Annotated in this window: 98 protein-coding genes and 4 pseudogenes (2 of these 102 running past the window's edge); 54 read left to right on the forward strand and 48 right to left on the reverse strand. The window is 73.0% G+C overall.

Annotated features, from left to right (window positions below):
- On the reverse strand, positions 1–285 hold the 5' end (the start) of the coding sequence (locus BLW57_RS07485; protein ID WP_093480576.1) for a GlxA family transcriptional regulator. Its footprint begins 675 nt before the window's first position; the window shows 285 of its 960 coding nt (coding positions 1–285); it begins with the start codon at positions 283–285; its stop codon lies beyond the left edge, outside the window.
- 148 nt (positions 286–433) lie between these two features.
- Here BLW57_RS07485 and BLW57_RS42170 point away from each other — a divergent pair, with 148 nt between their 5' ends.
- Both BLW57_RS42170 and BLW57_RS07490 read left to right on the forward strand, forming a co-directional pair.
- Positions 434–565: an LPFR motif small protein gene (locus tag BLW57_RS42170; protein WP_256339419.1), complete on the forward strand. Its 132-nt coding sequence runs from the start codon at positions 434–436 to the stop codon at positions 563–565.
- A 157-nt stretch (positions 566–722) separates the two neighbouring features.
- The gene (locus BLW57_RS07490; RefSeq protein ID WP_093473085.1) at positions 723–3,128 is read left to right on the forward strand and encodes a Tex family protein; all 2,406 of its coding nucleotides are present in this window, start codon (positions 723–725) and stop codon (positions 3,126–3,128) included.
- Between the two features lie 151 nt (positions 3,129–3,279).
- Here the strand turns inward: BLW57_RS07490 and BLW57_RS07495 are convergent, their stop codons facing one another.
- Positions 3,280–4,920, reverse strand: coding sequence for an ABC-F family ATP-binding cassette domain-containing protein (locus tag BLW57_RS07495; protein ID WP_093473086.1), 1,641 nt, complete (start codon positions 4,918–4,920; stop codon positions 3,280–3,282).
- 35 nt (positions 4,921–4,955) lie between these two features.
- Positions 4,956–5,987 (reverse strand): oxidoreductase, encoded by a 1,032-nt coding sequence (locus BLW57_RS07500; protein WP_093473088.1) that lies wholly within the window; start codon positions 5,985–5,987, stop codon positions 4,956–4,958.
- Positions 5,988–6,088: 101 nt separating this feature from the next.
- Between BLW57_RS07500 and BLW57_RS07505 the strand changes: the two genes are divergently transcribed.
- Complete coding sequence (locus tag BLW57_RS07505; RefSeq protein ID WP_093480577.1) at positions 6,089–7,003, forward strand: FAD-dependent oxidoreductase; 915 nt, start codon at positions 6,089–6,091, stop codon at positions 7,001–7,003.
- Between the two features lie 15 nt (positions 7,004–7,018).
- Here BLW57_RS07505 and BLW57_RS07510 read toward each other — a convergent pair whose 3' ends face one another.
- Positions 7,019–8,968, reverse strand: coding sequence for a Xaa-Pro dipeptidyl-peptidase (locus tag BLW57_RS07510; protein ID WP_093473089.1), 1,950 nt, complete (start codon positions 8,966–8,968; stop codon positions 7,019–7,021).
- Positions 8,969–9,155: 187 nt separating this feature from the next.
- Between BLW57_RS07510 and BLW57_RS07515 the strand changes: the two genes are divergently transcribed.
- Positions 9,156–10,664: a M1 family metallopeptidase gene (locus BLW57_RS07515; protein WP_093473091.1), complete on the forward strand. Its 1,509-nt coding sequence runs from the start codon at positions 9,156–9,158 to the stop codon at positions 10,662–10,664.
- A 12-nt stretch (positions 10,665–10,676) separates the two neighbouring features.
- Here BLW57_RS07515 and BLW57_RS07520 read toward each other — a convergent pair whose 3' ends face one another.
- The 3 genes and pseudogenes from BLW57_RS07520 to BLW57_RS07530 all read right to left on the reverse strand — a co-directional run bounded on the left by BLW57_RS07520 (position 10,677) and on the right by BLW57_RS07530 (position 13,323).
- Positions 10,677–11,585 carry a PfkB family carbohydrate kinase gene (locus BLW57_RS07520; protein ID WP_093473092.1) on the reverse strand — a complete coding sequence of 303 codons (909 nt, stop codon included), beginning with the start codon at positions 11,583–11,585 and terminating at the stop codon, positions 10,677–10,679.
- A 7-nt stretch (positions 11,586–11,592) separates the two neighbouring features.
- Positions 11,593–11,727: pseudogene (locus tag BLW57_RS42175) on the reverse strand (Appr-1-p processing protein); the annotation flags it as partial.
- A 120-nt stretch (positions 11,728–11,847) separates the two neighbouring features.
- A complete protein-coding gene (locus BLW57_RS07530; protein ID WP_093473094.1) occupies positions 11,848–13,323 on the reverse strand; it encodes an amino acid permease in 1,476 nt (491 codons plus the stop codon).
- 224 nt (positions 13,324–13,547) lie between these two features.
- Here BLW57_RS07530 and BLW57_RS07540 point away from each other — a divergent pair, with 224 nt between their 5' ends.
- Positions 13,548–14,273 (forward strand): MerR family transcriptional regulator, encoded by a 726-nt coding sequence (locus BLW57_RS07540; protein WP_093473097.1) that lies wholly within the window; start codon positions 13,548–13,550, stop codon positions 14,271–14,273.
- Here the strand turns inward: BLW57_RS07540 and BLW57_RS07545 are convergent.
- The 4 genes from BLW57_RS07545 to BLW57_RS07560 form a co-directional block, all read right to left on the reverse strand.
- Positions 14,259–16,442 (reverse strand): 3-hydroxyacyl-CoA dehydrogenase NAD-binding domain-containing protein, encoded by a 2,184-nt coding sequence (locus BLW57_RS07545; protein ID WP_093473098.1) that lies wholly within the window; start codon positions 16,440–16,442, stop codon positions 14,259–14,261. The genes BLW57_RS07540 and BLW57_RS07545 overlap by 15 nt on opposite strands.
- Before the next feature lie 41 nt (positions 16,443–16,483).
- The gene (locus tag BLW57_RS07550; RefSeq protein WP_093473100.1) at positions 16,484–17,698 is read right to left on the reverse strand and encodes an acetyl-CoA C-acetyltransferase; all 1,215 of its coding nucleotides are present in this window, start codon (positions 17,696–17,698) and stop codon (positions 16,484–16,486) included.
- 41 nt (positions 17,699–17,739) lie between these two features.
- A complete protein-coding gene (locus BLW57_RS07555) occupies positions 17,740–18,900 on the reverse strand; it encodes a CaiB/BaiF CoA transferase family protein (RefSeq protein WP_093473101.1) in 1,161 nt (386 codons plus the stop codon).
- 322 nt (positions 18,901–19,222) lie between these two features.
- The gene (locus BLW57_RS07560) at positions 19,223–20,620 is read right to left on the reverse strand and encodes an FAD-binding oxidoreductase (protein ID WP_176985911.1); all 1,398 of its coding nucleotides are present in this window, start codon (positions 20,618–20,620) and stop codon (positions 19,223–19,225) included.
- 241 nt (positions 20,621–20,861) lie between these two features.
- Here BLW57_RS07560 and BLW57_RS07565 point away from each other — a divergent pair, with 241 nt between their 5' ends.
- Together BLW57_RS07565 and BLW57_RS07570 are read left to right on the forward strand one after the other, a co-directional pair.
- The gene (locus BLW57_RS07565) at positions 20,862–21,464 is read left to right on the forward strand and encodes a DJ-1/PfpI family protein (protein WP_093473103.1); all 603 of its coding nucleotides are present in this window, start codon (positions 20,862–20,864) and stop codon (positions 21,462–21,464) included.
- A 93-nt stretch (positions 21,465–21,557) separates the two neighbouring features.
- Entirely contained in the window at positions 21,558–22,736 is a 1,179-nt protein-coding gene (locus BLW57_RS07570; protein ID WP_093473104.1) for a saccharopine dehydrogenase family protein, read from the forward strand.
- A gap of 245 nt (positions 22,737–22,981) precedes the next feature.
- Here BLW57_RS07570 and BLW57_RS07575 read toward each other — a convergent pair whose 3' ends face one another.
- Positions 22,982–23,725, reverse strand: a complete 744-nt coding sequence (locus tag BLW57_RS07575; RefSeq protein ID WP_093473106.1) for an endonuclease V — start codon at positions 23,723–23,725, stop codon at positions 22,982–22,984.
- Between the two features lie 61 nt (positions 23,726–23,786).
- Here BLW57_RS07575 and BLW57_RS07580 point away from each other — a divergent pair, with 61 nt between their 5' ends.
- Complete coding sequence (locus BLW57_RS07580) at positions 23,787–24,083, forward strand: YciI family protein (RefSeq protein ID WP_093480579.1); 297 nt, start codon at positions 23,787–23,789, stop codon at positions 24,081–24,083.
- A gap of 9 nt (positions 24,084–24,092) precedes the next feature.
- On the opposite strand, the gene BLW57_RS07585 is transcribed toward BLW57_RS07580, so the two are convergent.
- Positions 24,093–24,431, reverse strand: coding sequence for a plasmid stabilization protein (locus BLW57_RS07585; protein WP_093473107.1), 339 nt, complete (start codon positions 24,429–24,431; stop codon positions 24,093–24,095).
- Between the two features lie 79 nt (positions 24,432–24,510).
- Positions 24,511–25,629, reverse strand: a complete 1,119-nt coding sequence (locus tag BLW57_RS07590; protein ID WP_257572175.1) for a WD40/YVTN/BNR-like repeat-containing protein — start codon at positions 25,627–25,629, stop codon at positions 24,511–24,513.
- A gap of 236 nt (positions 25,630–25,865) precedes the next feature.
- On the opposite strand from BLW57_RS07590, the gene BLW57_RS07595 reads away from it, so the two are divergent.
- Positions 25,866–26,282: a spore wall synthesis regulator SsgD gene (locus BLW57_RS07595; protein ID WP_093473109.1), complete on the forward strand. Its 417-nt coding sequence runs from the start codon at positions 25,866–25,868 to the stop codon at positions 26,280–26,282.
- A gap of 3 nt (positions 26,283–26,285) precedes the next feature.
- Here BLW57_RS07595 and BLW57_RS07600 read toward each other — a convergent pair whose 3' ends face one another.
- Positions 26,286–27,116, reverse strand: a complete 831-nt coding sequence (locus tag BLW57_RS07600) for an isocitrate lyase/PEP mutase family protein (RefSeq protein ID WP_093473110.1) — start codon at positions 27,114–27,116, stop codon at positions 26,286–26,288.
- Between the two features lie 343 nt (positions 27,117–27,459).
- Between BLW57_RS07600 and BLW57_RS07605 the strand changes: the two genes are divergently transcribed.
- The 3 genes from BLW57_RS07605 (at position 27,460) to BLW57_RS07615 (ending at position 31,207) form a co-directional block, all read left to right on the forward strand.
- Positions 27,460–29,085: an ABC-F family ATP-binding cassette domain-containing protein gene (locus BLW57_RS07605; protein WP_093473112.1), complete on the forward strand. Its 1,626-nt coding sequence runs from the start codon at positions 27,460–27,462 to the stop codon at positions 29,083–29,085.
- Between the two features lie 142 nt (positions 29,086–29,227).
- A complete protein-coding gene (gene ddaH, locus BLW57_RS07610; protein ID WP_093480581.1) occupies positions 29,228–30,004 on the forward strand; it encodes a dimethylargininase in 777 nt (258 codons plus the stop codon).
- Between the two features lie 228 nt (positions 30,005–30,232).
- Entirely contained in the window at positions 30,233–31,207 is a 975-nt protein-coding gene (locus BLW57_RS07615; RefSeq protein WP_093473113.1) for an acyl-ACP desaturase, read from the forward strand.
- Between the two features lie 46 nt (positions 31,208–31,253).
- Here the strand turns inward: BLW57_RS07615 and BLW57_RS07620 are convergent, their stop codons facing one another.
- Positions 31,254–31,499: a WhiB family transcriptional regulator gene (locus BLW57_RS07620; protein ID WP_073892133.1), complete on the reverse strand. Its 246-nt coding sequence runs from the start codon at positions 31,497–31,499 to the stop codon at positions 31,254–31,256.
- Positions 31,500–31,769: 270 nt separating this feature from the next.
- On the opposite strand from BLW57_RS07620, the gene BLW57_RS07625 reads away from it, so the two are divergent.
- A complete protein-coding gene (locus BLW57_RS07625) occupies positions 31,770–32,561 on the forward strand; it encodes a VOC family protein (protein ID WP_093473115.1) in 792 nt (263 codons plus the stop codon).
- Between the two features lie 38 nt (positions 32,562–32,599).
- Here BLW57_RS07625 and BLW57_RS07630 read toward each other — a convergent pair whose 3' ends face one another.
- Together BLW57_RS07630 and ligD are read right to left on the reverse strand one after the other, a co-directional pair.
- Positions 32,600–33,688, reverse strand: a complete 1,089-nt coding sequence (locus tag BLW57_RS07630; protein ID WP_093473117.1) for a LacI family DNA-binding transcriptional regulator — start codon at positions 33,686–33,688, stop codon at positions 32,600–32,602.
- An 84-nt stretch (positions 33,689–33,772) separates the two neighbouring features.
- Positions 33,773–34,792, reverse strand: coding sequence for a non-homologous end-joining DNA ligase (gene ligD / locus BLW57_RS07635; protein WP_176985505.1), 1,020 nt, complete (start codon positions 34,790–34,792; stop codon positions 33,773–33,775).
- 73 nt (positions 34,793–34,865) lie between these two features.
- On the opposite strand from ligD, the gene BLW57_RS07640 reads away from it, so the two are divergent.
- Entirely contained in the window at positions 34,866–35,936 is a 1,071-nt protein-coding gene (locus BLW57_RS07640; protein ID WP_093473120.1) for an ATP-dependent DNA ligase, read from the forward strand.
- Between the two features lie 22 nt (positions 35,937–35,958).
- Here the strand turns inward: BLW57_RS07640 and BLW57_RS07645 are convergent, their stop codons facing one another.
- Positions 35,959–37,149, reverse strand: a complete 1,191-nt coding sequence (locus BLW57_RS07645) for a zinc-dependent alcohol dehydrogenase (RefSeq protein WP_093473122.1) — start codon at positions 37,147–37,149, stop codon at positions 35,959–35,961.
- Between the two features lie 188 nt (positions 37,150–37,337).
- On the opposite strand from BLW57_RS07645, the gene BLW57_RS07650 reads away from it, so the two are divergent.
- On the forward strand, positions 37,338–38,300 hold the full coding sequence (locus BLW57_RS07650; RefSeq protein ID WP_093480582.1) for a DUF3048 domain-containing protein: 963 nt from the start codon (positions 37,338–37,340) through the stop codon (positions 38,298–38,300).
- Positions 38,301–38,344: 44 nt separating this feature from the next.
- Here BLW57_RS07650 and BLW57_RS07655 read toward each other — a convergent pair whose 3' ends face one another.
- On the reverse strand, positions 38,345–38,809 hold the full coding sequence (locus tag BLW57_RS07655; protein WP_093473124.1) for a MarR family winged helix-turn-helix transcriptional regulator: 465 nt from the start codon (positions 38,807–38,809) through the stop codon (positions 38,345–38,347).
- A 182-nt stretch (positions 38,810–38,991) separates the two neighbouring features.
- Here BLW57_RS07655 and BLW57_RS07660 point away from each other — a divergent pair, with 182 nt between their 5' ends.
- From BLW57_RS07660 to pcaD, 7 genes and pseudogenes are all read left to right on the forward strand, one after another.
- Positions 38,992–39,774: a CoA transferase subunit A gene (locus tag BLW57_RS07660; RefSeq protein ID WP_093473125.1), complete on the forward strand. Its 783-nt coding sequence runs from the start codon at positions 38,992–38,994 to the stop codon at positions 39,772–39,774.
- Positions 39,774–40,418 carry a CoA transferase subunit B gene (locus BLW57_RS07665; protein WP_093473127.1) on the forward strand — a complete coding sequence of 215 codons (645 nt, stop codon included), beginning with the start codon at positions 39,774–39,776 and terminating at the stop codon, positions 40,416–40,418. The genes BLW57_RS07660 and BLW57_RS07665 overlap by 1 nt, the downstream gene beginning before the upstream one ends.
- A gap of 119 nt (positions 40,419–40,537) precedes the next feature.
- A pseudogene (locus tag BLW57_RS07670) lies at positions 40,538–40,726 on the forward strand (3-oxoadipyl-CoA thiolase); the annotation flags it as partial.
- A gap of 18 nt (positions 40,727–40,744) precedes the next feature.
- Positions 40,745–41,518 carry a protocatechuate 3,4-dioxygenase subunit beta gene (pcaH, locus tag BLW57_RS07675; RefSeq protein WP_093473129.1) on the forward strand — a complete coding sequence of 258 codons (774 nt, stop codon included), beginning with the start codon at positions 40,745–40,747 and terminating at the stop codon, positions 41,516–41,518.
- A gap of 5 nt (positions 41,519–41,523) precedes the next feature.
- Positions 41,524–42,126, forward strand: a complete 603-nt coding sequence (pcaG, locus tag BLW57_RS07680) for a protocatechuate 3,4-dioxygenase subunit alpha (protein ID WP_093473131.1) — start codon at positions 41,524–41,526, stop codon at positions 42,124–42,126.
- Positions 42,123–43,469 (forward strand): 3-carboxy-cis,cis-muconate cycloisomerase, encoded by a 1,347-nt coding sequence (gene pcaB, locus BLW57_RS07685; protein WP_093473133.1) that lies wholly within the window; start codon positions 42,123–42,125, stop codon positions 43,467–43,469. The genes pcaG and pcaB overlap by 4 nt, the downstream gene beginning before the upstream one ends.
- Positions 43,466–44,593, forward strand: coding sequence for a bifunctional 3-oxoadipate enol-lactonase/4-carboxymuconolactone decarboxylase PcaDC (pcaD, locus tag BLW57_RS07690; protein WP_093473134.1), 1,128 nt, complete (start codon positions 43,466–43,468; stop codon positions 44,591–44,593). Before pcaB ends, pcaD begins: the two co-directional genes overlap by 4 nt.
- Before the next feature lie 78 nt (positions 44,594–44,671).
- Here pcaD and BLW57_RS07695 read toward each other — a convergent pair whose 3' ends face one another.
- Positions 44,672–47,392, reverse strand: coding sequence for an ATP-binding protein (locus BLW57_RS07695; RefSeq protein ID WP_093473136.1), 2,721 nt, complete (start codon positions 47,390–47,392; stop codon positions 44,672–44,674).
- A gap of 175 nt (positions 47,393–47,567) precedes the next feature.
- Here BLW57_RS07695 and BLW57_RS07700 point away from each other — a divergent pair, with 175 nt between their 5' ends.
- From BLW57_RS07700 to BLW57_RS07710, 3 genes are all read left to right on the forward strand, one after another.
- Positions 47,568–48,866: an MFS transporter gene (locus tag BLW57_RS07700; protein WP_256339420.1), complete on the forward strand. Its 1,299-nt coding sequence runs from the start codon at positions 47,568–47,570 to the stop codon at positions 48,864–48,866.
- Complete coding sequence (locus tag BLW57_RS07705; RefSeq protein WP_093473139.1) at positions 48,857–50,053, forward strand: anhydro-N-acetylmuramic acid kinase; 1,197 nt, start codon at positions 48,857–48,859, stop codon at positions 50,051–50,053. The genes BLW57_RS07700 and BLW57_RS07705 overlap by 10 nt, the downstream gene beginning before the upstream one ends.
- Before the next feature lie 432 nt (positions 50,054–50,485).
- Positions 50,486–51,541: a DUF2510 domain-containing protein gene (locus BLW57_RS07710; protein WP_093473140.1), complete on the forward strand. Its 1,056-nt coding sequence runs from the start codon at positions 50,486–50,488 to the stop codon at positions 51,539–51,541.
- A gap of 198 nt (positions 51,542–51,739) precedes the next feature.
- Here the strand turns inward: BLW57_RS07710 and BLW57_RS07715 are convergent, their stop codons facing one another.
- Entirely contained in the window at positions 51,740–52,354 is a 615-nt protein-coding gene (locus tag BLW57_RS07715; RefSeq protein WP_093473141.1) for a TetR/AcrR family transcriptional regulator, read from the reverse strand.
- A 277-nt stretch (positions 52,355–52,631) separates the two neighbouring features.
- Between BLW57_RS07715 and BLW57_RS07720 the strand changes: the two genes are divergently transcribed.
- Positions 52,632–53,432, forward strand: coding sequence for a phosphatase PAP2 family protein (locus tag BLW57_RS07720; RefSeq protein WP_093473142.1), 801 nt, complete (start codon positions 52,632–52,634; stop codon positions 53,430–53,432).
- On the forward strand, positions 53,429–54,418 hold the full coding sequence (locus tag BLW57_RS07725) for a DMT family protein (protein ID WP_093473144.1): 990 nt from the start codon (positions 53,429–53,431) through the stop codon (positions 54,416–54,418). Before BLW57_RS07720 ends, BLW57_RS07725 begins: the two co-directional genes overlap by 4 nt.
- 78 nt (positions 54,419–54,496) lie before the next feature.
- Here the strand turns inward: BLW57_RS07725 and BLW57_RS07730 are convergent, their stop codons facing one another.
- The 4 genes from BLW57_RS07730 to BLW57_RS07745 all read right to left on the reverse strand — a co-directional run bounded on the left by BLW57_RS07730 (position 54,497) and on the right by BLW57_RS07745 (position 59,198).
- Positions 54,497–55,339 (reverse strand): LURP-one-related family protein, encoded by an 843-nt coding sequence (locus tag BLW57_RS07730; RefSeq protein WP_093473146.1) that lies wholly within the window; start codon positions 55,337–55,339, stop codon positions 54,497–54,499.
- 66 nt (positions 55,340–55,405) lie between these two features.
- Entirely contained in the window at positions 55,406–57,454 is a 2,049-nt protein-coding gene (locus BLW57_RS07735; protein WP_093473147.1) for a phosphocholine-specific phospholipase C, read from the reverse strand.
- Positions 57,455–57,665: 211 nt separating this feature from the next.
- Positions 57,666–58,127, reverse strand: a complete 462-nt coding sequence (locus BLW57_RS07740; RefSeq protein ID WP_093473149.1) for a hypothetical protein — start codon at positions 58,125–58,127, stop codon at positions 57,666–57,668.
- Positions 58,128–58,262: 135 nt separating this feature from the next.
- Positions 58,263–59,198: a hypothetical protein gene (locus BLW57_RS07745; RefSeq protein ID WP_093473151.1), complete on the reverse strand. Its 936-nt coding sequence runs from the start codon at positions 59,196–59,198 to the stop codon at positions 58,263–58,265.
- 569 nt (positions 59,199–59,767) lie between these two features.
- Here BLW57_RS07745 and BLW57_RS07750 point away from each other — a divergent pair.
- The 6 genes from BLW57_RS07750 (at position 59,768) to BLW57_RS07775 (ending at position 66,914) form a co-directional block, all read left to right on the forward strand.
- A complete protein-coding gene (locus tag BLW57_RS07750) occupies positions 59,768–62,890 on the forward strand; it encodes an AfsR/SARP family transcriptional regulator (protein ID WP_093473153.1) in 3,123 nt (1,040 codons plus the stop codon).
- Between the two features lie 93 nt (positions 62,891–62,983).
- A complete protein-coding gene (locus tag BLW57_RS07755; RefSeq protein ID WP_093473155.1) occupies positions 62,984–63,649 on the forward strand; it encodes a M15 family metallopeptidase in 666 nt (221 codons plus the stop codon).
- Positions 63,650–63,769: 120 nt separating this feature from the next.
- Positions 63,770–64,450: an RNA polymerase sigma factor gene (locus BLW57_RS07760; protein WP_093473156.1), complete on the forward strand. Its 681-nt coding sequence runs from the start codon at positions 63,770–63,772 to the stop codon at positions 64,448–64,450.
- On the forward strand, positions 64,438–65,619 hold the full coding sequence (locus tag BLW57_RS07765) for a C40 family peptidase (protein WP_093473158.1): 1,182 nt from the start codon (positions 64,438–64,440) through the stop codon (positions 65,617–65,619). Before BLW57_RS07760 ends, BLW57_RS07765 begins: the two co-directional genes overlap by 13 nt.
- A 201-nt stretch (positions 65,620–65,820) precedes the next feature.
- Complete coding sequence (locus BLW57_RS07770) at positions 65,821–66,558, forward strand: hypothetical protein (protein ID WP_093473159.1); 738 nt, start codon at positions 65,821–65,823, stop codon at positions 66,556–66,558.
- A gap of 95 nt (positions 66,559–66,653) precedes the next feature.
- Positions 66,654–66,914 carry a hypothetical protein gene (locus BLW57_RS07775; RefSeq protein WP_093473160.1) on the forward strand — a complete coding sequence of 87 codons (261 nt, stop codon included), beginning with the start codon at positions 66,654–66,656 and terminating at the stop codon, positions 66,912–66,914.
- Between the two features lie 730 nt (positions 66,915–67,644).
- Here BLW57_RS07775 and BLW57_RS07780 read toward each other — a convergent pair.
- The 7 genes from BLW57_RS07780 to BLW57_RS07810 all read right to left on the reverse strand — a co-directional run bounded on the left by BLW57_RS07780 (position 67,645) and on the right by BLW57_RS07810 (position 76,673).
- Positions 67,645–69,822: a galactose-binding domain-containing protein gene (locus BLW57_RS07780; RefSeq protein WP_093473161.1), complete on the reverse strand. Its 2,178-nt coding sequence runs from the start codon at positions 69,820–69,822 to the stop codon at positions 67,645–67,647.
- Between the two features lie 51 nt (positions 69,823–69,873).
- The gene (locus BLW57_RS07785; RefSeq protein ID WP_093473162.1) at positions 69,874–71,481 is read right to left on the reverse strand and encodes a glycoside hydrolase family 13 protein; all 1,608 of its coding nucleotides are present in this window, start codon (positions 71,479–71,481) and stop codon (positions 69,874–69,876) included.
- A 33-nt stretch (positions 71,482–71,514) separates the two neighbouring features.
- A complete protein-coding gene (locus BLW57_RS07790) occupies positions 71,515–72,393 on the reverse strand; it encodes a carbohydrate ABC transporter permease (RefSeq protein WP_093473163.1) in 879 nt (292 codons plus the stop codon).
- Complete coding sequence (locus BLW57_RS07795; RefSeq protein ID WP_093473164.1) at positions 72,390–73,343, reverse strand: carbohydrate ABC transporter permease; 954 nt, start codon at positions 73,341–73,343, stop codon at positions 72,390–72,392. Before BLW57_RS07795 ends, BLW57_RS07790 begins: the two co-directional genes overlap by 4 nt.
- Positions 73,344–73,348: 5 nt before the next feature.
- A complete protein-coding gene (locus tag BLW57_RS07800; RefSeq protein ID WP_093473166.1) occupies positions 73,349–74,701 on the reverse strand; it encodes an ABC transporter substrate-binding protein in 1,353 nt (450 codons plus the stop codon).
- 132 nt (positions 74,702–74,833) lie between these two features.
- Positions 74,834–75,832 (reverse strand): LacI family DNA-binding transcriptional regulator, encoded by a 999-nt coding sequence (locus BLW57_RS07805; protein WP_176985506.1) that lies wholly within the window; start codon positions 75,830–75,832, stop codon positions 74,834–74,836.
- Between the two features lie 169 nt (positions 75,833–76,001).
- Positions 76,002–76,673: an MmyB family transcriptional regulator gene (locus BLW57_RS07810; RefSeq protein WP_093473170.1), complete on the reverse strand. Its 672-nt coding sequence runs from the start codon at positions 76,671–76,673 to the stop codon at positions 76,002–76,004.
- Positions 76,674–76,913: 240 nt separating this feature from the next.
- On the opposite strand from BLW57_RS07810, the gene BLW57_RS07815 reads away from it, so the two are divergent.
- Positions 76,914–77,570, forward strand: coding sequence for a helix-turn-helix domain-containing protein (locus BLW57_RS07815; protein WP_093473172.1), 657 nt, complete (start codon positions 76,914–76,916; stop codon positions 77,568–77,570).
- 184 nt (positions 77,571–77,754) lie between these two features.
- On the forward strand, positions 77,755–77,982 hold the full coding sequence (locus BLW57_RS07820; RefSeq protein WP_093473174.1) for a hypothetical protein: 228 nt from the start codon (positions 77,755–77,757) through the stop codon (positions 77,980–77,982).
- Positions 77,983–78,062: 80 nt separating this feature from the next.
- Here BLW57_RS07820 and BLW57_RS07825 read toward each other — a convergent pair whose 3' ends face one another.
- Together BLW57_RS07825 and BLW57_RS07830 are read right to left on the reverse strand one after the other, a co-directional pair.
- Complete coding sequence (locus BLW57_RS07825) at positions 78,063–78,743, reverse strand: 4'-phosphopantetheinyl transferase family protein (protein ID WP_176985507.1); 681 nt, start codon at positions 78,741–78,743, stop codon at positions 78,063–78,065.
- On the reverse strand, positions 78,691–79,593 hold the full coding sequence (locus BLW57_RS07830) for a metallophosphoesterase family protein (RefSeq protein ID WP_093473176.1): 903 nt from the start codon (positions 79,591–79,593) through the stop codon (positions 78,691–78,693). Before BLW57_RS07830 ends, BLW57_RS07825 begins: the two co-directional genes overlap by 53 nt.
- A 419-nt stretch (positions 79,594–80,012) precedes the next feature.
- Here BLW57_RS07830 and BLW57_RS07835 point away from each other — a divergent pair, with 419 nt between their 5' ends.
- Positions 80,013–81,134, forward strand: coding sequence for an ATP-grasp domain-containing protein (locus BLW57_RS07835; RefSeq protein WP_093473178.1), 1,122 nt, complete (start codon positions 80,013–80,015; stop codon positions 81,132–81,134).
- 139 nt (positions 81,135–81,273) lie between these two features.
- Complete coding sequence (locus tag BLW57_RS07840; protein ID WP_093473180.1) at positions 81,274–82,959, forward strand: carbohydrate binding domain-containing protein; 1,686 nt, start codon at positions 81,274–81,276, stop codon at positions 82,957–82,959.
- A 51-nt stretch (positions 82,960–83,010) separates the two neighbouring features.
- Here the strand turns inward: BLW57_RS07840 and BLW57_RS07845 are convergent, their stop codons facing one another.
- Positions 83,011–84,348: a 6-phospho-beta-glucosidase gene (locus BLW57_RS07845; protein WP_093480584.1), complete on the reverse strand. Its 1,338-nt coding sequence runs from the start codon at positions 84,346–84,348 to the stop codon at positions 83,011–83,013.
- 293 nt (positions 84,349–84,641) lie between these two features.
- Here BLW57_RS07845 and BLW57_RS42180 point away from each other — a divergent pair.
- Positions 84,642–84,872, forward strand: a pseudogene (locus BLW57_RS42180) (DUF4981 domain-containing protein); the annotation flags it as partial.
- A gap of 525 nt (positions 84,873–85,397) precedes the next feature.
- Here BLW57_RS42180 and BLW57_RS07855 read toward each other — a convergent pair.
- Positions 85,398–85,736 carry a nuclear transport factor 2 family protein gene (locus BLW57_RS07855; protein WP_093473184.1) on the reverse strand — a complete coding sequence of 113 codons (339 nt, stop codon included), beginning with the start codon at positions 85,734–85,736 and terminating at the stop codon, positions 85,398–85,400.
- Between the two features lie 343 nt (positions 85,737–86,079).
- On the opposite strand from BLW57_RS07855, the gene BLW57_RS07860 reads away from it, so the two are divergent.
- On the forward strand, positions 86,080–87,474 hold the full coding sequence (locus tag BLW57_RS07860) for a glycoside hydrolase family 16 protein (RefSeq protein ID WP_093473186.1): 1,395 nt from the start codon (positions 86,080–86,082) through the stop codon (positions 87,472–87,474).
- Between the two features lie 117 nt (positions 87,475–87,591).
- Here BLW57_RS07860 and BLW57_RS07865 read toward each other — a convergent pair whose 3' ends face one another.
- Positions 87,592–88,533: a helix-turn-helix transcriptional regulator gene (locus BLW57_RS07865; protein WP_093473188.1), complete on the reverse strand. Its 942-nt coding sequence runs from the start codon at positions 88,531–88,533 to the stop codon at positions 87,592–87,594.
- 145 nt (positions 88,534–88,678) lie between these two features.
- Here BLW57_RS07865 and tkt point away from each other — a divergent pair, with 145 nt between their 5' ends.
- The 8 genes from tkt (at position 88,679) to BLW57_RS07905 (ending at position 98,653) form a co-directional block, all read left to right on the forward strand.
- On the forward strand, positions 88,679–90,754 hold the full coding sequence (tkt, locus tag BLW57_RS07870; RefSeq protein ID WP_093473190.1) for a transketolase: 2,076 nt from the start codon (positions 88,679–88,681) through the stop codon (positions 90,752–90,754).
- A gap of 19 nt (positions 90,755–90,773) precedes the next feature.
- The gene (tal, locus tag BLW57_RS07875; protein WP_093473193.1) at positions 90,774–91,916 is read left to right on the forward strand and encodes a transaldolase; all 1,143 of its coding nucleotides are present in this window, start codon (positions 90,774–90,776) and stop codon (positions 91,914–91,916) included.
- Positions 91,916–93,505, forward strand: a complete 1,590-nt coding sequence (gene zwf, locus BLW57_RS07880; protein WP_093473195.1) for a glucose-6-phosphate dehydrogenase — start codon at positions 91,916–91,918, stop codon at positions 93,503–93,505. Before tal ends, zwf begins: the two co-directional genes overlap by 1 nt.
- On the forward strand, positions 93,502–94,428 hold the full coding sequence (gene opcA, locus BLW57_RS07885) for a glucose-6-phosphate dehydrogenase assembly protein OpcA (RefSeq protein WP_073891634.1): 927 nt from the start codon (positions 93,502–93,504) through the stop codon (positions 94,426–94,428). Before zwf ends, opcA begins: the two co-directional genes overlap by 4 nt.
- Before the next feature lies 1 nt (position 94,429).
- Positions 94,430–96,091 carry a glucose-6-phosphate isomerase gene (gene pgi / locus BLW57_RS07890; protein ID WP_093473197.1) on the forward strand — a complete coding sequence of 554 codons (1,662 nt, stop codon included), beginning with the start codon at positions 94,430–94,432 and terminating at the stop codon, positions 96,089–96,091.
- 2 nt (positions 96,092–96,093) lie between these two features.
- Positions 96,094–96,972 (forward strand): phosphogluconate dehydrogenase (NAD(+)-dependent, decarboxylating), encoded by an 879-nt coding sequence (gene gnd / locus BLW57_RS07895; RefSeq protein WP_093473199.1) that lies wholly within the window; start codon positions 96,094–96,096, stop codon positions 96,970–96,972.
- Positions 96,973–96,978: 6 nt separating this feature from the next.
- Positions 96,979–97,572, forward strand: a complete 594-nt coding sequence (locus BLW57_RS07900; RefSeq protein WP_093473201.1) for a histidine phosphatase family protein — start codon at positions 96,979–96,981, stop codon at positions 97,570–97,572.
- A gap of 415 nt (positions 97,573–97,987) precedes the next feature.
- Entirely contained in the window at positions 97,988–98,653 is a 666-nt protein-coding gene (locus tag BLW57_RS07905) for a TetR/AcrR family transcriptional regulator (RefSeq protein ID WP_093473203.1), read from the forward strand.
- Positions 98,654–98,690: 37 nt separating this feature from the next.
- Here the strand turns inward: BLW57_RS07905 and BLW57_RS07910 are convergent, their stop codons facing one another.
- Positions 98,691–99,287, reverse strand: coding sequence for a TetR/AcrR family transcriptional regulator (locus BLW57_RS07910; protein WP_093473205.1), 597 nt, complete (start codon positions 99,285–99,287; stop codon positions 98,691–98,693).
- Between the two features lie 105 nt (positions 99,288–99,392).
- Here BLW57_RS07910 and BLW57_RS07915 point away from each other — a divergent pair, with 105 nt between their 5' ends.
- Positions 99,393–100,271: an NAD(P)-dependent oxidoreductase gene (locus BLW57_RS07915; RefSeq protein ID WP_093473207.1), complete on the forward strand. Its 879-nt coding sequence runs from the start codon at positions 99,393–99,395 to the stop codon at positions 100,269–100,271.
- Between the two features lie 22 nt (positions 100,272–100,293).
- On the opposite strand, the gene BLW57_RS07920 is transcribed toward BLW57_RS07915, so the two are convergent.
- Entirely contained in the window at positions 100,294–100,731 is a 438-nt protein-coding gene (locus tag BLW57_RS07920) for a PPOX class F420-dependent oxidoreductase (RefSeq protein WP_093473209.1), read from the reverse strand.
- 110 nt (positions 100,732–100,841) lie between these two features.
- Here BLW57_RS07920 and BLW57_RS07925 point away from each other — a divergent pair, with 110 nt between their 5' ends.
- The 4 genes from BLW57_RS07925 (at position 100,842) to BLW57_RS07940 (ending at position 104,677) form a co-directional block, all read left to right on the forward strand.
- On the forward strand, positions 100,842–101,423 hold the full coding sequence (locus BLW57_RS07925; protein WP_093473211.1) for a TetR/AcrR family transcriptional regulator: 582 nt from the start codon (positions 100,842–100,844) through the stop codon (positions 101,421–101,423).
- Positions 101,420–102,769 (forward strand): MFS transporter, encoded by a 1,350-nt coding sequence (locus BLW57_RS07930; RefSeq protein ID WP_093473213.1) that lies wholly within the window; start codon positions 101,420–101,422, stop codon positions 102,767–102,769. Before BLW57_RS07925 ends, BLW57_RS07930 begins: the two co-directional genes overlap by 4 nt.
- Positions 102,770–102,833: 64 nt before the next feature.
- Positions 102,834–104,057, forward strand: coding sequence for a serine hydrolase domain-containing protein (locus tag BLW57_RS07935; protein ID WP_093473215.1), 1,224 nt, complete (start codon positions 102,834–102,836; stop codon positions 104,055–104,057).
- Positions 104,058–104,080: 23 nt separating this feature from the next.
- Positions 104,081–104,677, forward strand: a complete 597-nt coding sequence (locus BLW57_RS07940; protein ID WP_093473217.1) for a hypothetical protein — start codon at positions 104,081–104,083, stop codon at positions 104,675–104,677.
- A gap of 140 nt (positions 104,678–104,817) precedes the next feature.
- On the opposite strand, the gene ribA is transcribed toward BLW57_RS07940, so the two are convergent.
- The gene (ribA, locus tag BLW57_RS07945; protein ID WP_093473219.1) at positions 104,818–105,477 is read right to left on the reverse strand and encodes a GTP cyclohydrolase II; all 660 of its coding nucleotides are present in this window, start codon (positions 105,475–105,477) and stop codon (positions 104,818–104,820) included.
- Between the two features lie 39 nt (positions 105,478–105,516).
- Here ribA and BLW57_RS07950 point away from each other — a divergent pair, with 39 nt between their 5' ends.
- Positions 105,517–106,281: a creatininase family protein gene (locus BLW57_RS07950; RefSeq protein WP_093473221.1), complete on the forward strand. Its 765-nt coding sequence runs from the start codon at positions 105,517–105,519 to the stop codon at positions 106,279–106,281.
- A 143-nt stretch (positions 106,282–106,424) separates the two neighbouring features.
- On the opposite strand, the pseudogene BLW57_RS42185 reads toward BLW57_RS07950, so the two are convergent.
- The 5 genes and pseudogenes from BLW57_RS42185 to BLW57_RS07975 all read right to left on the reverse strand — a co-directional run.
- Positions 106,425–107,459: pseudogene (locus tag BLW57_RS42185) on the reverse strand (YbhN family protein); the annotation flags it as partial.
- The gene (locus BLW57_RS07960; protein WP_256339421.1) at positions 107,456–108,622 is read right to left on the reverse strand and encodes a class I SAM-dependent methyltransferase; all 1,167 of its coding nucleotides are present in this window, start codon (positions 108,620–108,622) and stop codon (positions 107,456–107,458) included. The pseudogene BLW57_RS42185 and the gene BLW57_RS07960, both read right to left, overlap by 4 nt.
- The gene (locus BLW57_RS07965; protein WP_176985912.1) at positions 108,619–109,818 is read right to left on the reverse strand and encodes a glycosyltransferase family 4 protein; all 1,200 of its coding nucleotides are present in this window, start codon (positions 109,816–109,818) and stop codon (positions 108,619–108,621) included. Before BLW57_RS07965 ends, BLW57_RS07960 begins: the two co-directional genes overlap by 4 nt.
- 29 nt (positions 109,819–109,847) lie before the next feature.
- On the reverse strand, positions 109,848–110,246 hold the full coding sequence (locus BLW57_RS07970) for a 6-pyruvoyl trahydropterin synthase family protein (protein WP_093473224.1): 399 nt from the start codon (positions 110,244–110,246) through the stop codon (positions 109,848–109,850).
- A gap of 126 nt (positions 110,247–110,372) precedes the next feature.
- Complete coding sequence (locus BLW57_RS07975) at positions 110,373–111,347, reverse strand: zinc-dependent alcohol dehydrogenase (RefSeq protein ID WP_093473225.1); 975 nt, start codon at positions 111,345–111,347, stop codon at positions 110,373–110,375.
- Between the two features lie 107 nt (positions 111,348–111,454).
- Between BLW57_RS07975 and BLW57_RS07980 the strand changes: the two genes are divergently transcribed.
- Positions 111,455–112,234 (forward strand): CDP-alcohol phosphatidyltransferase family protein, encoded by a 780-nt coding sequence (locus BLW57_RS07980; protein ID WP_093473227.1) that lies wholly within the window; start codon positions 111,455–111,457, stop codon positions 112,232–112,234.
- Positions 112,235–112,400: 166 nt separating this feature from the next.
- On the opposite strand, the gene BLW57_RS07985 is transcribed toward BLW57_RS07980, so the two are convergent.
- Complete coding sequence (locus tag BLW57_RS07985; RefSeq protein ID WP_093473228.1) at positions 112,401–113,114, reverse strand: YcnI family protein; 714 nt, start codon at positions 113,112–113,114, stop codon at positions 112,401–112,403.
- A gap of 39 nt (positions 113,115–113,153) precedes the next feature.
- Positions 113,154–113,439 carry the final stretch of a hypothetical protein gene (locus tag BLW57_RS07990; protein WP_093473230.1) on the reverse strand. 365 nt of this gene lie beyond the right edge of the window, so the window shows 286 of its 651 coding nt (coding positions 366–651); its start codon lies off the right edge, out of view; it ends in the stop codon at positions 113,154–113,156.

The following is a 113,439-nucleotide window of genomic DNA, read 5'->3' on the forward strand; positions in this document are numbered from 1 at the left end:
GCCGCGGGCGCGCAGCCAGTCGGTCAGCCGCGGGTCGGGGCTGCGTGTGCCCTCACCGCCCGGGACCAGCAGGGTGTGCGGGTCGGGCTCCTCGGTGAGCGCCGCGTCCGGTACGAGGGTCAGTCCGCTGGAGGCGCGCACGGGGCCGCCGTCCAGGGACGCGGTGCGGATGCGGTACGTCCCCGGTGTGTGCCGCTCGGCACCGGCGAACACCTCGAGCGGGCCGGTGACGTCGAGGCTCTGCACGCCGTCGAAGAGGACGAGGAGAAGGGTGCGCTGCGGCATGTCCCGATTCTTCGGCGGCGCGCGCATGGCCGCAATGACGTCCTTCCCACCTTTTCTGCCACGGGGAGGTTCCGGCGCCCGCGGCGGAGGTACCCGATCTCCGCCGCCCGGTCACCGGAACCGGGCGGTCGACGGAAGGGAGAGTTTCGTGTTCCGTGCCATCGCAGACGTGCTGCGGCAGATCGGCGGGGCCATCGCCACGGTGGTCACGCTGCCTTTCCGGGCGGTCGCCCGGCTCTTCGGCGGGGCTTCGTCCACCGCCCGCGGCAGCCGCGCCTGAGTCGCGGTCCCGGCGCCCGGCGCCCCGCCGCGGGTGTCGCGGGCGCCGGGCGCGGCCCGGGCCCCGCGCCCCGCCGCGTGCCGCCCTGATCCCCGGTCGGCGGTGTTCACCTGCCACAATTGCCGCGCAACCTCAGTGGAGAAGGCGGTACGGGATCGTGACGACACCCGGATCCATCGAAGCAGGATCCATCGAAGGCAGGATCGCCGAGGAGCTCGGCGTACGGGAGCGGCAGGTGAGGGCCGCGGTGGAACTGCTCGACGGCGGTTCCACCGTGCCCTTCATCGCCCGCTACCGCAAGGAAGCGACCGAGATGCTCGACGACGCGCAGCTGCGCACGCTCGAGGAGCGGCTGCGCTACCTGCGGGAGCTGGAGGAGCGGCGCACCGCGATCCTGGAGTCGGTGCGCGAGCAGGGCAAGCTCACCGAGGAGCTTGAGGCGCGGATCCGCGGCGCCGAGACCAAGGCACGTCTGGAGGACATCTACCTCCCGTACAAGCCCAAGCGGCGTACCAAGGCGCAGATCGCGCGCGAGGCGGGCCTGGAGCCGCTCGCGGAGGGCCTGCTGGACGATCCGTCGGTCGATCCGGCGGCGGCCGCCGCCGCGTTCGTGGACGCGGGCAAGGGCGTCGCCGACCCGCAGGCCGCGCTCGACGGCGCGCGGGCGATCCTCGCCGAGCGGTTCTCGGAGGACGCCGACCTGATCGGCGAGCTGCGCGAGCGGATGTGGGTGCGCGGCCGGCTGGCCGCGAAGGTCCGCGAGGGCAAGGAGGAGGCCGGCGCCAAGTTCGCCGACTACTTCGACTTCGCCGAGCCGTTCACCGACCTGCCCTCGCACCGGATCCTGGCGATGCTGCGCGGCGAGAAGGAGGAGGTCCTCGACCTCGTCCTGGAGCCGGAGGAGGCCACCGAGGGGCCGTCCTCGTACGAGGGGATCATCGCCCACCGGTTCGGGATCGCCGACCGGGGCCGCCCCGCCGACAAGTGGCTGACGGACACCGTCCGCTGGTCCTGGCGCACCCGCATCCTCGTCCACCTGGGCATCGATCTCAGGCTGCGGCTGCGGACGGCCGCCGAGGACGAGGCGGTGAACGTCTTCGCGGCGAACCTTCGCGACCTGCTGCTCGCGGCTCCGGCCGGCACGCGCGCCACGCTGGGCCTGGACCCCGGTTTCCGTACCGGTGTGAAGGTCGCCGTGGTCGACGCCACCGGCAAGGTCGTCGCCACGGACGTGATCCACCCGCACGTCCCGGCGAACAGGTGGGACGAGGCCATCGCCAGACTGGCGCGGCTGGCCGAGGAGCACAAGGTCGACCTGGTCGCCATCGGCAACGGCACGGCGTCCCGCGAGACCGACAAGCTCGCCGCCGAACTCATCGAGAAGCACCCGGCGTTGAAGCTGACCAAGGTGATGGTGTCCGAGGCGGGCGCGTCGGTGTACTCGGCGTCCTCGTACGCCTCGCAGGAGCTGCCCGACATGGACGTGTCGCTGCGCGGCGCGGTGTCGATCGCCCGGCGCCTGCAGGACCCGCTGGCCGAGCTGGTGAAGATCGACCCGAAGTCGATCGGTGTCGGCCAGTACCAGCACGACCTGTCCGAGGTGAAGCTGTCCCGCTCGCTGGACGCGGTCGTCGAGGACTGTGTGAACGGCGTGGGCGTGGACGTCAACACCGCGTCCGTGCCGCTGCTGGCGCGTGTGTCGGGCATCTCGTCCGGGCTCGCCGAGAACATCGTCGCGCACCGGGACGCCAACGGGCCGTTCACGTCCCGCTCGGGGCTGAAGAAGGTGGCGCGGCTCGGTCCGAAGGCGTTCGAGCAGTGCGCGGGCTTCCTGCGCATCCGCGGCGGTGACGACCCGCTGGACGCGTCCAGCGTCCACCCGGAGGCCTACCCGGTGGTGCGCCGCATGGTGAAGGCCACGGGCGAGGAGGTCGCCTCCCTCGTCGGCAACACCGGGGTGCTGCGCTCTCTGCGGCCCGCCGACTTCGTGGACGACACCTTCGGTCTGCCGACCGTCACGGACATCCTCAAGGAGTTGGAGAAGCCGGGCCGCGACCCGCGTCCGGCGTTCCGGACGGCCACCTTCAAGGAGGGCGTCGAGAAGATCTCCGACCTGTCCGCCGGGATGGTCCTGGAGGGCGTGGTCACGAACGTGGCGGCCTTCGGCGCGTTCGTGGACATCGGCGTCCACCAGGACGGACTGGTGCACGTGTCGGCGATGTCCCGGACGTTCGTCAAGGACCCGCGGGACGTCGCGAAGCCCGGTGACATCGTCAAGGTGAAGGTCCTCGACGTGGACATCCCGCGCAAGCGGATCGCGCTGACCCTGCGTCTGGACGACGAGGCAGCCCCGCAGGGCCAGGGCGGCGGCCGCCAGCAGCGCGGCGGCGGTGCCCGGCCGCCCCAGCAGCGGCAGGGCGGCCAGGGCCAGCGCCAGGGCGGTCAGGGGCAGCGGCAGGGCCGCGGTGGCGACCGGGGCGGGCGGCAGGCGCCGGCACCGGCCAACAGCGCGATGGCCGACGCGCTGCGCCGCGCGGGCCTGCTGGATCCGAAGAAGCGCTGACGAAAGGGGCCGGAGCCGCTCGGCTCCGGCCCCCTCGGCGTCCTCCGGGCGCCCGTGGTCAGCGGCGCACCGACACCGAGACGCCCCCGGACGACTTCCCGCGGGGCGCGAGTACCGGCGCACCGGGCCCCCTCGGCCCCCTCCCGGCGTCCTAGCGCTCGGTCACCTTGCCGTCGGCCACTTCCAGGCGGCGGGTCACGTGGACCGCGTCCAGCATCCGGCGGTCGTGCGTGACCAGGAGCAGCGTGCCCTCGTAGGCGTCGAGTGCCGACTCCAGCTGCTCGATGGCGGGCAGGTCGAGGTGGTTGGTCGGCTCGTCCAGGACGAGGAGGTTGACGCCCCGGCCCTGGAGCAGCGCGAGGGCGGCGCGGGTGCGCTCGCCCGGGGAGAGGGTCGCGGCCGGACGCACCACGTGGTCCGCCTTCAGGCCGAACTTGGCGAGCAGGGTGCGCACCTCGACGGGCTCGGTGTCGGGGACGGCCGCGCAGAAGGCGTCGAGCAGCGCCTCGGGGCCGTGGAAGAGGCCGCGGGCCTGGTCCACCTCCCCGACCAGGACGCCCGAGCCGAGCGCCGCGTGCCCGGAGTCGAGCGGGACCCGGCCCAGCAGCGCCCCCAGCAGGGTGGACTTGCCCGCGCCGTTGGCTCCGGTGACCGCGATCCGGTCCGCCCAGTCGATCTGCAGCGAGACCGGGCCGAAGGTGAAGCCGCCGCGCCGGACCTCGGCGTCCCGCAGGGTCGCGACCACCGCGCCGGAACGCGGGGCGGACGCGATCTCCATGCGCAGCTCCCACTCCTTGCGGGGCTCTTCCACCACGTCCAGGCGCTCGATCATGCGCTGCGTCTGGCGGGCCTTGGCGGCCTGCTTCTCGCTGGCCTCGCTGCGGTACTTGCGGCCGATCTTGTCGTTGTCGCTGCCGGCCTTGCGGCGGGCGTTCTTCACGCCCTTGTCCATCCAGCCCCGCTGCATCCGGGCCCGGTCCTCGAGGGCGGACTTCTTCCCCTCGTACTCCTCGTAGTCGTCGCGGGCGTGCCGGCGGGACACCTCGCGCTCCTCCAGGTAGGCCTCGTAGCCGCCGCCGTAGAGGTTGATCTGCCCCTGGGCGAGGTCGAGTTCGAGGACCTTGGTGACGGTGCGGGTGAGGAACTCGCGGTCGTGGCTGACGACGACCGTGCCGGCGCGCAGGCCCGTGACGAAGCGTTCCAGCCGCTCCAGGCCGTCGAGGTCCAGGTCGTTGGTGGGCTCGTCGAGCAGGAAGACGTCGTAGCGGGACAGCAGGAGGGAGGCGAGGCCGGCCCGGGCCGCCTGGCCGCCGGACAGGGAGGTCATCGGCTGGTCCAGGTCGACGGCGAGGCCGAGGGAGTCGGCGGTCTCCTCCGCGCGCTCCTCCAGGTCCGCGCCGCCGAGGTCCAGCCAGCGCTCCAGGCTGATCGCGTAGGCGTCGTCGGCGCCGGGCGCGCCGTCCACCAGCGCCTGCGTGGTCTCGTCCAGCACGCGCTGTGCCTCGGCGACGCCGGTGCGGCGGGCCAGGAACTCCCGGACGGTCTCCCCGGGCCTGCGCTCCGGCTCCTGCGGGAGGTGGCCGACGGCCGCCGTCGGCGGGGAGAGCCGGAGCTCGCCCTGCTCGGGCGTGACCAGCCCGGCGAGCAGCCGCAGCAGGGTGGACTTCCCGGCACCGTTGGCACCGACCAGCCCGATCACGTCACCGGGCGCGACGACGAGGTCGAGCCCGGCGAAGAGGGAGCGGTCGCCGTGCCCGGCGGCGAGGTTCTTGGCGACGAGAGTGGCAGTCATCAGACGCCGATCCTAATGGGCCGGGCGCCGCCGCCTCAGCCGCGCCCGCCCCGGCCCACCGGCGCCGCGAGGACGCCCCCGGAGGTCCGGGCGACGACGTACGCCTCCCCCCTGACCGCCCTGGGGTCCAGGTCGACCCGGTGCCGGCCGGGCTCCAGGGTGCCGTCGAACACGTCCTGGCTGTGGGTGCGGTGGAACCGGTCGAGGCGGTGGGCGGTGACGCGGACCCGGCACGGGGAGGTCACCTCGATCTCGGCCGCGCCGTCCGTGGCGGTCAGCCCCGTCAGCCGGCGTTGCCGAAGCGGGCTGCGGTCCAGGGCGTGCTCGATCTGCGCGACGAGCAGCGGCACGATCGGGGCGAGCCCCGCCACCGCGGCCACCTCGACCCCTGCCTCGCCGAACGCCCGCAGCACGGCGGCCCGGTCGGCCTCGTCGACGGCACGCCCGAAGGCGACGGCGTCGTAGCCGCGCAGTTCCTCGGCGGGTACCTGCCGGGCGTCCTGGGTGATGTCGGCGCCGACGCCGATGGTGCGCAGGGCGGCGGCCAGCCTGGCCAGGACCGCGACGCGCGCGCCGATCAGCAGCACCCGGCGGCGGGGGGCGGCGGAGCCGTCCGTCAGGGCGCCGAGCGCCGCCCGGTACTCGGGGCCGCGGAAGCGGAACGGCCCTATGCCGTGGTAGCCGTTGCGTTCCAGGTCGGCGTGGTCGTCGGTCTGCCAGGCGAAGTCCCGCCAGACGTAGTCCTCGCCGTCGCGCTCGATGACGGCGGTGACCGCGCCGCAGGCCAGGTCCTCGCACTCGGGGCAGCCGTAGATGACGAACCGGCCGTCGGGCAGCGGAGGTTCGGCCTCCAGCAGCAGGGCGCGCACCTGTGCGGTGAAGATGGCGGGCGGGACGTCCGAGGCGAGCGGCGAGACGGCGTCCAGGTCGGACAGCCGGAACAGCAGCGGACGGCCGTCCACGACGAAGTCCACGAAGTCACGGTGGATGCGGTAGCCGCCGTCGGCGAGGACATCGCCGGCGCGCATCGCCGGTGCCAGACCGAAGGTCGCGTATGCGGCAGACATGCTGTGAGTATCCCCACACCGGGATGCGGGTGAGCGCGGCATGACATATTCGGCCGGACACGGCCTATCGTCCAGGCGTGGACAGCGAGCCGAGGGACGAAGTGATCGTGGTCGGGGCCGGGGTCGCCGGGCTGACGACGGCCGTGGTGCTGGCCGAGTCCGGACGTCGGGTGCGGGTGTGGGCGCGGGAGCCCGCCGGGCGTACGACCTCGGCGGTCGCCGGTGGACTGTGGTGGCCGTACCGCGTCGAGCCGGAGCGGCTGGTCGGTGGCTGGGCGCTTCGGACCCTCGCCGTGTACGAGGAGCTGGCGGACCGCCCGGAGGAGACGGGCGTACGCCTGGTCGACGGCGTACACGACGGGACCGGGCTGGACGAACTGGGCGACTGGGCGGGCCGGGTGCCGGGCTTGCGGGCGGTGGCCGGCGGGCTGGCGGCCCGGCTGCCCCTGCTCGACATGCCGGTGCACCTGGAGTGGCTGCGGGAGCGGCTGGCGAAGGCCGGCGGGTCGGTGGAGGAGCAGGAGGTGACCGATCTGGCCGCGGTTCCCGCCGCGGTGGTGGTCAACTGCTCGGGCCTCGGCGCCCGTTCGCTGGTGCCGGATCCGGGTGTGCGCCCGGTGCGCGGACAGCTGGTCGTGGTGGCGAACCCGGGAGTGACGACCTGGTACACCTCCGTGGACCACTCCTCCGCGGAGTCCACCTACTTCTTCCCGCAGCCGGGCGGGCTGGTCCTGGGCGGTACGGCCGAGGAGGACGACTGGTCGCTGGAACCGGACCCGGACACCGCCACCGCGATCGTCGCCCGCTGCGCGCGGGTCCGGCCGGAGATCGCCGGGGCGCGCGTACTCGCCCACCGGGTGGGCCTGCGCCCGGCCCGGGACGCGGTACGGCTGGAGCGCGAGCCCCTGGCGGACGGCCGCGTGCTGGTGCACAACTACGGCCACGGCGGCGCCGGGATCACCGTGGCCTGGGGATGTGCGCGGGAGGCGGCCGGACTGGCGTTCCCGGCCGCCTGACCGAGGGCGCGGACGCTACTCGGGGACGTGCCCGGCCGCGCGCGGTGCGCGCACGCCCCGCGAGGCGTCCGGCCCGGGTCCCGCCGCCGTACTGCCCGCGGTGGCCCGGGCGAAGGCCGGCGCGCCGCCGACCAGCGGGAGCCTCGCGCTGGTGCCGGACAGCGCCACGGTGAGCGTCGGCCGGGTGGACGGCGGGTCGATGAGGTCCTTGTCGGTGCCGGCGACGATCAGGGCCAGCCGGTGCCCCTTGGGGACGACGTGGTCGGTGGCCGCGAGGTCGAGGGTGATCGTGTACGCCTTGCCGGGGGTGAGCGGGCCCCCCTTGCCGAGGGAGGCGTGGTGGCCGAGGTCGGCCCAGCCGCGGCTGAACACGGTGTGGCCGACGCGGGCGGTCTTCGCCCGGGTCTCCTTGAAGCAGGCGCTGTCGCCGGCCGTGCTCGCGCCCCAGCAGGTGCGGCCGGTCAGCGTGGTGATGCCCTCGGCGGGGTCGGCGTAGTCGCGGATGGTGTCGGGACCGAGGTCCACCAGGACGGCGGACAGGTGGGCGGAGGTGGTCGTCGGGGTCGCGGTCACCGTCACCGTGGACGAGCCGGACAGGCGCAGGTCGCGGGTGAGCGGGGCGGTGAGGAAGCCGGCCTTCTCGGGGGTGGACGTGCCGAGGTGCGCGGCCCAGTCGGTCTCGCTCAGTCGGGGGTCGTCGGTGAAGGTCTCGGTGCCGCGGGCGGGGCGCAGCCCGAGCGTGCCCACACCGGCCTGTGTGCCCTTCGCGGGGTGCAGGGTGGTGGCGCGGGTGCCGTGCGGCGGCCAGGCGCGGGAGGTGACCCACTGGTCCGGGTGGCGTTCGACGTCGGCGGCCGGCTCGCGGTCGATGCCGTTGTCGTAGCCGAGGAGTTCGTGGTCGAACCAGCGGTGCAGAGTGTCGACCCAGGCGCCGCGCCGGTAGTCGAAGGGGTCGACGTGCCCGGTCTGGGAGAGCCAGATCTTCCGCTGCACGCCGTGTTTCGCGAGGGCGTCCCACCACTGGCCGAAGTGCTTGGTGCGCACGTTGAGGTCCTGCATGCCGTGCACGACGAACACGCTGGCGCGCACCTTCGCCGCGTCCTTGACGTAGTCGCGCTCGGTCCACAGCGGGGTCCAGTCGCCGCTGCGCGGGCTGCCGTCGGCGAGTTTCCTCTGCACGGCCGCGCAGTGGGCCCGCGCGGTGTCGCTCTCGACGTAGCCGGCGAGTTCGTGGGGGCCGCCGTCGTAGAGCGGGGCGCCCTGGGCGAAGTAGTAGTCGTACCAGGAGGAGATGGCGCTGATCGGGACGATCGTCCGCAGGCCCTTGACGCCGGTCGCGGCGACCCCGTTGGCGATGGTGCCGTCCCAGCTCTTGCCGATCATGCCGGTTCTGCCGTTGGTCCAGCCGGCCCGGACGCGCGTGCCGCCGGTGCGGCTGCTGTACGCGTCGGCGCGGCCGTTCAGCCAGTCGACGACGGCCTTCGCGGACCGGATGTCGGACCGGCCGCCGACGTCCACGCAGCCGTCGGAGCGGTTGGTGCCGGCGAGGTCGACGCCGACGAAGGCGTAGCCGCGGGGCACGAAGTAGTTGTCGTAGAAGAGCGGCATCTGCACGACGTGCCCGTGCGCGTCGTACGTCTTGAGCTGGCTCTCGTTGCCGCGCCCGCAGCAGGAGTAGTACGGGCTGGCATCCATGATGACCGGCACCTCGCGGTGCTGCCGGGCGGGCTCGGCGGGCCGGACGATGTCGGCGGCGACCCGGTCGTGGCGTCCGTCGCCGTCCTCGTCGAGGCCCGTGTCGACCCACACGGACTCACGGATCGCGTGGGCGTAGGAGTAGACCGGCCGGCTCTCGCGCGGCTGCGCGGCATGGACGGCGGCCGGGGTGAGGAAGAGGGCCGTCAGGGTGACGACGGCCGCTGTCACGAGCGGTCTCCAGATCGTGAAGCGCGTGCGAATCGGCATGCGCGGACGCTACTCCGGTCAACTCCCGCGCAGAAGAGGGCACCTGGGGGACACGGGTGCGCTCATGACGGCCGAATGGCGATCGTGTGACAGCAGGTGCCGTGGACAGCCGAGGGGCCACAGGGTCTGAATAGGCTGCGACAGACTTCTCCGAACGGACCTGTGGTCCCGACGACTTGGAGCTGACGTGCACCGCAGAATCATCGCCCCGGGCGCACTGGCGGCGGCCTCCCTCCTGCTGGCGATCCCGGCATCGGCCGCGAGCCACTCCCCCGGCGCGCCGGGCATCGGCGACCCCTACTACCCGAACTACGGCAACGGCGGCTACGACGTCTCGCACTACGACCTGAGGCTGCGGTACCAGCCGAAGACGGACGAGTTGCAGGGCACGGCGACGATCCGGGCCAGGACCACGCAGGACCTGTCCAGCTTCGACCTCGACTTCCTGCTGGACGTCGGCGAGGTGCGGGTCAACGGCGCCGAGGCGGCCTTCTCGTCCTCCGGCGAGCACGAGCTGGTCGTCACGCCGAGGAAACCGCTCGCCAAGGGCACCGAGATCACGGTGGTCGTCCGCTACGGCGGAGTGCCCTCCACGAAGAGCGCGTACGGCTTCACCACCTGGCACCGCACTCCGGACGGCGCCGTCGCGGCCGACGAGCCCGAGGCGGCCTGGTGGTGGTTCCCGAGCAACGACCACCCGAGCGACAAGGCGACCTACGACGTGTCCGTGGCCGTACCGGACGGCACCCAGGCACTCTCCAACGGCACCTTGCAGTCCACCGTCTCCAAGCTCGGCTGGACCCGCTACAACTGGCGGCAGAACAAGCCGCAGGCGACCTATCTGGCCACGCTGGCGCTCGGCCGGTTCGACATCACCACCGGCACCTCCGACGGCGGGGTGCCCGTCCTCAACGCCTACAGCAAGGACCTCGGCGACAACGACGGGGCCGCGCGGGCGAGCGTGGAGCGCACCGGGGAGCTCGTCGACTGGCTGAGCGGCTATTTCGGGCCGTATCCGTTCTCCTCGGCCGGCGGGTACGTGCCGAACACCACCACCGGGTACGCGCTGGAGACCCAGACCCGGGTCTACTACAGCCCGAAGCAGTTCGCGAACGGCTCCAACACCTCGGTGGTCGTGCACGAGCTGGCCCACCAGTGGTACGGCGACGACGTGTCGCTGGCGCGCTGGAAGGACATCTGGATCAACGAGGGCTTCGCGCGGTACGCGCAGTGGCTGTGGTCCGAGCACGAGGGCGAGGGCACCACGCAGGAGCTCGCCGACTACGTGTACGCCTCCCACCCGGCCGACGATGCGTTCTGGACCGTGAAGCCCGGCGACCCGGGCGCGGACGGGCAGTTCGACGCGGCCGTCTACGACCGGGGGGCCGCCGCCATCCAGGCGCTGCGCAACGAGATCGGTGACGACGCGTTCTTCGCCGTTCTGAAGGGCTGGCCGAAGGAGCACGCGTACGGCAACGCCTCGGTGGCCGACTTCCGGAGGTACGCCGAGCAGGTGTCCGGCAAGCCCCTGTCGGCGCTGTTCGACACCTGGCTGTTCGAGCCGTCGAAGCCGGCCGTGTCCGCGGTCCGCTCCCCGGTCCGGGCCGGCGGGGCCGGCGTCGTCCGGCCGACGTCCGTCATCCAGCCGAAGTCCTGGAAGAGGATCGAGGCCACGAACGGCGTCCACGGCCACTGACCGGGGGCGGCCTCACCGGTTCGGTGCGGCCGCCCGCGCCAGCAGTTCGTCCCGGCCTATCGCGTCCGCGCGGGAGGCCGGGACGGTGCAGGCGTAGGCCCCGGCGACCGCCCCGTACGCGGCGCACCGCTCGGGCGGTTCGCCGCTGAGCCGGCCGTAGAGGAATGCCGCGGCGAAGGCGTCGCCCGCGCCGTTGGAGTCGACCACCGGTACGGACGGGGCCACCGCGGGGACGCGGGACAGCCTTCCGTCCGCCAGCAGGTACGCGCCGTCCGCTCCGGCGGTGGCGACGACGGTCTCGGCCCGGCCGCGCTCCGCGATCCGCCGCATGGTCCGCTCGGGGTCGGCCAGGGCGGCGGCCGACAGGAAGACGACGTCGGCGGTGTGCGCGAACGGCTCGTGGTACGGGTTCTCGCCGTCCCAGTCGTGCAGGTCGGTGGAGAGCGGGACGCCGGTCTCGCGCAGCACCGGCAGCGCCTCCGCGCAGGGCTGGGTGATGGTCACGTGCACATGCCGGCCGGCGGCGGCCAGCGCGCGCAGGGTGGCCTCGGGGAAGCGGTCGTCGGGATGGCCGCGGCTCGTGTCGTACAGGGACAGCCGGCGTCCGTCGGGGCCGACGAGGTTGACCGCCCGCTTGGTCCCGGCGGGCTGCGGCAGCGCGGTGAGCGCGATGCCGTGCTCCCGGTGCAGGGCGCGGACGAGGTCGCCCTCGGGGTCGTCGCCGAGCAGGTCGCAGTGGTGGGTGACGAGGCCCAGCCGGGTCAGGCCCAGCGCGACGAAGTCACCGGTCTGCCCGGCCCGGGTACGGATCCCGGAGTCGATCATGTAGCTGTCCGCGTACGGCAACGGCAGCTCGGGGACCTGGACGATCGTGTCCACACCCGCGCCGCCCAGCACGATCACATCGTTCCGTGCCCCCATCGGCCACCTCCCCGTGGTCGTACACCGTGACCTGGACGCCCCGCCGCACCGGTCGTTCCGTGACGAGCGGTTCCACGCGGGACCACGTGCCGCCCGCCAGGCCGCAGCCTATGCGGGGCATGTGCACGGACGCGCCCGGTTCGATCACTTCGCCGGCGAGGCCGATCATGTGCTTGCTGAACGGGGTGGTGGCGTCACCCCGGAGATGGGTGATCTCCGGCATGCGCCACCGTAGGGGGTGCCGCTGACAGCGGCACCGGTGCTACTTCGGGCCCGTGGACATCCGGGACAGCTCCTGCTCGGCGTTCTGCGACACCCGGCGGCGTACGGCGAACCAGCCGGCGACCAGCATGACGGCGAGCACCGGGATGAGGAGCAGGGTCTTGCGCCCGACCTCGGGGTCGTTCCACATCATGCCGAGGCAGACCAGCAGGAAGACGATCGTGGCGATCTCCGTGACCGGGCTGAACTTCAGCTGGAAGTGCGGCCGGGCCACCAGGCCGGCGCGGGCCCGGCGGACGAACAGCACGTGGCAGAGCATGATGATCACCCACGTGCTGATGATGCCGAGCGAGGCGACGTTCAGCACGATCTCGAAGGCCTGGCTCGGCACCAGGTAGTTCAGGCCGACGCCGAGCACGCAGACCGCGCAGGTCAGCAGGATGCCGCCGTAGGGGACCTGGCTGCGGTTCATACGGGCGGTGAACTTCGGCGCGGAACCGGCCATGGCCATGGAGCGCAGGATGCGGCCGGTGGAGTACAGACCGGAGTTCAGCGAGGACATGGCGGCGGTCAGCACGACCAGGTTCATCACGTCGCCGGCGGCTGGGACACCGATCTTGGACAGCACGGTCACGAACGGGCTCTGGTCGGCGGAGTACACCGAGCCGGGCAGGAGCACCGCGAGCAGCACGACCGAGCCGACGTAGAACAGGCCCACGCGCCACATGATCGAGTTCACCGCGCGCGGGACGACCTTCTCCGGCTCGGCGGTCTCACCGGCTGCCACGCCGACCAGCTCCAGCGCTGCGTACGCGAAGATCACGCCCTGCATCACCAGGACGACCGGCATCACGCCGTGCGGGAACACCCCGCCGTTGTCGGTGATGACGCTCAGGCCGGGCGTGTGGCCGCCGACCTTGTGCTGGGTGGCGAGCAGGAAAATGCTGATCAGCATGAAGCCGACGATGGTCGCGACCTTGATGATCGCGAACCAGAACTCCATCTCGCCGAAGATCTTCACCGAGATCAGGTTCACCGCGAGGACCACCGCGAGGGCGATCAGCGCCAGCACCCACTGCGGGATGGACGTGAACATACTCCAGTAGTGCGTGTAGAGCGCGATCGCGGTGATGTCGGCGATACCGGTCGTCGACCAGTTGAGGAAGTACATCCAGCCGGCGACGTAGGCGCCCTTCTCGCCCAGGAACTCCCGGGCGTAGGACACGAACGATCCGGAGGACGGGCGGTACAGGACCAGCTCGCCCAGCGCCCGGACGACGAAGAAGGCGAAGACGCCGCAGACCAGGTAGGCCAGTGCGAGCGCGGGTCCGGCGTGGTGGAGCCGACCGCCGGCGCCCAGGAGGAGGCCGGTGCCGATGGCTCCGCCGATGGCGATCATGTTGACGTGGCGGGCCTTGAGGTCCTTGCTGTAGCCGGCGTCGCCCGCGTCCGCGGGGGTTCCGGCCGCCGTGTTGTGGGGGGCGGCCTGCGCCGATTCCACGGCTTTCTTGCTCACGGGTGGTTCCACTTCCTGGTGCGCCCGGACCTCGTGAGCCCGGGGGTCGTACAGGTCATGGCCCGCACCACCCATGGTGTGTCGCGGCACAGACCAAGGCAGCAGCTTCCCAGAAGGATCAGCGGGTACACGATGGCCCATGTCACACAGCGGCGCTTGTCACAGCCGCACCGGGCGGGTCCGGCGGGTTTCACAGCAGTGGTGGGACAGCGATACTGCTGTACATGACGACCGATGCCGAGGACCGGACGGAGCCGGGTGGGCCGGAGCTCACCATTGACGAGCTGGCCGCGCGTGCGGGCGTCACGGTCCGCACCGTCCGCTTCTACGGCAGCAAGGGGCTCCTGCCGCCGCCGGAGATCGGGCCCCGCCGGGTCGGCCGGTACGGGCCCGGGCACGTGGCCCGGCTGGCTCTCATCGAGGAGCTCCAGCGCCAGGGCATGACCCTGGCGGCGATCGAGCGGTACCTGCGGCAGCTGCCGCCGGACCTCACACCGGACGATCTCGCGATCCACCGCGCGGTGGTGGCGTCCTGGGCGCCGGAGGCCGTGGAGACGGTGTCGCGGCGCGAGCTGGAGCGGCGGGCCGGCCGGCCGCTCGGCGAGGAGGACGTGGAGCGTCTCACGGCGATGAACGTGGTCGGGCCGGCGGACGGCGGCACGTTCCGGGTGGACGCCGGGCTACTCCGGCTCGGCGTCCAGCTCCTCGACGTACCGCTGTCGCAGGAGACGATCCTCGCGGCGCGCACGGTGCTCGTCGAGCACTCGCGCGCCGCGGCTCACGAACTCTCGCGGCTCTTCCTCGGCGAGGTGGCGGAGCGTGACACCCGGGACGCGAGGTCCCTGTCGGCGCACATGCACCCCTTGGTGGTCCAGGCGCTGCTGACCACCTTCCAGCGGTCGCTGCGGGAAGAGCTGAGCGAGTGGGTCACCGGGTCACGAACGGCCTGAGTCGCCGAACTGCTCCCCGTTCTCGGCCTTCTCGACGAGCAGCGCGGGCGGGGTGAAGCGCTCGCCGTAGCGCTCGGCGAGTTCTCGCGCGCGGGCCACGAAGCCGGGCAGGCCTCCCTCGTAGCCGTTGATGTACTGCAGCACACCGCCGGTCCAGCCCGGGAAGCCGATGCCGAGGATCGAGCCGATGTTGGCGTCGGCCACGGACGTCAGCACGCCCTCCTCGAGGAGGCGGACGGTGTCGAGCGCCTCGGAGAAGAGCATCCGCTCCTGCATGTCGCGGAACGGGATCTCGTACCCGGGCTTGGTGAAGTGCTCGCGCAGGCCCGGCCAGAGGGCGGCCCGACCGCCGTCCTCGGCGTAGTCGTAGAAGCCGGCGCCGCCGCTGCGGCCGGGGCGCTCGAACTCGTCGACCATACGGTCGATGACGGCCTCCGCCGGGTGCGCGGTCCAGGTGCCGCCCGCCTCCTCCACGGCCTTGCGCGACTCGTTGCGGATCTTGCGCGGGAGGGTGAGGGTCAGCTCGTCCATGAGGGAGAGCACCTTGGCCGGGTAGCCGGCCTGGGCCGCGGCCTGCTCCACGGAGGCGGGCTCGACGCCCTCGCCGACCATGGCGACGCCCTCGTTGATGAAGTGGCCGATCACGCGGGAGGTGAAGAAGCCGCGCGAGTCGTTGACGACGATCGGCGTCTTGTTGATCTGCCGGACCAGGTCGAAGGCCCGGGCGAGGGCCTCTTCGCCGGTCCGCTCCCCCTTGATGATCTCGACCAGCGGCATCTTGTCGACCGGCGAGAAGAAGTGCAGACCGATGAAGTCGGCCTGGCGCTCGACCCCCTCGGCGAGCGTGGTGATGGGCAGCGTGGAGGTGTTGGAGCACAGCAGCGCGTCGGGGGCGAGGACGGACTCGATCTCCTGGAACACCTTGTGCTTGAGGGCGGTGTCCTCGAAGACGGCCTCGATGACGGCGTCGCAGCCCGCGACGTCGGCCACGTCGCCGGTGGGCGTGATGCGGGCGAGCAGCGCGTCGGCCTTCTCCTGGCTGGTCCGGCCCCGGGCGACGGCCTTGGCGCACAGCTTCTCGGAGTATCCCTTGCCCTTGAGGGCGGCTTCCAGGGAGACGTCCTTGAGGACGACGTCGATGCCGGCGCGGGCGCAGGAGTAGGCGATGCCGGCGCCCATCATGCCGGCGCCGAGGACGGCGACCTTGCGGACCGGGCGGGGCTCGATCCCCTGGGGGCGGTTGGCGCCGGAGTTGACGGCCTGGAGGTCGAAGAAGAACGCCTGGATCATGTTCTTCGAGGTCTGCCCGGCGGCCAGCTCCACGAAGTAGCGCGCCTCGATGACCTGGGCGGTCTCGAAGTCGACCTGGGAGCCCTCGACGGCGGCGGCAAGGATGTTGCGCGGCGCCGGGTAGGGCGCGCCACCCGTCTGCTTGCGCAGGCTCGCCGGGAAGGCGGGCAGGTTGGCGGCGAACTTCGGGTTGGCCGGCGTGCCGCCGGGGATCCGGTGGCCGGGCTTGTCCCACGGCTGCTGGGACTCGGGGTTGGCGTCGATGAACGCGCGCGCCTTGGCGAGCAGTTCCTCGGGCGTGGCGGCGACCTCGTGCACGAGGCCGTTCTCCTGGGCGCGCCGGGCGTTGTACTGCTGTCCCTGGAGGAGCACCTTCAGCAGCGCGTCGGCGATGCCCAGCAGCCTTACGGTGCGGACCACTCCGCCGCCGCCGGGGAGGAGGCCGAGGGTGACCTCGGGGCAGCCGATCTTGGTGCCGGAGGTGTCGAGGGCGACCCGGTGGTGACAGGCGAGGGCCAGCTCGAACCCGCCGCCCAGCGCGGCGCCGTTGATCGCCGCGACGACGGGCTTGCCGAGGGTCTCGATGCGGCGCAGGTCGCGCTTGACGGCGAGACCGCCGTCGAGCAGGTCCTGGGCGGTCTCGGGGGTGACCCGGATCAGGTCGCGCAGGTCACCGCCCGCGAAGAAGGTCTTCTTCGCCGAGGTGAAGATGATGCCGCGGATCGAGTCCTTCTCGGCCTCGAGACGGTCGGTGATCGCGGTGAGGGAGGCGCGGAACGCCTGGTTCATGGTGTTCGCGGACTGGTTCGGGTCGTCCAGGACGAGGGTGACGACACCGGTGTCGTCCTGCTCCCAGCGGATGGTGGTGCTCTCGGTCATGACAGTCGTCTCCGTTGAAGTCGCTTGATTCCGCAGGGAGGTCAGATGCGCTCGATGATGGTGGCGATGCCCATGCCGCCGCCGACGCAGAGGGTCGCGAGGCCGTACCGCTTGTCCTGGCGCTCGAGTTCGTCGATGAGCGAGCCGAGGATGATGGCGCCGGTGGCACCCAGCGGGTGGCCGAGGGCGATGGCGCCGCCGTTGACGTTGACCTTGTCCAGGGACAGGCCCATGTCCTTCACGAAGCGCAGCACGACCGCGGCGAACGCCTCGTTGATCTCGACCAGGTCGATGTCGTCGATGGTGAGGCCGGCCTTGGCGAGCGCCTTGCGGGTGGCGGGAGCCGGGCCGGTGAGCATGATCGTCGGCTCGGAGCCGGAGACGGCGGCGGAGACGATCCGCGCGCGCGGGGTGAGGCCGTAGCGCTCGCCGACCTCCTTGGAGCCGATCGCGACGAGCGAGGCGCCGTCCACGATGCCGGAGGAGTTGCCCGCGTGGTGGACGTGGTCGATCTTCTCGACCCAGTGGTACTTCTGCAGCGCCACGGCGTCGAAGCCGCCCAGCTCGCCGATGTCGGCGAACGACGGCTTGAGCCCCGCGAGGGAGTCGGCGGTGGTGCCCGGGCGCATGTGCTCGTCGTGGTCCAGGACGACCAGGCCGCTGCGGTCCTTCACCGGGACCACGGAACGCTCGAAGCGGCCTTCCTTCCAGGCGGTGGCGGCGCGCTCCTGCGAGAGGGCCGCGTACTCGTCGACGTCCCGGCGGGAGAAGCCCTCGATGGTGGCGATCAGGTCGGCGCCGATGCCCTGCGGGACGAAGTTGACGGACAGGTTCGTCATCGGGTCGTTGAACCAGGCGCCGCCGTCGGAGGCCATCGGGACGCGGGACATGGACTCGACACCGCCCGCGAGGACCAGGTCCTCCCAGCCCGAGCGGACCTTCATCGCGGCCATGTTGACCGCTTCGAGACCCGAGGCACAGAAGCGGTTCTCCTGGACGCCCGCCACCGTGTCCGGCAGACCGGCGGCGACCGCGGCGATCCGGGCGATGTCGGAGCCCTGGTCGCCCACGGGGCCGACGACGCCGAGCACGATGTCGTCGATCGCGGCGGGGTCGAGGCCGGGGAAGCGGTCGCGGATCTCGCGGATGAGGCCGACGACCAGGTCGATGGGCTTGGTGCCGTGCAGGGCGCCGTTCGCCTTGCCGCGGCCCCGCGGGGTGCGGATCGCGTCGTACACGTACGCTTCGGTGCTCACTGGTGTGCCTTTCGGGAGGGTGGGCCGAGCGGGTGGGCCGGTCAGTCGCCGTCGGCGACCGGGTCGTCGTTCACACGTTCTGTCATTCCCCAGTCGCGCGCCACCGTCCCGGTGTCCGCTCCGGGCCGGGCGGGGCCGCTGCGAATGCCGGTGGGGGTGGCGGAGAAGCGGGGCGCGGGGGCGGGCTGGGTGATGCCGCCGTGGTCGGTGAAGGTGCCGCGGGCGGCGAGGTGCGGGTGGTGGGGTGCCTCGCGCAGGGACAGGACGGGGGCCACGCAGGCGTCGGATTCCTCGAAGACGGCCGTCCACTCGTCCCTCGTGCGGGACTTGAAGCGGGCCGCGACCCGTTCGCGCAGCTCCTCCCAGCGGGTCCAGTCCTGGTGGGCCGGGGCCAGGTCGTCCAGGCCGAGCAGGCGCAGGAACTCCGCGTAGAACCGGCCCTCCAGGGCGCCGACCGCCATGTGGCCGCCGTCGGCGGTCTCGTAGGTGCCGTAGTAGGGGCAGCCGCCGTCGAGGAGATTGGCGGCGCGCCGGTCCTGCCAGCCGCCGGCGGCCAGCATGCCGTGGATCATCGCGGAGAGGTGGGCGGTGCCGTCGACGATGGCGGCGTCGACGACCTGTCCGGCGCCGGTCGCGCGTGCGTGGTGCAGGGCGGCGAGGACGCCGACGACCAGGTAGAGGGAGCCGCCCGCGTAGTCGCCGAGCAGGTTGGCGGGGACGGCCGGGGGCTCGTCCGGGCGGCCGATCATGCCGAGGGTGCCGGTGACGGCGATGTAGGCCACGTCGTGCCCGGCGCGCTGGGCGAGGGGGCCGTCCTGGCCCCAGCCGGTCATGCGGCCGTAGACCAGGCGGGGGTTGCGGGCGTGGCAGTCGGCGGGGCCCACGCCGAGCCGCTCGGCGACGCCGGGGCGGTAGCCCTCAATGAGGATGTCCGCCCGGGCGGCGAGGTCCAGGACGCGGGCGGGCCCGTCCGGGGCCTTGAGGTCGACGAGGACCGAGCGCTTGTTGCGGTTGGTGATGTCGTACGCCGGGTCGATCCCGAGGCCCTGGCCGCCCGGCCGGTCCACCCGGACCACGTCCGCGCCGAGGTCGGCCAGCAGCATGGCGGCGAACGGGCCCGGCCCGATACCGGCCAGCTCGACCACGCGCACGCCGGAGAGCGGGCCGCTGCCCGGCGTCGTCGGCGTCCCTGCCGTCGTCATGCGTCCAGCCCCCAAGGGTGTGTGACACAACTGATGTAACACCGGTGATGCTAAGAACCCGTTCCACCGGACACAAGACCCTGAACGAGCAAGCGCTTAGCCAAGTGCCCGACGAGCCGATGATCACCCGGCGGGGTGATGATCGCCAGGCGGGCGGGGCAGCCGCCGGGTCCGGCCGTCACGGCCGGTCGTGCCCGTGCCCGTGCGGGAGCGGCCGAGGCCGGCCGCGCACTCGGGCGCGACCGGCCTCGGAGGGGGCATCCGCGGGTGCCCGGGCCGGGAGAGCGCCCGGCAGCCGTCGACGGCGAGCCGGGCGGCGGGCTCACGGGGCGGCGGGCGGGATGTTCTGGTTGGCGTGGAAGAAGTTCCCGGGGTCGTACGTGCGCTTGACCGCGGCGAGCCGGTCGAAGTGGTCGCGGTACGTCCCCCGGACCCGGTCGGCGCTCTCCTCCTCGCCGAGGAAGTTGATGTAGGCGCCGCCCATGGAGTACGGGTGCAGGTCGGTCCAGTAGTCGACGCACCACTGGCGGACCAGCTCGGCGTTGGCGGGATCGGGGTCGATGCCCGCGATGACGCCGGACCACGTGGCGTTCCGGTAGGCCCAGGCCGTCTCGTCGGCGGCGACCCGGTGGGCGGCCCCGTCGACCGGGTACAGGTGCATCGTGGACAGGCCGGTGGGCAGGTTCTGGCCGTACTTCTCGTGCACGGCGATCGCGTCGTCGGAGATGGCGTCGAAGAAGTCGCCGCGCCAGTACCACTGCAGCCCCGTCGGCATCAGGTCGTCGAACAGGGACTGCAGGGCGGGGTAGGGCATGGGGGCGGTGAAGTGGAACGCCGGCGGCCCGGGCGCGTGGACGACGGTCAGCACCCTCTCCAGCCGGTCCCCCGCCAGGTCGCCCGTGTAGCACCACACGACGCCGCACATCTTCCGTCCATGGATCGCCTCGGGGAAGGGCGGCCCGGGCGGCACCGCCAGCAGGGCGTAGAAGCCGCTGAGCTCCGTGGGCGCGGAGGGCAGGAACTCCCGGTACCACTGGAGGACTTCGCGGGTGCGGTCGACGGGCCAGACGGTCAGCGCGACGCCGACGGTGTCCACGGGATGCATCCGGAAGGTGAACGAGGTGACCACGCCGAAGTTGCCGCCGCCGCCCCGCAGGGCCCAGAACAGGTCCGGGTGCTCCTCCTGCGACGCGGTGACGAACGTGCCGTCGGCGAGGACCACGTCGGCCGACAGCAGGTTGTCGATGGTCAGGCCGTACCTGCGGGTCAGATGCCCGTGGCCGCCGCCGAGGGTGAGACCGCCGACTCCGGTGGTCGACACGATCCCGGCCGGAGTGGCCAGGCCGAAGGTGTGTGCCGCGTGGTCGAGATCGCCGAGCAGGCTGCCGCCGCCCACGCGCGCGGTGCCCGTCCGCGGGGAGACGTCCGCCCAGCGCATCGGGGTCAGGTCCAGCGTCAGCGCGCCGTCGGCCACGCACAGCCCCGGACCGCTGTGTCCGCCGCCGCGCACCGCCAGGTCCACTCCGGTGTCCTGGGCGAAGGAGATCACCGTCCGGACGTCGGCCACGTCGACGCATCCGGCGATCGCCGCCGGACGCCGGTCGATCATTGCGTTGTAGATGACGCGGGCCTCGTCGTAGCCGGGGTCCCCCGGAGCGAGGACCTGTCCCCGCAGCGCCCCGCGCAGGCTGTCGAGAGCCGCATTGCCGATACCGCCCATGATCGAACACCCCTGTTCCGGCGCGTGGCGGACGGACTCGGGCGCGACGTCCGGGCGGGCTGCGGGGGCGTGGGACACGGGTCCGTGTGCGCCTGCGATGAGGACCGGCAGGGCGGACAACCCCGCCGGCACCATTGTCCGTCCCCCCGCCGGGCCCCGCAGGCCGGCCGGCGGGTACGGACTCACGCGGCCCCCGGCCGCTTGGCGCGCGCGGACGGGACCGGGCTGCTTGGATCGGGCCATGGCCGACGCGGATCTGCGGAGTATCGGAATCCTTCTGTTCCCGGGTGTCGAGGAGCTCGACGCCGTCGGCCCGTGGGAGGTCCTGTCGTACTGGACACGCACCTTCGCCGGGGACGGCTGGCAGGTGTTCTGCTTCTCCGCCGACGGAGAGGCCGTGACCTGTGCGAAGGGGCTCACCGTCGCGGCGCACCGGGCGACGGCCCGGATGCCGGACCTGGACGTCCTGCTGCATCCGGGCGGCCGGGGGACCCGCCCCCAGCTCGCCGACGAGGCGCACCTGGCGTGGGTCCGCGCCCAGCGCCGGTCGGTGCCCCTGATGACGAGCGTGTGCACCGGCTCGCTGGTCTTCGCGGCGGCCGGACTGCTGGCCGGGCGCCCGGCGACCACCCACTGGGCGTCGCTGGACCTGCTCGCGGAACTCGATCCGACGATCGACGTACGGGCCGGCGAGCGGTTCGTCGACGACGGTGACGTGGTCACCTCCGCGGGCATCTCCGCGGGCATCGACATGGCGCTGCACCTGGTGGCCCGGCTGGCGTCCCCCGAGCGGGCGCGTGAGGTGCGGCGCGGCATCCAGTACGACCCGCGGCCCCCGGTGTGAGCCGGCCGCGCGGTACCCCTCCGCCGGGCGGGGTACACCGCGCGCTAGCCTCTGCCACCACAGTGGCGCGTGCCGCACACAGCGAGGGGTGTCATGAGCAGGCTGAACCGGACGGATCGTCCCTACGACCTCGTGCTCTTCGGAGCCACGGGCTTCGTCGGCACGCTCACCGCGGAGTATCTCGCCGCGCACGCGCCGAAGGAGCTGCGCTGGGCGGTGGCCGGGCGCGACGAACGCAAGCTGGAACGGCTCCGGGAACGCCTGGCCGGCGGCGCCGGCGTCGGTGTTCTGCGGGCGGACGTGGACGAACCGGCCTCCCTGCGCGCCCTCGCCGAGCACGCGCGCGTGGTGGCCACGACCGTCGGGCCGTACGTGCTCCACGGCGAGGAACTGGTCGCCGCCTGCGCGGACGCCGGCACCGACTACCTGGACCTCACCGGCGAGCCGGAGTTCGTCGACCTCATGTACGTACGGCACGACGCACGCGCGCGTGAGACGGGTGCCCGCCTGGTGCACGCCTGCGGCTTCGACTCCGTGCCCCACGACCTCGGCGCGTACTTCACGGTGCTGCAACTGCCGCCGGACGTGTCGCTCACGGTGGACGGGTACGTGACCGCCGACGCGGCGTTCTCGGGCGGCACCCTGGCCTCGGCGCTGAACCAGATCGCGCGTGGCCGGCCGATGCGCGCCGCCGCACGGGAGCGGTACCAGCACGAGCCGCGGCTGATGGGCCGCCGGGTGACCGCGCCCGCGGGCCCGCCGAGGTTCGTCGGGGAGCTGGGCGCGTGGGCGCTGCCGCTGCCGACCGTCGATCCGCAGATCGTGCGGCGTTCGGCACGGGCGCTGGAGCGGTACGGCCCCGACTTCCGCTACCGGCACCACGCCGCCGTGCGGCACCTCCCCGTCGCCCTCGGCGGGGTCGCCGCCCTGGGCGCGGTGGCCGCCGCCGCCCAGGTGCCGCCCGCCCGCCGCTGGCTGTCGGACCGGCTCAAGCCCGGGGACGGGCCGAGCGCGGAGAAGCGGGCGCGGAGCTGGTTCAGGGTCCGCTTCGTCGGCGAGGGCGGCGGACGGCGCGTGTTCACGGAGGTCGCCGGCGGCGACCCGGGCTACGACGAGACGGCCAAGATGTTCGCCGAGGCGGCGCTCAGCCTGGTCTTCGACGACCTCCCGCCGACGGCCGGACAGGTCACCACGGCCCAGGCGATGGGCGACGCCCTGATCGGACGGCTGCGCGCCGCCGGCATCACCTTCCGGGTGGCGGCGAGCCGGTAGCGGGCCCGCATCCGGCGAGTCCGGCGAACGCGGTGCCGGCCGGGGCCGGAGGGGACGACTCCGGGCCGGGCGGACAAGCCCGATGAGGCGAAGCGGACGTGGCGTCCGTGCGCCGAGCGACCGTGGACGAGGGGGCCATGACCCGGTATCCGGCGGCGAGGACGCAGCCCGCGCCACCGGGGCGGCGAACTCCACCACCACGCCCTCGAACCCGGCGACGGTCCGGCCGTCCGCGGCTCGGCGTGTCAGGAGGCCGGCGCCCGGCGCGTCGACGCGTCCCCGACGTCCCCGGCCGCCCGGGGCCCCACCGCCTCGCGAAGGGCGCGGCGGCACAGGGCGTCCGCCCTGCGCGTGGTCTCCGGCAGCCGGTAGCGGGGGCTCAGCGCCAGCGTGTGCGCGAGGGCGTTGTCCAGGCTCACCCGGTGACCGACCGAGACGAACACCGGCTTGACGCCGTCCCGGGTGCGCAGGGCGCGGCCGACCTCCTCGGTCCCGGCCAGCAGAGGGCTGGAGCCGCCCCGGGCCGGGGCCGGGTCGTCATGGGTGAAGGTGAACGGGTTCTTGGCGACGCCGATGGTCGGCAGGCCGGTGAGCACGCCCAGGTGACTCGCGAGGCCGAAGCGGCGCGGGTGGGCGAGGCCGTAGCCGTCGCACACCACCAGATCCGGCGGGCCCGGCAGGGCGTCCAGGGCGGCCCGGACGGTGGGGATCTCCCGGAAGGCGAGGAGGCCGGGCACGTAGGGGAAGGAGACCCGGCCCACGGCCGTCGCCTCGGCGAGGACCTCGAGGGTGGCGGCGTCGAGGACGACCGCCGCCGCCGCGACCAGGTCGCGTTCGTCGTCGTAGGCCACGTCGACCCCGGCGACCCGGCCCGTCCCGGGCGGTGGCCCGGACTCGTCGAGCACCACCCGGCCCCGCAGTCCGTCCTGTACGGCCCGGGCCTCTTCCTCGGTCGCGGGCCAGCCCGCGGGTACGCCTACGGTCGTCATGGTGCCCTCGACTGTACGGCTGCCCGGACCGCCGCAGCGGCCCGGGGGTAGGCTCGTGATCATGTTCGTGCTGGAACTCACCTACACCGCGCCGCTCGACGCCGTGGACGCGCTGCTGCCCGACCACGTGGCCTGGCTGGACGAGCAGTACGAGAAGGGCGTCTTCCTGGCGTCCGGACGCAAGAACCCCCGCGACGGCGGGGTGATCCTCGCCGTCGCGGGGGACCGGGCCGGCATCGAGGAGATCGTCGCGGGCGACCCGTTCACCGTCGCCGGTGTGTGCACGTACCGCGTCACCGAGTTCATCGCCACCAAGACGGCCCCCGAACTGGCGCGCCACCGGCAGGCCCTGGACTGAGCCTGCCGCTCAGCCCTTCTTCCTGTCCAGCGCGCGCTGGAGCTGGTCCTTGTTCATGTGCGAACGGCCCTCGATGCCGCGCTGCTTGGCCTCGTTGTACAGCTGGTCGCGCGTCGGGCCCTGCGAGCCCTCGCGGTTGCCCGACCGCTGACCGCCGCGCCTGCCGGACGACATGTCCTGCGTCGAGCTGCGGCTGGCCGTCTTGGACTCGCCGGAGCGGGCGCGTTCCTTGTTGACCGTGCGCGCGGCGATCTCCTCGGCGCGCCCGGTGCTCTCGCCGCGGTCCTGCGCGCTCTTCTTGATGTGCTCGTACTGACGCTCGCGCTTGGGGCTGGAACCGGCTGGCATGATCGCTCCCTTCCTTTGCGGTTGGGAAACGAGTACCCGGCTTTCACCGGCTTACCTCGGCTCCTGCCGGGCCTCCCGGTCAGCGTTCGAGGCGGGCCACCCTCCCCTGCTCGCCGGCCGCCCAGCAGCCGAGATCGGGCGCGCAGTCCACGGTGTCGTAGGAGCCGGTGTCGACCGTCCGCCAGGTGCGGCCGCCGTCGGTGGTCAGGTCCGTGCCGGTGGGGCCGACGGCGAGCGCGGCAGTGCGGCTGTGCGGGAGCCAGGCGGCGCCGGAGCGGTAGGCGGGCGGCGGTGTCGCGGCGGCCCGCCAGGAGCGGCCTCCGTCGCCGGTGACGGAGGCGGCCCGCGGGGACTGCTGGTCGGGACGGTAGTCGCCGCCGACCGCGATGCCGTGGCGGCGGTCGCGGAAGGCGAGCGCGAAGACCCCCTTGGCGGGATCGCCGGCCGGTACGGGCACGTCGGCGGCCCTCCAGGTCAGTCCGCGGTCGGCGGAGTGCAGCACGCGCGCGTGGGCGCCGCCGCCGGTGGCCAGCCAGACGTCCCGCGGCCCCGCGGTGACCAGGCACTGGCCGCTCGCCGCGAACCCCGCCTCGCCGTCGAGGGCCGGTGGCATGCCCCGGGCGGGGAGCACCCGCCAGGAGCGGCCGCCGTCGCTCGTGGAGAGGATGCGGAACCGGCCGTCCACCGGGTCGCTCATGGCGAGTCCGTGGCGGTGGTCGAAGAACGCGAGGCAGTCGTAGAAGGCCTTCGGGTCGGTGTTGCGGAAGGACTCGGTCCAGGTCCTGCCGCCGTCGTCGGTGCGGTACACCCGGGACGCCTCGCCCTCGCCGATGGCGAGCGCCACCGCGTGCCGTGCGCCGAAGGCCTCCACGTCCCGGAACTGGAGGTCGGACGCCCCCGGCGGAGAGACGTTCCGCCAGGTCGCTCCGCCGTCCGTGGTGCGCAGCACGGTGCCGCCGGTCCCGGCGAGCCAGGCGGTGTTCCGGTCGACGGCCGCGAGCCCCCGGAAGCGGACCTGCGGGGCACCGGAGTCCTTCGCCGCCCAGTGCGCCCCCGCGGGGCCGCTGCCGTGCGCTCCGAGCTGCCCGGCCTCGGCCGCCGGGACCGTCAGCGCGGCCAGCGCCGCCCCGCAGGCCGCTCCCGCCGCCAGCAGCCCGCCGGCCCGTCCCCTGCGTCGCGTGCTTCCCAAGCGCCTCATGGCGGGCGAAGCTAGTCCATGCCTCCGGCGCCGTCCAGAGGACCAACTCCCGCACAGGACGGGCGATATCGGGCGGTCATTGCAATCGGGAAAGCTCCGGCCCCCGCACCATGCATGAACGCGGTGACCGAGGTCACTCGTTCCCCGTGTGCACGCATTGGCCGAATCCGTCGTCTCTTCCAGTGCCGGGTGCCGGTCACCCGGGCGCAGTCCAGCCGTCACAAGGGAGCAAGGCGTTGTCCACCGTCATCGAGCAGCCCGTAGAGGCCCGTCTCGTCGCCGCCGCACCGCGCATGCCGAGCATCCCCGCCACGCTGCGCTACGACCGGAGCGACCCGTTCGCCGTCCGCATGACGTTCCCGGCCCCGGCCACCCTGGAGGGTGTCGAGGTGTGCTGGACCTTCTCCCGCGAGCTCCTCGCGGCCGGGCTGGAGGCCCCCGAGGGCCACGGGGACGTCCGCGTGCGGCCGTACGGCTACGACCGCACCGTCCTGGAGTTCCACGCCCCCGAGGGCACGGCGGTCGTGCACGTCCGCTCGGGCGAGATCCGGCGGTTCCTGGAGTCGACCGGCGAGCTGGTGCCGGTCGGTCGCGAACACCTCCAGCTCGACCTGGACCACGGTCTGGCCGAGCTGATGCGCGACGCCGCCTGACCGCTACGCGCGCGGGAACAGCGCGTTCAGCTCCCCGTAGGCGTATCCGCCGGCCAGGAACCCGTACGTGCCCTCCTCCAGCAGCTCCCGCGCGGCACGGCGGACCAGGGCGTGGGCGGCCTCGGCCAGGCCCGAGCCGGCGCTGATCCGGGCGACGCCCAGCGCGGCCAGCTCCGCGACCGGGGGCGCGCCGGGCAGCAGCAGGATGTTGACCGGGCCGTCGATGCCCGCGACCAGTGCCTTGATCGTCTCCGGGTCGACGGCCCCGGGGACGAAGATCCCGTCGGCGCCCGCGGCGAGGAAGACGGCGGCCCGCTCCAGGGTGAGGTCCACTCCCCCGGCCCCGCGCAGGAACGTGTCGATCCGGGCGTTGACGAACAGCGGCACCCCGGCCCGGTCGGCGGCGGCGCGGACCGCGGCGATCCGGGCGGCCTGCTCGGCGACCGGCCGCAGCGCCTCACCACCGTCGTACCGGGCGTCCTCGATGTTGACGCCGGCCGCGCCCGCGGCGAGCACGGCCCGGACGGTGTCGGCGACCCCGGCGGGGTCCTCGGCGTAGCCGCCTTCGATGTCGGCGCTGACCGGGACGCGTACGGCGGCGGTGATCCGGGCGACCGCCTCCAGCGCGCGGTCCCGGTCCAGCCGGTCGCCGTCGGCGGCACCGAGCGCCCAGGCGACGCCGGCGCTGGTGGTCGCGACGGCCGCGGCGCCGGCCTCCGCGACGACGGCGGCACTGGCCGCGTCCCAGGCGTTGGGCAGGACGAGCGGCCGGCCGGGCACGTGCAGGGCCCGGAAGGCGAGGGCGGTCTCACGGAGCGGGTGCGGAAGCGTCATGGGCCCACCCAAGCAGCGGTGGCGCCGGGGTCGCTGGCAGGAAAACGACATGTGCGTCGACCGCCGGGCGGACGGTAATCGCGTTGACAGCGCCCGACGGCTCTCCTACGGTGTACAGCGGTTCTGTTGCCGTCGATTGGAGAAGGACGTTGCTCGTCTGAGGTCCTGAGACACCGCGTTCACACCGGTCAGGTGTGCGTGGCGTACGACCTCGGCGTCCGAGCCGTCCTCATGGCACAGGCCCTTTTTCATGGCCTCCTTCCGTGCCCCAGGCCCTTCGGTTTCCGCCTCGCGGTGTCTCGACACGCGTCCACCCGAACGCACCCACCCTCGCGAGGCATCCATGTCTGCTTCCCTCACCTGCACGTCCCTGTCCTTCGCCTGGCCCGACGGCACCGCCGTCTTCGACGGCCTCGACGTCGCCTTCGGCCCCGGCCGTACCGGGCTCGTCGGCGTCAACGGATCGGGGAAGTCCACCCTGTTGAAACTGCTGGCCGGTGAGCTCGCGCCGGCCGACGGCACCGTCAAGGTGACCGGCGAGGTCGGCTACCTCCCGCAGAACGTCACCCTCGACACCGCGCTCCGGGTCGACCAGGCCCTCGGCATCGCCGAACGGCGGGCCGCGCTGCACGCCATCGAGGCGGGCGACGCCGCCGAGGAGCACTTCGAGACCCTCGGCGACGACTGGGACGTCGAGGAACGCGCCCTGGTCACCCTCGGCGAACTCGGCCTCGGCGACATCGGCCTCGACCGCACCGTCGGCGAGGTCTCCGGCGGCGAGTCGGTGCTGCTGCGGCTCGCCGCGCTGCTGCTGCGGCGGCCGGACGTCCTGCTGCTGGACGAGCCCACCAACAACCTCGACCTGTACGCGCGCCGCCGGCTGTACCAGGCCGTCACCGCCTGGCCGGGCGTGCTGGTCGTGGTCAGCCACGACCGGGAACTGCTCGACCTGGTCGACCAGATCGCGGATCTGCGCGCCGGGGCCGTCACCTGGTACGGCGGCAACTTCTCGGCCTATGAGGACGCCCTCGCCGTCGAACAGGAGGCCGCCGAGCGGATGGTGCGCGTCGCCGAGGCCGATGTGCGCAAGCAGAAGCGCGAACTGAGCGACGCCCAGGTCAAACTGGCCCGGCGGAAGCGCTACGGGCAGAAGATGTACGAGTCCAAGCGCGAGCCGAAGATCGTCATGGGGGCGCGCAAACGCGCGGCCCAGGAGTCCGCCGGCAAGCACCGCATCATGCACGAGGAGCGGCTCGCCGAGGCCCGGGAGCGGCTGGACGAGGCGGTGGACGCCGTGCGGGACGACGACGAGATCCGCGTCGAGCTGCCGTACACCGCCGTGCCGCCCGGCCGGCAGGTCCTCACCCTGGAGAAGCTGGAACTGGCGTACGGGGCGCGCGTCGAGGGCATCCTCGATCTGCGGGGCCCGGAGCGGATCGCCGTGGTCGGCCGCAACGGCGCGGGCAAGACGACGCTGCTGCGGACGGTCGCCGGGGAACTGGCGCCGGTGGCCGGCGAGGCGCTGGTACACGTCCCGCTGCGGTTTCTGCCCCAGCGGCTCGACGTGCTGGACGGCGAGCTGACGGTCGCGGAGAACGTGGCCCGGTTCGCGCCGGGCGCCACCAACAACCGGATCCGGGCGCGGCTGGCCCGCTTCCTGTTCCGCGGTGCCAGGGCCGACCAGCGGGCGGCGACCCTGTCGGGCGGTGAGCGGTTCCGGGCGGCCCTCGCCGCACTGATGCTCGCCGAGCCCGCGCCCCAGCTGCTGCTGCTCGACGAGCCGACCAACAACCTCGACATGGCCAGCGTCCGCCAGCTGACGTCGGCCCTGGAGAGTTATGAGGGCGCCCTCCTCGTGGCCAGCCATGACCTGCCGTTCCTCGAGTCGATCGGCATCACCCGCTGGCTGCTGATGGAGGAAGGGACCCTGAGGGAGGTGACGGAGGAGGAGATGGGGGACCCCGCGTGAGTCCCTGACGTCTCAGGAGGGGCACAGCCTGACAACGAGGGGTGTTGTCCCGCCCGGGGCGCCCTGCATGATGGCGGACCGGTGCCGTGTCTCCGGCACCGGAAAGCCGCACCACCGACCCGACCGAATCGAAAGGCCCGTCGTGCCCAGCAAGAAGGCCCTCGTCCGCCGCCCCGGCCCCCGCCTCGCCGAAGGCCTGGTGACGCACATCGAGCGGGAGAAGGTCGACGTCGGGCTCGCCGGCGAGCAGTGGGAGGCGTACGTCGAGGCGCTGCGCACCCACGGCTGGGAGACCGTCGAGGTCGAACCGGCCGACGACTGCCCGGACTCGGTGTTCGTCGAGGACACCGTCGTCATGTTCCGGAACGTGGCGCTGATCACCCGGCCGGGCGCCGAGTCCCGCCGGGCGGAGACCGCGGGTGTCGAGGAGGCGGTGGCCCGTCTCGGCTGCTCGGTGAACTGGATCTGGGAGCCGGGCACCCTGGACGGCGGCGACGTCCTGAAGGTCGGCGACACCGTGTACGTCGGCCGGGGCGGGCGCACCAACGCGGCCGGCGTGCAGCAGTTGCGGGCGGCCTTCGAGCCGCTCGGCGCGCGCGTGGTGGCCGTACCGGTGAGCAAGGTGCTGCACCTGAAGTCGGCGGTGACCGCGCTGCCGGACGGCACGGTGATCGGGCACATCCCGAAGGTGGACCGGCCCTCGCTGTTCCCCGGCTTCCTGTCGGTGCCGGAGGAGTCCGGCTCGCACGTCGTGCTGCTCGGCGGCAGCAAGCTGCTGATGGCGTCGAGCGCCCCCAGGACGGCGGAGCTGCTGACCGACCTCGGACACGAGGTGATCACGGTGGACATCGGCGAGTTCGAGAAGCTGGAGGGTTGTGTGACCTGTCTCTCGGTCCGGATGCGGGAGCTGTACGCCTGACTTCCGGGGGCACGCCACCCGTACAGCCCCGGACCTGCGGGTCCGGGGCTGCGTGGCACGCCGTCCCGAACCCGCGGCCGACCCCGCTGATCAGCGATCTTTACTGCGCTCTTAACCTACGGCTTCGTAACCTACGGATTCGTAGCCTACGATCTCGTAGGTTTCCCGGCACCGCTCGCCGGACCGTCCCCCTCAGTTCCCCTTGCTCGGCGTCCCCCTGGAGTTCCCGTGACGATCACGTCCCCTCACCTCGGCAGCCCGTCCGTCTGGACCGACGCGAAGCTGCTGTACGCGCTGGAGGAAGTGGTCGAGACCGAGCTGAACCGGCATCTGAAGATCGCCAAGGACTGGATGCCGCACGAGTACGTGCCGTGGAGCGACGGCCGCAACTTCCCGGGCCTGTTCGAGGACGGGCAGGCGTGGGAGAAGGAGCACTCCAAGGTCACGGAGATCGGCCGCATCGCCCTCGTGGTCAACCTGCTGACCGAGGACAACCTGCCCAGCTACCACCACGAGATCGCCTCGCTCTTCGGCCGCGACGGCGCCTGGGGCACCTGGGTGCACCGCTGGACCGCCGAGGAGGGCCGGCACGGCATCGTGATGCGCGACTACCTGCTCACCTCGCGCGCGGTGGACCCGGACAAGCTGGAACAGTTCCGCATGTCGCACATGAGCGAGGGCTTCGAGTCCGACAACCGGCACTCGATGCTGCACTCGGTCGCCTACGTCGCCTTCCAGGAGCTGGCCACCCGCATCTCGCACCGCAACACCGGTCACCAGTCCGGCGACCCGGTCTGCGACCGCATGCTGGCCCGCATCGCGACCGACGAGAACCTGCACATGGTCTTCTACCGCAACCTGCTGAAGGCCGCCTTCGAGCTCGCCCCCGACCTGACCATGCAGGCGGTCCGGGACGTCGTGGTGAACTTCCGGATGCCCGGTCACGGCATCCCCGGCTTCGAGCGGGCCGCCGCGCAGATGGCGATCGGCGAGGTCTACAACCTGCGCATCCACCACGACGACGTCCTGCAGCCGGTGCTGCGCTTCCTGAAGATCATGGAGATCGACGGCCTCGGGCCCGAGGGGCTCCAGGCGCAGGAGGAACTCGGTCTGTACATGGGCGGCCTGGACGCGGAGGCCCTGAAGTTCGACGAGAAGCTGGCCGCCCGCAAGGCCCGCATGGCCGCGCGCGCCGGCGGCTGACGCCGCGCCGGCCGTTGCCGGGTGCCCCGTCGCGGGCGCCCGAATGTCAGGAGGAGGCGCGCCGCAGCGCGAGGCGCTCCTTCTCGGACAGCCCGCCCCAGACGCCGAAGCGCTCGTCGTTGGCGAGCGCGTAGTCCAGGCACGCCGGGCGCAGCTCGCACAGGGCGCAGATACGTTTCGCGTCCCGCACCGAGCTGCCCGGCTCGGGGAAGAAGAAGTCCGGCCCGGTCTGCGCGCACAGGGCCTGCGCCTGCCAGGTCTCGTCGGCCGGGGTGATCGTGTCGAAGTGCATGGCCAGGATCGTGCCGTGCGGCGAAAAACGTTCGATCAACGTCGGGTCAACGACGGCCTGGGCCGCCGGCCGTCCCGATGATGCTCCCCGGTGACACGGCCGCGCACGGCGGCGCGCGGGCCTTCGGCGAAAACCGGGAGAACATGTCCGGTCACCCACGGTGAGTGCGGGCGGTGTTCCGGCGCGTCGCGGCGGTCCGGCAGCGATTGTCGGTGGGCGGTGCCAGACTCGGCAGTGCAGCAGCCGGGACCCCTTCCGAGGAGGGCGAAGATGCTCACCACCCGTTTCGTCGACGGCGCTCCGAACTGGATCGACATCGGCACCCCCGACCTCGACGGCGCCCTCGCCTTCTACGGCGGCCTGTTCGGCTGGCAGTTCCGGTCCGCGGGTCCGGACGCCGGGGGCTACGGCTTCTTCCAGCTGGAGGGCAGAACCGTCGCGGGCGGCATGCAGACCGGCCCCGACCAGGGACCGCCGAGCTGGACGGTGTACTTCCAGACCGAGGACGCGCAGGCCACCGCCGAGGCGGCCGAACAGGCGCACGGCCGGGTGCTGTTCCCGCCCATGGACGTGATGGGCCAGGGCCACATGGCGGTCCTCGCCGACCAGGCGGGCGTGCGGTTCGGGCTCTGGCAGCCCGGGCGGACCAAGGGCGTGGACGTGGCGGACGAGCCGGGCGCGCTGTGCTGGGTGGAGCTGTACACGCCGGACATCGCGGCCGCCGCCGCGTTCTACTACAAGGTGCTCGGCCTGGAGACCTCGGGCATGCCCTTCCCGGGCGGGACGTACACCTGCGTCAATCCGGCCGCCGGCGGGGAGGACGCCATGTTCGGCGGCATGGTGCCGATGGCCGACGCCCCGGACGAGGTGGCGGCGGGGCCGTACTGGCTGCCGTACTTCGAGGTGGAGGACACCGACGCGGTGGTCGAGCAGGCGCAGCGGCTCGGCGGGACGGTGCGGATGCCCGCGACGTCCGTGGAGGGCGTGGGCCGCATGGCCAAGCTGGCCGACCCGCAGGGGGCGCGTTTCGCGGTGATCCGCAGCGAGTCACCGCAGGGCTGAGCCGTTCGGCCGCGGGCGGCCCGGAGCGCGCGGCGGCCCTAGGCGGAGGCGCGGCGGATCAGTGTCGTCGGCAGGATCACGCCGGCGTCCGGGCCCGACGGCTCGTCCGGTTCCGGCCGGGCGTCCGGGCCCGGCGCGGGGGTTCCGCCCCGGCCGGCGGACGGGCCGCCCCGCAGCAGCAGACGGGCCATCAGCCGGCCCATCCCCTCGATGTCCTGACGGACGGTCGTCAGCGGCGGATCGGTCTCCTCCGTGACGGGCACCATGTCGTCGAAACCGATGACGGCCACGTCCTCGGGCACCCGCCGGCCGTTGCGGCGCAGCACGCGCAGGGCGCCGAGCGCGGTCAGGTCGTTGGCGGCGAACACGGCGTCCACGTCCGGGCAGCGGTCGAGGAGCGCGCGCATGGCGCGTTCGCCGCCGGCCGGCGTGAAGTCGCTCTCCTCGACAAGCCGGGGATCGCCGCCGCCCATCACCTCGTCCATGACGTCCCGGTACCCGTCGAGCCGGTCCACCGCCGAGGTCTGGTCCAGCGCGCCGGTGATGTGCGCGACGCGCCGGCGCCCCAGGTCCACGAGGTGCCGTACGGCCGTACGGGCACCTCCCCGGTTGTCGCTGTCGACGTACACCGGGCCGGGCGTGCCGTCGCTCCAGTCGGGGCGGCCGCCGAAGACGGTGGGCACGCCCGCCGTGCGGATCAGACCGGGCAGCGGGTCGTCCAGGTGCAGCGAGAAGACCAGGGCGCCGTCGACGTGGCCCCCGGCGAGGTACCGGGCGACGCGCGCGTGGTCGGCACGGCCCTCGGTGAGCAGCAGGACGAGCTGGTTGTCGTGCGCGGTCAGCTCCTTGCTGATGCCGCGCAGTTGCAGGGCGAAGAAGGGGTCGGCGAAGACCTTCGTCTCCGGTTCGGCGATGACGACGGCGACGGCGTGGTGCCGCTTGGTGACGAGGCTGCGCGCCGCCTGGTTGGGGACGTATCCCAGTTCCGCCACGGCCTGCCGCACCCGCTCGGCCAACGGTTCCCGCACCCCGTCCCCGCCGTTGACCACCCGTGACACGGTGGCCCGGGACACCCCGGCCCGCGCGGCCACGGCCTCCAGCGTGGGACGCGACACTGCCTCAGTCACTTCGGGACTCCTCATCGGCGGCTGCCGGTCAGGATAACCGCGGGCCGCCCGCGCCTTGGCCGGGGGAACCGCTCCCGGGTCCGGCTAGGACGTCGGCTCGCGCCGCGCCCGGCTCGGCTGGACCCGCTTCGGTTCGCCCGGCATCTTCGGGTACTCCGGCGGGTACGGCAGGTCGCCCAGACCGTGGTCGTGTTCGTCCCGGCGGGCCAGTTCCAGCAGGGCGTCCAGGGAGTAGGCGTGGTCGTCCATGTCGGCGTGCACGTCACCGAGTTCGGCGAAGCGGGCCGGCATCGTGGCGAGGTCGAAGTCGGCCGGGTGCGCCACGCCGACCTCCTCCCAGCGCAGAGGTGCCGAGACGGGCGCGTGCGGGCGGGGGCGTACGGAGTAGGCGGAGGCGATGGTGCGGTCGCGTGCCGTCTGATTGTAGTCCAGGAAGATGCGGCGCCCCCGTTCCTCCTTCCACCACTTGATGGTGACCTGCTCGGGCATCCGGCGTTCCATCTCCCGGCCGACGGCGATCGCGGCGCGGCGCACCTGGGTGAAGGTCCAGCGGGGTTCGATCGGCACGAAGACGTGCAGACCCCGGCCGCCGGAGGTCTTGGGCCAGCCCCCCAGCCCGCCGAACTCCTCCAGCACGGCGCGCAGTTCGTGGGCGGCACGGACGGCGTCGTCGTAGTCGGTGCCGGGCTGCGGGTCGAGGTCGATGCGGAGTTCGTCCGGGTGGTCGACGTCGGTGGCGCGCACCGGCCAGGGGTGGAAGGTGAGGGTGCCGTACTGGGCGGCCCACACCACGGCCGCCTCCTCGGTGGGGCACATCTCGTCGGCGCTGCGCCCGCTGGGGAAGGTGATGTGGGCGGTCGGGATCCAGTCGGGCATGCCCTTGGGGGCGCGCTTCTGGTAGAACCACTCGCCGCCGACGCCGTCCGGGTAGCGCTCCAGGGTGGTGGGGCGGTTGCGCAGGGCGCGGAGGATGCCGGGTGCCACGGCGGCGTAGTAGCGGGCCAGGTCCAGCTTGGTGTAGCCCGGTTCCGGGAAGAAGACCTTGTCGGGGCTGGACAGCCGTACGGTCCGGCCGGCCACCTCCAGTTCCACCGCAGCACCCATGCGGCCACGGTAGGCGCCCCCCGCACGGCTCGCACACCGGGCGGCGGCGGACGGGTACGAGCAGAATCGAGGCATGGATCTGCCGGTGATGCCGCCCGTGAAGCCCATGCTCGCCAAGTCGGTGGCGAAGATCCCACCGGACATGCACTACGAGGCGAAGTGGGACGGGTTCCGTTCGATCGTGTTCCGCGACGGCGCCGAGATTGAGTTGGGCAGCCGTACCGGAAAGCCGCTGACCAGGTATTTCCCCGAGCTGGTCGCGGCGTTGAGGGAGCGGGTGCCCGAGCGGTGCGTGCTCGACGGGGAGATCGTGATCGCCCGGAACGGCCGGCTGGACTTCGACGCGCTGACGGAGCGGATCCATCCGGCCGCGTCGCGGGTGCGGACGCTGGCCGAGCGGACGCCGGCCTCGTTCGTCGCCTTCGATCTGCTGGCCCTGGGTGACGAGTCGCTGGTCGGCCTGGCGCTGACCGACCGCCGGGCCCTGCTGGAGCAGGCATTGGCGGGGGCGACCCCGCCGGTGCACACGGCCCCCGCGACGACCGACATCGAGCTGGCCCGGCAGTGGTTCGAGCGGTTCGAGGGCGCGGGCCTCGACGGCGTGGTCGCCAAGCCGCTGACGCTGCGCTACCTCCAGGACGAGCGGGCCATGTTCAAGATCAAGCACGAGCGGACGGCGGACGTCGTGGTGGCCGGGTACCGCCTCCACAAGAGCGGGCCGGTGGTCGGCTCCCTGCTGCTCGGGCTCCACGACGAGCAGGGCCGGCTCCAGCACGTGGGCGTGTCGGCCGCCTTCCCCATGAAGCGGCGGGCGGAGCTGATCGAGGAACTGGAACCGCTGCGGATGGACGACGTGCGGGGGCACCCGTGGGCGGCCTGGTCGGACGAGGCCGCCCACGAGACGGCCCGGCTGCCGGGGGCGCCGAGCCGCTGGTCGGGCAAGAAGGACCTGTCGTGGGTGCCGCTCCGGCCGGAGCGGGTCGCGGAGGTGGCGTACGACCACATGGAGAACGGGCAGCGGTTCCGGCACACGGCCCGCTTCCGCCGCTGGCGCCCGGACCGTACGCCGGAGAGCTGCACCTACGCCCAACTGGAGGAGCCGGTGCGCTACGACCTCGCCGAGATCCTCGGCGAGAAGGAGTGACCCGGCCGCGGCCGGCCTCCGCTCAGGGCTGCATGAGGACCTTCACGGCGCCGTCCTGCTTGCGCTGGAACATCTCGTAGGCGTGCGGCGCCTCGGCGAGCGGCACCCGGTGGGTGGCGAAGTCGTCGACACCGAGCGGGTCCTGGTCGGTGAGGAAGGGCAGGATGTCGTCGGTCCAGCGGCGGACGTTGGCCTGGCCCATGCGCATCTGGATCTGCTTGTCGAAGAGGGTGAGCAGCGGGATCGGGTCGGCCATACCGCCGTACACACCGCTCAGCGAGATGGTCCCGCCGCGGCGGACCAGGTCGATGGCCGTGTGGAGAGCGGCGAGCCGGTCGATGCTGAAGCGCTCCGCGAAGGGCGCGGCGATCTTGCGCGGCATCATGGCGGTCGCCGTCTGGGCGAGCTTGGCGGCGGCGCTGCCGTGCGCCTCCGTGCCGACCGCGTCGATGACGGCGTCCGGGCCCCGGCCCGAGGTCTCCTCGCGGATCGCCTCCACCAGCGCCTTCTCGTCGTCGAAGGCCCTGAGGTCGTACGTCTGGACACCGCGCCGCTTCGCCCGGGCGAGCCGCTCCGGCACCAGGTCGACGCCGAACACCCGCTCGGCGCCCCGGGCGAGGGCGATCCGGCAGGACATGTCGCCGATCGGCCCCAGGCCGAGGACCGCGACCGTGCCACCGGGCGGGATCGCCGCGTACTCGACGGCCTGCCAGGCGGTGGGCAGCACGTCCGAGAGATAGACGAAACGGTCGTCCGACGGGCCCTCGGGCACCTTGATCGGGCCGAACTGAGCCTGCGGGACCCGCAGATACTCGGCCTGCGCGCCGGGCACGGCGCCGTACAGCCGGGTGTAGCCGAACAGGGCGGCGCCCATGCCCTCCCCGTGGACCTGGGTGGTCTCGCACTGGGTGGGCAGCCCGGTGTCACACATGAAGCAGTGCCCGCAGGCGATCTGGAACGGCACCACGACCCGGTCGCCGGGCCGCAGGTTCGGCACGTCGGAACCGACCTCCTCGACGATGCCCATCGGTTCATGGCCGAGGATGTCGCCCGGGGTCATGAACGGCGTGAGCACCTCGTACAGATGCAGGTCGGAGCCGCACAGTCCGGTGGACGTGATGCGGATGACGGCGTCCGTGGGCTCCTCGATCCGCGGATCGGGCACGTCGTCCACCCGTACGTCCCGATGGCCCTGCCAGGTCACTGCCTTCATGGGGTCGCGCTCCCTTGCCCTCGCGTGCGCGCCGGTACCGCCCTGGCGCATCCGGCGCGGCTGTGTCTGCGTGCGATGGCGGCCGGGTACCCGCACGCACCACGCCGAACCACGCCGCGTCCGGACATGGCCGTCGATGTCCTCATGAGCGCACAATCGGACAGACGAACGGGGTGACGACGGTGGGCATGGGACACAGGGCGCGCGGACGGCGCGCCGCACTGACGGCGGCCGTGCTGGCGGCCGCGCTGACGGCAGGCTGCTCCGGGCAGGGCCGCCCCGGTGACGACGGCGTCCCGGGCCGCACACCGGCACCGGACGCCTCGGCCTCGGCGGCCGGCTCCCCGCTCGCCGTCAAGATCGACAATGTGGCCGGTGCCCGCCCGCAGACCGGTCTGGACGCCGCCGACGTGGTCTACGCCGAGCAGGTGGAGGGGGGTCTGAGCCGGCTGCTCGCGGTGTACGCGACCCGGTTCCCCGAGACCGTCGGGCCGGTGCGCAGTGCCCGCGCGTCGGACCTGGAGCTGCTGCGCCAGTTCGACCGGCCCACCCTCGCCTTCTCCGGTGCCCAGCGCAGGCTGCTGCCGCTGATCGACCGGGCGCCGGTGGAGGCGAGGTCGCCCGACGAGGCACCGGACGCCTACTACCGGGGCAGCGGCAGGGCCGCACCGCACAACCTCTATCTGCACCCCGCCGGGCTGCTGCCCACGGCGCCCGGCGCGGGCGCGCTCACCACGGGCTTCCGGTACGGCCGGGCCCCGGCCGGCGGCACTCCCACGGCCACCCGGACCGTGCGCTATCCGGCCGCCCGCTTCACCTTCACCTGGTCCGCCGGGCGCGGGGGCTGGCTGGTCGCGATGGACGGCGCCCCCACGACGACGACCGACGGCCCGCGGCCGGCCCCCGCGACGGTCGTGGTGCAGCACGTGAGGGTCCGCGCCTCCGGGTACCACGACGTCCTCGGCAACCGCACGCCGTACACCGAGACGGTCGGTTCGGGGCGGGCGGAGGTGCTCCGGGACGGCCGCTCCTTCACCGCCGGCTGGTCACGGCCGACGGCGGGGGACGGCACGACGTTCACCACACCGGACGGCGCCCCGATGGACTTCGCCGAGGGCCAGGTGTGGGTGGTGTTCGCACCGGCTCCGTAGCGGCGCCCGCTCGCCGGGCCGGCGTCCCGCCCGCCCGGATCCCGTCAGCCCCGCGCGCCCTGCGGTTCGGCCGCGTTGCGCAGGTCCTCCGCCGCGTCGGCGACCCGGCGGATCAGGTCGAAGAACACGGTCTGCTCCTCGGCGGAGAGCGGGGCGAGGAACACCTGGTTCATGCGGGCGGTGCGCACGGTCAGCCTGCGGTGGGTGCGCAGGCCGTCGTCGGTGAGACGGAGCAGGGAGCGACGGCCGTCCTCGGGGTCGCGCACCTTGTGCAGCAGCCCGCGGCGGCCGAGCCGGCTGATGACCTCGGCGATGGTCGACCGGTCCAGGCCCACCCGCTCCCCCACCGTCCGCTGGTCGAGGCCGGGCTCCGCGACGAGCGCGTTCATCACCGCGAACTGCGGCGAGGTGATCTCCTCCGAGACCATCGTGTTCCACAGCAGGTAGTGCGCCTGCTGGAGCCGGCGGGCCAGGTGCCCGGGATGGGTGGCGAGGTCCACGGCGGCCATACCCGCTCCCTAGATCGATTCGTTGGTGCACTGAACGATACCCGGTGCCCGCCTGCCTGTCTCCGATCGAAAGCGCCTTTCCGAGCAGCTCTTGACCGTTCTGGTGGTCGGTGGCAGCGTGTGGAACACCTCGCTGGAATACTCAGTGTGCTGACTAATCTCGGAGAGACGGGGCTTCACGGATGGACAAGGTGGTGGCCACCGCCCCGGCGGCGGTGGCCGATGTGCCGGACGGCGCGTCCCTCGCCGTCGGCGGGTTCGGGCTCAGCGGTGTCCCGAACGTGCTGATCCAGGCGCTGTACGAACGCGACGTCGGCGGTCTGGGCGTGGTCTCGAACAACTGCGGGGCCATGGACACCGGGCTCGCCGTGCTGCTGGCCGCGGGGCGGATCGCCCGGGTGACCGGCTCGTACATCGGCGCCAACAAGGAGTTCGCCCGCCAGTACCTGGCCGGCGAGCTGGAGGTGGAGCTGATCCCGCAGGGCACCCTCGCCGAGCGGCTGCGTGCGGGCGGCGCCGGCATCCCCGCCTTCTACACCCCGGCCGGGGTCGGCACCCAGGTCGCCGAGGGCGGACTGCCCTGGCGCTACGACGGCTCGGGCGGCGTCGCGCTGGCCTCGCCGCCCAAGGAGGTGCGGGAGTTCGACGGGGTGGAGTACGTCCTGGAGCGCGCCATCCGCACCGACTTCGCGCTGGTCCGCGCCGCGAAGGGCGACCGGCACGGCAATCTGGTCTTCAACCGGTCGACCCGGAACTTCAATCCCCTCGCCGCCATGGCCGGGCGGATCACGGTGGCCGAGGTGGAGGAGCTGGTCGAGCCCGGCGAGATCGATCCCGACGCGGTGCACGTGCCGGGGGTCTTCGTGCAGCGGGTCGTGCCGCTCACCCCGGAGCAGGCGGCGGACAAGAAGATCGAGCGGCGCACGGTCTCCGCGCCCTCGGCACGAGGGACGGTGAACGGCTGATGGCCCGCACACGCGAGGAGATGGCCGCCCGTGCCGCGCGCGAGCTGCGCGACGGCCAGTACGTCAATCTCGGCATCGGTCTGCCCACCCTGATCCCGAACCACCTGCCCGAGGGCGTCGAGGTGGTGCTGGAGTCGGAGAACGGCATTCTCGGCACCGGCCCCTACCCCGGCGAGGACCAGGTCGACCCGGATCTGATCAACGCCGGCAAGGAGACCGTGACCGTCCTGCCCGGCGCGTCCTTCTTCGACTCGGCGCTGTCCTTCGCGATGATCCGCGGCGGGCACATCGACGTCGCCGTCCTCGGTGCGATGCAGGTCTCCGCCGGCGGCGACCTGGCCAACTGGGCCGTGCCGGGCAAGCTCGTCACCGGGATCGGGGGCGCGATGGACCTGGTGCACGGCGCCCGTCGGGTGATCGTGGTGATGACGCACACCGCCAAGGACGGCTCCCCCAAGATCCTCAAGGAGTGCACCCTGCCGCTCACGGGCAAGGCGTGCGTGAACCGGGTCATCACCGATCTCGCCGTGCTGGACGTCACCGTCGACGGGCTCGCCCTGGTGGAGACCGCACCGGGTGTGACCGTCGACGAGGTCGTCGCCGGGACCGACGCCGAACTCGTCATCGCGGAGGACCTGCTGTGAACCCCGTCTACCTCGTCGACGCCGTCCGCACCCCGATCGGCCGCTACAACGGCGGCCTGGCCCCGGTCCGCCCGGACGACCTCGCCGCCCACGTCGTCCGCGCGCTGCTGTCCCGCTCGCCGCGGCTCGACCCGGCGGTCCTCAACCCCCAGGGCGGCGCGATCGCGCTGGGACACCCGCTCGGCGCCTCCGGTGCCCGACTCGCCGGCACCGTTGCCCACCGGCTCGCCCGCTGGGGCTCCGGCACCGGCGTGGCCACCCTCTGCATCGGCGTGGGCCAGGGCCTCGCCCTCGTCCCGGAACGATAGGAAACGTCAGGTACCGCCATGCCCCTCACCCAGCAGGACATCGACCAGGAGATCGCTGCCGAGCACGCCGCGTACGAGAAGCGGGTCGCCGAGGGCGCGCCCGTCGAGCACCACCCGCGCCGCGACTACGCGCCCTACCGCTCCTCGGTGCTGCGCCACCCGAAACAGCCCCTGGTCGCCATCGACACCGCCAAGGACCCCGAACTGGTGGAGCTGCACTCCCCCGCCTTCGGGGAGCGGGACATCACCGAGATCGACAGCGACCTCACCCGGCAGCACACCGGCTCGCCGGTCGGCGAGCGGATCACCGTCTCCGGACGGCTCCTGGACCGCGCCGGGCGCCCGGTCCGGGGCCAGCTGATCGAGATCTGGCAGGCCAACTCGGCCGGGCGGTACGCCCACCGGCGTGAGCAGCACGACGCCCCGCTCGACCCGAACTTCACCGGAGTGGGCCGCACCCTCACCGACGCCGAGGGCCGCTACCACTTCACCACCGTCCAGCCGGGCCCCTACCCCTGGCGCAACCACGTGGGCGCCTGGCGCCCCGCCCACATCCACTTCTCGGTGTTCGGCGCGGCGTTCACCCAGCGGCTCGTGACCCAGATGTACTTCCCGAACGACCCGCTCTTCCCATACGACCCGATCCTGCAGTCCGTGACCGACGACGCGGCCCGGCAGCGGCTGGTCGCCACCTACGACCACGGCCTGTCGGTGCCGGAGTTCTCCCTCGGCTACCACTGGGACATCGTGCTCGACGGCCCGGCCGCCACCTGGACGGAAGAAGGACGCTGACCGCTATGACGCAGATCGACACGAGCGGCCCGGAGCACGTGCTGCCCACACCGTCCCACACGGTCGGTCCGTTCTACGGCTACGCGCTGCCGTTCCGCGGCGGCGAGGAGATCGCGCCGGCCGGCCACCCGGACACCGTCACCGTGCACGGGTACGTCCTCGACGGCGCGGGCCGGCCGCTGCCGGACGCCTTCGTCGAGGTGTGGGGTGCGTGCCCCGACGGCACGGTCCCCCGGGCGGACGGCGCCCTCCGGCGCGATCCGGCGACCGGCGGCCATCTGGGCCGCAACGGCGTGGAGTTCACCGGCTGGGGCCGCGCCCAGACCGACGCGAGCGGCCACTGGTACGCCCGTACGCTGCGGCCGGGCGCCCGCGGCGGCGGCGCGCCGTACCTGAGCGTCTGCGTCTTCGCGCGGGGCCTGCTCACGCATCTGTTCACCCGGATCTACCTGCCGGGCGACGAGTCCGCGCTGGCCGCCGACCCGCTGCTCACCCGGGTGGGCGAGCGCCGCGGCACGCTGATCGCGAGCGAGGAGGCGGCGGGGACCCACCGCTTCGACATCCGCCTCCAGGGCGAGGGCGAGACGGTCTTCCTGGAGTTCCGGTGACAGCGGCGTCCCCGGCCCCCGACGACGACGGCACCGGCCTGCTCGGCCCCGGGTGGGCCGGCGCCCCGGCGGCCCGCACGACGGGCGACACCGCCTACCTGCGGGCCCTGCTCGACGCCGAGGCCGCCCTGACCCGCGCCCAGGCCGCACTGGGCCTCGCCCCCGCCGAGGCCGCCGCCGCGGTGACCGAGGCCGCCGACCCGGCCCGCTTCGACATCCACTCCCTCGCCGCACGCGCCCGCGCCGGCGGCAACCCGGTCATCCCGCTCGTCGCCGACCTCACCCGGGCGGTGGGCGAACCCTACGGCCCCTACGTGCACCGGGGCGCGACGAGCCAGGACATCATGGACACCGCCGCCATGCTGGTCGCCGCGCGCACCCTGGAGCCGGTCCTCGCCGACCTCGCCCGGACCGAACGCGCCCTCTCCCGACTGGCCGGCGCCCACCGCGACACGCCGATGCCGGGGCGTACGCTCACCCAGCACGCGGTGCCGACGACGTTCGGCCTGAAAGCGGCCGGCTGGCGCTCTCTGGTCCTGGACGCGCGCGACCGGATCGTCCCGGTACGGCAGGCGCTGCCCGCGCAACTCGGCGGCGCCGCCGGCACACTGGCCGCCTTCCGGGCGTACGGCGCCCCGGACGCGACCGCGCTGACCGAGGCGTACGCCCGTGAAGTGGGCCTGGCCGCGGCACCGTTGCCCTGGCACGCGCTGCGCACACCGGTCGCCGACCTGGCCGGCTGCCTCGCGTTCACGGCGGGCGCGCTGGGCAAGCTCGCCGAGGACGTACTGACCCTGTCGCGCACCGAGACCGGCGAGGTCGCCGAGGGTGACGGCGGCGGCTCGTCGGCCATGCCGCACAAGGCCAACCCGGTGCGCGCCACCCTTCTCGCCTCCGCCGCCCGCCGGGCCCCGCAACTCGCGGCCACTCTGTACGGCTCCCTCGCCGCCGGGGACGAGCGGCCGGCCGGGGCCTGGCACGCCGAGTGGGAGCCACTGCGCGAGCTGCTCCGGCTGACCGGCGGCGCGGCCCGCGACGCGGCCGAACTCGCCGAGGGGCTGCGGGTGGACCCCGCGGCCATGCGGCGCGATCTGGACCTCACCCGGGGTCTGATCGTCTCCGAGCGCCTGTCCGCCGTCCTCGCCCCCCGCCTCGGCCGCGCCCGGGCCAAGGACCTGCTCACCGAGCTCGCCCGCCGGTCCCACGCGGAAGAGCGCCCTCTGGGCGAACTCCTGGCCGACGAAGCCGAGTTGAAAGACCTGGACATGCCCGAGCTGACGGACCCCGCCGGCTACACCGGCTTCGCCGGCGATCTCACCGACCGTGCCCTGGAGCGACGTTGACCGTGAAACTCCTCAACCACCTGACGGAAGGCCCCGCCTCCGCTCCCCCGCTGCTGCTCGGACCCTCGCTCGGCACCTCCCTGGCCCTGTGGGACGGGGTGGCGCCCGAACTGTCCGCCGGACACCGGGTGGTGCGCTGGGACCTGCCGGGTCACGGCGGTTCGGCCGCGGACCTGATCGGGCCCGGCGCGACCGTCGGCGACCTCGCCGCGCTGGTGCTGGACCTGGCCGACACGCTCGGCATCGACCGGTTCGCCTACGCGGGCGTCTCCCTCGGCGGTGCGGTCGGCCTGCACCTGGCCGTGCACCACCCCGAGCGGCTGATCTCGCTGGCGGTGCTGTGCTCCTCGGCCCACTTCGGGGGTGAGGCACCCTGGCGGGAGCGGGCCGAACGGGTGCGCCGGGAGGGCCTGGGGTGGCTGGTGGAGAGCGCCGACGCGCGCTGGTTCACGGCCGGGTACTCCGATCCGCGGCTGGTACGGGACCACCGTGCGGCCGACCCGGAGGCGTACGCCGCCTGCTGTGACGCGCTCGCCGCCTTCGACCTGCGCGACCGGCTCGCCGGCATCACCGTGCCCACCCTCGCCGTGGCGGGCCGGGAGGACCCCGCGACCCCGCCGGCACACCTGCGGGAGATCGCCGACGCGGTGCCCGCCGCGACGCTGGTGGAGCTGCCCCGGGCCTCCCATCTGGCTCCGGCCCAGTGCCCGCGTGCCGTGCTCACCGCGCTGCGCACCCAGCTCGACGGGCCGCCCGCGAGCGGGATGTTTGTACGCCGGGAGGTGCTGGGCGACGCCCATGTGGACCGGGCACAGGCCCGCCAGACCCCGTTCACGGCCCGCTTCCAGGACTTCATCTCCCGCTACGCCTGGGGGGAGATCTGGACCGATCCGACACTGTCCCGCCGTGAACGCAGCATGGTCACCCTGACGGCGCTGGTCGCCCACGGTCACCACGACGAACTCGCCCTGCACGTCCGGGCGGCGCGCCGCAACGGGCTGACGCCGGACGAGATCGGCGCGGTGCTGCTGCAGAGCGCGGTGTACTGCGGGGTGCCGGCCGCCAACTCGGCCTTCGCGGTGGCCCAGCGGGTGCTGGCCGAGGAGGAGCGGGGCGAGGGCTGACGGCCGGATGTGGGACGGGTGCGAGGGGTCGCCCCCCGCCCGCGCCTCACCGGACCCCGTCGCGACCCCGGTCCTCCGTCACGACCGCCGGTCGTCCGTCCCCGTCACCGGCCTCCGCTGTCCCACGCGCCCCGCTTCCAGCGCCTGCTGTGCCTGGGCCACCAGTCCGTCCGCCCCGCACGCCCGGGCGAGGTCCAGACCCCGTTCGAGCTCCGCGACGGACCGCGCGGCGATGCCGTACTCGACACGTGCCGCCGCGTGTTCGTACTGGCAGGGTGAGGCCTCCAGGTAGGTGACCGCCTGGGCGGCGAGGGCGACCGCGCGCGGTCCGCTCGCCAGAGCGGCGGCGCAGCGCAGGGCCTCGCCGATGGCGGTGTCCGTGCCGAACCGCTCGGCCTGGCGGCGGGCGTCGGCCGCGAGCTGGGCGGCACGGGCCGGGTCCTGACCGGCGAGGGCCTTGGCCAGGTCGATGGACCAGGGCGCGAGGACGGGGTTGTGGCCGCCCCGGGAGGCCGCCGTCTTCTCTGCGGCCTCCAGTTCGTTGACGCCCTCCTCGGTACGGCCGACGGCGAGCAGCAGCCTGCCGCGCACGGAGCGGACGTCGGGCAGCACGATCGTGGACGGGTAGGGCGGCCCGAAGCCGTACTCCTCGGCGATCGCCCAGGCCTCCTCGACCCGGCCGCGGGCCAGCAGGGTGTCGACGAGTCCGCAGGTGGAGGACCAGTACAGCGGCAGGCCGCGGCCGACGCGTTCGGCGAGCACCAGGCCCTCGCGCAGGGTGGTCTCGGCGTCCTTCAGCCGGCCCTGCCTGCGGTAGGCGAGTCCGAGGAAGGCGTTGGCCAGGGAGAGATGGCCGCCGCGCCAGCCCGCGCCGGTGTAGACCCGGCGGGCCTCCGCGAAGAGGCTCTCGGCACGGTCGAGCCGGTCGGCGTAGGCGTACGCGCTGCCCAGCATCATCAGCAGTTCCATGCCCCACTCGGGGTCGGTCCAGCCGAGTCCCGGCGCGAGGCGGCCGTTGACGAGGGCCCGGTCGCACAGTTCGAGGACCCCGGCGGCGCTCTCGCCGTGGGTCATCGCGTCGAAGCCGCGCAGGATCAGCAGGGCGCGTTCGGCGTTGTCGCGGCCCGAGCAGGTGCGGGCCAGTTCGGCGAGACCGCGGGAGCGGGCGGGTGCGACGGTCTCACCGTGGATGTTCTCCCACATGTACTGGAAGGCCTGGAGCCGCATCCGGACGGGGCCCGTGTCGTGCCGGGAGGCCTCGGCCTCGACCGTGCGGACGGCCTCCTCCAGCTGGTCGTTGTGGAGCAGCGCCTGGGAGAGGCGGACGACGGCGTCCACCCGCTCGTCGTCGTCGAGTCCGGGCGTGCCGAGCGCGCTCTGGAGGTGGTCGATGGTGACGGCGGGCGCGGTCAGCAGGGTGGCGCAGCCCAGTTCGTAGAGGACGTGCGCGTGCACCTCGGGGCGCGGCGGCTCCGCCAGGGCGCGCTCCAGGCAGCGTCGGGCCGCGTCCGGGGCGCCGACGGAGAGGTTCTCGCGGGCGGCCTCGCGCAGCTGCTCGACGAGTTCCTCGTCGTCGTCCGGGTGCACCTTCAGCAGGTGCCGGGCGGCCTCGACGGCGCCGCGGCCGAGCTCGGTGATGATCTGGGCGGCGACGCCGTGCATGGCGGTGCACACGCCGGGCGGGATGGAGTTGTAGACGGCGGTGGCGATCAGCGGGTGGACGAACTCCAGCTCGCCCTCCTCGCGTTCGGTCCCGGAGTCGGGGTCCGGCGCGGTGAGGATACGGGCGCTGCAGAGGAGTTCGGCGCAGTGGCGGGCGATGTCGACGTTCATGGTGGCGAGGCGGGCGACCATGTCGACGGTGATGCCGGTGCCGAGGATGGCGGCCGCCCAGGCGAACCGGGTGGCCTCCAGGCCGAGGCCCTTGAGCCGGTCGACCAGTCCGCCGCCGCGCGCGGAGCGGTTCAGGGCGCGGAGCTCCCCGGCCCCGGCCTCGACCGGCTGGAGTTCGCTGTCCCGCACCTTGGCGAGGAGTTCGACGGTGTCGTAGAGGTTGCCCGCGGTGACGGCCCAGACCTCGCGGCAGAACGCGTCGTCGGCGTGCCGGCCGACGGTGGCGCGGGTGAGTCCCGCGATGGCGGCGGGGGTGAGGGCGCTGAGGTTGGTGACGGGGCGGGCCGCCGCGGCGGCGACGGCTTCGAGGTGGCGTGCGCTGTCCCCGCTGACCTCGCCGGGCCGGCGGGCGACCACGACGAGGACGGAGACGTCCCGCACGCACTCGGCGAACGCGGCCAGCCAGCGCAGGGTCTCCTGGTCGGCCCAGTGCGCGTCGTCGACGAGCAGCACGAGCGGCCATTCGCGGCGGGCGAGGCGGCGCACGGCGGCGACGAGTCCGTCGCAGACGTACTGCGGATCGGGGTTGCCTTCGCCTGGATCGGCTATGCCCAGGGCGGGGCCGGCGATGTCGTACCAGTCGCCGAGGTACTCGCGGGCCTCCTCCGGCAGGAGGGACAGCAGCGCGGGCTGGAGCAGCTGCCGCACCACGTTGAACGGAACGGACCTCAGGGTCTCCGCTCCGCGGGCCGTCCAGACCGTGCAGCCACGGCGTTCGGCGATGCGACGCGTCTCCGCGAGCAGCGCCGTCTTGCCGAGCCCGGCCTCGCCGCGGAAGACGAGCAGGCCGCCCGCGGACGACTGGTCGGCGCACAGGAGGTCGAGTGCCTGTGCGACGGTGTCGATCTCCGCTTCCCGCTCCCACAGGGAAGCCGAGGCGGCCGCCGCCGGCCGTCCCTCCGTCATCCCGTTACCTCCCCAGGTCGCCCGAATGTCGTACAGACCACGAGCGTAGCCGTCCGGTGGGATGTGTGGTGGCCGGTCGGGACACCTGTTGCCCCGCCGGGTGAAAGTGGGTGCGCCCGGACGACGCGCGCCCGGCCGGACCAGCCGGTCAGCAGCGGACGGAGCGTCAACATTGGTGGAGACCAGGCCGGTTCCCGGCAGCCGCGCGAGGACGCGCGGGCCGACGGTGCGCGCGGTGGCCGCGGGGTCGGTGGGAAACCTCGTGGAGTGGTACGAGTTCGGCGTCTACGGCTTCCTGGCCACCGTGCTCGCCGACCGGTTCTTCGCTCCGGCGGGCGACGGAGGCGCCGGGGCGCTGGTGCGGACGTACGCCTCCTTCGCACTGGCGTTCTTCTTCCGGCCGCTCGGCGCGTGGGTGTTCGGCAGGCTGGGCGACCGGTTCGGGCGGCGGCCGGTGCTGATCGGGGTGGTGGCGCTGATGTCGGGCGCCACCGCGCTGATCGGCGTGCTGCCCACGTACGGCACCGTGGGAGCCCTCGCGCCCTGGCTGCTGACCTCGCTGCGGATCGTCCAGGGGCTGGCGGCGGGCGGTGAGTTCGGCGGTGCGGTGGCTCTGCTGACGGAACTCGCCCCGCCGGGCCGGCGCGGTCTGTACGGGGCGTGGCAGTCGTTCACGGTGGCGCTGGGGCTGCTCGCCGGGGCGGGGGTGACTGCGGTGACGGCGACGGTGCTCACCGGCGCGCAGTTGTCCGCGTGGGGGTGGCGGCTGCCGTTCCTGCTGGCGCTGCCGCTGGGGCTGGTGGCGCTGTGGCTGCGGGCGGGGCCGGCCGGCAAACCGCCGGCGGCGGAGCGCGGGGCGGGGCCGCGGGAGCCGGCCGTGCGGCTGGGGTGGCGGGCGCCGGCGCTGGCGGCGGCGCGGGTGATGGGCTGGTCGGCGGCCGGCTACACCTTCCTGGTGGTGCTGCCGTCGTACCTGCAGCTCGCGCTGCACGCGGACATGCGGCACGCGCTGTTCGCCGCGGTGCCGGCGAACGCCGGGTTCGCGGCGGCGATCCTCCCGGCGGGGCTGCTCAGCGACCGGGTCGGGCGGCGGCCGGTCCTGCTCGCGGGGGCCGTACTGGTGGTGGTGACGGCGCTGCCCCTGCTGCGCCTCCTCCAGGATCCGGGCGTCTCGGGCACGGCCAAGGGCTGGGCCCTGGCGGCGGCGGGCGCGGTCGTCGGGCTGATGGCGGGACCCGGGCCCGCGCTGCTGGCGGAGATGTTCCCGAAGCGGGTGCGCTGGACGGGACTCGGTCTCGCCTACGCCCTGTCGAACGCGCTGTTCTCCGGCTGCGCGGGTCTGGTGGTGACCGAGGCGGTGCGGCGGACCGGGAACCCGGACGTGCCCGCCTTCTACGCGGCGGCGGCCTGCGCGGTCAGCGCCGTCGCCCTCATGGGACGTTCCAGGGAAGAGGTGAGCCGGTCGTGCTGGTGATCGGACTGATGTCGGGTACGTCGTACGACGCCGTCGACGCCGCGGCGGCCGAACTGCGGCTCGACGGGACCACGTTGGCGCTGCGGCCGCTGGGGATGGTGAGCACCTCCTACGACGACGGCCTGCGGGCGTCCCTCGCGGCGGCGCTGCCGCCGGCCGCCGTGCCGCTCGCGGAGGTGTGCCGGCTGGACACCGGCATCGGTCGGGCGTTCGCGGCGGCGGCCGTCCGGGCGAACCGTGAAGTGTGCGGGGGCCGGGCGGAGTTGGTGGCCTCGCACGGGCAGACGGTGTTCCACTGGGCGGAGGGCGGCCGGGTCCACGGCACGCTCCAGCTGGGACAGCCCGCCTGGATCGCGGAGGCGACCGGTCTGCCGGTGGTCGCCGACTTCCGGGCGCGGGACGTGGCGGCGGGCGGCCAGGGGGCGCCGCTGGTGAGTCTGGTGGACCTGCTGTGGCTGCGGGGCAGACCGGGCCGGCCCGTGGCACTGAACATCGGCGGCATCGCCAATGTGACGGCCCCCGACGGGACGGCCTTCGACACCGGACCGGGCTGCGCGCTGCTGGACGCGGCGGTCCGGGAGTTCAGCGGGGGGCGCCTCGCGTACGACGCGGACGGGGCGCTGGCCGCGCGCGGCGAGGTGGACGGGCGGTTGCTGCACCGGCTGCTCGGGGAGCCGTACTACGCGCTGCCGGCGCCGAAGACGACCGGCAAGGAGGTGTTCCACGCCGGGTACCTGCGGTCGGCCGGGCTGCTGGACGGTGTGCGTACCGAGGACGTGCTGGCGACTCTCACGGTGCTGACGGCACGGACGATCGCGGACGCGGTACGGGCCGTCGGCGCCACCGAGGTCGTCGCGTCGGGCGGCGGCATGCGCAATCCCGTACTGGCCGGGACGCTCCGGGACCTGCTCGCGGAGATCCCGGTGCGCGCCTCGGACGAGCTGGGGCTGCCGGCCGCGGCGAAGGAGGCGTACGCCTTCGCGGTCCTGGGCTTCCTGACCGCGCACGGCCTGCCGGCCACGGACCCCCGCAGCACGGGCGCCCGCCACCCCAGCGTGCTCGGCTCCCTGACCCCGGGCACCGACGGCTTCCGCTGGCCGGCGCCCGTTCCGCACCCACCGCGACGGCTGGTGGTCGAGACCCTGGAACGGGCTACGGCGAACGGCACCCCGCTCGGGAGCCGGTGACGGCGAGGCGGCGCCCCGCTCGGGGCCGGTCCCGATGGGCGGCGCCGAGCCCGAAGGGCCGGTGGCCCGGCGCCGGGTGACGCTGAGCGGCGCCCGGCCCTGGCGGCGATGACGGCGAGGCGGCGCCGACCCCCAGCGGCGGGGTGACGGCGAGGCGGCGCCGAGCCTCGTCGCCGGCTGGCCCCCGCGCGACGCCCGGCCCGGACCCCGCACGGCACCGTCGGCGGCACCGGGGCGGAACGCCGGGCGGCGCCGGGGCCGAACGGCCGGTGACGCGGACGGTGACGAACGGTCCGCGCGGGCCCGTGATCGGGCTGAGCGGCGGCAGAAAGGCGCGGGTGACGAAGAAAACCGTGCCGAAATGTTCCGGTCCGTGCGATTGGCGCCGGATCCTCTCATCCCGCTTTCACCGTCGCCTCTTACGGTGGGGACATGACGCAGGTGACTCCTCCCGGGTGGTACCCCGACCCCGGGCAGACGAATGACGGTCCGCCCACCGAGCGCTGGTGGGACGGCAAGGCCTGGACGGACCAGATCCGCCCCGCCGGGACGGCCGCCGCCTGGGGTCCCCCTCCGCACCAGACCTACCCGGCCGGCGCGCCGTCGGCGCCCGCGGGGTACGCCGCGTACCCGGGGCATCCCGGGTATCCGGGGTATCCCGCCCAGCCGGCGACCGGGTCGCGGCGCGGTCTGCGCACCGGCATAGCCGTCGCGGCGGCGGTCGCGGTCCTGACGTGCATAGGTGTCGGCGTGTACGCCCTCACCAAGGGCGACGACGGCGGTGACCGCGCCGGGTCCCAGCAGGGACAGTCGGGCGGGCAGGACGGCGGCCGGGGCGGGCCGTTCGGCGGGTCCGGCGGCGGCTCGGGCGGCTCCGGCGGCTCGGGCGGCTCCGGGGGTTCCGGTGGCCCGGGTGGCGAGTCGCCCTCGCCGGGCGGAACCGCGGTGCCCAAGGTCCAGGGCGGCGGCACGGTGCCCGACCCGGTGAACGGCATCAGCATGCCGGTGCCCAAGGGCTGGACCGGGTCGACGATCAGCGCCGGTGTGCAGGTGACCTCCGACAACTCCTACAAGTGCCCGGGCAACAGCGCCCAGACCTGCACCGCGGGCGGCGCCTACAGCGCGCCGGCGGTGGCGCTGGGGATCAACGCCGGCACCCCGGAGAAGGCCGCCAAGGCGGACATCGCCGCCAACGCCAAGCAGTCCTACGGCGGCACCACGTACGGCAGCATCACCTCGCACAAGGTGCTGGCGTCCGAGGCCGTGACCGTGGCCGGGCAGAAGGGCTACCTGGTGCGCTGGAAGGCGGTCACCAGCAAGGGCGCGGACGGCTACGTCGAGTCGGTCGCCTTCCCCTCCCCCAACGACGCCAAGCAGATCGTGGTCGTGCGGTTCGGCGTGGACGTCGGCCAGAAGGTGTCCGTGATCGACGAGATCCTCGGCGGCATCAAGGTCTCGTCCGGCGGCGGGAGCGGCCAGAACGTCTGACCGGCACCCCCGGGACCCGGCGGAACGGACCCGGCGTCCGGCCCGGCCGCGGGGCAGGTGGAAGCAGTCGGCCGGGTGGGACGCCCCTCCGCTCAAAGGGGGGTCCCACCCGGCCGGGGGGTGCGCGCCGCCCCCGTCCCCACGGTGCGGCGCGAGCAGGTCGCCGTTCTGTCATCCCGTGAACGGCGGCCTGGGTCCTCAGGTCAGTCCGAGCGCGGGCAGCACCGTGGCCTCCACGAACCGGACGAGGTAGTCGGCGTCGGCGTACTGACCGCTGAGCACCGGCCGGACGCGCAGCACGCCGAACATCATGGCGGGGATGTACTCCAGCGCGAGGTTGGCGGCGGAGACCTCGCCCCTGGCCACGCCCCGGTCGAGGATCTCCCGGAGCGCGGCGATCTCGGGGTAGACGAGCGCCTCGCGCAGCGCCTGCGCCAGTTCCTGGTCCGCCGTCACGGCATGCCCGAGCGCCTGCATCAGCCGGGCGTCCTTGCCGGACCAGTCGCCCGCGGCGCGCGCGGCCTGGCGCAGGTCCTCGGCGAGCGAGCCGGTGTCGATGCCGGCGAAACGCACCCGGCGGCTGGCGCGCAGCGCCGCCGCGACGAACTGGGGCTTGGTCTTCCACTGCCGGTAGAGCGTGGACTTGCTGCAGCGGGTGCTGGCGGCCACACCCTCCATGGTCACGGAGTCGTAGCCGCACTCACGGATCTGCTCCAGCACGGCGTCGAAGAACTCCCGCTCACGCTCGGGCGTGAGTTTGGAGCGGCGCGAGGCGTTGACCGTCTCCGGTCCGTCCGCGGCCTGCGACGTCATGCGGCACTTCCCCTCACTCGTGTACGGCGCTCGTCCCGTGCGGCCCGCTGAAGCCCGGCTCCAGCGGTGCCCGGGACGCTGACTCCAGTGTGTCGCACATCAATCGATACGCAAGTGTACCGGTACTCGAGCGTATCGGTACACTGGCGTATCGGTACAGTGTCGTATCGGTACTCACTCGTATCGATGAGACCGACGTGCCTCGGGGTCCGCCCGGGGGCCCGCGCACCACCGAACGCACCACCACACGCACCACCGTCAGCGAAGGGGCCGGGGGATGAATGCCCGAACCGAGCCTGCAGAGGCCCAAGCGGAGCCGGACGCCACCACACGCCCGGCACTGATACGTGAGTTTCTGCTGGTGGCGGGGCTCTTCCTCGTCTACAAGCTCGGACGGCAGCTGGCCACCGGCCATACCCGCGAAGCCTTCCGCAACGCGCGTGACGTGTGGGACCTCGAACGGTCGGCGCACCTCCCGGACGAGACGTCCGTACAGTCCGCACTGCTGGACGGCGACGGCCTCGTCCACCTGGCGAACACCTACTACGCGACCGTCCACTTCCCGGCCACGCTGGCCTTCCTGGTCTGGCTCTACCTCAGGCGGCCCGCGCACTACCTATGGGCGCGCCGGGTCCTCGCGGCGGTCACCACGGCCGCCCTGGTGCTGCCGTTCACCTTCCCGCTGGCCCCGCCGCGGATGCTGACCGGCACCGGCCTCGTGGACACCGCCCGGATCTACGGCCCGTCCGTGTACGGCCCGCCGTCCAGCGACCATCTCTCCAACCAGTTCGCGGCGATGCCCTCGCTGCACTTCGGCTGGGCGCTGATGGTGGCGGTCGGCCTGATCGCGGCCACCCGGTCCCGGTGGCGGTGGCTGTGGCTGCTGCACCCCCTGCTCACCCTGCTGGTGATCGTGGGCACCGCGAACCACTACTGGCTCGACGCGATCGTCGCGACGGCGATGCTCGGCCTCGCCCTCGCGGTGATCCACCCGCCCCGGCGGACGGCCACCACGGCCGGGCGCGGCACGGACCGGCTCGCCCCCAGCACCTCCGTCCTGGTCGGAGCGGGCCGATGAGCGCCGCCGCCCTGGCCGCCGTGGGCCTGTCGCTGATCTCGGCCGTCGCCTACGCGCTGGCCGCCGTCGCCCAGGAGCGGCTGGCCGGCCGCGGCGCCGGCTCGAGCCTGGTGCGCCTGCTGGGCACCGGCGCCTGGTGGGCGGCGGTCGGCCTGAACGCGGCCGCGGCCCTGCTGCACGTCGTCGCCCTCAAGTACGGCCCGTTGACGCTGGTCCAGCCGCTGGGCGCGCTCACCCTGGTCGCGGCGGTGCCGCTCGGGGCGCGGGCGGCCGGGCGGCGGGTCAGCACGGCGGAGTGGCGCGGTACGGCGCTGACGCTGCTCGGGCTGGCCGCGCTGCTGGTCACCGCCTCGGGCCCGGCGCCCGCACGGGTGCTGTCCCTGACCGAGGCGCTGGCGGTCGCCGGTACGACGGCTGCCGCGATCGGCCTGCTGTCCCGGCCCGGCGCCCGGCCGGGCCTGCGGCACGCGACCGCGTCCGGGTTCGCCTCCGGTGTCGCCTCCGCACTGACCCAGACGGTGACCGTGGCGGCGACCGACCGGACCGGCCCGGTGCTCGGGACCGAGGTGGTCGTGGTCGCGGTGCTCGTCGCCGCGTTCGCCGTGGGCGGGCTGCTGCTGTCGCAGACGGCGTACCGCGGCGGGCTCGGCGCCCCCCTGGCCGTGGTCACCCTCACCAACCCGGTGGCCGCCGCGGTGATCGGCCTCACCCTGCTCGGGCAGGGCCTGCGGGGCGGCACGGCCGGCGTGCTGCTGGCCCTGGCCGGGGCGGCCCTGGCCGCCAGGGGCGTACTCCTGCTCACCCGCACGGCCCCCGGACCACCCGCCGGTGCCGCACCGCCCGGCGCGCCCGACGGCTTCGACGCGGAGGGGCACGAGGAGCACCCGGTCGCGGCCGTGCTGGCGCTGCAGTCCCGGAAGGCCGCCGCGGAACCGGCGCTGGTACCGCGGCAGCCGGAGCAGCCGGGGCATCTCACCGCCCTGTGACCACAGACGTCGGCGGCCGGTGCCGCGGGAGTCCCGCGCGCACCGGCCGCCGACGCCGTACCGTCCTCGGGCCGCCGATCAGCCCCAGCCGCGCGCGTCCTGCTTGAGCGCGGTGTCGACCGTCAGGGCGGTCGCCACCACGAGGCTCAGCAGCGGCTCGGGCAGCTGGTAGTGGATCTGCAGGACGTAGTTGTCCGCGGTCGTGAACAGCGTCTTGGCGAGGCCTTCCCAGGTCTTGGTGATCCGGGCGACCTCGTTGTCCGCGTGGTCGACGATCGCGAAGTTCCAGGCCCGCCAGTTCTCCGCCTTGATCGCGCCGACCTGCTGGCCGTTCACCATCATCGCGAAGTTGATCTTGCCGATCATGTTCTTCTGGACGATCTCGCCGATCGGCGCGCCGTCCGGGCGGCTCACGATCACGCGGGACTTGAAGATCTTCGCCGGCCGGGTCAGCAGCAGCTGCGGCTGGCCGTAGGCGTCGCGGATCTCCAGCTTGTGCGTCATGAACTGGTCGAGGCTGGAGACGAAGCGCAGGATCTTCTTCAACGCGCTCTGCCCGACCTGGGTGACCGAACCGAGATCGCGGCCGTTCTGATCCATGACCTTGTACTCGTTGGTCAGCTCGATCAGCTTGGCCTTCTGGTTCACGACCAGGACGGGCTCGGTGAACAGGGTGCCGCCGCCGGGGCCGCCGCCCTGCACACCGGCCTGCTTCTGCACCTGACGCTGCACCTTGGCGTCGGGGCCCTGCGGCTGGGGCGGGATGTGGGCGGCGGGCTGCTGCGGGGGAACCTGGCCGGCGGCCTGCTGCGCCGGGTTGGTGTGGTCGGTCCACTGCGTGCCGTCCCAGTAGCGGAGCGTCTGCGCCGCCCCGTGCGGATCCGGGTACCAGCCTGCAGGAGTGTTCGATTGCGTGGTCACCGGGGCACACTACCCTGATGTGACCGGTACCTGACCAGTCCGCACGGAGCGGTGTTCATCGCCCGTTCACCCCGTCACGATGGCCGGGTCGCTGACGCCGGGCAGGCCGTTCTCGACGTGACCGGCGAAGCCGCGCAGGAACGCCGCGTCGGCGTCCGTGGTGACCGTCAGGTCGTACCAGCGCTTGCTCGCCGCGAGGCCGAAGGTCTGCTTCACGGTGGCCCCGGACCGCACGGTGACCGTGACGGGGCTGCCGCCGTAGCCGTTCGCGACCTTCAGTGTCACCGTGCCGGAGCCCTTGTTGGTGAACGTGAGCTCCACCCCCTCACCGGCGTGCCGGGCGGTGACCTCGGGTCCCTTGACCTTGTTGCGTCCCTTGAAGACGCGCAGGAAGCCGTTGGGGCCGTGCACGGCGAGGTCGTAGGAGCCGCCGGAGTAGGCCGAGTTCCAGGTGTCGGAGAGGGTCTTGCCCGCCTCGGTGGTGTAGCTCCACGGGCCGTCGGTACGGCTGTTGGAGGTGACGAGGAAGGCCGCGCCCGCCTGCGCCCCCGAGGCGAAGGTGAGCGTGAACTTCCCGGCCGCGGTGTCCGCCGAACCGTCCACGACGGGGGCGTACTTCAGCGGGCGGGTGGGCCGGCTGCCGCGTTCCTGCCTGGGCAGGGACGGATTGGCCGGCGGGGTGGGCACGTAGTCGGGGTGGCGGACCCGGTCCGGCGGCTGGTAGCCGGCCGTGGACGGCAGCGCGACCGGCGCGCTGTCCTTGCGGGAGAAGTCGAACGCGCTGGTCAGGTCGCCGCAGATGGCGCGCCGCCAGGGCGAGATGTTGGGCTCGTGCACACCGAAGCGGCGCTCGATGAACCGGATGACCGAGGTGTGGTCCAGCGTTTCGGAGCAGACGTAGCCGCCCTTGCTCCAGGGGGACACGACGAGCATCGGCACCCGCTGGCCGAGCCCGTACGGACCGGCGACGTGGCCGGCGTCGCCCTTGAACAGGTCGAGCGAGGCATCCACCGTCGACCTGCCCTGGGCGGCGGAGGCCGGCGGGAAGGGCGGGATGACGTGGTCGAAGAACCCGTCGTTCTCGTCGTAGGTGATGAACAGCGCCGTCTTCGCCCACACGTCGGGGTTGGAAGTGAGCGCGTCGAGCACCTGCGCGACGTACCAGGCGCCGTAGTTGGCAGGCCAGTTGGGGTGTTCGGTGAAGGCCTCGGGCGCGGCGATCCAGGAGACCTGCGGCAGCCGGTCCGCCTGCACGTCGGCCTTGAGCTGGTCGAAGTAGCCCTCGCCCTTGCGCGCGTCCGTGCCGGTGCGGGCCTTGTCGTACAGCGGGTCGCCGGGCCGGGCGTTGCGGTACTGATTGAAGTAGAGCAGCGAGTTGTCGCCGTAGTTGCCGCGGTAGGCGTCGTTGATCCAGCCCCAGCCGCCGTTCGCGTCGAGGCCGTCGCCGACGTCCTGGTAGATCTTCCAGGACACCCCGGCCTGCTCCAGGCGCTCGGGGTACGTCGTCCAGCCGTAGCCGGCCTCGTCGTTGCCGAGGACCGGGCCGCCGCCCTTGCCGTCGTTGCCGGTGAAGCCCGTCCACAGGTAGTAGCGGTTGGGGTCGGTGGAGCCGATGAACGAGCAGTGGTAGGCGTCGCACACGGTGAAGGCGTCCGCCAGCGCGTAGTGGAACGGTATGTCGTCGCGGGTGAGGTACGCCATCGTCGTCGCGGACTTGGCGGGCACCCACTTGTCGTACTTGCCGTTGTCGAACGCGGTGTGCCCGTCGTTCCAGCCGTGCGGCAGGTCCTGGATGAACGCGAGGCCGAGGTCGTCGGCGTCCGGGTGGAAGGGGAGGACGTCCTTCGTGCCGTCGGACTGCTTCCAGACCGACCTGCCGTTCTGAGTGACCGGGCGCGGGTCGCCGAAGCCCCGGACTCCCCTGAGCGAACCGAAGTAGTGGTCGAAGGAGCGGTTCTCCTGCATCAGCACGACGATGTGCTCGACGTCGTCCACCGAACCCGTCCGGTGGCGGGCGGGCAGGGCCGCCGCGCGCTGGATGCTGTTGGACAGTGCCGTGAACGCCGTCGTGGCACCCGCGAGTTGCAGAAATCGCCGCCGATTGACTTCGGGCATGAGTGAGGATCCTCTCGTCCTGACGTACGCGACACCGTCAGATGACGGAATCTGCGCGCAGCGAGTGTTCCAAGAGCAGCAAACGTCAGGGAAGGGTCGGGTGGCGCCCGTGTGAAACTCGGCGGTCCGTGCGGTGCCGTGACCCGTCCCGCCGGCCGCGGTCGGACGGACCGCGGCCGGCGGGACGGGCCGGCCCCGGGGCCGGGCCGGTTCAGCTGATGAAGGAGCCCGGGGCGCAGGCGCTCGACGCCACCCACACGTGCGACATGATGTTGTCGTTCATGTTCCTGCCGTTGGTGAAGCTGTTGCGGCCGAGGTTGTCCACGTACAGCTCGCCCGGCTTGAGGCAGCCGTAGGCGTCGGACGGGTAGTCCGCGTAGTAGTAGAAGGCCACGACGTCCTTGCCGCCGACGTAGCCGCTGTTCATGACGGAGGAGGCGGCGTTCGCGTCGCTTCCCGTGAACGGGCCGTACAGGTCGGCCCAGTTGGAGTCGTTGCCCGCCGTGACGCCGAGCAGCTCGCCCTGGCAGTCGGCGTCCCGCCAGGCGCGGACGTTGCCGTCGCGGCCCGGCCACTTGGCGTTGCAGCCGCTCGCCGCGTGGGCGGACGCGGGGAGGGCGAAACCGAGGGCGGCGAGGCCCAGGGTGACCACGGAGACGGCCAGCTTGCGCATGATGCTTCCTTTTCTGCCGGTGACGGCTGGTGAGAGAGCGGATGGTGAAGTCCGCGCGGTGGCGCGGGGCTCGTGGGGCGGGCGACGGTGGCCCGCCGGGCGGTGGGATCGGGCACGCACGCCGGGGGCCGGTGGTCAGGCGCGCGGCGGGACGATGCGTTCGGCGCTGCGCAGCGCGGCGAGCCTGCGCTGCCGGTAGGCGTCGAGCGTGGCGCGGTAGGTCTTGGGCAGCCGGCCGAGGTAGTACGCCTCGCGGGCCCGGCCGACGGAGCGCAGGGAGACGGTCCGGGCGCAGGTGGCGTCGGCGACGGCGATGCGGGTCTCGGTGGCGTACGTCCTCGCCTCCGCCGCCCGGTCCTGTCCGGCGGGGTGGTCGCGGGTGGCCTGGCGGGCGGCGTCCGGGTCGGGGTAGGCGTGACCGGCCCGCTCCATGCAGCGCGACCAGGCGTGGACCGCGGTGGTGAACCGCCCGTCGTGCAGCAACTTGCCGACGTACAGCGGCCGGAGGTTGCTCGCGGTCGTGTCCAGCCGGAACCAGGTCGCCGGATCGCCGTACAGCTCCTTCTCGGCGGCGCCGGTGCAGCCGCCGGACCGTTTCGCGACCGTGCCTCCGCCGGGCTCCTCGGTCCGCAGCAGTTCGGCGGTGCGTCCGCCGTCCAGCGCGGTGTCGTAGGCGGCCTTGCGGGCGGCCGGAAGGGCGGCACGGTAGGCGCCGTTGGGGTTGTGCAGCCGGGCCCGTTCCTCCTTGGCCCGGATGCGGCTGCCGTAGCCGTGGGCGCGGGCCCAGGCGACGTCGTCCTGGACGTAGCCGAGTGGCCGGCTCTCCTCCCGTGTCAGCGCCCGGTCCTCCCGGTACCGGAAGCCCTGCCGGGCCATGCAGGTCCGGATCAGCCGCTGTTGGGCGTCCCCGATCCGCAGGTCCTCGGTGTAGGTGAGATCGCGCGCCTGGGCGGGCGCGGCGGGCGGGCCGGCCGTGCCGTCCCGGGCACAGCCGGTCAGCACGAGTGCCGCCGCCGCGGCCACGACGGCCACCTGCGTGACCGTCCCGCGGAGGGCGTCGGTGCGCTTCATCGGCAACTCCTGGGCGTGGGGTACTGGTGGAAGGGGTTGGGTGAGGGGTCCGGCGTGTCCCGGGCCGTGCGGGCCCCGGCCGTGCCCGGGCCGGGCGCGAGGCCGCGGGAGGCGCGCGGGTGGTGCGCGGCACCGTCCCGTCGCCGTGCCCCGTGCACCGGTCGGATGCGCCTCGTGGATGGGCACCGCCTGTGTGCCCTTCGTCCGATAGACGGCCCGGGACGCGCATCCGTATGACAACCGGTCCACGGGTATTTCCGGCGCACCGGCGGGCAGGCGGATCTCGCGGATTTCCGCCGCCGGTCATACGAGTGGCGTCGCGCGGCCGTCTCCCGTACGGGCGGCCCTGTGCCCACCCACCGGATCCGGCCAACTGCCGGAGGAGGGACACGGGTCCGGGCGAGGGCCCGGCACCGGGCACGGGGCGTCCGAGAGCGATCCCGAGCCGCGTTCCGCGAGGGGCCGGATCACGCCAGGTCGGCCCGGCTTCCGGCATGTCCGGAGCGGGTGCGCGGATATCGTTGTCACCCGCCCGCGCGGGGGCGGTCGGGTGAGGCGATCGGGGTTCGATGTTCGAGGTACGTCTGCTCGGTCCGGTCGAGGTGTGGGAGGGCGGACGGCGGGCGCCCCTCGGCGGGTCGAAGCCCCTGGCGGTCCTCGCCGCGCTCGTCGTGCACCTCGGTGAGGTGCTGTCCACCGAGCGGCTCGTGGACTGCGTGTGGGACGAGCGGGCTCCGGCGACGGCGGGCGCCCTGGTCGCCACCCATGTCTCCGCCCTGCGGCGGGCGCTGGCCCGGCTCGGTGCCGCCGAGGTCGTCCGCACCCGTCCCCCCGGTTACCTCGCCGACCTCGCCCCCGCCCAGGTGGACGCCCGCCGCTTCGAGGAACTCCTCGCGGCGGGCCGCGGGGCGGCCGGGACGGGACGGCCGCAGGAGGCGGTGGAGGCGCTCGCCGAGGCCCTCGGCCTGTGGCGGGGCCGGGAGGCGCTGGAAGGGCTCGGCCAGTCGTTCGCGCGGATCGAGTCGGCCAGGCTGGCCGAACTGCGGCTGGTCGCGCAGGAGGAGTCGTTCGGGCTGCTGCTGGAACTGGGCCGCGAGGACGAGACCATCGCCCCGCTCCTCGCGCACGTCGCCGCCCATCCGCTGCGGGAGCGGTCCCGCGGCCAGCTGATGACGGCGCTGTTCCGCACCGGCCGGGTCTCCGACGCGCTGCGCACCTATCGGGACGGCCGTGCGCTGCTCCGGGACGAGCTCGGTATCGACCCCGGTCCGGAACTGCGGTCCCTGCACCAGGCGGTGCTGACCAACGACACCGCTCTGCTCGGCACGCCGTCCTCCCGGCGTACGCCCGGCACCGTGCCGGCACCCCGGGTGCCCCGGCCCGCGGCCGGGGAGGGCGAGGCCACGGTCTCCGCCCCTGGCCGGGTGACCGTCTTCACGCCCGCCCCGTCCCATCTTCCGCCGGACATCGCGGACTTCGTGGGCCGGAGTGCGGAGGTGGCCTGGGCGACCCGGCTGCTGGAGGGCGCCGGGGGCGCCGGCCGGACGGCTCCGCCGATCGGGGTGATCTCCGGCCGCTCGGGCACCGGCAAGACCGCGCTCGCCGTGCACGTCGGGCATCGCACCGCCGAACTCTTCCCGGACGGGCGGCTGTTCATAGATCTGCGGGCGGCGGACGCCACCCCGCTGCAGCCCGCCGACGCGCTCGCCCGGCTGCTGCGGGCCATGGGCACGGACGCGGGAACCCTGCCCGGCAGCCTGGAGGAGCTGACCGGGCTGTACCGCACGCACGTCGGGCACCGGCGGGTGCTGCTCATCCTCGACAACGCCGCGGGCGAGGCCCACGTACGGCCGCTGCTGCCGCCCGGCGCCGGTTCGGCCGTCCTGGTGACCAGCCGCCGGCGGCTGGTGGCGCTGGAGGGGGCGGCCCATCTGGACCTGTCCGTGCCCGGTGAGCAGGACGCGCTGGAGCTGCTGCGGCGGGTCGCCGGTACCGAGCGGACGGGTGCCGAGCCGGAGCGGGCCGCGGAGATCGTCGCGCTGTGCGGGCGGCTGCCGCTCGCGGTCCGCATCGCCGGGGCGCGTCTCGCGGCCCGCCCGCACTGGGCGCCCGGCCGGCTCGCCGGACGGCTGCGCGACGAACGGCGCCGGCTCAACGAACTCAGCGCCGGTGACCTCGAGTTGCGCTCCAGCCTGGAACTCGGGTACGCCGACCTCGATCCGCCGGAGCAGCGGGCGCTGCGCCGGCTGGCTCTGCTGGGCCTGCCCGACTTCGCGTCGTGGATCGCCGCCCCGCTGCTGGACATCGGTATCGAGGAGGCCGAGGAGGCCGTCGAGCGGCTGGTGGACTGCCACTTCATCGACGTCATAGGAGTCGACGAGACCGGCCGGGCCCGCTACCGCATCCACGACCTGGCCCGCGAACACGCCCACGAGCGCTGTCTCGCGGAGGACGGTGCCGAGGAGCGGGCCGGTGCGGTGCTGCGGCTGGTGGCCTGCTGGCTGGACCTGGCCCGCAAGGCGGCGGCGCGCGGGCCCGGCGGCGCCGCCCGGCACTTCCCGGAACCGGCCGCCGTACGCCCGCTCGACGCGGAGACGGAGGCGTCGCTGCTGCGGCGGCCGGCGGCCTGGTTCGCCGCCGAGCAGGCCGGGCTGCTGGCGGCCGCCGTGCACTGCGCCGACCACCAGCTGCCGCGGGCCGCCCGGGACGTGGCCGGGGCGCTGATGGCCGGATCGGCCGCCCTCTACAACCAGTTCGACGCCTGGTCCCGTTCGCACACGGCGGCCATGGCGGCGGTGCGCCGCGGCGGGGACACCGAGGGCGAGGCCTGGCTGCTCGCCGGCCTTGGGCAACTGCACTACGAACAGGACGACTTCGACACTTCGTACACCTACTTCGCGGACGCACTGCGGCTGTTCGAGGAGCACGGTGGTGTACGGCGGGGGAAGGCGGTGGCCCTGGCCGGTATGGGCACCGCCCGGCGGGAGCAGGCGCGCTACGAAGCGGCGTCGACCCTGCTGCGGGCCGCCCTTGAGTGCTACGGGGCGGGGGACGACCTCGGCGCCCGCGCCCGGGTGCTGTACGGCATCGGGTACGTGCACCGGGAGCTGGGCGAGGACGCCGAGGCCCGGCGGGCGCTGACGGAGGCCCTGGAGCTGTACCGGGCGGCCGCCGACCGGCACGGCGAGGGCCTGACCCTGCGCTCCCTCGCCCTCTGCCACCGTGCCGAGGGCGAACACGCGCAGGCGGAGCGGGTGCTGGGGGACGCGCTGCGGCTCTTCACGGAGCTGCACGACACGTTCGGCGTCATGTACACCGAGCAGTCGCTGGCCAAGGTCGAACTGCGCACCGGCCGTACCGGGCGGGCGGTCGAACGGCTGGACCGCTGTCTGACGGTCGCCCGGGAACGGCAGGACCGGTTCGGGGAGGCGCTGGTGCTGCGCACGCTGGGCGAGGCGCGGCTGGCCGCCGGTGACACCGGCGGTGCCCGCGATCCCCTGGAGCGGGCGTGCGCCATCTGGGAGGAGGTGCGGCTGCCGCTGTGGCGGGCGCGGACCCGGTGGGACCTGGCGGCGGTGTGGGCCGCGGACGGCGACGGGCCGGCGGCCCGGGCGGCCCGCGCCGAGGCGCTGGCGGTGTTCCGCTCGCTGGGCTGCCGGGAGGCACGCGAACGGGAGGCGGACGCCGGCTGACCGGAGGCCGGAACGAGCCCTGCAGAACCCCTGCTCGGCCGCTTGCAGAGAACCTGCAGAGCGGTTGCAGAGGCCCCCGGCAGGCTGTTCGCCGTGACGGACATCATCCCGCTCTCCGACCCGCGGGTCGCCGAGGTCACCGAGCGCGAGTGCGGTGAGCCCCTGGTGGACCTGCGCGACACGTCCGAGCTGCTGCTCGACCGGCGGCAGGCCGACGACACGGGGGCTTACGCCCACCTCAGGTCCGGGGCGCTGCGGCGCCTGGTGCTGGCGCAGGATCTGCTGTCGGCCGGCGTCCGCCTCCTGGTGGTGGAGGGGTACCGGCCGCCGGACCTGCAACTGCGCTACTTCGACAGTTACGCGGATACGCTGCGCCGGAACCATCCGGACGCCGGGCCGGCCCTCATCCGCGAGCTGGCCAGCGCCTACATCTCCCCGCCGGAGGTCGCCCCGCACGTCAGCGGTGGCGCGGTGGACCTGACGCTGTGCACGGCCGACGGCACCGAACTGCCCCTGGGCACGGAGGTGAACGCGACCCCGGAGGAGAGCGGAGGCGCCTGCCGCACCGCGGCGCCCGGTATCGGCGCCGAGGCCCGCGCGCACCGCGGGCTGATGGCGCGGGTGCTGACCGCGGCCGGGTTCGTCAACTACCCCACCGAATGGTGGCACTGGTCCTACGGCGACCGGTACTGGGCGCTCATGCGCCGCGCCCCGGCCGCCCGTTACGGCCCGGCGGCACCGCCTCTCCCGGCCGCGTGACCGGCGGACCCGCGGACCCCACGAGGCGCCGGCCTCCCGTGCCGTACCGCGACGAGGCGGACCGGTACGGCACGGCGGCGGGCGCGCACCGCAGCACGATCGACCGACGGGGGAACATCCATGGACACCACTGGCGGCACCTGCGCGCCGGCGACGCGTGAGCGGGCCGGCGTCGGACCGCGCGAGTTCGACGCCTCCTTCACCGCCGACATGCCCAGGCTGCGCAGACGGCTGATGGCACTCACCGGCAATCCGCACGACGCCGACGACCTGTTGCAGGAGACGTACCTGCGGCTCTCCCGCCGCGCCCACGCCCAGGGTCTCGGGGAGCAGCACCACCCGTACGCCTACACCTGTACCGTCGCGCTCAACCTCCTGCGCGACTCCTGGCAGCACCCCTCACGCCGGGAGCGGGCCACGGACCGGCTGCCGGAGACCGGCTGGGACGGCGGACTCGGCCACTACGAGGCGAACGCCACGGCCCTGGCACTGCTCGGCATGCTCTCCCCGAAGGAGGCGGCCGCGGTGATCCTCGTCGACCTGGAGGGCCTGAGCCACGACTCGGCCGGTGAACGGCTCGGCGCCCACCGCGGCACCGTGCAGCGCAACCGGATGCGGGCGCTGGCCAAGATGCGGGCCGCGCTCACCGCACAGACCCCGGTGCGACGCCCCGACGGGGGTGGGGCGCGGCATCGGCAAGGCACCACGACGGCACCCGCCGTCGCGGCGCACACACCCCCCACCGCCGTCACGCGCGTTGCCGGTGACGGACCGTCGACGAACGAAGGATGTGCTCCTTGACCACCTCGACCGCCCGCCGGTTCCTCGGCCGGGCCTTCGCCACCGCCCTGGCGGCAGCCCTGGCCGCCTGCATCCCCACCGCCGCCAGAGCGGCCTCCGCCCCGCACCACACGCACGCCACCACCTCCTCGGCGCAGGCGAGTTGCGGTGTCCTGGCCTCCGGCGCCTCGGCCACCGCCGAGGCCGCCGTGACCGCGGCCTGCTCCCAGATCGGCGTCTGGTACAGCTGGGGCGGCGGCCACGGGGCCACACCGGGACCGACGTACGGCTACTACGACGGATCCGACCCGGACAGCATGCACGACGACGAGCGCCTGGGCTTCGACTGCTCCGGCCTGATGCGGTACGCCTACTACCGGGCCACCGGCAAGGACCTGCTCAACGGCACGGCGAACGACCAGTTCCACACCTCCAAGGCCGCGGCCCGCTTCTCCGCCGGTCAGGGCACGGGCCCGCTGGTCCCCGGCGACCTGATGTTCTGGGGCAGCGGGCACATCCACCACGTCGCCATGTACCTGGGCGCCGGGCAGATGGTCGAGGCGTACGAGTCCGGCACGCACATCCGGGTCACCCCGGTGCGCACCGGCGGCGACTACGCGGGCGCCGTCCGCATCAACCCCACCGGCGCGCCCACTCCCCCGCCCGCGGACGGCGGTACGGTCTTCGAGACCTGGGGCACGGGGGTGCGTACCCACTCCACGCCGAGCGTGAGGAGCGCCGTCGTGGACACCTTCGCCGGCCCCACGCAGGTGTCGGTGCAGTGCCAGGAGCACGCCGAGACGGTCACGGCGGACGGCTACACCAACGACGCCTGGTCCAAGCTGACCGACGGTTCCTGGCTGACCAACATCTACGTCAAGGGCCCGGCGTGGCTGCCGGGCGTCCCGGACTGCGGTGGTGACAGCCCCGCGCCGCCGAGCGGGGGCAGCAAGGCCCACCAGACGTGGGGCACCGGGGTGCGCACGCACAGCCAGCCGAACGTGAACGCGGCCGTGGTGGACTACTTCGCGCAGCCGACGACGGTCAACGTCGTCTGCCAGACGCACGCGCAGCAGGTCACGGCGGACGGCTACACCAACGACGCCTGGTCCAAGCTGACCGACGGCTCGTGGATCACCAACATCTACCTCAAGGGCCCGGCCTGGCTGACGGACGTGCCCACCTGCTGAGCGAGCGCCCTCCCGGAGCCGGTCCTTCCGGTTCCGGGAGGGCGCGTGCCCAGGGGCCGGTGCCCATGCTCCCGTACGGACGCACACCGGTTCGGAGAAGTCCTCATATGGGGGGATCGAAGGGGTGAACAGCTGTAATATCCCGCGCACATGACACCCGCCGGCCCTTCTTCGCGCCGGTGCGGGAGGGGGAGGAAGACCATGATCCGCACGTGTGCGCTGACACTCGGGGCGATTCTGCTGGCGAGTGGCTGTGGCGGCTCCTCGCAGCACGAGTCGAGTGCCGAGCCCTCCCCGTCCGTGGACGCGTCCACGTCGTCGGCGTCCGGCATCACCTCGGCGACACCGGAGGCCACCGAGTCCTCACCGGAGCCGACCCTCACCTCGGAGGAGCCGGCCGAGGAGCCGACCGCCGAGGAGAGCCCCACCTCCGACCATCTCGGCACCGACGACGGGGAGGACACCACCGACGACGACACCGATCCGGCCGGGGACGGGAGCGTGGACTGCGCCGGTCTGGCCGGCAGCGGGACGTTCACCGATCCGCTGCAACTCGGTTCGCTGGACGGCCCGGTGACCGCCCGGGGCTGCGCTCCGCTGACCCCGGGCTCGCCGTTCAACGTCCGCTACTTCTCGTTCACCCTGTCCGGTTCGCCCGGCTCGAACGCGCACGCCGGGGCGTCCTTCATCCTCACGCAGGACGCGAGCGGCCCGGTGTACCCGGCCATCGTCCAGCCCAACGGGTGGGTCCTCAAGCACAGTCTGGGGTCCGGGTACTGGACCGGGACGGAGCCCGACTTCACCGGCCGGTACCAGCAGATCGGGGATCTGTCGCCGGGCACGTACATCCTGCGCACGGAGAAGCTCGACACCGCGCTGCACTCCATGACCACGCCGTCGTACGACGTCGTCGTGGACCCCGACTCCTCGTCCTACTGAGGCCTGCCGAAGCACTGGCCGATCCCCGCGCGCCGGAGGGCGAGACCGCCGCCTGCCTCGGTGCGGCCCTGCCGTCACGGCGTGCGGAGCGTGTCGTGCGCTTCCTGGGCCTGGCCACCCGTCCCACTCCCGCGGCCCGGCTGGCCGTGCTCGGTGATCCGGCGCGGTCCTGGGGCCTGTCGTCCGCGGAGTGTCTCACCACGGGGCTCGCCGCGGGCCTAGTCTTCACCGACCTCGCCCTGCTGGTCTCCGCCGCGCTGCCCGGCCACACCCAACTCGCCTACGGCGCAGCGGGAATGCTCACAGCACGGGCGGTGGTGGGCAGCCGGCTCACCGGGCGGGCGGCCGGGGACTGAATACGGGACACCGGCACGGTGGACGGGCTGGCGACGGCGCTGTCCCCGACCGAGGTGCCCCCTGGGCGGATACTGCTCCTCGGGCTGGTGCTCGTCGTGGGCGGGGCGCTGTCCGGCCTGTGGTCGACGGCCCTCGCGCGGTCCCTGGGCGCGGCGCCGAGCGGCCCCGTTCCGCGCCCGCCTGCGCGGCGGCGGCCGGCTTGTCCGGGCTCCTGCTGGCGGTACCGCCGGGCAGTTGGTTCCTGTGCGCCCGGCTGACCGCCGCCCTGTCCACCGCGCTGCTGAGGGCGGCCGACCTGCCGTCCGGCTACCGGCGGCCCGAGTCCCCGACCACGCGCCGACCCGCTCCGACCACCCCGTCTGTGTCACCACGCTCAACGGGCTGGAGACCAGGTCCGGTTCCGGCACCGGTGTGGTCGAGGCACGGGCCACCTTCGCGCAGAGCCGGAGCGGTCCCTTCCTCCAGCAGGTGCTCCGCCGGCTGCCGGGGTCCGGAGCACGGCAGGAGCTGCGACGGGCGGTGCGGGTGCTGACCCGCTGCGCCGGGTTCTCCATCGGCCGGCCGGACGGGGGCCACCGGGGACGAGCGGGTGGAAGCGCACGGCCCGGCGGGCATCGGGGACGCGTCGTGGCACGCCACGGTGACCGCGGCCACCGGAACCTTCACCGTTCATGGCGCGGACCGCCGCGTCCCGGGTGCCCTGAGCCCGGGACGCGGCGGCCGAGGCGGTCAGGACGCCAGGTACGCCTCCACCTCGCTGAACTGCCCCGCCGGCCAGCCGGTGTTCGCGCTGACACTCAGGCGCAGGTACCGCAGGTTCGTGCCGCTCGGCAGGGACACGGTCGCGGTGTTGCCGGCCGCGGGGTCGAAGCGGTAGCCCTGGGATCCCACCACCGTGGAGTAGGCCGAACCGTCGGTGCTGCCGAGCACGGTGATCGTCTGTGTGCGGGCGCCCCAGGCCGCGGACGGGGGCAGCTTCAGCACCAGCCGGCGCACCGCGAACGACGAGCCGAGGTCGACCGTCCAGGCCTGCGGGAAGGCGTTGTTGGCGGACTCCCAGTACGAGTTGGCGTCCCCGTCGACCGCCTTGCCCGGCGTGTAGACGTCCTGGGAGCCGGTCGCGGTGGCCGGGCGGCCCTTGGCCAGGTTGCGGCCCGGGTCGGGATCCGGGTTGCCCTGTCCCGGTTGCGGCCAGGTGGAGCAGTCCGTCCAGGTGCTGGACCAGCCGGAGTTGCCGCCGCCGTCGGTGAGGGCGAAGGCCCCGGAGTTCGCCGGGTACGGGCAGTTGTAGACGCCCGCCGCGCCCACCTGGGTGGCGGTGACGTTCTTGAAGGTGGCCGCTCCCTGCGCCTCGGCCTGGACCACGACGGTCCCGGTGTTCCGCACGGTCGCGCCGGTCACATTGACGTTCCGCACCGGATACCCCCGTCCGCCGCCCGAGACGAACTCGAAGGCGCTGTACGGGCTGTCGGTGATCGTCGTGTTGGTGATGTCGACGGTGGCGTTGACGGCGCTGTCGTACGAGTCGACGCGCAGCGCGCCCATCGGGTGGTTCCAGTTGGGGTTCATCGCGCCGGTGCGCACCAGGGTGTTGCCGTCGACGGTGATGGTGCCGGACAGCGGGCTGAAGGGGTCGAGGAACTTCTGGTTGGAGATGGCGATGCCGCTGCCGAGGGCGTTGGTGTCGGAGATCAGGTTGTTCTTCACGGAGATGTCGGTGCCGCCGTATATGGCGATGCCGTTGGCGAGGTTGGGCTGCGAGATCGTGTTGTTCTCGAAGCTGGAGTTCGTGTCCGGGGCGTACAGCGACCACATGGCGAGGGAGTCGTCGCCCTGGTTGCGCAGGAAGTTGTTGCGGACGCGGACACCCTTGGCGGTGCCGTTGAGGTTGAGGCCGTCGGCGGTGGTGTCGAGGATGCGGCTGTTCTCCACCAGCAGGTTGTCGTTGTTGCCGGTCAGCCACAGCCCGACCTTCAGGTGCTGGAGCCACATGCCGGAGACGGACGAGTTCGGGCCGAGGGAGCCGTTGACGAAGTTGTCGGGGCTGGAGTCGACGCGCTCGGTGACCTCGCCGATGACCGCGAAGTCCTTGATGTGGACGTTTCCGGAGGAGCTGGTCTGGTCGATGAAGCGGGAGGTGTGCACGACCGAGTACCAGTTGCCGGCGCCCTGGAGGGTCACGTTCTGCACGCCGTTCAGGGAGGACGTGACGCGGTAGTCGCCGGGCGGTATCCAGACCGTGCCGCCCTGGGCGGCGGCGATGGCGTCCCGGAAGGCCTGGGTCGAGTCGCCGTCGCCGCTGGGGTCGGCGCCCTTGGCGACGACCGACACCGAGCCGGCGGGCTGCGAGGCGGCCGCGGCGACCTGCTCGAAGTCGGCCACGTCGACGGTGACCTGGGTGCCCGTGGACTCGACGGCGACCTTGTCGCCGGCCTGGACGTCCCGGCCGAGCAGGAGACGGGCGTTGTCGAAGAAGTGATGGGTCTTGGCGCCGGCGATCCAGCCGGTGTCGACGTACGAGTACTTGGAGGTCACCGGGAGGGACTTGGCGATCTTCGTACCGTTGACGTACACGTTCAGCGAGCCTGACTGGCCGTCCGGGACGCTGTAGGCGAGGTTCACCGCGTCGGCCGCGCGCGGCAGGGTGAACTCCACCCGCTGCCCCGACGACAACCGGACGGCCTGCCGGCCGGAGGCTTCCGAGGCGAGGGTGCCCTGGGTGTAGTCGGGGCCGATCTTCGTGCCGGTGGTCGTCGCCGCCTCGGCCTCCACGGAGGTGAAGGGGAGGGTGGCGCCCGAGGCGGCGTGCGCGGCCGGGGCGACGGCGACGAGCATGCCTGCGGCGAGGGCGACGACCGCCCCGATGGCCGGCATGCGCCGGAGATGTGCGGCGGTGCTGCTGTGCATGTGCTGATCCCTTCGTGGTGGGGGTGCGTGGGACAGCTGTGCGCGGGCGGCTCAGGCCAGCAGCCAGGCCGCCGTGTCCTGTGGCAGCCGGCCGGTGTCGTCCAGCGGGCCGCTGCTCAGCAGGAGTCGTGAGTGCGCGGGGAGTCCGGCGGGCGTGGCGGCGAGGTTCACCACGCAGATCGCGCCGTCCGCGCGGGAGAAGGCGAGGACGCCGTCGGGGGCGGGCAGCCAGGTCAGGGGGCCGTCGCCGAACACCGGGCGGGCGGCGACGGCCTCGCGGTACAGGGTGAGCACGCTGTGCGGATCGTCCCGCTGCCGGTCGACGGCGTACGACGGCCAGTCCGCCGGCTGCGGCAGCCACGGCTCGTCCCGTGAGCCGAAGCCCGCGTACGGCAGGCCGGCGGCCCACGGCAGCGGTACCCGGCAGCCGTCGCGGCCGGGGTCGGTGCCTCCCGAGCGGAAGTACATCGGGTCCTGGACGCGGTCGCCGGGGATCTCGGCCTCCGGCAGGCCCAGTTCCTCGCCCTGGTAGAGGTAGACCGAGCCGGGCAGGGCCAGGGACAGCAGGGCGGCGGCGCGTGCCCGGCGGGTGCCGAGCGCCAGGTCCGTGGGCGTGCCGAACGCCTTGGTGGCGAAGTCGAAGGCGGTGTCCTCGCGGCCGTAGCGGGTGACGGTGCGGGTGACGTCGTGGTTGCACAGCACCCAGGTCGCCGGGGCGCCGACGGGGGCGTGCTCGGCGAGTGTGGCCTCGATCGAGGCCCGCAGCCGGCCGGCCTCCCAGGGGCAGGACAGGAAGGAGAAGTTGAAGGCGGTGTGGAGTTCGTCGGGGCGCAGGTAGCGGGCGAAGCGTTCGGTGTCGGGGATCCAGACCTCGCCGACGAACACACCGCCGTACTCGTCGGCCACGCGCCGCCAGGAGCGGTAGACGTCGTGGAGTTCGTCGCGGTCGACGAACGGGTGCGGCTCGGGGTGCGCGGCGAGGTCGGGCAGGTCCGGGTCCTTGGCGAGGAGGGCCGCCGAGTCGATGCGGATGCCTGCGACGCCCCGTTCGAACCAGAACCGCAGGATGTCCTCGTGCTCCTGGCGGACGGCCGGGTGCGCCCAGTTGAGGTCGGGCTGCTCGGGGGTGAACAGGTGCAGGTACCAGTCGCCGTCGGGGAGGCGGGTCCACACCGGTTCGGTGGAGCCGGCGAACTGCGACGGCCAGTCGTTGGGCGGGAGTTCGCCGTCCGGCCCGCGTCCGGGGCGGAAGTGGAACAGCTCGCGCTCCGGGCTGCCGGGTCCGGCGGCGAGGGCGGCCCGGAACCAGGGGTGCCGGTCGGAGACGTGGTTGGGCACGATGTCGACGATGGTCCGGATGCCCAGCTCGCCTGCCTCGGCGATGAGTTTCTCCGCCTCGGCGAGGGTGCCGAACGCCGGGTCGATGGACCGGTAGTCGGCGACGTCGTAGCCGCCGTCCTTCATCGGTGACAGGTACCAGGGGTTGAACCAGAGGGCGTCCACGCCGAGTTCGGCGAGATACGGCAGCCGGGCGCGGACGCCCGCGAGGTCGCCGGTGCCGTCGCCGTCGCCGTCGGCGAAGCTGCGGACGTACACCTGGTAGATGACGGCCGAGCGCCACCAGTCAGGGTCGTTCTGGGCATGGGTGGGCTGTCCCACGGAGCTTGCCTTTCGGTAGACGGGGCGCCGGTGTCAGCCCTTGGTGCTGCCCGCGCTGATCCCGGCGATGATGTGCCGCTGGAAGACGAGGAACAGGGCCACCATCGGGATGCTGGCGATCACCATCGCGGCGATGAGCACGGTGAGCTGGATGTTCTGCGACAGCTGCACGAGCGCCACGCTGATCGGCTGCTTGTCGGTGTCGGAGAAGACCATCAGCGGCCACAGGAAGTCCTGCCAGACGGCGACCAGGGCGAAGATGGACACCACGCCGAGCACCGGGCGGGACATGGGCAGCACGACCGACCACAGGGTGCGCAGCTTGCCGGCACCGTCCATCTCGGCGGCCTCCAGCACGTCCCGCGGGAGCTGGTCGAAGAACCGCTTGAGCAGGTACAGGTTGAAGGCGTTGGCGACGGCCGGCAGCCAGATGGCGAGGGGGTCGTTGAGCAGGCTGGTGTGCAGCAGCGGCAGGTCGGCGACCGTGAGGTACTTGGGTACGACGAGTGCCTGGGCCGGCACCATCAGGGTGGCGAGGATGCCGCCGAGGATCACCTTGCCGAAGGCCGGCCTCAGCTTGGACAGGGCGTAGGCGGCGGCCGTGCAGAACACCAGCTGGAAGGCCCAGGCGCCGGCGGCCTGGACGAGGGTGTTCTCCAGGTGACGCGGGAGCTCCATCAGGTCCCAGGCGTCGGTGTAGCCGCTGCCGTTCCAGTGTTCGGGCAGCAGGGTGGGCGGGGTGCGGGCCACCTCGTCGGGGGACTTCAGCGCTGCGGTCACCATCCAGTACACCGGGAAGAGGAAGGCGAGCGCGAAGAGGAGCACGACGGCGGTGAACACCGTCCAGTAGGCGGCCTTTCCGCGCGGGCGGGCGAGGGTGGCCGGCGAGATCAGGGTGCGGGTGCCGCTCATGCGTCCCCCTCGGAGCGGGTGAGCCGCAGGTAGACGGCGGAGAAGACGCCCAGCAGGAGCAGGAGCAGCACGCTGAGGGCGCAGGCGCCGCCGAAGTCGTTGTAGAGGAAGGCGTACTTGTAGATGAGGTAGAGGACGGTGACGGTGGCGTTCTCGGGTCCGCCGCCGGTGATGACGAACGGTTCGGTGAACACCTGCATGGTGGCGATGATCTGCAGGAGCATCAGCATGAGGATCACGAACCGGGTCTGCGGGACCGTGACGTGCCGGACGCGCTGGAGCAGGTTGGCGCCGTCCAGTTCGGCGGCCTCGTACAGCTCGCCGGGGATGGACTGCAGGGCCGCCAGGTAGATGAGGACGGTGCCGCCCATGTTGGCCCAGGTGGCCACGATCACCAGGGAGAGCAGCGCGGTGTCGGTGCCGTTGGACCAGTTCGAGGTGGGCAGGTGCAGCATGCGCAGCGTCTCGTTGGCGAGGCCGGCCCCGGGGTCGTAGAACCACTTCCACAGCAGGGCGCTGACCACGGGCGGGATCATCACCGGCAGGTAGACGACGACCCGGAAGAACGCCTTGCCGTGCCGCAGTTCATTGAGGACGAGGGCGAGCAGGAAGGGGACGGCGAAGCCGACGAGCAGGGCCAGCAGGGTGAAGGTGAGGGTGTTGCGCCAGGCCGCGGAGAACTCGGGGTCGTGCAGGACGCGGGTGAAGTTGGCGGTGCCGACCCATGCGGGCGACGAGCCCGGGGTGTACTTCTGGAAGGCGATCACGACCGCCCGGATCGCGGGGTACCAGGAGAACAGGGCGAAACAGATCAGTCCGCCGAGGAGGAACGCGTAGGCGCGGGCCTGGTCGATCAGGCGGCGCCGCCTCCGGTCCCCTGCCGGAGGCGGCACCGGGACCGGGTGGGCGGCGGCCGGTGCCGGGGGCCGCCGCTCGGCCGTCTTCGTCATGCCGGTCAGCTCCGGGCCAGGATGCTGTCGATCTTGCCGGACGCCTCCTCGAGGAGCTGGTCGATGTCCGCGTCCTTCTTGGTGAGGACGGCGGAGACGACACCGTCGAGGACCGTGTAGATCCGCTGGGCGTCCGGGGGTTCGATCTTCATCCGGAGCTGCTGGTTGCCGTCGAGGAAGGACTGGTAGTTCTCGACCGGGACGTTGGCGTTGGCCTTCTTGACCTGCTGGTCCTTGGCGTCGGCGGCGCCGGTGAACAGCCGGGGCTCGGGCAGGCCGACGGGTGCGTCGTTCTTCTTGGCGCGGGCGTAGTCGCCGAGGAAGCCGGCGCCGGGGGTGAGGAACATGTGGTCGAGCCACTTCAGGCCGGCGCGGATCTGGGCCGGGGTGTCCTTCTTGTTGAACATGTAGCCGTCGCCGCCGACGAGGGTGCCCTTGCCGCCGGGCATGGGGGCGAGGGCGAGGTCCTTGTAGTTGCCGCCCTTCTCCTTGACGAGGATCGGGATGTTGTCCGGGGCGGAGAGGTACATGCCGAGCTTGCCCGAGCCCATCAGCTGCTGGACGTCGTTGATGACGAGGAGCTGCTTGCTGCCCATCGAGTCGTCGCTCCACCGCATGTCGTGGAGGTTCCGCAGGACGGCGTGGCCTTCGGGGGTGTCGACGGTGGCCTTCTTGCCGTCCGCGTCGACCACGTCCCCGCCCTGTGAGTACAGCTCGGCGGTGAAGTGCCAGCCGCCCTGGTTCTGGGCGCTGTAGTCGGCGTATCCGACGGTGCCGCCTCCGAGGGCGGCGATCCTCTTGGCGTCGGCGCGCACCTCGTCCCAGGTGGCGGGGGCCTTGTCGGGGTCGAGACCGGCCTTCTCGAAGAGCTTGCGGTTGTAGATCAGGCCCATGGAGTAGCCGGTGCGCGGGATGCCGTAGACCTTCCCGTCGACGGTGTAGATGTCCCGCAGCTGCTTCTGGACGGTCTCGTAGCTCTTGAGTTCCTTGAGGTACGGGGTGAGGTCGGCGGCCTGGCCGATGTCGACGACGTGCCGCGCGTCGGTGAAGTACGTGTAGAAGACGTCCTCCATCTGGCCACCGGCGAGCTTGGCGTCGAAGGTCTTCGGGTCCTGGCAGGGGAAGGCGTCGTGCGCCACGACGTCGATGTCCGGGTTCTTCTTCTCGAAGGCCGCGACGTCGTCGTCGAAGAACTTCCGGTCGACCTTGGCACTTTTCGGCGGCTCGCAGTTGACGGTGATGCGTGTCTTGCCGTTCGCCGCGTCGTCGTCGCCGGACCCGCAGGCGGTCGCGGTGAGCGCGAGGGAGGAACAGACGCCGATCGCGGCGAAGGTGCGGCGGAACCCGGTGCTTCTCATCGGTGGACCCCTCATGGCAGGAGCGGTGGGCGCCGCACACTCAAGCACCGCCGACATCCGTTCGCAAGATGTGGCGCAGAATCTGTAATTATTTGACAGCCAGATGGAACACTCCGTCGAGTCGGGGGGATCTCAGTCGCGCGGTGCCTGCCCGGTGGATCCGCGCACCACGAGCTCGGGTTCGAACAGCAGCTCCTCGGCGGGTACGGCGGTGCCGCCGATCTGCGCGTTCAGCAGCTCGACTGCCGCGCGCCCCATGGCCTCGATGGGCTGGCGGACGGTGGTCAGCGGGGGTTCGGTGCAGTTCATGAAGGCGGAGTCGTCGTAGCCGACGACGGAGATCCGGCCCGGGACGTCGTACCCCTTGCGGCGGGCCGCCCGGACGGCGCCGAGCGCGAGCGGGTCGCTGGCGCAGATCAGGCCGGTGACACCGCGGTCGATGAGCCGGGAGGCGGCGGCGTGCCCGCCCTCGATGGAGAAGATGGCCCGCGCGACGGAGTCCTCCGGCAGATCACCGACGAACGACCGCGCCGCGGCGAGTTTGCGTGCCGAGGGCACGTGGTCGTTCGGGCCGAGGACCAGGCCGATGCGCTCATGGCCGAGGGAGGCGAGGTGGCGCCAGGCCTGCTCGACGGCGACGGCGTCGTCGCAGGACACACTGGGGAAGCCGAGGTCCTCGATGGACGCGTTGACCAGCACGACGGGGATGTTCCGCTCGGCGAGCAGCCGGTAGTGGTCGTGCGGTGCGTCGGCCTGCGCGTACAGACCGCCGGCGAAGACGACGCCGGAGACCTGCTGCTGGAGCAGCAGCTCCACGTAGTCCGCCTCGGAGACGCCGCCCTTGGTCTGGGTGCACAGCACCGGGGTGAGGCCCAGCTGGGCCAGCGCGCCGCCGATGACCTCGGCGAACGCGGGGAAGATCGGGTTCTGCAGCTCCGGCAGGACCAGGCCGACGAGCCGGGCGCGTTCACCGCGCAGCTGGGTGGGGCGTTCGTACCCCAGGACGTCGAGGGCGGTGAGCACCGCCTGCCGGGTGGGCTCGGAGACCCCGGGCTTGCCGTTGAGCACCCGGCTGACCGTGGCCTCGCTGACCCCGACCTTCTTCGCCACTTCCGCAAGTCGTCGCGTCATGGACGCAAGTCTAGCGCAAATTACGCAAGCTGCTTGCGTAACGAGAGCGGGGAGGACGCAACGCGGTGACACGTTCCTGCCCCACGCACGTGGTGCGTGGGGCAGGAACGTGTCGCTGCGGGGTCTTCGACCCGGCGCCGCCGGCGACCTGAACGCCGGCGGTGCCGGGTCAGCCCTCGGGCGGCGGAACGACCGTGAGGTGGGCGGCCGCGCCGTGCGGCCGGCGCGGGCGGCGTACCGGCGGGGCCGGGCGGCGCGGATCGCGCAGGACCATCGTCAGGCGCCGGTGGCCGAGGTCCCGCAGGGTCTGCGGGGTCTCCTCGACGATCCGGCACTCGGTCGGACCCCGGCGCGGGTCGGGGTGGAGCAGCAGCCGGACGGCACCGTCCAGACGGGTCGCGGCCTCACCGACGGCCCGGATCCAGTGCGGCAGGCCCTGCCGGTAGGCGGCCTCCATGAGCGGGTCCTGGGCGATGTCCCGGCGGAGGGCCTGGAGTTCGTGGTCGTGGCCGTACGTCTCCAGCGCGGTGCGCAGATGGGCCAGCATCGGCAGGCACCAGCCGGGCTCGTGCTCGCCCAGGATCTCGCCCGCGTCGGGGTGGAACAGGACGAAGCGGAGGAAGTTGTCGCCGGGCATGGCCGTCGGATGAGGGCGCACGCCCCGGAAGAGCGTCTCGAAGGCGCCGTTGGCCATGACCACGTCCCAGCGGTGGTCGACGACCAGGGAAGGAAAGGGCAGCGACTCCAGCAGCATGGCGTAGTCCTGGACGTACGCCCAGGTCTCGTCGGTCTCGGGGACGGCCCGCGGTGCCGGCCGCTGCCCTCCTGCCTGATGTGCCATCGGGAGGTCACCCCTCTTGCCTCTGCGGCCTTCACGCGGCGATGCGATCCTGGTGCCCAGCGACAAGTGATGTCAACTATCGTGGCATTCCATGCCGGTTGACGGCTGAAATTCGCCACAGTTGTGGCGAGACCTGGCTGTGAGTTCGACGCACCCGCTACTCTCCGGGAAGTTCACGGCGACCGCTTGCGAGATGCACGCACGCGTCTGAAACCCTCGAGAGACGTAGGAGTTCTGTCGGTGACGGATGGCTACGAGGATCCGGGCGCCGCGGCGACCGCCCAGCTGCCGGCCGTCGTCGCCCGCGTCACCGCGCTCGCCGAGCGGCTCGGCGTGCCGCACGCCGAGGTCTTCGACGTCGCGCGGCTCTCCACCGCCTGCGGGGTGCCCGAGCCGGTGGTCAAGGCGCTGCTCAGCGGACGGCCCGCCGGTGAGCCCGATGTCCAGGCACGTTTCCTCCAGCGCCTGGACCTGCTGCGCCGCACCCGGCTGAAGCCCAACGGCCGCAAGTACACCCAGCAGGAGATCGCCGACGGCGCGGGCATGTCCCGGCAGCAGGCCGGCGCCCTCATCAACGGGGACCGACGGCCCACCATGGAGCACTGCGACGCGCTGCAGCGTTTCTTCCGGGTGCACGCCGGATTCCTCACGGCGGAGGACCCGGAGGCGCTGGCGGGCGCGCTCCAGCGCACCGAGCAGGAGCTGTTGCAGAAGCTGGCCGACCGTGAGCGGGCCGCGGCGGAGGCCGCCGAGGATCCGCTGGAGCGGCTGCTGCAGGACCACGGGGTGCGCGGAATCGCCTGGCGGGCCGCACAGTTGCCCACCGACCAGCACCGGGACAAGGTCGCGGAGTGGCTCGACATGCTCCTGGAGAGCGTCAAACGGCCCGAGTCGTAAGAGCTGCGTCAGGGCTGCTTCCAGGGGATTCAGGTGTGTTTCCGGTCCGCTGAGCGGGCGAACCGGCGCGGAGCCGGACGGCGTTGTCAGTGGTGGACGGCAAGCTGGATGCGTGCGCCGTCCGACTCGGCGCACGGCGCCGCAGGGCGCGCGACCGTGACGCCTACTCGGGGAGAGCCGACCGATGCCCACCGCCGTACTGACCGACCGTGAGCGTACCGCCGTACAGGCTTACCTGCGGCTGCTGCATACGGTGCGCGCCGCCTTCGACGGGCCGCCGGACGGCGACCGGCCCGCCGTCGTCCCGCCCGCCGTGCTCGCCGAGGCGGAAGCGGCACTCGCCCGGGCCGGACTCGCGGGGAACGAGGAACAGTTCTTCCATCTGCTGCGCGAGTGGTGCCCACCCGCCTGACGCACAGCCCCGCCGATCCGCCGCCGTCACGCGAACCGGAGCGACGACGGCGGCCGTCGCGCGGCCGTCCCGGCGGGCCGTCAGGCGTGCGGCACGGTGACGGCCGTCGCGACCACTCCGCCGTGTACGAGCCAGCGGCCGTCGAAGGACTGGAGCCGGTGGCCGCCGACCAGGGGGCCGGGGACGAGGAGTTCGGCGTGCAGCGTGCCGGCCGTCCTGCCTCCCGGGGCCGGGCGGAGGGTGATGTCGGCCTCGGAGAAGTCCAGCCATTTGCGGGTGAGGGGGTACCAGGCCTTGTAGACGGACTCCTTGGCGCTGAACACGATCCGGTCCCAGTGCACGGCGGGCCGCTGTGCGGCGAGCAGCGCGACCCGCTCGGCCTCGACGGGCAGCAGGACGGACGGCCCGACGCCCTCCGGGAGCGGCCCGTGCGGTTCGGCGTCGATACCGAGGGAGGCCAGGTCGCGGACGCGGACCAGGGCGGCGGCGCAGTAGCCGTCGCAGTGGGTCATGCTGCCGGTCAGGCCGGCCGGCCAGAGCGGGACGCCCCGGTCTCCGTTGACGACGGGGTGCGCGGCCACGCCGAGCTTCTCCATGGCGCGCCGGGCGCAGCCGCGCACGGCGGCGAACTCACGGCGGCGCTTGGCCACCGCGCGCGCGACGAGCGGCTCCTCCTCCGGGTGGAGCGGGGCGTCCCACAGCGGGTCGTCACCGTGTGCCTCCACGGCCACGACCGACTCCGGGAGCAGCTCCTCGATCACCGGTGTCCTCCAGGGGCAGGATGCGGCGCAGCCGTCCCGGGGGCCCGGGGCGCTTGCGCCATTCGCGGGGGTATCCGACGGAGACCTCTTCGAAGCGGACTCCGTCGAGCCAGGTGGTGCGGGGGATGTGCAGATGGCCGTACACCATCGTGGCGACTCGGAACCGGCGGTGCCAGTCCGCGGTCAGCCCGGTGCCGCACCACATGGCGAATTCGGGGTACCACAGGACCTCGGTGGGGTGCCGGTCCAGCGGGTAGTGGTTGGCGAGCACGGTCGGCAGGTCCGCGGGCAGCGCGGCGAGCCTGCGCTCCGTCTCGGCGACCCGGGCCCGGCACCAGTCCTCCCGGGTCGGGTACGGGTCGGGATGCAGCAGCTGCTCGTCGTTGCAGACGATGCCCGTGCTCCGGGCGTAGGCCAGGCCCTCGGCCTTGGTGGCGCTGCCGGCCGGCAGGAACGAGTAGTCGTACAGCAGGAACAGCGGGGCCACGGCCACCGGGCCGCCGGGGCCCTCCCACACCGGGTAGGGGTCCTCGGGCGTGAGCACGCCCAGTTCCCGGCAGAGTCCGACCAGGTGCTCGTAGCGGGCGAGGCCGCGCAGCCGGACCGGGTCGCGCGGGTGCGTCCACAGCTCGTGGTTGCCCGGCGTCCAGATCACCTTGCGGAAGCGCTCCGCGAGGGTGGCGAGGGCCCAGCGGATGTCGGCGACGGTCTCGGCGACGTCTCCGGCCACGATCAGCCAGTCGTCCTCGCCGTCCGGCCGCATCCGCTCCACGAGGGAGCGGTTGTCGGGGTACCCGACGTGCAGGTCGCTGACGGCGAGCAGCTGTCCGGCCCCGGTCGTCGACTCCACCGCGCGCCCCCTCCCGATCACCGTCCCGCCGTCACCACCAGAACACATTCGGGGACGGCGGACAAGAGGCGCCGGACCGCGCACGGGCGTCCGGCACGGCTCGGCGTACGACCGCGGACCGGCTCGGCGTACGACCGCGGACCGGCTCGGGGCGGCCGGATCGGGCCGGCCACGCGGCCGTCGGCGGGTGGGGCGACGACCGCCGCCGGGCCGCCGCCGGCGGGCGCGAGCCCTTGGGACAGCGCCCGGGAATCCGTAACATCCGCGTTGCACGCGGGGGCTCTTGAAAGCCGTATGATCGCCCCAACACCGGCGCCCCTCAATCCCCTTCGCACAGGGCCGTTCGGCGTCCCTTCCTTCCTTCTGCCCGGGCACGGGTCGCCGAGCCATGCCCGCACACCCCCGAAAGGCGGCCCTGCATGGTCTCTCGCGTACGCGTATGGCTCAACCGCACGTACGCGGAGAACGTGTTCTTCATGGATCAGCTGCGGAGGAATCCCAGCGACCGCGCGGTGGAGATCCACGCCACGCACGGGGACCCGGACTCCCCCGTGCTGGCCGCCGCCGACACCGCCGACCTGGAGCCGGAGGGCCTGTCCCCGGCGGGCTACGTGGAGTACGCCCTCGACCAGTGCGCCCGGCGCGGCATCGACGTGTTCGTGCCCCGTCTGCACCAGTCCGCGATCGTGCGGCACCGGGCCGATTTCGCGGCGGTGGGAACGGCGCTGCTGGCGCCGACGCCCGAGGCCGTGGCCGTGTTCGAGGACAAGGCGACCGCGTACGAGGCCGTCCGTTCGGTGGGGGTCCCGGTGCCGCCCTGGTGGCGGGTCCGGACGGCGGACGAACTGCTGGCCGCTGTCGAGGAGTTGGAGTCGGCCGGACACAAGGCGTGCTTCAAGCCGGCGGCAGGCGCGGGCGGGGTCGGCTTCCGGGTGATCACCCGGGCCCCCTTCTCGCTGGCGAACCTCGCCGGCTTCCCCGGCCCGCACGTGCAGCTGGACCTGGTCGTCGAGGCGCTGGCGCGGGCCGGGGAACCGGTGGACTGGCTGGTGATGCCGCGCCTGGAGCAGCCGGAGGTGTCCGTCGACTGCCTGACCGGCCCGGACAACGTGGTGCGGCTCGCGGTGGGCCGTACCAAGAACGGCCGCCGCCGGGGCTTCACGCTGGACGAGCGGTGGCTGGCACCGGCCCGCCTGATCGCCGGCGGCTTCGGTCTGCACCACCTGTCCAACATCCAGTTCCGCATGTTCGGCGACCACCCGGTGCTGCTCGACGTCAACACCCGGCCCGCCGGCGGCCTGCACCAGCTGGCACTCTGCGGGATCAACGCGCCCTGGGCAGCCGTGCAGTTGGCGCTCGGCGAGGACCCGGGGACCGTGGAACCGCCGTTCCTCGGGCAGGACTACACGGTGGTGTCCGGACCGCGCCCGCTGGCACCCGTGACGCTCCCCCGGCAGCGGACGGGACCGGCGGAGGTCCTGCTGCCGGCCGTACCCGCTCCCGCGCAGTCGGCCTCGGCGGCGCAGGCGCTGCCCCTCTGACCGGTTCCCGTCGGTCCACCGGTATGGACCAATCCCGCTCTTCTCCTTGACAGCGGGATTGGTCCATACCAAATTCATTGGCGCACCTGTTCCGCACCTCCCGCACTCCCCGACACCCCCATCCCCACAGGGAGAACGCGTGCGTCATCTACTCGGGCGTTCCAGACGCCGGCTCCTCGCCGTCCTCGGCTCCGCGGCCCTCGCACTCGGCGGGGCCGTGGCCCTTCCCGGTACGGCCCATGCGGCCAACGTCCTCACCAACCCCGGCTTCGAGTCGGGCGGCCTGTCCCCCTGGACCTGTTCCGGCAACCTCGGCTCGGTCGTCTCCTCCCCCGTACACGGCGGTTCCAAGGCCCTGCAGGGAGCGGTGACTTCGAACGACAACGCGCAGTGCAGCCAGACCGTCGCGGTCCAGCCGAACACCACGTACAAACTGACCGGCTGGGTCCGTGGCAGCTACGTGTACCTCGGCGTGAACGGCGGCGCCTCCACCTGGACCTCCTCCCCGTCCGCGTACAGCCAGCTCAGCGTCTCCTTCACCACGGGCGCCTCGCAGACCAGCGCCACCGTCTACGTGCACGGCTGGTACGCCCAGGGCACCTACTACGCCGACGACATCGGCCTGGACGGTCCCGGCGGCGGGGGCGGCGGTGACACCCAGGCGCCGACCGCGCCGAGCGGGCTCGCCTCCACCGGCAAGACCTCGTCGAGCGTGTCGCTGAAGTGGAACGCCGCCACGGACAACGTGGGGGTGACGGCGTACGACATCTACAGCGGCGCCAACCAGCTCCTGAGCGTGTCCGGCACGTCGGCCACCGTCAGCGGGCTGTCGCCCAGCACGTCGTACACCTTCACCGTGAAGGCGCGGGACGCGGCCGGCAACACCTCGCCCGCCTCCAACGCGGTCGCCGTGACGACCGACGCGGGCGGTGGCGGCGGCACCGGCTTCAAGCAGGCCGCGCCCTACCTGTACGAGGGCTGGGGCGATCCCCCGAGCCCGACCACGGTGATGAACGCGACCGGGGCCAAGTGGTTCACGATGGCGTTCGTCCTGGACTCCGGCGGCTGCACGCCGGCCTGGGACGGCAGCCGGGCACTGACCGGCGGCGTGGACCAGACGGCTATCAACCAGATCCGGTCCGCGGGCGGTGACATCGTCCCGTCGTTCGGCGGCTGGCAGGGCAGCAAGCTCGGCGCCAACTGCTCGTCCGCGAGCGCGCTCGCCGGTGCCCTGCAGAAGGTGATCGACGCCTACGGTCTGAAGGCCGTGGACATGGACATCGAGAACACCGACGAGTTCGAGAACGAGGCCGTGCAAGCGAGGATCCTGACCGCGCTCAAGACGGTCAAGGCCGACAACCCCGGCCTGCGGACCATCGTCACCTTCGGCACGTCCACCACGGGCCCGACGTACTACGGCAACCGGCTCATCGAGCAGGCCCAGTCGCTCGGCGCGAACATCGACGTGTTCACCATCATGCCGTTCGACTTCGGCGGCGGTTCGGACATGTACGGCAGCACCGTGAACGCGGCGGAGGGGCTGAAGAACAAGCTGAAGTCCACCTTCGGCTGGGACGACGCGACCGCCTACGCCCACATCGGCATCTCGGGCATGAACGGGCTGTCCGACCAGCAGGAGACGACCACGCCGGCGATCTGGACCCAGATCCGCGACTGGGCGAACTCGCACCACATCGCCCGGCTCGCCTTCTGGTCCGTCAACCGCGACCGGCCCTGCCCGGGCGGCGGTGTCGCCGAGAACTGCTCCGGCATCAGCCAGAGCACCTGGCAGTTCACCTCGATCACGGCCGGGTTCACCGGCTGACGATCGCCCCCGGTACCGCGGAGGGCCGCTCGGCGGAGCGGCCCTCCGCGCTCACTTCAGATACGCGAGACCCGGGTGGGCCCGGGTGTAGCCCTCCAGCAGCCGGCGGGAGACGGTGACCGAGTCGACCAGCGGATGCAGCGCGAACGCCTTCACGGCCGTCCTACGGGATCCGGACGCGGCGGCGGCGAGCACCTCCCGCTCGACGGCCTTGACCGCGCACACGAGGCCGGTGGCGTGACCGGGCAGCGGGTCCGCGGCCAGCGGGTGGGCGCCATTGGCGTCGACCAGGCACGGGACCTCGACGACCGCGTCGGCGTCGAGGGCGGACAGGGTCGAGCGGTTGCGCACGTTGAGGATCAGCGTGGCGCGCTCGTCCCGGGCGATGGCGCGCATCAGGGCGAGGGCCACCTCCTCGTAGCCGCCGGACAGATCGGCCTCCTCGCGGTCGCCGGCGCCGGCGCTCTCCCGGTTCTCGGCCATGTACGTCGCCTCGCGCTCGGCGCGGGTGCGGTCCCAGGCCGCCAGGGCGGAGACACCGGGGTCGTCCGCCTCCTCGTAGAACCTGGCCTGCTGGTCGCGCAGGAAGGCGCCCCGGGTCTGCTCCGCCTCCTGGTAGGCGCGGACCGTCTCCCGGTTGAAGTAGTAGTAGTGCAGGTACTCGTTGGGGATCGCGCCCAGCGACGCGAGCCACTCGGTACCGAAGAGCCTTCCCTCCTCGAAGGAGCCGAGCAGCGCGGGATCGGCCAGCAGGTCGGGCAGCCGGTCGCGTCCGGCGACGCGCAGGCCGCGCACCCAGCCGAGGTGGTTGAGACCGACGTAGTCGACGAACGCCTCGCCGGGGCCGGCGCCCAGGACCCGGGCGATACGGCGGCCCAGGCCGACCGGCGAGTCGCAGATGCCGATGACGCGGTCGCCGAGGTGGCGGGACATGGCTTCGGTGACCAGTCCGGCCGGGTTGGTGAAGTTGATGACCCACGCGTCCGGGGCGATACGGGCCACCCGACGGGCGATGTCGACGGCGACGGGCACGGTGCGCAGACCGTAGGCGATCCCGCCCGCGCCGACGGTCTCCTGACCGAGCACGCCCTCGGCGAGGGCCACCCGCTCGTCCTCCGTGCGGCCCTCCAAGCCCCCGACACGGATCGCCGAGAAGACGAAGTCGGCGCCGCGCAGGGCCTCGTCGAGGTCGGTGGTGGCGGTCACCCGGGGCGGGTCGGACACACCGGCGGCCTGTTCGGCCAGGACCCGGGTCACCGCGCGCAGCCGCCGGTCGTCCAGGTCGTGCAGGACGACCTCGGTGACCCGCCCCTCGGCGTGATCGGTCAGCAGTGCCCCGTACACGAGCGGCACCCGGAACCCGCCGCCGCCCAGAATCGTCAGCCTCACACCCGCACCCTTCCGCACGCCCACGCCTCGCCGTCTTCCTCGCGGACCACCTTGTCAGCACCGGAGGGTCGCACCCCCACCAGGCGGCCATCGACTCCACGCCGCGTCTTCAGGGCGGCTTCATCCGAGGGTTCCGGGCCCGGGGGATCGTACGGTGCGTGAGCGACGCAGGAGCGGCCGGACCCGTGGGCGCCGGACCGCGGGACACCCGTGCGGACGGCCGTGACCACGCCGAGCCGGTACGGGGCGAGGCCGCCGCGGTCCGCATCCGGTGCCACCGGCACGAGGGCATCGTGGTCACCAACCAGCAGCGCGTCCGGGGGCTCGCCGGGCTGACGGCCACCTGGGAGCTCACCCTGGCCGACGGACGGACCCTGACCGCCCCGGCCGCACTGCCCGATCTCCGGCCGGGCGAGACCGCGTCCGTACCGCTGCCGCTGAAGCTCCCGAAGAACGACGGCGCGATCCGGCTGACACTGCGAGTGCTGACGGCCGAGGACCGACCCCGTGCACCACGCGGCACAGAGGTGTGCGCCCCCCGGGTCGTGCTCCGGCCGACAGCCGCTCCCCGCCGCCTCACCGGAAACCCGACGGCGGCAGAGCCCTCGCGTCTCACCGCCGACCGCGCAGCGGACGAACCACCGCAGCACCTCATCCCCGACCGGACCGCGGAAGAACCCCCGCCCCCGGCCACCGACCGCCCGGCAGGCGAACCCCCGCAGCACCTCACCACCGACCCGCCGGCGGCAGAGCCCCCGCACCTCACCCCCGACCGGACTGCTGACAGATCTCCGCCGGGCTCCCCCACCGGCGCAGCCACGGCGGACGACCGCCGGCAGCACCCCACCGACGACCGAGGAACGGCCGAGCGCCCACCGGTCCCCGCCGACAGCCGGACAACGGCAGGCGACCCCGGCCAGGACATCGCCGCCGACGGCACTGCGAGGGGCAACGGCCAGGCCCCGCCGGCGGCCGAACAGAGGCGGCCGGCCCCCGGCAGGAAGACGGCGGCAACCGGATCCCCGCACGGCACAGCGCCCGCGTCCCGCTCAGACCGTGCCGCCGAAGAAGACCCGCACCTCCTGGATCCGGCCGTCCCGCACGGTGATCGCCTCGATGTTGCGGTAGCGGCCGCCGGTGACCGGGGCGTACTCGTAGTGGGCGAGGACCAGTTCCTCGTCCACGGCGACGATGTGCAGGATCCGGTAGTCGGTGAAGTGGTCGGCGGTGGGGAAGCAGCGCTCGAAGAACGCCGTCCTGTCGATGTGGTCGTCCTGCGGGCTGGTGAAGGTGAAGTCGTCGGCGTAGAGCGGAAGGGCCGCCTCGCGGTCCTGTGACCGGTAGTGGCGGAAGGCCGCCTCGACGACGCTGGCCGGGGAACCGTTCATACGCTGTCCTCGGTCGGGAGCGGGACCGTACCCCGCCACGATAGGCCCGGGCGGGCGGCCCCGGGCGGAGGGCGGCGCCGCGCGTCCTCACCGGAATCGGCGACCGGCAGTCGAAGAGCGAGCCGACGGCCCGCATGCCCGCGAGCGGCCCCGACGACGCGTGCTCTGAGCGGCTTCGGGTGGCTTCGGGCGGTGAACTCCCGTACACGGCAAGGACTTTCCTTGCTTCAAGTCTTGACGACCGACGGACCGGGGAGCACATTGGCCGCATCTTGAGAGCGCTCTCAGATCGGCGTGGGAGCGCTCTCACAGCCCCCGCACGCTCACACCGAGAGGCTCCCTCATGAGCGCATCCCCCGGCCTGCCCAGACCCCGCCCGCTGCGGCGGGCGTTCGTCGCCGCGGCGGCGACGCTCGGCCTCACGGCCGCCGTCGCCATGGCGGCCACCGCGCCCGCCGACGCCTCCGCGCCCACGCCCCCGTCGGGCTGGACACAGGTCTTCGCGGACGACTTCGACGGCGCGGCAGGCTCCGGTGTCAACACCGCGAACTGGCAGTACGACACCGGGACTTCCTACCCGGGCGGCGCGGCCGACTGGGGCACCGGCGAGGTCGAGACGATGACCACGAGCACCAGCAACGTCGCGCTGGACGGCAGCGGCAATCTGCTCATCACCCCGCGCCGGGACGCGTCCGGCAACTGGACCTCCGGCCGGATCGAGAGCACCCGCAGCGACTTCCAGCCCCCCTCGGGCGGCAAGCTGCGCGTCCAGGCCCGGATCCAGATGCCCAATGTCACCGGGGCCGCGGCGAAGGGCTACTGGCCGGCGTTCTGGATGCTCGGGTCACCGTTCCGCGGCAACTACTGGAACTGGCCGGGCGTCGGTGAGCTGGACATCATGGAGAACGTCCAGGGCCTGAACACCGACTGGTCCACCGTGCACTGCGGCACGAACCCCGGCGGCCCCTGCAACGAGACCACCGGCATCGGCGGCTCGACCTCCTGCACCGGTTCCACCTGTCAGGCCGGTTTCCACACCTACGCGATGGAGTGGGACCGCTCGACCAGCCCCGAGGAGATCCGCTTCTACCTCGACGGCGTCAACTTCCACACGGTGCGGGCGAACCAGGTCGACGCGACCACCTGGGCCAACGCCACGAACCATGGCTACTTCCTCATCCTCAACGTGGCGATGGGCGGCGGCTTCCCGGGCGCGTTCGGCGGCGGCCCCGACGGCGGCACCGAGCCCGGTCACCCGATGGTCGTCGACTACGTGCAGGTCCTCCGGTCCTCGGGCGGCGGCACCACTCCCCCGCCGTCCGGCAACCGGGACGCCTACAGCGCCATCCAGGCCGAGTCCTACGACGGCCAGTCCGGCATCGGCACCGAGACCACCACGGACACGGGCGGCGGCCAGGACATCGGCTACATAGCCAACGGGGACTGGGCTCAGTACAAGGGGGTCGACTTCGGCTCGAACGCCGCCAGGCAGTTCTACGCCCGGGTCGCCAGCGGTGCCGGGAACGGGGTCAGCGGGCTGGTCGAGGTGCGCCTGGACAGCCGGAGCAACGCCCCCGTCGGCAGTTTCGCGGTGGGCGACACGGGCGGATGGCAGTCCTGGCGTACGGTCCCGGCCAACATCGGCGCGGTGACCGGCACGCACGACGTGTACCTCACCTTCAGCAGCGGCCAGCCGGCCGACTACGTGAACGTGAACTGGTTCGACTTCGGGCACTGACCCGGGGCACCGAAGCAAGGCCCGCGGCGGCGCGGGGGCCGGTCCCGACCGGGGCGGCCCCGGCGTCGCCGTACAGCCGTGCCCGGGGCACGACCCGTCGCTGCCCCGGAGGAGGTCCTAGCGCAGCTCCGCCCGGAACGCGGCCGGGGTGCGGCCGGTGTGCAGGTGGAAGAACTTGGAGAAGTTCGCCGCGTCGGGGAAGCCCACGGCGGCGCCGACGCGGCCGATCGGCAGGTCCGTGTGGGCGAGGAGGCGTTTGGCCTCCAGGGCGACGCGCTTGTCGATGAAGCCCTTCGGTGTCCCGCCGGTGGCCGCGCGGACGGCCCGGACGAGGGTGCGGCGGGAGTATCCGAGCGCGTCGGCGTAGGCGCTGACGCTGTGGTTGGCGGGGAAGCCCTGTTCGACGGCGTCCCGGAAGCGGGTGAAGGTGCTGTCCGTCTGCTGCCGCGAGGCCCGCGAGGAGCTGGCCGCGAGATGGGCGAGGCGCAGCAGGAACGCCGTCAGGGAGTGTCTGAGGACGGCCGTGTGCAGGCTGAGCGGGAGCGTCGCGGTGTCCTCGTACTCGCGGCGCAGCTGGTCGAGGGCCGCCTGGAGTGCGGTGAGCTGCGCGGGACCGGGGCGCAGCAGCGGCGGGAGGTCGTAGCGGTACAGGCCGGTGGCCTCGACGGTGGCACGCGGGAGGAATCCGGGCTGCATGGTCAGCACGGTTCCGCGGTACACGCACTCGCGGGAGAACCGGTGGACCTGTCCGGGGCGGATCCACAGCAGGTCGCCGGCCATGGCCTCGTACTCGGTGAAGTCGACCATGTGCCGGACCGGGCCGTCGGTGAAGAGCATGACCACGTGGAAGTCGATGCGGTGGACGCGATGAAGGGGGGCGTCGGCGTGCCAGGTGCGGTCGGTTCCCATGCCGCCGATCTGTATGCCGACGCCGCCGACGGCCAGTTCCGCGGGGAAGGGGAAGGTTCTGATCCCGTCGCCGTCCGCGCCGCGGTCGCCGTGGGCGCCGCCGTCGCCTTCCGTGGCGCCGTCGGCCGCTTCGCGGGTTCTGTCAGCCATGTCCTTTTCGTGCCGTCCCTGTCGCGCGATCACTGTCCCAGATTCACCACAGGCTGACACACCCTGCCCTTCCTTCGAAAAAGTCAGACTTTTAAGTTTGAACGTGTCCGGCCAGCACACCGCACTATGCGAGGACTTCTTGAAGATGAGCACGCAGACCTCCGACAGCTTCGAGTGGACCGACCTCGACCGGCGCGCCGTGGATACCGCCCGCCTCCTGGCGGCCGATGCGGTGCAGAAGGTAGGCAACGGACACCCGGGCACCGCGATGAGCCTGGCTCCTGCCGCGTATACGATCTTTCAAAAGGTGATGCGTCATGACCCCGCTGACCCGGAGTGGGCCGGCCGTGACCGCTTCGTCCTGTCCCCGGGCCACACCTCGCTGACCCTGTACACCCAGTTGTTCCTCGCGGGGTACGAGCTGGAACTGGACGACCTGAAGGCGTTCCGCACCCACGGTTCGAAGACTCCGGGCCACCCCGAGTACGGCCACACCGCCGGTGTGGAGACGACCACGGGACCGCTCGGCCAGGGTGTCGCGAACGCCGTCGGCATGGCGATGGCCGCCCGCTACGAGCGCGGCCTGTTCGACCCGGAGGCCCCCGAGGGCACCTCCCCGTTCGACCACACCGTCTGGGCGATCGTCTCCGACGGCGACCTGGAGGAGGGCGTCTCCGCCGAGGCCTCCTCGCTCGCCGGCCACCAGCGGCTCGGCAACCTGGTCCTCCTCTACGACGACAACCACATCTCGATCGAGGGCGACACCGCGACCGCGTTCTCCGAGGACGTGCTGAAGCGGTACGAGGCCTACGGCTGGCACACCCGGCGGATCGAGCCGACCGCCGACGGCGACGTCGACGTGCCCGCCCTCCACGCCGCCCTGGAGGCCGCGAAGGCCGAGACCGGGCGCCCCTCCCTCATCGCGATGCGCACGATCATCGCCTGGCCGGCCCCGAACGCGCGGAACACCGAGGCCTCCCACGGCTCGGCGCTCGGCGAGGACGAGATCGCCGCGACCAAGCGCGTCCTCGGCTTCGACCCCGAGCGGACCTTCGAGGTGGCCGACGAGGTCCTGCGGCACACCCGTCGGGCCCTGGACCGGGGCGCCGAGGCACACGCGGCCTGGGACAAGCGGATCGCCGAGTGGCGCACGACCGACCCGGAGCGGGCCGTCCTCTTCGACCGGATCGGCAAGGGCGAGCTGCCCGAGGGCTGGGAGGACGCCCTGCCCGTCTTCGAGGAGGGCAAGTCGGTCGCCACCCGTGCCGCCTCCGGCAAGGTGCTCCAGGCTCTCGGCCCGATCCTGCCCGAGCTGTGGGGCGGCTCCGCCGACCTCGCCGGCTCCAACAACACCACCATCGACAAGACGTCCTCCTTCCTGCCGAGGGGCAACCCGCTGCCCGAGGCCGACCCGTACGGCCGAACCGTGCACTTCGGTATCCGCGAGTTCTCCATGGCCGCGGAGATGAACGGCATCGCGCTGCACGGAAACACCCGGATCTACGGCGGCACCTTCCTGGTGTTCTCCGACTACATGCGCAACGCCGTCCGTATGTCGGCGCTGATGCAGCTGCCGGTGACGTACGTGTGGACGCACGACTCCATCGGTCTCGGCGAGGACGGCCCCACCCACCAGCCCGTCGAGCACCTGGCCTCGCTGCGCGCCATTCCGGGGCTGAACGTCGTCCGCCCGGCCGACGCCAACGAGACCGCGATCGCCTGGGCCGAGATCCTGAAGAGGCACGCCACGAACCCCGCCCCGCACGGGCTCGCGCTCACCCGCCAGGGCGTGCCGGTGTACGCGCCCGACGAGGACGCGGCCAAGGGCGGCTACGTCCTGCGCGAGTCCTCGACGGAGGTCCCGGAGGTGATCATCATCGCGACGGGCTCCGAGGTGCACCTCGCCGTGGCCGCGCGCGAGCGGCTGGAGGCCGAGGGGATCGGTACCCGGGTGGTGTCGATGCCGTCCGTGGAGTGGTTCGAGGAGCAGCCGCGCGAGTACCGCGAGCGGGTGCTGCCGCCCGCCGTCCGGGCCCGGGTCGCCGTGGAGGCCGGCATCGGCCTGACCTGGCACCGGTTCACCGGCGACGCCGGACGCATCGTCTCCCTGGAGCACTTCGGTGCCTCCGCGGACGCCTCGACCCTGTTCGCCGAATTCGGCTTCACCCCCGAGGACGTCGCCGCCGCAGCCCGCGAGTCGCTCGCTGCCGCGCGCGCCTGATCCGAACGCGACAAGAAAGATGAGTACCGTGACCGAAGCAATCGCCACCGCCGGAGCCCTGAAGCGCCTGTCCGACGAGGGTGTCTCCATCTGGCTGGACGACCTGTCGCGCACCCGGATCACCTCGGGCAACCTGGCCGGTCTGATCGAGAACCGCAACGTCGTCGGTGTGACCACCAACCCGTCGATCTTCCAGGCCGCCATAGGCTCCGGCGAGGGCTACGAGGAGCAGCTGACCGATCTCGCCGTACGCGGGGTCACGGTCGACGAGGCCGTACGGATGATGACGACCGCCGACGTCCGCGCCGCCGCCGACGTGCTGCGCCCGGTGTACGACGCCACCGGCGGGCGGGACGGCCGGGTCTCCATCGAGGTCGACCCGCGGCTCGCCCACGACACCGGGGCCACCGTCGCCGAGGCCAAGCAGCTCGCCTGGCTGGTGGACCGGCCCAACGTGATGATCAAGATCCCGGCCACCCGGGCGGGTCTCCCGGCGATCACCGAGGTCATCGGCCTGGGCATCAGCGTCAACGTGACGCTGATCTTCTCGCTGGAGCGCTACCGCGAGGTCATGGCCGCCTACCTGGCCGGTCTGGAGAAGGCCCGCGAGCGGGGAGTCGACCTGTCGGCGATCCACTCGGTGGCGTCCTTCTTCGTCTCCCGCGTGGACGCCGAGATCGACGGGCGGCTGACCGCCCTCGGCACCGACGAGGCCCGGGCGCTCAGGGGCCGCGCGGCCCTCGCCAACGCCCGCCTCGCCTACCAGGCCTACGAGGAGGTCTTCGCCTCCGCGCGCTGGACCGCCCTCGCCGGGGACAAGGCGAACCGGCAGCGGCCGCTGTGGGCGTCCACCGGGGTGAAGGACCCCGCGTACAAGGACACCCTGTACGTGGACGAACTCGTCGCGCCGGGCACCGTCAACACCATGCCGGAGGCCACCCTGATCGCCGCGGCCGACCACGGCGAGATCACCGGCGACACCGTGACCGGCGGCTACGCGCAGGCCCACGCCGACCTGGCCGCCGTGGAGCGGCTCGGCATCTCCTACGACGAGGTCGTCCAGAAGCTCGAGGACGAGGGCGTCGCCAAGTTCGAGGCGGCCTGGCAGGACCTGCTGCAGGCCGTCACCAGGTCCCTGGACAGCAAGGGAGTTGACGCGTAATGACGAACCAGGCTCCGGAGGCCCCGGCCGCGCGACAGGACGTCCGCGTGCCGGTGGCCCCGGCCGCCGACTGGGTGAACCCGCTCCGGGACACCCGTGATCGCCGGCTCCCCCGCATCGCGGGCCCGTCCGGTCTGGTCATCTTCGGCGTGACCGGTGACCTGTCCCGCAAGAAGCTCATGCCGGCCGTCTACGACCTGGCCAACCGCGGCCTGCTGCCGCCGGGCTTCTCCCTCGTCGGGTTCTCCCGCCGGGACTGGGAGGACCAGGACTTCGCGCAGGTCGTGCACGACGCCGTGCGCGAGCACTCGCGCACCCCGTTCCGGGAGGAGGTGTGGCAGCAGCTCGCCGAGGGCATGCGGTTCATCCCCGGCGACTTCGACGACGACACCGCCTTCAAGCAGCTGAAGGACGCCGTCGACGAGCTGGACGCCTCCCGCGGCACCGGCGGCAACTTCGCGTACTACCTCTCGGTGCCGCCGAAGTTCTTCCCCAAGGTCGTGCAGCAGCTGAAGAAGCACGGCCTGGCGAGCCCCCCGGAGGGCTCGTGGCGGCGCGCGGTCATCGAGAAGCCGTTCGGCCACGACCTGGCCAGCGCGCGCGAGCTGAACGCGATCGTGCACGAGGTGTTCGAGCCGGACCAGGTGTTCCGGATCGACCACTACCTCGGCAAGGAGACCGTCCAGAACATCCTGGCGCTGCGCTTCGCCAACCAGATGTACGAGCCGATCTGGAACCGCAGTTACGTCGACCACGTGCAGATCACGATGGCGGAGGACATCGGCATCGGCGGCCGGGCCGGCTACTACGACGGCATCGGCGCCGCCCGTGACGTCATCCAGAACCACCTGCTCCAGTTGATGGCGCTCACCGCCATGGAGGAGCCGATCGCGTTCGACGCGGAGGCGCTGCTCACGGAGAAGCTGAAGGTGCTGAAGTCGGTGCGGCTGCCGCAGGAGCTGGGCCGCAGCACCGTGTTCGGGCAGTACGTGGGCGGCTGGCAGGGCGGCGAGAAGGTCGTCGGCTACCTGGAGGAGGACGGCATCGACCCCCAGTCGAAGACCGACACCTTCGCCGCGATCAAGCTGGGCATCGACAACCGCCGCTGGGCGGGCATCCCGTTCTACCTGCGCGCCGGCAAGCGGCTCGGCCGCCGGGTCACCGAGATCGCGGTGGTCTTCAAGCGGGCCCCGCACTCGCCGTTCGACGCCACGGCCACCGAGGAGCTGGGCCAGAACGCGATCGTCATCCGCGTCCAGCCCGACGAGGGCATGACCGTGCGGTTCGGGTCGAAGGTGCCGGGCACGTCCATGGAGATCCGGGACGTCTCGATGGACTTCGCCTACGGCGAGTCCTTCACCGAGTCCAGCCCCGAGGCGTACGAGCGCCTCATCCTGGACGTGCTGCTCGGCGACGCCAATTTGTTCCCCCGTCACCAGGAAGTGGAAGAGTCCTGGAAGATCCTCGACCCGATCGAGGAGTACTGGGCGGCGCACGGCAGGCCGGCGCAGTACGCGTCGGGCAGCTGGGGACCGAGGGAAGCGGACGAGATGCTCGCACGAGACGGACGGAGCTGGCGCAGGCCATGAAGATCGACCTGACCGACACCACGGCAAGCAAGATCAACAAGGCGCTGGTGCAGGGCCGCCGCGCCATCGGCACACCGGCCGTGGGCATGGTCCTGACGATGGTCATCGTCACGGACGAGGAGAACGCCTACGACTCGATCAAGGCCGCCGAGGAGGCCTCGCACGAGCACCCCTCGCGCACCCTGGTCGTCATCAAGCGGCACGCCCGCACCCTGCGCGACCGCACCGCCTCCCGGCTCGACGCGGAGGTCCGGGTCGGCTCCGAGGCGGGCACCGGCGAGACGGTCGTCCTGCGCACCTACGGCGAGGTGTCCGACCACGCCGACTCGGTCGTCCTGCCGCTGCTGCTGCCGGACGCCCCGGTGGTCGTGTGGTGGCCGGTGGACGCGCCCGAGGCACCGGCCAAGGATCCCCTGGGCGCGCTGGCCCAGCGGCGGATCACCGACCTGTACGCGGTCGAGCGGCCCATGGAGGTCCTGAACAACCGCGCCCGCACCTACGCCCCCGGCGACACCGACCTCGCCTGGACCCGGCTCACGCTGTGGCGGTCCATGCTGGCCGCCGCGCTGGACCAGGCACGCGTGAAGGTGACGTCGGCGGCCGTCGAGGCCGAGGCCGACAACCCCAGCGCCGAGCTGCTGGCCCGCTGGCTTGAGGCCCGGCTGCACGTCTCCGTGGACCGCGTGGTCACCGCCGGACCCGTCGTCACCGCCGTGAAGCTGGGTACCGGTACCGGCGAGATCGTCATCGACCGCCCCGAGGGCCCCCTCGCGACCCTGACCCTGCCGGGCCAGCCGCCGCGCACCCTCGCCCTGAAGGTCCGCCCCACCTCCGAACTCATCGCCGAGGAGCTGCGCCGCCTCGACGCCGACGAGATGTACGCCATCGCCCTGACGGGCGAGGCAGCCAAGGAGAACGCCTGACATGTCCGACGCCCCGTCAGACACCACCGAGCTCACCCGCCGGCCCGAGTGGACGGCCCTGGCCGACCATCGCGCCAAACAGCAGCCGCACCTGCGCGAGCTGTTCGCGACCGACCCCGGCCGCGCCGAGCGCTACGTCGTCGAGGTCGGCGACCTCCGCATCGACTACAGCAAGCACCTGATCACCGACGAGACGCTGCGGCTGCTGCGCGAGCTGGCCGCCGCGAGGGACGTGTTCGCGTTGCGGGACGCGATGTTCCGTGGTGAGCGGATCAATGTGACCGAGAACCGGGCGGTGCTGCACACGGCGTTGCGTGCGCGGCGGGACGCGGTGGTCGAGGTCGATGGTGAGAACGTCGTGCCCGCTGTGCATGCCGTGTTGGAGAAGATGGCCGGTTTCGCGGACCGGGTGCGTTCGGGTGAGTGGCGGGGTCATACCGGCCGGCGTATCCGGAACGTGGTCAACGTCGGGATCGGTGGGTCGGATCTGGGCCCGGCGATGGCCTACGAGGCGCTGCGTGCTTTCACCGACCGTGATCTGACGGTGCGTTTCGTCTCCAACGTGGACGGTGCGGATCTGCACGAGGCCACGCGGGATCTGGATCCGGCCGAGACGCTGTTCGTGATCGCGTCGAAGACGTTCACCACGATCGAGACGATCACCAACGCGACGTCCGCCCGTAAGTGGGTGCTGGACGCGCTGGGCGACGAATCGGCGGTGGCGCGGCATTTCGTGGCGCTGTCGACGAACGCCGAGAAGGTGGCGGAGTTCGGTATCGACGTGGCGAACATGTTCGAGTTCTGGGACTGGGTGGGGGGCCGGTACTCCTACGACTCCGCGATCGGCCTGTCGTTGATGATCGCGATCGGTCCGGACCGGTTCCGGCAGATGCTCGATGGTTTCCATCTGGTCGACGAGCATTTCCGCACGGCGCCGGCGGAGGCGAACGCGCCGTTGCTGATGGGTCTGCTGGGGATCTGGTACGGCAACTTCCATGACGCGCAGTCGCATGCGGTGCTGCCGTACTCGCATTACCTGTCGCGGTTCACGGCGTATCTGCAGCAGCTGGACATGGAGTCCAACGGCAAGTCGGTGCAGCGTGACGGTGAGCCGGTGCACTGGCAGACGGGTCCGGTGGTGTGGGGCACGCCGGGCACCAACGGGCAGCATGCCTACTACCAGTTGCTCCATCAGGGCACCAAGCTGATCCCGGCGGACTTCATCGGGTTCGCCCGTCCGGTCGGCGAGCTGCGCGGGGAGCTGAAGGACCAGCATGATCTGCTGATGGCGAACTTCTTCGCGCAGACGCAGGCCCTGGCGTTCGGCAAGACCGCCGAGGAGGTCCGTGCGGAAGGTGTCGCCGAGGAGCAGGTCGCGCACCGCACGTTCGGCGGCAACCGTCCCACCACCACGATCCTGGCCCGGGAGCTGACCCCGTCGGTCCTCGGTCAGCTCGTCGCGCTGTACGAGCACAAGGTGTTCGTCCAGGGCGCGGTCTGGAACATCGACTCCTTCGACCAGTGGGGCGTCGAACTCGGCAAGGTCCTCGCCAAACGCGTCGAACCCGCCCTCACCGAAGGCGCCGACGTCCCCGGCCTCGACCCCTCCACCAAAGCACTCGTCGCCGCCTACCGCACTCTCAAGAACGCTCAGGAGAACTGATCATGCAGCTCGGTCTCATCGGTCTCGGCAAGATGGGCGGCAACATGCGCGAGCGGATCCGCCGCGCCGGCCACACCGTCATCGGCTACGACCGCAATCCCGAAGTCTCCGACGTCAAGAGCCTCGCCGAGCTGGTCGAGAAGCTGGACGCGCCCCGCCGCGTGTGGGTGATGGTCCCGGCCGGCACCGCCACCCAGGGCGTCATCGACGAGCTCAAGGACCTGCTGTCCGAGGGCGACACCGTCATCGACGGCGGCAACTCCCGCTGGACCGACGACGAGAAGCACGCCGCCGAACTCGGCATCAAGGGCATCGGCTTCGTCGACGCGGGTGTCTCCGGCGGCGTGTGGGGTCTGCAGAACGGCTACGCGCTCATGGTCGGCGGCGACAAGGAGCACGTCGAACCGCTGAAGCCGGTCTTCGACGCGCTCAAGCCGGAGGGCCCGTACGGATACGTCCACGCCGGCCGGGTCGGCGCCGGGCACTTCTCGAAGATGGTCCACAACGGCATCGAGTACGCCATGATGCAGGCCTACGCCGAGGGCTGGGAGCTGCTGGAGAAGGTCAAGTCGGTGGACAACGTCCGCGAGGTGTTCCGCTCCTGGCAGGAGGGCACGGTCATCCGCTCCTGGCTGCTCGACCTCGCGGTCAACGCCCTGGACGAGGACCAGCACCTGGAGAACCTGCGCGGCTACGCGGAGGACTCCGGCGAGGGCCGCTGGACCGTCGAGGCGGCCATCGACAACGCGGTGCCGCTGCCCGCGATCACGGCCTCCCTGTTCGCCCGGTTCGCCTCCCGGCAGGACGACTCGCCGCAGATGAAGATGATCGCGGCGCTGCGCAACCAGTTCGGCGGCCACGCCGTCGAGAAGAAGGGCTGACCCGCCGTGGGGGACCTCCTGCTGGTCCGCCACGGTGAGACGGAGTGGAGCGTGTCGGGCCGGCACACCAGCTGGACCGACCTGCCCCTGACCGAGCACGGCGAGGAACAGGCCAAGTCCCTCGCCCCGCTCCTCACCGGCCGGACCTACGCCCGCGCGCTGTCCAGCCCGCTGGGCCGCGCGATACGCACCGCCGAACTGGCGGGTCTGCCCGGGGTCGTGTCCGATCCCGACCTGCACGAGTGGGACTACGGCGGCTACGAGGGCATCACCACCGCCGAGATCCACCGCACCCGGCCGGGCTGGGACCTGTGGAACGACGGCGTGCCGCCCGGCCCGCCGGGACACCCGGGCGAGTCACCCGCGGAGATCGGCGCCCGCGCCGACCGGGTCCTGGCCCGCGTCGACGCCGCCCTTGCCGAGGACACCGGCGACGTGGTCCTCGTCGCCCACGCCCACTTCCTGCGGGTGCTCACCGCGCGCCGCCTGGGCCTGCCCCCGGCGGAGGGCCGCCTGTTCCAGCTGGCCACGGCCACGGTCAGCCGCCTCTCCACGGAGCACGGCCGCCCGGTGATCGCGGAGTGGAACGTGCGTCCGTAAACAGACGGTTGACACAGTTACCGGGGCCCGCCGGAGTCACGGCCGATGGAGATCAAACGATCCGACACCGGCCGAACGACGACTCCGGCGGGCCTTCGCCACGGGTGCGGAATGGACTTCCGCGACGAGGGAACGGCCCCCGGGAACCCGGCGAGAGGGCCGCCCTCAAGCTCCTGACCGGCTGGATCCCGGCCACGACCGTGGTCGTCGGAGTCACCCGTGCCGTCAGCCGGCGGTGAGGGCGCGGAGGCGGACCTCCCGGGGACGCCACTGACGTACCGACCAGTACATCAGTTCCGCGGGATGCGGCGGGTGTGACGAAGACCCCGGCCGGTACGGGCGGTCCGGCTTCTAGAATCACCGGCACGCGACCGCGCGTGCCGCCCAGGCGTCCCCTGGCCCCCGGAGGAATCCGATGACGAGCGTCGAAGAACCGCCGCGATCCGCGGGACGCGTGCGCGACGCCGCCCGCACCCGGGCCGAGATCCTCGACGTGGCCACGCAGGAGTTCGCCCGGGCCGGCTACGACGGCGCCCGCGTCGACGAGATCGCGGCCCGCACCCGCACCACGAAGCGGATGATCTACTACTACTTCGGCGGCAAGGAGCAGCTGTTCACGGCCGCGCTGGAGCGGGCCTACGGCGCGATCCGGGAGGCCGAGCGGCAGCTGGACGTGGAGCACCTGGACCCGGTCGCGGCGATCCGGCGGCTGGCCGAGGTCACCTTCGACCACCACGAGCGGAACCCGGACTTCATCCGTCTGGTCAGCATCGAGAACATCCACGGCGCCGAGCACATCGCGGCCTCCGGGAAGCTGGACAGGATCGGCTCCCCGGCGCTGGAGGTGATCCGCCGGATCCTGGCCGCGGGGCAGGAGTCCGAGCTGTTCAGGGCCGACGTGGACGCGGTCGACCTGCACGCGGTGATCAGCTCGTTCTGTTTCTTCCGGGTCGCCAACCGGCACACCTTCGGGGTCCTGTTCGGCCGGAACCTGGTGGCTCCGGCGCGGCGCGAGCACTACCGGACCATGCTCGGGGACATGGTGATCGCGTACCTGACGGCGGACCGCGCCCTCGGCTGAGCGGCGGCCGGCCGCGCCGAGCACACCCGGCCCGCCCTCACCCCGCGCCGGTCGCCGCCTCGTCGAGGAGGGGGCCGAGTTCGCGTGCGACCGTGGTCAGGGGTGCGGCGTCCTGTTCGGCGCGGGCGAGGACGATGGCGCCCTCCAGGGTGCTGATCATCAGCGTGGCCAGGCTTCCGGCGCGGCCGGCCGGGACGCCCATGCCGGTGAGGGCCTCGGCGAGCGGGCCCCGCCAGGTGGCGAACGCGGCGGCCGCCGCCTCGCGGGTCGAGGTGCCGGCCGAGGCGCAGTCGACGGTGGCGGCGGCCACCGGGCAGCCCTTGGCGAAACCGTCCGTCCGGTACTCCTCGGTCCACTGCGCGACCATCGCCGCGAACAGCGCGCCCGGCGTCGGTTCGTCGAGCCCCGCCACGAAGCGCGCGATCCGTCCGCCGGCGTACCGCCCCGCCCAGTCGACGGCCTCGTTGACCAGTTGTTCCTTGCCGCCCGGGAAGTAGTGCTGGAGGGAGCCGCGCGGCGCCCCGGCGTGTTCGGCGACGTCGCGCATGCCGGTCGCCGTGACCCCGTCGCGCCGGATGAGCTGGGCCGCGCTGAAGACCATCCGCTCCCGCGGTCCCCGCCGCGCATCGCCCATCGTCCGACCTCCGCTCGCCTCCCCCCACCCTATGACGGGTGTCATAACGCCCGCTACTATGACGGGTGTCATAGTCAGGCTCGCGTCAGCGGAGGGCGGCCACCCGTGAACGTCGGTTTCCTCGGCCTCGGAGTCATGGGCCGGCCCATGGCGCTGCGTCTGGCCTCGGCCGGCGTCCCCCTGGTGGTGTGGAACCGGACCCCCGAACGCACCGAACCCCTGCGCGCGGCCGGGGCCCAGGTCGCCGGGGGCGTGGACGAGGTGTTCGAGCGGGCGGGCGTGGTGCTGCTGATGCTGGCCGACGAGGCCGCCGTGGACACGGTCCTCGGCCGCGGCGCCCCCGGACTGGCCGCACGGGTCGCGGGGCGGACCGTCGTCCACATGGGTACCACCTCCCCCGAGTACTCCCGCGCCCTGGAAGCCGACGTGCGCGCCGCCGGCGGCCGGTACGTCGAGGCACCCGTCTCCGGATCACGGGTCCCGGCCGAGCAGGGGCAGCTGGTGGCGATGCTCGCCGGGGAGGAGGACGCCGTGGACGCCGTACGGCCGCTGCTCGCACCGCTGTGCCGGGAGACGTTCGTGTGCGGTCCCGCGCCCGGCGCCCTGCTGATGAAGCTCTCCGTGAACCTCTTCCTGATCACCCTCGTGACCGGACTGACGGAGGCGTTCCACTTCGCCGAGCGCCAGGGCCTGGACCGGCGGCTGTTCCTGGACGTCCTCGACGCGGGCCCCATGGCCAGCGGGGTCTCCCGGATGAAGGCGCCCAAGCTGCGCGAGCGGGACTTCGCGGTGCAGGCGGCCGCGCTGGACGTGCTCAAGAACAACCGGCTCATCGCCGAGGCGGCCCGCGGGACCGGCCTCGCCTCACCGCTCCTCGACGTCTGCCACACCCTGTTCGAGGAGACGGTGGCGCAGGGGCACGGCGGCGAGGACATGGTCGCCGTACTGCGGGCGATCGAGGCGCGGACCGCCGGGACGCCGTGACCGCTTCCCGGCCGGCCGCGCCTCAGCGCTTCGGGGCGCCGTACGCCCGCTCGACGCGCAGCCGCACCACGAGACGGCGGTCGCGGACCATCGCGGCACGGTACTCGTCCCAGTCAGGGTGTTCGCCGAGCACCTCGCGGTAGAGCCGGATGAGTTCCTCGACGGTCTCGTCGTGCGGGTCGCGGGCGACCGGCGTCAGCTCCGCCGTGCCCTCCGCGACGGTGTACGCCCAGCGGTCGCCGCTGGTCACGTGGTACGAGGCGCGGGGGTCGCGGCGCAGATTGCGGGTCTTGGCGCGGTCGTCGGTGACCGAGATGCGGATGGTCCGTTCGTCCGGGTCATAGGCGTGGCTGACGTTGGACAGCTGCGGGCGGCCGTCGCGCTTGAGGGTGACCAGCACCCCGCCGTGGCCTTCGGAGAGCAGTTCGAGCAGCGCGTCCTGCGCGGAGTCCTGGTTCATATCCGTGTCAACTGTCGCGGGCCGTGCGGGCATTCCCCGGCGCCGGATCGGCGGGCACCGCCCGCTCACGCCGGTAGACACTGTCTACCCAGCACTGGTAGACAGTGTCTATGACCGCATCCGACACCACCCTGCGCGAGCGGCTCGTCGACGCCGGCGTGGAGCTGCTGGCCGCCGAGGGGCCGCAGGCGCTGACCTTGCGGGAGATCGCCCGGCGCGCGGGCGTCTCGCACGGGGCACCGCGCCGCTACTTCCCCACCCACCGGGAACTGCTGTCGGCCATCGCCCGCCGGGGCTTCGCCGAGCTGGCGGCCCGGACCGAGGCGACGCTCGCACGGGAGCCGGCCGATCCCCGTGCCCGGGTGGCGGCACTGGCGCGGACCTACGTGGAGTTCTCGCTGGACAGCCCCGGCATGTACGAGCTGATGTTCCGTCACGATCTGCTGGAGAGCGGTCACCTCGGGCTGCGGGAGACCAGCCTTCCCCTGTTCGCGCTGCTCACGGAGCTCGTCGGCCGCGCCGGTCCCGAGGCGCAGGCCCGGCAGGTGGCGGGCGCGCTGTGGGCGAACCTGCACGGCCTCGCCCAGCTGTGGCGCTGGCGCAGCCTCCAACTGGCCGTCGGCGAAGACGATCTCGGAGCCCTCCTCGATGCCGTCCTGCGCGCGCACCTCGGCCCCGGCAGCGACCGGTGAACCGGCGGTGGACGCTGGTGAGCAGCGTGGCGGGCGCGGTGATCGTCGCCCTGGACGGCACGGCCCTCACCGTCGCGCAACCCAGCCTGCAACGGGAGTTGCAGGCGGGCTTCGCCGGCGTGCAGTGGACGAGTACCGCGTATCTGGTCGCGGTGGCGAGCCTGCTGGTGTTCACGGGGCGGCTCGGCGACCGGTACGGGCACCGGCGGATGTTCGGGCTCGGCATGCTGGGCTTCGGCGCGGTCTCGGCCGGCATCGGACTCGCGCCCACGGTGGGCTGGGTGATCGGACTCCGGGCTGTGCAGGGCGTGTTCGGGGCACTGCTCCAGCCCGCGACGCTGGGCATGCTGCGGGCCGCTTACCCGCCGGACCGGCTGGCGAAGCCCCTCGCCGTGCGGACCGCCGCGATCGGACTGGCAGCGGCCGCGGGCCCGTTGGCGGGCGGGGCGCTGGTGTCCGGGCTGGGCTGGCGGGCGGTGTTCCTCGTCAACGTGCTGCCCGCGCTGGCCTTCGGACTGCCGGCCCTGCTCCGGCCGGAGCACCGCCCGGCGAACCTCCGGACTCCGCTGGACCTGCCGGGTGCCGCGCTGCTCGCGGTGACCCTGGCCTGCCTGGTGCACACCCTCACCGGCCGGCCCGCCTCCCCGGTGGGGGTGGTCGTCGCCCTGCTCACGGCCGCCGCCCTCGTCGCGCACGAGCGGCGCACGGCGAGTCCGCTGCTGCCGCCCGAGGTGATCGGCTCTCGGGCGGTCGGGGCGGCCCTCGGCATCCTGGTCACCGTGTCCGCGTCACTCTTCGGCACCCTGTTCGTCGCCACGTACGTCCTTCAGCGCCGGCTCGGCATGGACGCGTTCCGCAGTGCGCTGATCAGCCTGCCGCTGGCGGTGCTGATGATCCTGTCCGCCGCCCTGTGCCCCGGACTGCTGCGCCGGCTGGGGGCGCGCCGGGCGACGGCAGGGGCCACGGCGCTGCTCGCGCTCGGTGTCCTCGTACTGTCCCGTACCACCGCCGTGCCCCTCCTGGCCTGCGGGTTCGCGGCGCTGGGCGCGGGGTTCGGCACGGTGATGGTGACGGCCACCCACGTGATCGTGCACCGAGCGGACGTGGCAGTGGCCGGAGTGGCGGGCGGGCTCCAGCAGACCGCGCTGAACGTCGGCCCCGCCGTGGGCGTGGCCGCGGCGGCGGCGCTGCTCGGCGCGGGCACCGGACCGGCCCTGCTCACCCTGGCGGCCGTGGCCGCGCTCGCCGTACCCCTGAGCGGCGCGCTGCCCGCCGCCGCCGGCGTCACGTCGCTCGCGGAGACCGCAGAAGAGCGGGTCCCCGGCGGCATTCCTGCGCGATCATGAGGGACGGGTGGGTGCCGGTGGGGTAGGCGGTACACACCGCGAGGGACACGAGCGGAGGAGAGCGATGGGACGACTGCGGCAGGAAGCCGAGCCCGGTGAGGCCGGGCTGGACGCCGAGGCGCTGGGCCGCCTGGACCGGAGCTTCGCCCGGCACGTCGACGAGGGGCGGCTGCCCGGCCACCTGCTGGCCGTGGCCCGCGGCGGGCGGGTCGCCCACCTGACGACGTACGGCCTGCGCGACGTCGCTGCCGGGCTGCCGGTCGAGCCGGACACCCTGTGGCGGATCTACTCGATGACCAAGCCGGTGACGGCCGTCGCGGTGCTGATGCTGGCGGAGGAGGGCGGGCTGTCCCTGGACGATCCGCTGGAGCGCCATCTGCCGGCGTTCGCCGAACCGCGTGTGTACGAGGGCGGTTCGGGCGCCGGCGTCCGCACCCGCCCGGCCGCCGGTCCCATCCTGCTGCGGCACCTGCTCACCCACACCGCCGGCCTGACGTTCGGCTTCTACCACAAGCACCCGGTCGACGCCCTGTACCGCGAGGCCGGCCTGGAGTACTCGGTGCCGCCGGGCGCCGGTCTGGCCGAGACGGTCGAGGTGTACGCGCGGATGCCGCTGCAGTTCGATCCGGGCACGCAGTGGAACTACTCGGTCGCCTCCAATGTGCTCGGCCGGGTCGTCGAGGTGGTCTCCGGGCAGCCGCTGGACGCCTTCTTCGCCGAGCGGATCCTCGGCCCGCTCGGCATGTCCGACACCGGCTTCCAGGTCGCGCCCGAACAGGCGTGCCGACTGGCCGAGTTGTACGGCGAGACGGAGGACGGCGGGATCACGCCGGTGCCGGGGCTGCCGGTGCACGGCCGGCCGCGGTTCCTGTCCGGCAGCGGCGGCCTGGTCTCCTCGGCACTCGACTTCCACCGGTTCATGGAGATGCTGCGCCGGGGCGGTGAGCTGGACGGTGTCCGGCTGCTGTCCGCGAAGACCGTCGCGGCGATGACCCGCAACCAACTGCCCGGCGACGCGATCCTGCGGGAGTTCGGCGCGCCCGTCCACCGGGAGCCCGGCATGGACGGCCTCGGCTTCGGCTTCAACGTCTCCGTGGTCGTCGACCCGTCCCGCACCCTCGCCCCGTCGAGCCCCGGCACGTACGGCTGGACCGGCGCGGCCACCACCGCGTTCTGGATCGCCCCCCGCCACGACCTCACGGTGCAGTTCATGAGCCAGGTACGCCCGAAGTCCCTGAAGGTCTTCCCGGAACTGCGCCGCCTGGTGCACGAGTCCATCGTGGACTGACGGCCCGGTCTACAGTCCCGCCCATGGGAATCACCACGGCCTGGAGCATCAGTGCCCACGACGACTCGTTCATCGCCGAGTTGGCTCCGCGCTGTCTGCCGCTGATCGAGGCGGAGCGGAACGAGCCGCTCGCCCGTGACCGGTGGGCCCGCTGGACGGCCGGGGGCATGACGGCCGAACCGTCCGAGGAGTTCCTGGACCTGGTCCGGGGCGGTGGGTACGTCCAGCGGATGTACGACGGGCTGTCCGAGGACGATCCGTTCTCCCTGCTGGACGACGTGTGGGGCCAGGAGGACATCGGCGACCGCGTCTTCCTCGGCGTGCGGAGCAAGGACTGGGCCGTGCGGTCCTTCTTCCACGCGGTCGGGCCCGACCGGGCCGCGCTGGTCCCCGGCTGGTGCGGCAACTTCCTGCTCACCTCTGCCGAGGTGCGGGACACCCTGCCCGAGGTCGAACGGGCGTTGACGTTCGGCCCCGTGGACCGGGCCGTCGCCGAGCGGCGGGACTGGCTGGAGTACTCCGACGGGGAGGAGTCGGTCCTCGACGGCCCGTTGCGCCTGTGGCGGCTGGCGGCACAGCGCGGACTGGGGCTGTGCGGTGTCTCCGTGGTGATCTGGTGAGAGGTTCACGCGGCCGCCTCCTGGATGCCGAGCCCTCCGCGCCGGTGGACGTCCACGGTCTCACCGGGCGCGGGGCGGGGCCGGCGGAGCGCCGCCGGGCACCGCACCCGGCGGAGTGACGAGGCGGCCGCGGCACCGGGTCAGGAACCGTGGGCGACGGCGTCCAGGTGCGGCAGGTGGTGGTCCATCCGCTCGCGCTTGGTCCGCAGATAGGTGATGTTGCTCTCGCACGGCTCGATGAGCAGCGGTACCTGCTCGGCGACCTGGATGCCGTGCCGGGCGAGCGCCTCCAGCTTGCGCGGGTTGTTGGACATCAGGCGTACCGAGCGGACCCCGAGGTCGTGCAGGATCTCCGCGGCGACACCGTAGTCCCGGGCGTCGACGGGCAGGCCCAGCGCCAGGTTGGCCTCGACCGTGTCCAGGCCCTCCGCCTGGAGCGCCATCGCGCGCAGCTTGGCCAGCAGGCCGATGCCACGGCCCTCGTGGCCCCTCAAGTAGACGACGATGCCGCTGCCTTCGGCGACGACCGCACGCATCGCCGCGGCCAGCTGGTCACCGCACTCGCAGTGCTGGGAGCCGAACGCGTCGCCGGTCAGGCACTCCGAGTGCAGCCGCGTCAGCACGCCCTCGGCGCCGATGTCGCCGTAGACCAGGGCGACTTGCTCGTCACCGCGGTCGTGGTCCAGGTAGCCGATCGCCTGGAATTTCCCGTACACGGTGGGCAGCGGCGCATTCACGACGCGCTCCGCGCCGGAACGCCGCGGGGACTTCTTGCCGAGGACACCGATGTTTTCTGTCATGATCTGATTCCTAAGCAGAGATGAAAGGCCGTGAGAAGGATGACTGGTTCGGGCGCGCGTACGGTGGCACACGGGGTGATGCCGGCGGACACCACGGAAGATGTCCGGACGCGGGGGGCGGGCGTTTCAGCACAGGTGGCCGTCCTTCCCGTGGGGAGTTTCGAGCAGCACGGTCCGTTCCTTCCGTTGGCGACCGACACGCTGATCGCCTGCACCGTGGCGCGGGAGATCGCCGCCGCGTACCCGGTGCACCTCCTTCCTCCGCTGACCATCGCGTGCTCGCACGAGCACGCGGACTGGCCGGGGACCGTCAGCATCTCCGCCGCGACGCTGCACGCGGTGGTGCGGGACATCGCCGAGTCGCTGCGCCGCTCGGGCGTGCAGGCGCTCGTCGTGGTCAACGGGCACGGCGGCAACTACGTGCTGGGCAACGTCGTCCAGGAGGCCTCCGCGCGTGGGGAGCGGGCGGCCCTGTTCCCGGCCGCCGAGGACTGGGAGGCGGCCCGGGAGCGGGCCGGGGTGCAGACCTCGCTGCTCACCGACATGCACGCGGGAGAAATCGAGACCTCGATTCTTCTGCACGCTCACCCCGAATTCGTCCGCCCTGGTTACGAGTCCGCCGATTTCATCGCCGACGACCGTCGTCATCTGCTCACCGTGGGAATGTCCGCCTACACCGAATCGGGCGTCATCGGCCGCCCTTCCCTGGGTTCGGCGGAAAAGGGGAAGGAACTGCTGACGAGCCTCGTCGAATCCTTCGAGCCGTATTTCGCGCTGCTCACCTCGGCCGGCCCGCGCGGGTAGTCCGCCGCTGGTGCGCGGCCGGGGTCCGCCGACGCGGCTCCGGCCCGCAGGCCCGCAAACCAGCGGGCGACCAGGACGACGGCACCGGGCAGGCTCGCGACGAAGCTGAGCACGCCGTACACGACGGCGACCGCGACCCCGCTGCTCGCGCCGAGCCCGGCGGCGCCGAACGCCCAGGCGGTGACGCCCTCGCGGGGGCCGAAGCCGCCGACGTTCAGCGGCAGGCCCATGGCGACGAGGGCGAGCACCGCGAGCGGCACCAGCACGGCGACCGACGCTCCGGAGCCGGCGACGCGGGCCGCGACGACGAACATCGCGAGGTGGCCGGCGAGGACGACGGCCGAGGACAACGCGATGCCCGGCCCGCCCTGCCGCGAGAGCAGGACCTGCCGGGTCTCGCGCAGCACGGCGTGCAGGGCGCCGCCGCGCCGCGCGGGAGCGCGGTTCAGACGGACGGCGAGGACGACGGCGAACGCCCCGGCGGCCGCGAGGGCCACCAGCGGGGCGAAGCCGCGGACGTCGGCACGGACCGGTGACGGCAGGGTCACCAGCACGGCCGCTCCGAAGACGGCGAGCGCGACCTGCCCGGCGACCCGCTCCAGCACGACCGCCTTCACCCCGCGCCGGACGTCGCCGGCGCTCTGCCCGTGCCGCACGGCCCGGTGCACATCGCCCAGGATCCCGCCGGGCAGGGCCGCGTTCAGGAACAGCGCCCGGTAGTAGTCGGAGACGGCCGGCCCCAGCGGCAGCCGGAGGCGCAGCCCGCGGGCCGCCAACTGCCAGCGCCACGCGCTGAACACGGTGGTGACCAGGCCGATGCCGAGGGCGGCGAGGACCGTCCAGGTGTCGATCCGCCGCAGCCCGTCGAGCAGCGGGCCGGTACCGAGCCGCCACAGCAGCGCGCCGAGGATGACCACACCGGCGGCGGTGCCGAGGTGGGTGCGCAGGGCACGCGCACCGGAGCGGCGGTTCGCCGGGCCCTGCTCGGCGCCGGGGGCTTCGGGGGCCACGGTGACCGATTCGCCGGCGGGGCGGGGGCCGGCGCAGGGCGTCCTGGGGGGACGGACCGTGACCGCGTCACGCGTACGGCCCGTACCGGGCGTTCTCTTGCGCGTGCCCGGCGCGGCGGCCGTCCGCGCCTCCGTCGCCGTGCCCGCCGTCGCCGCCCGGGTACTCATGACACGTCCCCGAGGGGACCGGGCAGCGCCAGCAGGTCGCTGTGCTGGACGACCACGCGCAGTTCACCGGCCGCGCAGGCGGCGAGCCGGTCGCGCAGGTAGCGCTCGGCGCGCTCGCGCAGTTCCGGGCGCTGCTCGACGGCCGCGCCCACCCAGCCGCGCAGCCACTGCTCGGTCAGCGCGGCCTCGTCGGGGCCGAGCCGCCAGGGGCTCGGTGACACCCGTACGGTCATTCCGCGCTCGCCGAACGCCTCGCAGGCCGCACCGACCGCGTCCGGGCCGAGCAGCCCGTCGCGCCGCTGGTGGGCGTTGAACGCGTCGGCGATCTCGCCGTCCAGGGGGTCGGCGGGGCTGAGTTCGACCCGTCCGGCGACGGACAGCGTGAGCAGCGCGGGGCAGCCGGCCCCGGCACAGGCCTCCGCCAGGGCGCCGATCTCGTCCTGGGTGAGGACGTCGAGCAGCGCGGACGCGGTCACCAGCGCGGCCCCGTCGAGCGCGTCCGGTGTCAGCCGGGCCACGTCACCGCGGCGCGTCTCGACCGTGACACGGCTGCCGTCGGCGGCGGAGCGCGGGGAGGCGACGGCCGCGAAGTGCAGCAGGTAGGGGTCGCGGTCGTGGAGGACCCAGTGCTGGGCGCCGTCGAGCCGGGGCGCCAGCCAGCGGCCCATCGACCCGGTGCCGCAGCCCAGGTCGTGCACGACCAGTCCGCCCTCCCGTCCCGGCAGACCGGCCAGCCGGGTCCGCAGCGGGTCCAGCAGCTCCTGCGCACGGGCCGCGGCGTCGGCGCTCTCCCGCAGCTGGAGCCACTCGGGCGCGTAGCGCGGCGGCTCCTCCGAGCCGCCGTCCCGCAGCCGTACGGTGGCCCGTTCACCAGGGCGGCCGACGGGACCGGCACCGGCGATGACCGGGGCGGGGGCGCCCTCGTCCGTCGCGCCGCCGGAGGCGTCGCGGTCCTCGGCGCCACGCGCCGCTTCGCCCCGGTCGTCCACGATCCGCGCCTCCTCGTGTCCCACGACACCGGCGTTCCGCACGACGGCCTCCCGCTCCCTGCCCGTTCCGGTCCTGTACTCCGCCTCGCCGGGGCCGGGCTGGGCCGGGACCGGCCCGCCCGGCGCCTGCTGTGCCGTGGTCGGCCCGCTCGGTGCGGTCCTCTGGGTGCTCATGCCGCCCTCCGCGGGGGTTCGGGGAGCCGTCCGAGGACTCCGGCGAGGCTGCGGGCCGTGGCGGCCCAGCCGACGAGTGCGGCGCGCCGGCCCCGGGCGGCGGCCTTCAGGCGGCGGCGTACGTCGGGCTCGCCGAACCAGCCGCGCAGTTCCGCCGCGAGCGCGGCCGGCTCCTCCGGCGGGACGAGGATGCCGGGCACCCCGCCGTCGGGGGCGCGGCCGACCGCCTCGGGCAGCCCGCCCACGTCGGTGGCGAGGACGGGGATGCCGCGGGCGAGGGCCTCGGTGACCGCCATGCCGTAGGTCTCGGCGTAGGAGGTGAGGACCATCAGGTCGGCGGCCGCGTAGGCGGCGTCGAGATCGGCGCCGGAGCGCGGCCCGGACAGGTGGAGGCGGTCGGTGAGGCCGTACCGCTCGATGAGGGCGCGCAGCTCGGCGACGTACTCGGGGTCGTGGCCGAGGCCGCCGACGCATTCGCAGGTCCACGGCAGGTCCCGTACCGCCGCCAGTGCCTCCAGGAGGCGGTGCTGCCCCTTGCGCGGGGTCACGGCGGCCACGCACAGCAGCCGGGAGACGCCGTCGGTGCCCGGCGCGAGGGGTGCGATGTCGGCACCCGGCGCGGCGACGTGCACCCGGTCCGGGGCGAGCCCGTGGTGGGAGACGAGACGGCGGACCGCCCAGTCGCTGGTGGCGATCACCGCGGGCACCGCCCGCAGCACCGCGCGCTCGCGGGCGTCGAGGTCGGCGGCCACGTCCGGGTCCAGGCCGGTCTCGTCGCCGAGCGGCAGATGGACGAGGACCGCGAGCCGCAGGCGCTGCGCCTCGGGGACGACGATCTCCGGTACGCCGCAGGCCACGATTCCGTCGAGCAGGACGACGGAGTCGTCGGGCAGGTCACGGAGTGCGCGGGCGAGACCCTCCCGGGCGTCCCGGCCGGGGCTCGGCCAGTCGCCGGGCACGGCGTGCCGGGCGACCTGCCAGCCGAAGCCCGGCAGGTCCAGGCAGACCCGGCGGTCGTAGGCGTTGCCGCCGCTGGGCGCGGCCGGGTCGTCGACGCCGCCCGGCATGACGAAGTGCACGGTGCGCAGGGACATGGGGATGATTCCGGCGTTGTCGGCGGCGGTGGGCTGCGCGGGCACGTAGGTGAGGCGTGCCCTCTCCACGGTGTCGCGGCTCCCGGTGCCCAGGCTCGGCACGGCAGGCTCCGGACCCACGGTCAGATCGGTCACAGCCCACGCTCGTAACTCGCCCAGGCGATGTGCGACTCGTGCAGGGTGACCGTGAGGCCGGCGAGGCCGCTGGCCCCCTCGCCGAGGGCACCCTTGTGGACGCGCTCGGCGAGCCGGTCGGCGATGACCTTGGCGAGGAACTCGGTGGAGGTGTTGACCCCCGCGAACTCGGGTTCGTCGTCGAGGTTGCGGTAGTTCAGCTCGGCGACCACGGCGCCCAGTTCCTGCGTGGCCAGACCGATGTCGACCACGATGTTGTCCTCGTCCAGCTGCTCACGGCGGAACGTCGCGTCCACGAGGAACGTGGCGCCGTGCAGTCGCTGCGCGGGTCCGAACACCTCGCCGCGGAAGCTGTGGGCGATCATGATGTGATCGCGGACGGTGATGCTGAACAACGGACGACCCTCCAGGTGCGGCGCGTCTGGTCCCCCGGCCCTTGGCCGCCGGGGGATGCCGTGTAGTACGGCTCTTCGCTTCCCCGTGTTCAGCCCCCTCTCACTCTTTTCTCAGGTCAGACCGGTCTAGGCGTACCGCACCCGGTGACACAGGGCGGGGATCTCCCCGGAGGCGAGCTTGGGCATGACGTCCGGGAGATCGTCGAAGGCGCTCTCGCCGGTGACGAGCGCGTCCAGCGCCGGGTCGGCGAGCAGGTCGAGGGCGAGGGCCATCCGATCGGCGTAGGTGCGGCCGGCGCGCGCCGCCGGGGAGACGGTGCCGACCTGGCTGCTGCGCAGGGTGAGCCGGCGGGAGTGGAAGGCCTCGCCGAGCGGCAGGGCGACCCGCCGGTCGCCGTACCAGCTCAGTTCCACCACCGTGCCCTCCGGGGACAGGAGTTGGAGGGCGCGGGCGAGGCCCTGCTCGGTGGCGCTGGCGTGCACGACGAGGTCGCGGTCGCCGAGGGCGTCGGCCGGTGCCGCGAAGTCGACGCCGAGCGCCTCCGCGGTCTTCGCGCGGGCCGGATCGGCGTCGACCAGCTGGAGCCGTACGCCGGGGAAGCGGGCGAGCAGCGCGGCCACCGAGCAGCCGACCATGCCGCCGCCGACCACCGCGATCCGGTCGCCGATCAGCGGCGCCGCGTCCCACAGGGCGTTCACCGCGGTCTCCAGGGTCCCGGCGAGCACGGCTCGTGCGGCGGGCACCCGCTCGGGTACGACGGTCACGGCGCTCACCGGAACGACGTAACGGCTCTGGTGCGGATACAGGCAGAAGACCGTACGGCCGATCAGCTCAGCCGGGCCCTCCTCGACGACGCCGACGTTCAGGTAGCCGTACTTCACCGGGCCCGGGAAGTCGCCCTCCTGGAACGGCGCCCGCATCGCGGCGTGTTGGCTCTCGGGCACGCCCCCGCGGAAGACCAGCGTCTCGGTGCCGCGGCTGATCCCGGAGTACAGGGCACGCACCAGCACCTCGTCCTCGGCGGGCTCCGCGAGGGTGACGTCGCGCAGCTCGCCGTGGCCTGGCGAGCCGAGCCAGAACGCGCGGGCGGAACGGTTCATCGGCATCCTCCTGAACGATCGGCAAGTTGTTCACGTACCGAGAAGTGCACAGGCCGCGCAGAGTACGCGGCGTTGATCGACTCTGTCACTCGGCCGGAGGGTGTGCGGTGGCCCTGAACAACACGTACGACGCGAGGCTCCAGCAGGAGACCGCTGTGGGAGCGGGTATCCAGATCCTGCTGCTGGCCCTGCTCGGTTCGGTGATCGGCCTCGGGCCGGCCGGCTGGCTGACGGGGCTGGTCTTCGCGTTCGCCACCTGGGCGGTTCTCTCCCGCGCCCTGCACCGCTCCCGGCTCAGTTCCTTCGGGCCCGCGAACCGGGTGACGCTCGGCCGGGCGACCCTGGTCGGCGGGGTGACCGCGCTGGTCGCGGACTCCTTCGAGAGCGCGCCGCCGGTGACGCTGCTGGTCGGTCTCACCGCCGTCGCCCTCCTCCTGGACGGTGTGGACGGCAAGGTGGCCCGCCGTACGGGCACCTCCTCGGCGCTGGGCGCCCGCTTCGACATGGAGGTCGACGCGTTCCTGATCCTGGTGCTGAGCGTGTACGTGTCCATGCAGCTCGGCCCGTGGGTGCTGCTGATCGGCGGCATGCGGTACGCCTTCGTCGCCGCGGCCCGCGTCGCCCCCTGGCTGAACGCCGCGCTGCCGCCGTCCTTCGCCCGCAAGACCGTCGCCGCGGTGCAGGGCATCGCGCTGCTGCTGGCCGGCTCCGAGCTGCTGCCGTCCGCGGCGAACCTCACGATCGTGCTGTCGGCCCTTGGTTCGCTGCTGTGGTCGTTCGGCCGGGACGTGCTGTGGCTGCGGCGCAACTCCCGCACCCGGGTCCAGGACCCGGTCCCGACTCCGGCCGCGCCGGAGCCCAAGGTGCTGGAGCTGGCCGGGCGGTGATCCGTGGCGGGCGGGCGGCGGGGGGCGCACCGGGAGCGACCGGATCGCAGCCGCCCCTCCTGACCGCCCTCGGCCGACAGCGACCGCCTTTCACCCGCACGTCAGCACGGAGAAGGGCCCGGACCGGTGGACGGTCCGGGCCCTTCTCCGTGTGCCTACGACGTGCCTACGACCGTGCCGACCGCCCCCGGACGATCGCGAACGCGGCGGCGACGAGGCCGAGTACGCCGACGACCAGCCCGGCGATGCCGAGGCCGCGGGCGGTCGAGTCGGTGGAGTCCCCCGGGGCGGCGGCCCGGGGCGCCGTGTTCTTCGACGCCGTCGACGCCGTGTCCGCACCGGCCGCGGTGAGCTCGAGCACCGGTGCCGGGTTCTCCGGCTCCTCCCCTCCCGTCGACTCCTCGATCCAGCGGGCGACCTTGCCGTCGGAGTACGTCTGCAGCGTCTTGAACGTCAACTTCCCGGTGTCGTCGGGAAGCTGGCCGAAGGCGACGTCGAAGTCCTCGTACTGGCCCGCGCCGATCTTCCCGCCGGTGAAGGTGATGGAGGAGGCCGCCTCGGTGATGGTGCCGTCGTCGGTCTTGACCGGCTTCTTCAGCTTCGTGGTGGTGACCTTGGCGGTCCAGCCGTCCTGCGGGTGGACGAGGACACCGAGCACGGGGTGGTCGGTGGGCAGGAACACCTGGACCTTGGTGGTGGCGGCGCTGTCCTCCTCGTTCGGGACGCGGAAGGTGAGCACGCCGTCGGTGGCGCCCTTGGCGTAGCTCTCCGGGTGCACGGTGACGTGCGCGGAGGCGGCACCGGCGGCGAGGAGGACGGAGGCGGCCGCCACGGCGGTGACGGTTCCGGCGCGGCGCGGGGTGATGCGGGACGTGGACATGGGTGAGTCGATCTCCGTACGAACTGGGTGGGTGAGGGGTCAGGCCGAGTACGGGATCGGGGCCGGGGGCCCGCGCCGGTGTACCACGTGCCGCAGCGGGGTTCGGCGGGGTGGTGCCGGGCCGGCCGGGGCGCGCGGGGCGGAAGCGGCGGGCGCGGGCAGGGGCGCGTCCCGCCACCAGGCGAGGAGCCCGGGTACGAGCGTGCCGGCCCGACGGAGCAACGACCACAGCGCGGCCTCGCCCCGCCGCAGCCACCAGGCGGCGGCGAGGGCGGCGACGAGGTGGGCGACGGTGGCGTGACCGGTGGCGGTGGGGTGGGCCACG

It is taken from the genome of Streptomyces sp. 1222.5 (assembly GCF_900105245.1).
Taxonomy (GTDB): Bacteria; Actinomycetota; Actinomycetes; order Streptomycetales; family Streptomycetaceae; genus Streptomyces; species Streptomyces albidocamelliae.

What these genes read in the sequence shown, in the direction of transcription:
- BLW57_RS07495 (WP_093473086.1), bottom strand. Translation starts at nt 4,920, where the DNA reads ATGACTGCCACTCTCGTCGCCAAGAACCTCGCCGCCGGGCACGGCGAC.
- BLW57_RS07500 (WP_093473088.1), bottom strand. Translation starts at nt 5,987, where the DNA reads ATGTCTGCCGCATACGCGACCTTCGGTCTGGCACCGGCGATGCGCGCC.
- BLW57_RS07510 (WP_093473089.1), bottom strand. Translation starts at nt 8,968, where the DNA reads ATGCCGATTCGCACGCGCTTCACGATCTGGAGACCGCTCGTGACAGCG.
- BLW57_RS07520 (WP_093473092.1), bottom strand. Translation starts at nt 11,585, where the DNA reads ATGGGGGCACGGAACGATGTGATCGTGCTGGGCGGCGCGGGTGTGGAC.
- BLW57_RS07540 (WP_093473097.1), top strand. Translation starts at nt 13,548, where the DNA reads ATGACGACCGATGCCGAGGACCGGACGGAGCCGGGTGGGCCGGAGCTC.
- BLW57_RS07545 (WP_093473098.1), bottom strand. Translation starts at nt 16,442, where the DNA reads ATGACCGAGAGCACCACCATCCGCTGGGAGCAGGACGACACCGGTGTC.
- BLW57_RS07555 (WP_093473101.1), bottom strand. Translation starts at nt 18,900, where the DNA reads ATGACGACGGCAGGGACGCCGACGACGCCGGGCAGCGGCCCGCTCTCC.
- BLW57_RS07560 (WP_176985911.1), bottom strand. Translation starts at nt 20,620, where the DNA reads ATGGGCGGTATCGGCAATGCGGCTCTCGACAGCCTGCGCGGGGCGCTG.
- BLW57_RS07565 (WP_093473103.1), top strand. Translation starts at nt 20,862, where the DNA reads ATGGCCGACGCGGATCTGCGGAGTATCGGAATCCTTCTGTTCCCGGGT.
- BLW57_RS07570 (WP_093473104.1), top strand. Translation starts at nt 21,558, where the DNA reads ATGAGCAGGCTGAACCGGACGGATCGTCCCTACGACCTCGTGCTCTTC.
- BLW57_RS07575 (WP_093473106.1), bottom strand. Translation starts at nt 23,725, where the DNA reads ATGACGACCGTAGGCGTACCCGCGGGCTGGCCCGCGACCGAGGAAGAG.
- BLW57_RS07580 (WP_093480579.1), top strand. Translation starts at nt 23,787, where the DNA reads ATGTTCGTGCTGGAACTCACCTACACCGCGCCGCTCGACGCCGTGGAC.
- BLW57_RS07585 (WP_093473107.1), bottom strand. Translation starts at nt 24,431, where the DNA reads ATGCCAGCCGGTTCCAGCCCCAAGCGCGAGCGTCAGTACGAGCACATC.
- BLW57_RS07590 (WP_257572175.1), bottom strand. Translation starts at nt 25,629, where the DNA reads ATGAGGCGCTTGGGAAGCACGCGACGCAGGGGACGGGCCGGCGGGCTG.
- BLW57_RS07600 (WP_093473110.1), bottom strand. Translation starts at nt 27,116, where the DNA reads ATGACGCTTCCGCACCCGCTCCGTGAGACCGCCCTCGCCTTCCGGGCC.
- BLW57_RS07605 (WP_093473112.1), top strand. Translation starts at nt 27,460, where the DNA reads ATGTCTGCTTCCCTCACCTGCACGTCCCTGTCCTTCGCCTGGCCCGAC.
- BLW57_RS07620 (WP_073892133.1), bottom strand. Translation starts at nt 31,499, where the DNA reads ATGCACTTCGACACGATCACCCCGGCCGACGAGACCTGGCAGGCGCAG.
- BLW57_RS07625 (WP_093473115.1), top strand. Translation starts at nt 31,770, where the DNA reads ATGCTCACCACCCGTTTCGTCGACGGCGCTCCGAACTGGATCGACATC.
- ligD (WP_176985505.1), bottom strand. Translation starts at nt 34,792, where the DNA reads ATGGGTGCTGCGGTGGAACTGGAGGTGGCCGGCCGGACCGTACGGCTG.
- BLW57_RS07640 (WP_093473120.1), top strand. Translation starts at nt 34,866, where the DNA reads ATGGATCTGCCGGTGATGCCGCCCGTGAAGCCCATGCTCGCCAAGTCG.
- BLW57_RS07645 (WP_093473122.1), bottom strand. Translation starts at nt 37,149, where the DNA reads ATGAAGGCAGTGACCTGGCAGGGCCATCGGGACGTACGGGTGGACGAC.
- BLW57_RS07650 (WP_093480582.1), top strand. Translation starts at nt 37,338, where the DNA reads ATGGGACACAGGGCGCGCGGACGGCGCGCCGCACTGACGGCGGCCGTG.
- BLW57_RS07655 (WP_093473124.1), bottom strand. Translation starts at nt 38,809, where the DNA reads ATGGCCGCCGTGGACCTCGCCACCCATCCCGGGCACCTGGCCCGCCGG.
- BLW57_RS07660 (WP_093473125.1), top strand. Translation starts at nt 38,992, where the DNA reads ATGGACAAGGTGGTGGCCACCGCCCCGGCGGCGGTGGCCGATGTGCCG.
- BLW57_RS07665 (WP_093473127.1), top strand. Translation starts at nt 39,774, where the DNA reads ATGGCCCGCACACGCGAGGAGATGGCCGCCCGTGCCGCGCGCGAGCTG.
- pcaH (WP_093473129.1), top strand. Translation starts at nt 40,745, where the DNA reads ATGCCCCTCACCCAGCAGGACATCGACCAGGAGATCGCTGCCGAGCAC.
- pcaG (WP_093473131.1), top strand. Translation starts at nt 41,524, where the DNA reads ATGACGCAGATCGACACGAGCGGCCCGGAGCACGTGCTGCCCACACCG.
- BLW57_RS07695 (WP_093473136.1), bottom strand. Translation starts at nt 47,392, where the DNA reads ATGACGGAGGGACGGCCGGCGGCGGCCGCCTCGGCTTCCCTGTGGGAG.
- BLW57_RS07710 (WP_093473140.1), top strand. Translation starts at nt 50,486, where the DNA reads ATGACGCAGGTGACTCCTCCCGGGTGGTACCCCGACCCCGGGCAGACG.
- BLW57_RS07715 (WP_093473141.1), bottom strand. Translation starts at nt 52,354, where the DNA reads ATGACGTCGCAGGCCGCGGACGGACCGGAGACGGTCAACGCCTCGCGC.
- BLW57_RS07720 (WP_093473142.1), top strand. Translation starts at nt 52,632, where the DNA reads ATGAATGCCCGAACCGAGCCTGCAGAGGCCCAAGCGGAGCCGGACGCC.
- BLW57_RS07725 (WP_093473144.1), top strand. Translation starts at nt 53,429, where the DNA reads ATGAGCGCCGCCGCCCTGGCCGCCGTGGGCCTGTCGCTGATCTCGGCC.
- BLW57_RS07735 (WP_093473147.1), bottom strand. Translation starts at nt 57,454, where the DNA reads ATGCCCGAAGTCAATCGGCGGCGATTTCTGCAACTCGCGGGTGCCACG.
- BLW57_RS07740 (WP_093473149.1), bottom strand. Translation starts at nt 58,127, where the DNA reads ATGCGCAAGCTGGCCGTCTCCGTGGTCACCCTGGGCCTCGCCGCCCTC.
- BLW57_RS07745 (WP_093473151.1), bottom strand. Translation starts at nt 59,198, where the DNA reads ATGAAGCGCACCGACGCCCTCCGCGGGACGGTCACGCAGGTGGCCGTC.
- BLW57_RS07750 (WP_093473153.1), top strand. Translation starts at nt 59,768, where the DNA reads ATGTTCGAGGTACGTCTGCTCGGTCCGGTCGAGGTGTGGGAGGGCGGA.
- BLW57_RS07760 (WP_093473156.1), top strand. Translation starts at nt 63,770, where the DNA reads ATGGACACCACTGGCGGCACCTGCGCGCCGGCGACGCGTGAGCGGGCC.
- BLW57_RS07765 (WP_093473158.1), top strand. Translation starts at nt 64,438, where the DNA reads ATGTGCTCCTTGACCACCTCGACCGCCCGCCGGTTCCTCGGCCGGGCC.
- BLW57_RS07770 (WP_093473159.1), top strand. Translation starts at nt 65,821, where the DNA reads ATGATCCGCACGTGTGCGCTGACACTCGGGGCGATTCTGCTGGCGAGT.
- BLW57_RS07780 (WP_093473161.1), bottom strand. Translation starts at nt 69,822, where the DNA reads ATGCACAGCAGCACCGCCGCACATCTCCGGCGCATGCCGGCCATCGGG.
- BLW57_RS07790 (WP_093473163.1), bottom strand. Translation starts at nt 72,393, where the DNA reads ATGAGCGGCACCCGCACCCTGATCTCGCCGGCCACCCTCGCCCGCCCG.
- BLW57_RS07795 (WP_093473164.1), bottom strand. Translation starts at nt 73,343, where the DNA reads ATGACGAAGACGGCCGAGCGGCGGCCCCCGGCACCGGCCGCCGCCCAC.
- BLW57_RS07800 (WP_093473166.1), bottom strand. Translation starts at nt 74,701, where the DNA reads ATGAGAAGCACCGGGTTCCGCCGCACCTTCGCCGCGATCGGCGTCTGT.
- BLW57_RS07805 (WP_176985506.1), bottom strand. Translation starts at nt 75,832, where the DNA reads ATGACGCGACGACTTGCGGAAGTGGCGAAGAAGGTCGGGGTCAGCGAG.
- BLW57_RS07810 (WP_093473170.1), bottom strand. Translation starts at nt 76,673, where the DNA reads ATGGCACATCAGGCAGGAGGGCAGCGGCCGGCACCGCGGGCCGTCCCC.
- BLW57_RS07820 (WP_093473174.1), top strand. Translation starts at nt 77,755, where the DNA reads ATGCCCACCGCCGTACTGACCGACCGTGAGCGTACCGCCGTACAGGCT.
- BLW57_RS07835 (WP_093473178.1), top strand. Translation starts at nt 80,013, where the DNA reads ATGGTCTCTCGCGTACGCGTATGGCTCAACCGCACGTACGCGGAGAAC.
- BLW57_RS07855 (WP_093473184.1), bottom strand. Translation starts at nt 85,736, where the DNA reads ATGAACGGTTCCCCGGCCAGCGTCGTCGAGGCGGCCTTCCGCCACTAC.
- BLW57_RS07860 (WP_093473186.1), top strand. Translation starts at nt 86,080, where the DNA reads ATGAGCGCATCCCCCGGCCTGCCCAGACCCCGCCCGCTGCGGCGGGCG.
- BLW57_RS07865 (WP_093473188.1), bottom strand. Translation starts at nt 88,533, where the DNA reads ATGGCTGACAGAACCCGCGAAGCGGCCGACGGCGCCACGGAAGGCGAC.
- tkt (WP_093473190.1), top strand. Translation starts at nt 88,679, where the DNA reads ATGAGCACGCAGACCTCCGACAGCTTCGAGTGGACCGACCTCGACCGG.
- tal (WP_093473193.1), top strand. Translation starts at nt 90,774, where the DNA reads ATGAGTACCGTGACCGAAGCAATCGCCACCGCCGGAGCCCTGAAGCGC.
- zwf (WP_093473195.1), top strand. Translation starts at nt 91,916, where the DNA reads ATGACGAACCAGGCTCCGGAGGCCCCGGCCGCGCGACAGGACGTCCGC.
- opcA (WP_073891634.1), top strand. Translation starts at nt 93,502, where the DNA reads ATGAAGATCGACCTGACCGACACCACGGCAAGCAAGATCAACAAGGCG.
- pgi (WP_093473197.1), top strand. Translation starts at nt 94,430, where the DNA reads ATGTCCGACGCCCCGTCAGACACCACCGAGCTCACCCGCCGGCCCGAG.
- gnd (WP_093473199.1), top strand. Translation starts at nt 96,094, where the DNA reads ATGCAGCTCGGTCTCATCGGTCTCGGCAAGATGGGCGGCAACATGCGC.
- BLW57_RS07905 (WP_093473203.1), top strand. Translation starts at nt 97,988, where the DNA reads ATGACGAGCGTCGAAGAACCGCCGCGATCCGCGGGACGCGTGCGCGAC.
- BLW57_RS07910 (WP_093473205.1), bottom strand. Translation starts at nt 99,287, where the DNA reads ATGGGCGATGCGCGGCGGGGACCGCGGGAGCGGATGGTCTTCAGCGCG.
- BLW57_RS07920 (WP_093473209.1), bottom strand. Translation starts at nt 100,731, where the DNA reads ATGAACCAGGACTCCGCGCAGGACGCGCTGCTCGAACTGCTCTCCGAA.
- BLW57_RS07925 (WP_093473211.1), top strand. Translation starts at nt 100,842, where the DNA reads ATGACCGCATCCGACACCACCCTGCGCGAGCGGCTCGTCGACGCCGGC.
- BLW57_RS07935 (WP_093473215.1), top strand. Translation starts at nt 102,834, where the DNA reads ATGGGACGACTGCGGCAGGAAGCCGAGCCCGGTGAGGCCGGGCTGGAC.
- BLW57_RS07940 (WP_093473217.1), top strand. Translation starts at nt 104,081, where the DNA reads ATGGGAATCACCACGGCCTGGAGCATCAGTGCCCACGACGACTCGTTC.
- ribA (WP_093473219.1), bottom strand. Translation starts at nt 105,477, where the DNA reads ATGACAGAAAACATCGGTGTCCTCGGCAAGAAGTCCCCGCGGCGTTCC.
- BLW57_RS07950 (WP_093473221.1), top strand. Translation starts at nt 105,517, where the DNA reads ATGACTGGTTCGGGCGCGCGTACGGTGGCACACGGGGTGATGCCGGCG.
- BLW57_RS07960 (WP_256339421.1), bottom strand. Translation starts at nt 108,622, where the DNA reads ATGAGCACCCAGAGGACCGCACCGAGCGGGCCGACCACGGCACAGCAG.
- BLW57_RS07975 (WP_093473225.1), bottom strand. Translation starts at nt 111,347, where the DNA reads ATGAACCGTTCCGCCCGCGCGTTCTGGCTCGGCTCGCCAGGCCACGGC.
- BLW57_RS07985 (WP_093473228.1), bottom strand. Translation starts at nt 113,114, where the DNA reads ATGTCCACGTCCCGCATCACCCCGCGCCGCGCCGGAACCGTCACCGCC.